Annotated in this window: 101 protein-coding genes and 5 tRNA genes (2 of these 106 running past the window's edge); 51 read left to right on the top strand and 55 right to left on the bottom strand. The window is 69.4% G+C overall.

The features are described 5' to 3' along the window. The 3 genes in view from addB to trxA are tightly spaced (at most 47 nt apart) and all read left to right on the top strand, a layout consistent with a single transcriptional unit that may run on beyond the window. Positions 1-1,467: the 3' end of a double-strand break repair protein AddB gene (addB, locus tag GRI72_RS06245; RefSeq protein ID WP_160733061.1), read on the top strand. 1,590 nt of this gene lie to the left of the window's left edge; the window shows 1,467 of its 3,057 coding nt (coding positions 1,591-3,057); its start codon lies off the left edge, out of view; its stop codon occupies positions 1,465-1,467. Next, positions 1,464-4,931, top strand: coding sequence for a double-strand break repair helicase AddA (gene addA, locus GRI72_RS06240; protein ID WP_160733060.1), 3,468 nt, complete (start codon positions 1,464-1,466; stop codon positions 4,929-4,931). The genes addB and addA overlap by 4 nt, the downstream gene beginning before the upstream one ends. A 47-nt stretch (positions 4,932-4,978) precedes the next feature. Next, a complete protein-coding gene (gene trxA, locus GRI72_RS06235; protein ID WP_160733059.1) occupies positions 4,979-5,299 on the top strand; it encodes a thioredoxin in 321 nt (106 codons plus the stop codon). A 13-nt stretch (positions 5,300-5,312) separates the two neighbouring features. Here the strand turns inward: trxA and GRI72_RS06230 are convergent, their stop codons facing one another. Next, complete coding sequence (locus tag GRI72_RS06230; RefSeq protein ID WP_160733058.1) at positions 5,313-6,110, bottom strand: inositol monophosphatase family protein; 798 nt, start codon at positions 6,108-6,110, stop codon at positions 5,313-5,315. Then, the gene (argJ, locus tag GRI72_RS06225; RefSeq protein WP_160733057.1) at positions 6,107-7,333 is read right to left on the bottom strand and encodes a bifunctional glutamate N-acetyltransferase/amino-acid acetyltransferase ArgJ; all 1,227 of its coding nucleotides are present in this window, start codon (positions 7,331-7,333) and stop codon (positions 6,107-6,109) included. The genes GRI72_RS06230 and argJ overlap by 4 nt, the downstream gene beginning before the upstream one ends. Before the next feature lie 87 nt (positions 7,334-7,420). On the opposite strand from argJ, the gene GRI72_RS06220 reads away from it, so the two are divergent. Both GRI72_RS06220 and secA read left to right on the top strand, forming a co-directional pair. Then, positions 7,421-7,693 carry a hypothetical protein gene (locus tag GRI72_RS06220; protein ID WP_160733056.1) on the top strand — a complete coding sequence of 91 codons (273 nt, stop codon included), beginning with the start codon at positions 7,421-7,423 and terminating at the stop codon, positions 7,691-7,693. 97 nt (positions 7,694-7,790) lie between these two features. Beyond that, positions 7,791-10,538, top strand: coding sequence for a preprotein translocase subunit SecA (secA, locus tag GRI72_RS06215; protein WP_160733055.1), 2,748 nt, complete (start codon positions 7,791-7,793; stop codon positions 10,536-10,538). Positions 10,539-10,645: 107 nt separating this feature from the next. Here secA and GRI72_RS06210 read toward each other — a convergent pair. Beyond that, a tRNA-Asn gene (locus GRI72_RS06210) sits at positions 10,646-10,720 on the bottom strand. A 91-nt stretch (positions 10,721-10,811) separates the two neighbouring features. Next, on the bottom strand, positions 10,812-11,600 hold the full coding sequence (locus tag GRI72_RS06205; RefSeq protein WP_160733054.1) for an NAD kinase: 789 nt from the start codon (positions 11,598-11,600) through the stop codon (positions 10,812-10,814). 122 nt (positions 11,601-11,722) lie between these two features. On the opposite strand from GRI72_RS06205, the gene GRI72_RS06200 reads away from it, so the two are divergent. Beyond that, positions 11,723-12,547 carry an EAL domain-containing protein gene (locus GRI72_RS06200; RefSeq protein ID WP_237486818.1) on the top strand — a complete coding sequence of 275 codons (825 nt, stop codon included), beginning with the start codon at positions 11,723-11,725 and terminating at the stop codon, positions 12,545-12,547. Here the strand turns inward: GRI72_RS06200 and mfd are convergent. Next, positions 12,544-16,038, bottom strand: coding sequence for a transcription-repair coupling factor (gene mfd, locus GRI72_RS06195; RefSeq protein ID WP_160733052.1), 3,495 nt, complete (start codon positions 16,036-16,038; stop codon positions 12,544-12,546). The genes GRI72_RS06200 and mfd overlap by 4 nt on opposite strands. Before the next feature lie 164 nt (positions 16,039-16,202). Beyond that, complete coding sequence (locus GRI72_RS06190) at positions 16,203-16,499, bottom strand: FAD assembly factor SdhE (RefSeq protein WP_160733051.1); 297 nt, start codon at positions 16,497-16,499, stop codon at positions 16,203-16,205. A 135-nt stretch (positions 16,500-16,634) separates the two neighbouring features. Between GRI72_RS06190 and recG the strand changes: the two genes are divergently transcribed. Continuing rightward, entirely contained in the window at positions 16,635-18,695 is a 2,061-nt protein-coding gene (gene recG / locus GRI72_RS06185) for an ATP-dependent DNA helicase RecG (RefSeq protein ID WP_160733050.1), read from the top strand. On the opposite strand, the gene GRI72_RS06180 is transcribed toward recG, so the two are convergent. Together GRI72_RS06180 and GRI72_RS06175 are read right to left on the bottom strand one after the other, a co-directional pair. Continuing rightward, complete coding sequence (locus GRI72_RS06180) at positions 18,692-19,153, bottom strand: low molecular weight protein-tyrosine-phosphatase (protein ID WP_160733049.1); 462 nt, start codon at positions 19,151-19,153, stop codon at positions 18,692-18,694. The genes recG and GRI72_RS06180 overlap by 4 nt on opposite strands. A gap of 89 nt (positions 19,154-19,242) precedes the next feature. Continuing rightward, a tRNA-Pro gene (locus GRI72_RS06175) sits at positions 19,243-19,319 on the bottom strand. 109 nt (positions 19,320-19,428) lie between these two features. Here GRI72_RS06175 and thyA point away from each other — a divergent pair. From thyA to GRI72_RS06145, 6 genes are all read left to right on the top strand, one after another. Then, on the top strand, positions 19,429-20,385 hold the full coding sequence (gene thyA / locus GRI72_RS06170; protein WP_160733048.1) for a thymidylate synthase: 957 nt from the start codon (positions 19,429-19,431) through the stop codon (positions 20,383-20,385). A 103-nt stretch (positions 20,386-20,488) separates the two neighbouring features. Further along, positions 20,489-21,790: a 3-methyl-2-oxobutanoate dehydrogenase (2-methylpropanoyl-transferring) subunit alpha gene (locus GRI72_RS06165; RefSeq protein ID WP_160733047.1), complete on the top strand. Its 1,302-nt coding sequence runs from the start codon at positions 20,489-20,491 to the stop codon at positions 21,788-21,790. Beyond that, complete coding sequence (locus GRI72_RS06160; RefSeq protein ID WP_160733046.1) at positions 21,787-22,845, top strand: alpha-ketoacid dehydrogenase subunit beta; 1,059 nt, start codon at positions 21,787-21,789, stop codon at positions 22,843-22,845. Before GRI72_RS06165 ends, GRI72_RS06160 begins: the two co-directional genes overlap by 4 nt. 4 nt (positions 22,846-22,849) lie before the next feature. Beyond that, positions 22,850-24,199 (top strand): dihydrolipoamide acetyltransferase family protein, encoded by a 1,350-nt coding sequence (locus GRI72_RS06155; protein WP_160733045.1) that lies wholly within the window; start codon positions 22,850-22,852, stop codon positions 24,197-24,199. 116 nt (positions 24,200-24,315) lie between these two features. After that, positions 24,316-24,498: a CsbD family protein gene (locus tag GRI72_RS06150; protein ID WP_160733044.1), complete on the top strand. Its 183-nt coding sequence runs from the start codon at positions 24,316-24,318 to the stop codon at positions 24,496-24,498. A gap of 188 nt (positions 24,499-24,686) precedes the next feature. Then, on the top strand, positions 24,687-24,881 hold the full coding sequence (locus GRI72_RS06145; RefSeq protein ID WP_160733043.1) for a hypothetical protein: 195 nt from the start codon (positions 24,687-24,689) through the stop codon (positions 24,879-24,881). Positions 24,882-24,890: 9 nt separating this feature from the next. Here GRI72_RS06145 and GRI72_RS06140 read toward each other — a convergent pair whose 3' ends face one another. Continuing rightward, complete coding sequence (locus GRI72_RS06140; protein WP_160733042.1) at positions 24,891-26,327, bottom strand: MFS transporter; 1,437 nt, start codon at positions 26,325-26,327, stop codon at positions 24,891-24,893. Positions 26,328-26,442: 115 nt separating this feature from the next. On the opposite strand from GRI72_RS06140, the gene pgsA reads away from it, so the two are divergent. Further along, positions 26,443-27,036 (top strand): CDP-diacylglycerol--glycerol-3-phosphate 3-phosphatidyltransferase, encoded by a 594-nt coding sequence (gene pgsA / locus GRI72_RS06135; RefSeq protein ID WP_160733041.1) that lies wholly within the window; start codon positions 26,443-26,445, stop codon positions 27,034-27,036. On the opposite strand, the gene GRI72_RS06130 is transcribed toward pgsA, so the two are convergent. The 3 genes from GRI72_RS06130 to rnd form a co-directional block, all read right to left on the bottom strand. After that, positions 27,020-28,003 (bottom strand): division plane positioning ATPase MipZ, encoded by a 984-nt coding sequence (locus GRI72_RS06130; RefSeq protein WP_337191145.1) that lies wholly within the window; start codon positions 28,001-28,003, stop codon positions 27,020-27,022. The two genes, pgsA and GRI72_RS06130, sit on opposite strands and share 17 nt — an antisense overlap. A 107-nt stretch (positions 28,004-28,110) precedes the next feature. Continuing rightward, a complete protein-coding gene (locus tag GRI72_RS06125; protein WP_160733040.1) occupies positions 28,111-29,007 on the bottom strand; it encodes a hydrogen peroxide-inducible genes activator in 897 nt (298 codons plus the stop codon). After that, positions 29,004-30,206 (bottom strand): ribonuclease D, encoded by a 1,203-nt coding sequence (gene rnd, locus GRI72_RS06120; protein ID WP_160733039.1) that lies wholly within the window; start codon positions 30,204-30,206, stop codon positions 29,004-29,006. Before rnd ends, GRI72_RS06125 begins: the two co-directional genes overlap by 4 nt. A 158-nt stretch (positions 30,207-30,364) precedes the next feature. Between rnd and aspS the strand changes: the two genes are divergently transcribed. The 9 genes from aspS to GRI72_RS06075 all read left to right on the top strand — a co-directional run bounded on the left by aspS (position 30,365) and on the right by GRI72_RS06075 (position 38,041). Further along, positions 30,365-32,185, top strand: coding sequence for an aspartate--tRNA ligase (gene aspS / locus GRI72_RS06115; RefSeq protein WP_160733038.1), 1,821 nt, complete (start codon positions 30,365-30,367; stop codon positions 32,183-32,185). A gap of 126 nt (positions 32,186-32,311) precedes the next feature. Continuing rightward, positions 32,312-32,872 (top strand): regulatory sequestration protein YfiR, encoded by a 561-nt coding sequence (gene yfiR / locus GRI72_RS06110; protein WP_160733037.1) that lies wholly within the window; start codon positions 32,312-32,314, stop codon positions 32,870-32,872. Beyond that, the gene (gene dgcN / locus GRI72_RS06105; protein WP_160733036.1) at positions 32,869-34,107 is read left to right on the top strand and encodes a diguanylate cyclase DgcN/YfiN; all 1,239 of its coding nucleotides are present in this window, start codon (positions 32,869-32,871) and stop codon (positions 34,105-34,107) included. The genes yfiR and dgcN overlap by 4 nt, the downstream gene beginning before the upstream one ends. Before the next feature lie 10 nt (positions 34,108-34,117). After that, complete coding sequence (yfiB, locus tag GRI72_RS06100) at positions 34,118-34,606, top strand: outer membrane lipoprotein YfiB (RefSeq protein ID WP_337191144.1); 489 nt, start codon at positions 34,118-34,120, stop codon at positions 34,604-34,606. Between the two features lie 113 nt (positions 34,607-34,719). After that, the gene (locus GRI72_RS06095; protein ID WP_047805955.1) at positions 34,720-34,956 is read left to right on the top strand and encodes an acyl carrier protein; all 237 of its coding nucleotides are present in this window, start codon (positions 34,720-34,722) and stop codon (positions 34,954-34,956) included. A gap of 171 nt (positions 34,957-35,127) precedes the next feature. Then, positions 35,128-36,387, top strand: a complete 1,260-nt coding sequence (gene fabF, locus GRI72_RS06090; RefSeq protein ID WP_160733237.1) for a beta-ketoacyl-ACP synthase II — start codon at positions 35,128-35,130, stop codon at positions 36,385-36,387. A gap of 1 nt (position 36,388) precedes the next feature. After that, on the top strand, positions 36,389-37,360 hold the full coding sequence (gene mltG / locus GRI72_RS06085) for an endolytic transglycosylase MltG (protein ID WP_160733034.1): 972 nt from the start codon (positions 36,389-36,391) through the stop codon (positions 37,358-37,360). Next, complete coding sequence (locus GRI72_RS06080; protein WP_160733033.1) at positions 37,357-37,875, top strand: 2'-5' RNA ligase family protein; 519 nt, start codon at positions 37,357-37,359, stop codon at positions 37,873-37,875. Before mltG ends, GRI72_RS06080 begins: the two co-directional genes overlap by 4 nt. 89 nt (positions 37,876-37,964) lie before the next feature. Beyond that, positions 37,965-38,041 (top strand) — tRNA-Met (locus GRI72_RS06075). A 63-nt stretch (positions 38,042-38,104) separates the two neighbouring features. Here GRI72_RS06075 and GRI72_RS06070 read toward each other — a convergent pair. From GRI72_RS06070 to GRI72_RS06050, 5 genes are read right to left on the bottom strand one after another with little or no spacing between them, the layout of a single operon-like run. Beyond that, positions 38,105-39,457: an MBL fold metallo-hydrolase gene (locus GRI72_RS06070; protein ID WP_160733032.1), complete on the bottom strand. Its 1,353-nt coding sequence runs from the start codon at positions 39,455-39,457 to the stop codon at positions 38,105-38,107. A 58-nt stretch (positions 39,458-39,515) separates the two neighbouring features. Further along, the gene (locus GRI72_RS06065; RefSeq protein WP_160733031.1) at positions 39,516-41,288 is read right to left on the bottom strand and encodes a sulfate permease; all 1,773 of its coding nucleotides are present in this window, start codon (positions 41,286-41,288) and stop codon (positions 39,516-39,518) included. A gap of 15 nt (positions 41,289-41,303) precedes the next feature. After that, positions 41,304-41,723, bottom strand: a complete 420-nt coding sequence (locus tag GRI72_RS06060; RefSeq protein ID WP_160733030.1) for a DUF6691 family protein — start codon at positions 41,721-41,723, stop codon at positions 41,304-41,306. Then, complete coding sequence (locus GRI72_RS06055) at positions 41,720-42,169, bottom strand: YeeE/YedE family protein (protein WP_160733029.1); 450 nt, start codon at positions 42,167-42,169, stop codon at positions 41,720-41,722. The genes GRI72_RS06060 and GRI72_RS06055 overlap by 4 nt, the downstream gene beginning before the upstream one ends. Further along, positions 42,166-43,098, bottom strand: a complete 933-nt coding sequence (locus GRI72_RS06050; RefSeq protein ID WP_160733028.1) for an MBL fold metallo-hydrolase — start codon at positions 43,096-43,098, stop codon at positions 42,166-42,168. The genes GRI72_RS06055 and GRI72_RS06050 overlap by 4 nt, the downstream gene beginning before the upstream one ends. 250 nt (positions 43,099-43,348) lie before the next feature. Between GRI72_RS06050 and GRI72_RS06045 the strand changes: the two genes are divergently transcribed. Beyond that, a complete protein-coding gene (locus tag GRI72_RS06045) occupies positions 43,349-44,368 on the top strand; it encodes an amidohydrolase family protein (protein WP_160733027.1) in 1,020 nt (339 codons plus the stop codon). Positions 44,369-44,391: 23 nt separating this feature from the next. Here the strand turns inward: GRI72_RS06045 and GRI72_RS06040 are convergent, their stop codons facing one another. The 3 genes from GRI72_RS06040 to GRI72_RS06030 are packed head-to-tail and all read right to left on the bottom strand — an operon-like array spanning position 44,392 to position 47,418. Next, positions 44,392-46,395 (bottom strand): TonB-dependent receptor domain-containing protein, encoded by a 2,004-nt coding sequence (locus GRI72_RS06040; protein WP_160733026.1) that lies wholly within the window; start codon positions 46,393-46,395, stop codon positions 44,392-44,394. 47 nt (positions 46,396-46,442) lie between these two features. Then, positions 46,443-46,805, bottom strand: a complete 363-nt coding sequence (locus GRI72_RS06035; RefSeq protein ID WP_160733025.1) for a DUF3703 domain-containing protein — start codon at positions 46,803-46,805, stop codon at positions 46,443-46,445. Further along, a complete protein-coding gene (locus GRI72_RS06030) occupies positions 46,798-47,418 on the bottom strand; it encodes a cation efflux transmembrane domain-containing protein (protein WP_160733024.1) in 621 nt (206 codons plus the stop codon). The genes GRI72_RS06035 and GRI72_RS06030 overlap by 8 nt, the downstream gene beginning before the upstream one ends. A gap of 67 nt (positions 47,419-47,485) precedes the next feature. On the opposite strand from GRI72_RS06030, the gene GRI72_RS06025 reads away from it, so the two are divergent. Together GRI72_RS06025 and GRI72_RS06020 are read left to right on the top strand one after the other, a co-directional pair. Further along, positions 47,486-47,887: a heavy metal-responsive transcriptional regulator gene (locus GRI72_RS06025; protein WP_160733023.1), complete on the top strand. Its 402-nt coding sequence runs from the start codon at positions 47,486-47,488 to the stop codon at positions 47,885-47,887. A 90-nt stretch (positions 47,888-47,977) separates the two neighbouring features. Next, positions 47,978-49,435, top strand: coding sequence for an amidohydrolase family protein (locus tag GRI72_RS06020; protein WP_160733022.1), 1,458 nt, complete (start codon positions 47,978-47,980; stop codon positions 49,433-49,435). Between the two features lie 33 nt (positions 49,436-49,468). Here GRI72_RS06020 and GRI72_RS06015 read toward each other — a convergent pair whose 3' ends face one another. Further along, entirely contained in the window at positions 49,469-50,284 is an 816-nt protein-coding gene (locus GRI72_RS06015; protein ID WP_160733021.1) for an alpha/beta hydrolase, read from the bottom strand. A 139-nt stretch (positions 50,285-50,423) separates the two neighbouring features. Between GRI72_RS06015 and GRI72_RS06010 the strand changes: the two genes are divergently transcribed. Then, positions 50,424-51,542 carry an ABC transporter substrate-binding protein gene (locus tag GRI72_RS06010; RefSeq protein WP_160733020.1) on the top strand — a complete coding sequence of 373 codons (1,119 nt, stop codon included), beginning with the start codon at positions 50,424-50,426 and terminating at the stop codon, positions 51,540-51,542. A gap of 27 nt (positions 51,543-51,569) precedes the next feature. Then, the gene (locus GRI72_RS06005) at positions 51,570-52,988 is read left to right on the top strand and encodes a YncE family protein (RefSeq protein ID WP_160733019.1); all 1,419 of its coding nucleotides are present in this window, start codon (positions 51,570-51,572) and stop codon (positions 52,986-52,988) included. A gap of 83 nt (positions 52,989-53,071) precedes the next feature. On the opposite strand, the gene GRI72_RS06000 is transcribed toward GRI72_RS06005, so the two are convergent. Next, positions 53,072-53,872, bottom strand: a complete 801-nt coding sequence (locus GRI72_RS06000) for an ABC transporter ATP-binding protein (protein WP_160733018.1) — start codon at positions 53,870-53,872, stop codon at positions 53,072-53,074. Next, on the bottom strand, positions 53,869-54,873 hold the full coding sequence (locus GRI72_RS05995) for a FecCD family ABC transporter permease (RefSeq protein ID WP_251105543.1): 1,005 nt from the start codon (positions 54,871-54,873) through the stop codon (positions 53,869-53,871). Before GRI72_RS05995 ends, GRI72_RS06000 begins: the two co-directional genes overlap by 4 nt. Before the next feature lie 197 nt (positions 54,874-55,070). On the opposite strand from GRI72_RS05995, the gene GRI72_RS05990 reads away from it, so the two are divergent. Both GRI72_RS05990 and GRI72_RS05985 read left to right on the top strand, forming a co-directional pair. Continuing rightward, on the top strand, positions 55,071-56,222 hold the full coding sequence (locus GRI72_RS05990) for a M20 metallopeptidase family protein (RefSeq protein ID WP_160733016.1): 1,152 nt from the start codon (positions 55,071-55,073) through the stop codon (positions 56,220-56,222). Next, positions 56,219-56,839 (top strand): cytochrome b, encoded by a 621-nt coding sequence (locus GRI72_RS05985; RefSeq protein WP_160733015.1) that lies wholly within the window; start codon positions 56,219-56,221, stop codon positions 56,837-56,839. Before GRI72_RS05990 ends, GRI72_RS05985 begins: the two co-directional genes overlap by 4 nt. Here GRI72_RS05985 and dhbA read toward each other — a convergent pair. The 6 genes from dhbA to GRI72_RS05955 are packed head-to-tail and all read right to left on the bottom strand — an operon-like array spanning position 56,806 to position 65,078. Next, positions 56,806-57,549 (bottom strand): 2,3-dihydro-2,3-dihydroxybenzoate dehydrogenase, encoded by a 744-nt coding sequence (dhbA, locus tag GRI72_RS05980; protein ID WP_160733014.1) that lies wholly within the window; start codon positions 57,547-57,549, stop codon positions 56,806-56,808. The two genes, GRI72_RS05985 and dhbA, sit on opposite strands and share 34 nt — an antisense overlap. After that, positions 57,546-61,433 (bottom strand): non-ribosomal peptide synthetase, encoded by a 3,888-nt coding sequence (locus GRI72_RS05975; protein ID WP_202388948.1) that lies wholly within the window; start codon positions 61,431-61,433, stop codon positions 57,546-57,548. Before GRI72_RS05975 ends, dhbA begins: the two co-directional genes overlap by 4 nt. Next, positions 61,430-61,675: a phosphopantetheine-binding protein gene (locus tag GRI72_RS05970; RefSeq protein ID WP_160733012.1), complete on the bottom strand. Its 246-nt coding sequence runs from the start codon at positions 61,673-61,675 to the stop codon at positions 61,430-61,432. The genes GRI72_RS05975 and GRI72_RS05970 overlap by 4 nt, the downstream gene beginning before the upstream one ends. Beyond that, positions 61,672-62,319, bottom strand: a complete 648-nt coding sequence (locus GRI72_RS05965) for an isochorismatase family protein (protein ID WP_160733011.1) — start codon at positions 62,317-62,319, stop codon at positions 61,672-61,674. The genes GRI72_RS05970 and GRI72_RS05965 overlap by 4 nt, the downstream gene beginning before the upstream one ends. Further along, positions 62,316-63,941 (bottom strand): AMP-binding protein, encoded by a 1,626-nt coding sequence (locus GRI72_RS05960; protein WP_160733010.1) that lies wholly within the window; start codon positions 63,939-63,941, stop codon positions 62,316-62,318. The genes GRI72_RS05965 and GRI72_RS05960 overlap by 4 nt, the downstream gene beginning before the upstream one ends. Next, entirely contained in the window at positions 63,942-65,078 is a 1,137-nt protein-coding gene (locus GRI72_RS05955) for an isochorismate synthase (protein ID WP_160733009.1), read from the bottom strand. It lies immediately after the preceding gene. Between the two features lie 127 nt (positions 65,079-65,205). On the opposite strand from GRI72_RS05955, the gene GRI72_RS05950 reads away from it, so the two are divergent. Next, the gene (locus tag GRI72_RS05950) at positions 65,206-66,411 is read left to right on the top strand and encodes an MFS transporter (RefSeq protein ID WP_160733008.1); all 1,206 of its coding nucleotides are present in this window, start codon (positions 65,206-65,208) and stop codon (positions 66,409-66,411) included. A gap of 54 nt (positions 66,412-66,465) precedes the next feature. Here GRI72_RS05950 and GRI72_RS05945 read toward each other — a convergent pair whose 3' ends face one another. Continuing rightward, complete coding sequence (locus tag GRI72_RS05945; RefSeq protein ID WP_160733007.1) at positions 66,466-68,712, bottom strand: FepA family TonB-dependent siderophore receptor; 2,247 nt, start codon at positions 68,710-68,712, stop codon at positions 66,466-66,468. Positions 68,713-68,870: 158 nt separating this feature from the next. Here GRI72_RS05945 and otsB point away from each other — a divergent pair, with 158 nt between their 5' ends. The 5 genes from otsB (at position 68,871) to trxB (ending at position 74,664) form a co-directional block, all read left to right on the top strand. Continuing rightward, a complete protein-coding gene (gene otsB, locus GRI72_RS05940; RefSeq protein WP_160733006.1) occupies positions 68,871-69,614 on the top strand; it encodes a trehalose-phosphatase in 744 nt (247 codons plus the stop codon). Next, on the top strand, positions 69,611-71,413 hold the full coding sequence (locus tag GRI72_RS05935; protein ID WP_160733005.1) for a glycoside hydrolase family 15 protein: 1,803 nt from the start codon (positions 69,611-69,613) through the stop codon (positions 71,411-71,413). Before otsB ends, GRI72_RS05935 begins: the two co-directional genes overlap by 4 nt. Further along, positions 71,410-72,801: an alpha,alpha-trehalose-phosphate synthase (UDP-forming) gene (otsA, locus tag GRI72_RS05930; protein WP_160733236.1), complete on the top strand. Its 1,392-nt coding sequence runs from the start codon at positions 71,410-71,412 to the stop codon at positions 72,799-72,801. The genes GRI72_RS05935 and otsA overlap by 4 nt, the downstream gene beginning before the upstream one ends. A gap of 67 nt (positions 72,802-72,868) precedes the next feature. Beyond that, complete coding sequence (locus GRI72_RS05925) at positions 72,869-73,648, top strand: tyrosine-protein phosphatase (protein ID WP_160733004.1); 780 nt, start codon at positions 72,869-72,871, stop codon at positions 73,646-73,648. A 41-nt stretch (positions 73,649-73,689) separates the two neighbouring features. Further along, a complete protein-coding gene (gene trxB / locus GRI72_RS05920) occupies positions 73,690-74,664 on the top strand; it encodes a thioredoxin-disulfide reductase (protein WP_160733003.1) in 975 nt (324 codons plus the stop codon). A 38-nt stretch (positions 74,665-74,702) separates the two neighbouring features. Here trxB and GRI72_RS05915 read toward each other — a convergent pair whose 3' ends face one another. The 5 genes from GRI72_RS05915 to GRI72_RS05895 form a co-directional block, all read right to left on the bottom strand. Continuing rightward, the gene (locus tag GRI72_RS05915; protein ID WP_160733002.1) at positions 74,703-75,140 is read right to left on the bottom strand and encodes an MAPEG family protein; all 438 of its coding nucleotides are present in this window, start codon (positions 75,138-75,140) and stop codon (positions 74,703-74,705) included. Between the two features lie 15 nt (positions 75,141-75,155). Further along, positions 75,156-75,584, bottom strand: a complete 429-nt coding sequence (locus GRI72_RS05910; RefSeq protein WP_160733001.1) for an MAPEG family protein — start codon at positions 75,582-75,584, stop codon at positions 75,156-75,158. Positions 75,585-75,703: 119 nt separating this feature from the next. Then, positions 75,704-76,312, bottom strand: coding sequence for a class I SAM-dependent methyltransferase (locus GRI72_RS05905; RefSeq protein WP_160733235.1), 609 nt, complete (start codon positions 76,310-76,312; stop codon positions 75,704-75,706). 47 nt (positions 76,313-76,359) lie between these two features. Continuing rightward, a complete protein-coding gene (locus tag GRI72_RS05900) occupies positions 76,360-77,574 on the bottom strand; it encodes a BtaA family protein (RefSeq protein ID WP_160733000.1) in 1,215 nt (404 codons plus the stop codon). A gap of 84 nt (positions 77,575-77,658) precedes the next feature. Next, positions 77,659-78,648 carry a pyridoxal-phosphate dependent enzyme gene (locus tag GRI72_RS05895; protein ID WP_160732999.1) on the bottom strand — a complete coding sequence of 330 codons (990 nt, stop codon included), beginning with the start codon at positions 78,646-78,648 and terminating at the stop codon, positions 77,659-77,661. Between the two features lie 277 nt (positions 78,649-78,925). Between GRI72_RS05895 and GRI72_RS05890 the strand changes: the two genes are divergently transcribed. The 4 genes from GRI72_RS05890 (at position 78,926) to GRI72_RS05875 (ending at position 83,367) form a co-directional block, all read left to right on the top strand. Beyond that, the gene (locus tag GRI72_RS05890; protein ID WP_160732998.1) at positions 78,926-80,137 is read left to right on the top strand and encodes a saccharopine dehydrogenase family protein; all 1,212 of its coding nucleotides are present in this window, start codon (positions 78,926-78,928) and stop codon (positions 80,135-80,137) included. Between the two features lie 58 nt (positions 80,138-80,195). Next, entirely contained in the window at positions 80,196-81,374 is a 1,179-nt protein-coding gene (locus GRI72_RS05885; protein ID WP_160732997.1) for a carboxynorspermidine decarboxylase, read from the top strand. A 90-nt stretch (positions 81,375-81,464) separates the two neighbouring features. Then, positions 81,465-81,971, top strand: a complete 507-nt coding sequence (locus GRI72_RS05880) for a YbjN domain-containing protein (protein ID WP_160732996.1) — start codon at positions 81,465-81,467, stop codon at positions 81,969-81,971. A 193-nt stretch (positions 81,972-82,164) separates the two neighbouring features. Next, positions 82,165-83,367, top strand: a complete 1,203-nt coding sequence (locus GRI72_RS05875) for a type III PLP-dependent enzyme domain-containing protein (RefSeq protein WP_160732995.1) — start codon at positions 82,165-82,167, stop codon at positions 83,365-83,367. 100 nt (positions 83,368-83,467) lie between these two features. On the opposite strand, the gene phoB is transcribed toward GRI72_RS05875, so the two are convergent. From phoB to recJ, 9 genes are all read right to left on the bottom strand, one after another. Continuing rightward, positions 83,468-84,157, bottom strand: coding sequence for a phosphate regulon transcriptional regulator PhoB (gene phoB, locus GRI72_RS05870; protein ID WP_160732994.1), 690 nt, complete (start codon positions 84,155-84,157; stop codon positions 83,468-83,470). 46 nt (positions 84,158-84,203) lie between these two features. Next, positions 84,204-84,872 (bottom strand): phosphate signaling complex protein PhoU, encoded by a 669-nt coding sequence (phoU, locus tag GRI72_RS05865; protein ID WP_201784030.1) that lies wholly within the window; start codon positions 84,870-84,872, stop codon positions 84,204-84,206. Further along, on the bottom strand, positions 84,872-85,618 hold the full coding sequence (pstB, locus tag GRI72_RS05860) for a phosphate ABC transporter ATP-binding protein PstB (RefSeq protein ID WP_237486888.1): 747 nt from the start codon (positions 85,616-85,618) through the stop codon (positions 84,872-84,874). The genes phoU and pstB overlap by 1 nt, the downstream gene beginning before the upstream one ends. Before the next feature lie 38 nt (positions 85,619-85,656). After that, positions 85,657-86,904 (bottom strand): phosphate ABC transporter permease PstA, encoded by a 1,248-nt coding sequence (gene pstA, locus GRI72_RS05855; RefSeq protein WP_160732992.1) that lies wholly within the window; start codon positions 86,902-86,904, stop codon positions 85,657-85,659. After that, entirely contained in the window at positions 86,897-88,282 is a 1,386-nt protein-coding gene (gene pstC, locus GRI72_RS05850; RefSeq protein WP_160732991.1) for a phosphate ABC transporter permease subunit PstC, read from the bottom strand. The genes pstA and pstC overlap by 8 nt, the downstream gene beginning before the upstream one ends. Before the next feature lie 110 nt (positions 88,283-88,392). Continuing rightward, entirely contained in the window at positions 88,393-89,604 is a 1,212-nt protein-coding gene (locus GRI72_RS05845) for an ATP-binding protein (RefSeq protein ID WP_160732990.1), read from the bottom strand. Between the two features lie 84 nt (positions 89,605-89,688). Continuing rightward, positions 89,689-89,763 (bottom strand) — tRNA-Glu (locus GRI72_RS05840). A gap of 38 nt (positions 89,764-89,801) precedes the next feature. Further along, positions 89,802-89,876 (bottom strand) — tRNA-Glu (locus GRI72_RS05835). 127 nt (positions 89,877-90,003) lie between these two features. Continuing rightward, positions 90,004-91,791, bottom strand: coding sequence for a single-stranded-DNA-specific exonuclease RecJ (gene recJ / locus GRI72_RS05830; RefSeq protein WP_160732989.1), 1,788 nt, complete (start codon positions 91,789-91,791; stop codon positions 90,004-90,006). Between the two features lie 82 nt (positions 91,792-91,873). Between recJ and GRI72_RS05825 the strand changes: the two genes are divergently transcribed. From GRI72_RS05825 to GRI72_RS05815, 3 genes are all read left to right on the top strand, one after another. Further along, the gene (locus GRI72_RS05825; RefSeq protein WP_160732988.1) at positions 91,874-92,365 is read left to right on the top strand and encodes a flavodoxin family protein; all 492 of its coding nucleotides are present in this window, start codon (positions 91,874-91,876) and stop codon (positions 92,363-92,365) included. 185 nt (positions 92,366-92,550) lie between these two features. Continuing rightward, positions 92,551-93,246, top strand: coding sequence for a hypothetical protein (locus tag GRI72_RS05820; RefSeq protein ID WP_160732987.1), 696 nt, complete (start codon positions 92,551-92,553; stop codon positions 93,244-93,246). A gap of 3 nt (positions 93,247-93,249) precedes the next feature. Continuing rightward, positions 93,250-93,819, top strand: coding sequence for an AHH domain-containing protein (locus tag GRI72_RS05815; protein ID WP_337191143.1), 570 nt, complete (start codon positions 93,250-93,252; stop codon positions 93,817-93,819). Here GRI72_RS05815 and GRI72_RS05810 read toward each other — a convergent pair. The 8 genes from GRI72_RS05810 to miaA form a co-directional block, all read right to left on the bottom strand. After that, entirely contained in the window at positions 93,780-94,748 is a 969-nt protein-coding gene (locus GRI72_RS05810) for an NAD(P)H-dependent flavin oxidoreductase (protein WP_160732986.1), read from the bottom strand. The genes GRI72_RS05815 and GRI72_RS05810 overlap by 40 nt on opposite strands. 83 nt (positions 94,749-94,831) lie before the next feature. Continuing rightward, a complete protein-coding gene (locus tag GRI72_RS05805; RefSeq protein ID WP_160732985.1) occupies positions 94,832-95,872 on the bottom strand; it encodes an amidohydrolase family protein in 1,041 nt (346 codons plus the stop codon). 345 nt (positions 95,873-96,217) lie between these two features. After that, positions 96,218-97,906, bottom strand: a complete 1,689-nt coding sequence (gene leuA, locus GRI72_RS05800; RefSeq protein WP_160732984.1) for a 2-isopropylmalate synthase — start codon at positions 97,904-97,906, stop codon at positions 96,218-96,220. Positions 97,907-98,105: 199 nt separating this feature from the next. Continuing rightward, a complete protein-coding gene (locus GRI72_RS05795) occupies positions 98,106-98,771 on the bottom strand; it encodes a YceI family protein (protein ID WP_160732983.1) in 666 nt (221 codons plus the stop codon). A 54-nt stretch (positions 98,772-98,825) separates the two neighbouring features. After that, positions 98,826-99,845 (bottom strand): ketol-acid reductoisomerase, encoded by a 1,020-nt coding sequence (ilvC, locus tag GRI72_RS05790; protein WP_160732982.1) that lies wholly within the window; start codon positions 99,843-99,845, stop codon positions 98,826-98,828. A 130-nt stretch (positions 99,846-99,975) separates the two neighbouring features. Beyond that, positions 99,976-100,491, bottom strand: coding sequence for an acetolactate synthase small subunit (ilvN, locus tag GRI72_RS05785; RefSeq protein WP_160732981.1), 516 nt, complete (start codon positions 100,489-100,491; stop codon positions 99,976-99,978). A gap of 13 nt (positions 100,492-100,504) precedes the next feature. Continuing rightward, positions 100,505-102,253, bottom strand: a complete 1,749-nt coding sequence (gene ilvB, locus GRI72_RS05780) for a biosynthetic-type acetolactate synthase large subunit (protein WP_160732980.1) — start codon at positions 102,251-102,253, stop codon at positions 100,505-100,507. A 151-nt stretch (positions 102,254-102,404) separates the two neighbouring features. Then, positions 102,405-103,364: a tRNA (adenosine(37)-N6)-dimethylallyltransferase MiaA gene (miaA, locus tag GRI72_RS05775; protein WP_160732979.1), complete on the bottom strand. Its 960-nt coding sequence runs from the start codon at positions 103,362-103,364 to the stop codon at positions 102,405-102,407. On the opposite strand from miaA, the gene serB reads away from it, so the two are divergent. After that, positions 103,357-104,238 (top strand): phosphoserine phosphatase SerB, encoded by an 882-nt coding sequence (gene serB / locus GRI72_RS05770; protein WP_160732978.1) that lies wholly within the window; start codon positions 103,357-103,359, stop codon positions 104,236-104,238. The genes miaA and serB overlap by 8 nt on opposite strands. 100 nt (positions 104,239-104,338) lie before the next feature. After that, positions 104,339-105,184, top strand: a complete 846-nt coding sequence (locus tag GRI72_RS05765; protein WP_160732977.1) for a Coq4 family protein — start codon at positions 104,339-104,341, stop codon at positions 105,182-105,184. Positions 105,185-105,208: 24 nt separating this feature from the next. On the opposite strand, the gene GRI72_RS05760 is transcribed toward GRI72_RS05765, so the two are convergent. The 3 genes from GRI72_RS05760 to GRI72_RS05750 all read right to left on the bottom strand — a co-directional run bounded on the left by GRI72_RS05760 (position 105,209) and on the right by GRI72_RS05750 (position 108,866). Then, positions 105,209-105,874: a nitroreductase family protein gene (locus tag GRI72_RS05760; RefSeq protein ID WP_160732976.1), complete on the bottom strand. Its 666-nt coding sequence runs from the start codon at positions 105,872-105,874 to the stop codon at positions 105,209-105,211. 55 nt (positions 105,875-105,929) lie between these two features. Further along, on the bottom strand, positions 105,930-108,122 hold the full coding sequence (gene purL, locus GRI72_RS05755) for a phosphoribosylformylglycinamidine synthase subunit PurL (protein WP_160732975.1): 2,193 nt from the start codon (positions 108,120-108,122) through the stop codon (positions 105,930-105,932). A gap of 63 nt (positions 108,123-108,185) precedes the next feature. Then, positions 108,186-108,866 (bottom strand): hypothetical protein, encoded by a 681-nt coding sequence (locus tag GRI72_RS05750; RefSeq protein ID WP_160732974.1) that lies wholly within the window; start codon positions 108,864-108,866, stop codon positions 108,186-108,188. 193 nt (positions 108,867-109,059) lie between these two features. Between GRI72_RS05750 and GRI72_RS05745 the strand changes: the two genes are divergently transcribed. The 6 genes from GRI72_RS05745 to GRI72_RS05720 form a co-directional block, all read left to right on the top strand. Beyond that, positions 109,060-109,311, top strand: a complete 252-nt coding sequence (locus tag GRI72_RS05745; protein WP_160732973.1) for an exodeoxyribonuclease VII small subunit — start codon at positions 109,060-109,062, stop codon at positions 109,309-109,311. A 1-nt stretch (position 109,312) separates the two neighbouring features. Next, a complete protein-coding gene (locus GRI72_RS05740) occupies positions 109,313-110,221 on the top strand; it encodes a polyprenyl synthetase family protein (protein WP_160732972.1) in 909 nt (302 codons plus the stop codon). Then, on the top strand, positions 110,218-110,760 hold the full coding sequence (coaD, locus tag GRI72_RS05735; RefSeq protein ID WP_160732971.1) for a pantetheine-phosphate adenylyltransferase: 543 nt from the start codon (positions 110,218-110,220) through the stop codon (positions 110,758-110,760). Before GRI72_RS05740 ends, coaD begins: the two co-directional genes overlap by 4 nt. A 140-nt stretch (positions 110,761-110,900) precedes the next feature. Further along, positions 110,901-111,614, top strand: coding sequence for a peptidylprolyl isomerase (locus tag GRI72_RS05730; protein ID WP_160732970.1), 714 nt, complete (start codon positions 110,901-110,903; stop codon positions 111,612-111,614). A 109-nt stretch (positions 111,615-111,723) separates the two neighbouring features. Beyond that, positions 111,724-112,752: a tRNA preQ1(34) S-adenosylmethionine ribosyltransferase-isomerase QueA gene (gene queA / locus GRI72_RS05725; RefSeq protein WP_160732969.1), complete on the top strand. Its 1,029-nt coding sequence runs from the start codon at positions 111,724-111,726 to the stop codon at positions 112,750-112,752. 66 nt (positions 112,753-112,818) lie between these two features. Further along, positions 112,819-113,772, top strand: the start of a protein-coding gene (locus GRI72_RS05720; RefSeq protein ID WP_160732968.1) for a CapA family protein. The gene runs 1,152 nt beyond the window's last position; only the first 954 of its 2,106 coding nucleotides appear in the window; the start codon lies at positions 112,819-112,821; its stop codon lies beyond the right edge, outside the window.

Raw genomic sequence — 113,772 nt, 5'->3', positions numbered from 1 at the left:
GGGCATGTCGACCTGCTGGCCCGCGCGGCGGAGGCGATCTGCGGCGATCCGCTGTGGGCCGGGGCGGACGGGCGCGCGCTGTCGGCCTTTGTCGACGACTTGCGGCTGCACGGCAGCGAGGCCGGGCCGGCGCTCGCACCGGGCGACCTCCCGGCCGTGCTGCGCGAGGCGATGGACCAGGTCGCGGTGCGCCCGCCTTACGGCGGCCATCCGCGCGTTGCCATCTACGGCCTGCTCGAATCGCGCATGGCGCGGGCGGACCTCGTCATCTGCGGCGGGCTGAACGAAGGGGTCTGGCCGCCGCGGCCGGCGCCCAATCCGTTGCTCGCGCCGCCGGTCATGCGCGCGCTCGGCGTGCCGGGGGCCGATTTTCGCATAGGCCTTTCGGCGCACGACCTCGCCGCGGCCCTCGGCGCACCCGAAGTCGTGCTGAGCCGCGCGGCGCGCGACGAAGGGGGCCCGGCGATCCCTTCGCGCTTCCTCCTGCGGGTCAAGGCCCTGCTGGGCGATCGCCTGCTGGAGAGCCACCGCGAAAGCGCGGCGGTCGATCTCGCCCGCGCGATCGACGACACGCCCAGCCAGCCGCCGGTCTATCCGCGCCCGGAACCGCGGCCCGACGCGTCGCAGCGCCAGGTCGATATCGCGGTGACCGCGCTCGATCGCCTGCTGGGCGATCCCTACCAGTTCTATGCCCGCGAGATACTGGCGCTGCGCAGCCTCGACCCGCTGGACGCCGATCCGTCGGCCGCGTGGCAGGGCACCGCGGCGCACGCGATTCTCGAACGCTGGCACCGGGCGCGGGCGGACGATCCCCGGGTGCGGCTGGCGCCGATCGCGGACGACGTGCTGGAGGAAATGAACATGCACCCGCTGATGCGGGGCCTCTGGCGGCCGCGGTTGCTCGCCGCGCTCGAATGGGTCGAGCGCGCGATCGGCGAGGACGGGGCGCGGCAGGCGATCGCGATCGAGCGCAAGGGCGAAATGACGGTCGAGGGGGTGCGGATTCACGGCCGCGCCGACCGGATAGACCGGCTGGCCGACGGAACGCTGGCGATCGTCGATTACAAGACCGGCAAGCCGCCGGGGTGGAAGATGGTGGAACAGGGTTTCGCCCTCCAGCTCGGGCTGATCGGCATGATGGCCCGCGCGGGCGGCATTGCCGATGTCGAGGGGGAGCCCGTGGCCTTCGAATACTGGTCGCTGGCGAAGAACCGCGCGGGCGGCTTCGGCTATGTCGAGACGCCGCTGCGGGTCGGCAGCAAGCGGACCGGGATCGAGCCGGATCGCTTCCTGCCCCTGACCGAGGCGAAGCTGCGCGAGGCGATCGGCGACTACATCCGCGGCGATGCGCCGTTCACCGCGCGCAAGAACCCCGATTATCCCGGCTATGCCGACTACGACCAGCTGATGCGGCTCGACGAATGGCAGGCCCGGGTGGACGACGACCCGGCGGGCGACGGGCGATGAGCGGCAAGGTCTATCCGCTCCACGGGCGGCAACGCGACGCGGTCGATCCGCGCGAATGCGTCTGGCTGTCCGCGTCGGCCGGGACCGGCAAGACGCAGGTGCTTTCCGCGCGCGTGCTGCGCCTGCTGTTGCAACCGGAAACCGATCCCTCGCAGATCCTGTGCCTGACCTTCACCAAGGCCGGGGCCGCGGAAATGGCCGTGCGCGTGAACGACGTGCTCGCCCGCTGGGTGCGGATGGACGCGGCCGCGCTGGCCGGCGAGCTGAAGGATATCGGCGCGCCCTTCGATCCCGCGACCCAGGCCCGTGCGCGGACCCTGTTCGCCAGCGTGCTCGACACCCCGGGCGGGGGGCTGCGCATCGACACGATCCACGCCTTCGCCCAGTGGCTCCTGGCGACCTTTCCGGAAGAAGCCCGGATCGCCCCGGGATCGCGGCCGATGGAGGACCGCGAGCGCGAGCTGCTCTCGCGCGAGGTCCTGGCCGAGATGCTCGCCGCGGCCGAGCGCGAAGGCGATGCGGCGACGCTCGAGGCGATCGCGCGGCTCAGCTGCGACAAGGGCGCCGACGGGGTGCGCGCCTGGCTGATGCGCTGCGCCGGCGCGAGCGAGCTGTGGACCGGCCCTGGCGCGTGGCAGCCGCCGATGCGCCCGCGGGTCAACCGCCTGCTCGGGCTGGCCGCCGATGCGAGCCGGGACGATGCTGCCGCGCTCTGCGCCGACGAGGGTTTCGACATCGCCGCGCTGCGCGAATGCCTGGCGCACTACCGCGACTGGAAGGGCAAGCAGGGCGCGGCCGCGGTCGAGGCGATCGAGGGCTGGCTGGCGGCCCCGGCGGCCGGGCGGGCGGACGCGATCGACCAGCTGGCCGATGCGCTGTTCTTCAAGAACGGCAACCCGCGCCTGCCCAGGAACGCCGATGGAGCCTTCGCCGCGGCGAGCGAGCGGGCGGAGGCGGCGATTGCGCGGGTTCGCGAATTCGTCGGCCTCGTCGCGCTGGCCGAGGCGATGGCCCCCCAGCTGGAACTGGGGCGCAAGTTCGCGCTGCGGTGGGAAGAGGCCAAGGCGCGCGAGGGGCTGGTCGATTTCGACGACCAGATCCGGCGCGCGGCGGACCTGCTGGGCCGTTCGGACATGGCGGCCTGGATCCGCTACAAGCTGGACCGGCGTTTCGACCATGTCCTGATCGACGAGGCGCAGGATACCAACGCGGCGCAATGGGCGATCGTCTTTGCGCTGATCGACGATTTCTTCGCCGGCGAGGGCGCGCACGACGACAAGCTGCGCACGATCTTCACCGTCGGCGATTACAAGCAGGCGATTTTCCGGTTCCAGGGCACGAGCCCGGAGAACTTCGAGGCTGCGCGCGCCCGGGTCAGGGCGGCGATGGCAGCCGCGGCCGAGGGGGCGCGCGAGGCGCGCGACGCGGTGCCGATCCGCGAGCTGCGCGAATACGGGCTGGACGAATCGTTCCGTACCGGCGCGCCGGTGCTCGGCTTCGTCGATCGGGCGATCGCCGCGATCGGCCATCCGGAACTTGGCCTGGCCGAGCCTGCCGATCCGCATGTCGGGCGGTTCGACGCCGGGCTGGTCACGCTCTGGCGCCCGGTATCGGGGGTGATCGAGCGCGAGGACGACGAGGGCGAAGAAGGCTGGCTCGCGCGGCACGACCGGCAGATGGCCGATCGCATCGCGCGCCAGGTGCGGACCTGGCTGGACGACGGCTTCACCCTGGCCAAGAACCACCCCCCGCGCGCCGCCGGGCCGGGCGACATCATGGTCCTGGTTCGCAAGCGCAAGGAACTGGCCGGCCTGATCGTGGCCCGCCTTCACGCCGCCGGCGTCCCGGTGGCGGGGGTCGATCGGCTGCGGCTGGGCGCGCCGCTGGGGGTGAAGGACCTGATGGCCGCGCTGCGCTTCGCCGCGCAGCCGCTCGACGACCTCAATCTCGCCAATCTCCTCGTTTCCCCGCTCGTCGGCTGGAACCAGGATGACCTTCTGGCCCATGCACATCGCCCGCCGCGCGTACCGCTCTGGACCCACTTGCGCGCCGCGCGCGAGCCGCTGGTCGCGGCCACGCGCGAGGCGCTGGGCCAGCTGCTCGCCCGGGCCGACTACGAATTGCCGCAGGCACTGCTGCGCTGGATTCTCGTCGGCCCCTGGCAGGGGCGGCGCAAGCTGGTCGCCCGGCTGGGGCGGGAGGCGAACGACCCGATCGACGAACTGCTCAATGCCGCCCATGCCTACAGCGCGGGCAGTGCCGCCAGCCTGCAGGGCTTCATCCGCTGGTTCGACGCCGGCGAGGGAGAGCTGAAGCGCGAGGCGGGCGAGGGCGGCAGCCAGGTGCGGGTGATGACGGCCCACGGATCGAAGGGGCTCCAGGCGCCGATCGTGATCCTTGCCGATGCGACCGGCGCGCCGCCGGGGGGCGGGGCGCTGTCGCTGGCGGAAAACCTGCCGGGCGCCGAGGAGCCGCGGCAGGTCCCGATCCCGGCGCTTGCGCGCGAACAGCGCCTGGGCCCCGTCGCTGCCGCGCACGACGCGGCCCTGGCCGAGGAAATGCGCGAGCACTGGCGCCTGCTTTACGTCGCGATGACGCGCGCGGAGGAGGCGCTGTTCATCGGCGGCTCGCTCGGCCCCCGCGACAAGGGGGAGCCGCATCCGGATAGCTGGTACGCCCGCCTCGCCCCCCTGTTCGAAGGGGAAGGGCTGGCCGACGACTTGTGGGGCGCGCGGTGGGAAATCGGCGCGCCCGCACCGCCACTGCGCCCGGAGGAGCCGGTGACCGAGAGCGCGCCGGCCGACCTGCCCGGCTGGGCCCGCCGCCCGGTCGGCCCGGAACCGCGCCCGCCGCGCCCGCTGGCCCCCTCGGCAGCGGGGGAAGACAGCGCGGCCGATCCCCCGCTTCCGCCCGACCGCCTGCGCGAAGCCGCGCTGCGCGGCACCCTGATCCACAAGCTGCTGGAGCGGTTGCCCGAGGTGGCGGACGACCGGCGCGAAGCGCTCGGCCGTGCCTGGCTGGAGAAACAGGGCGCAGCCCTGGACGCAGGCGCGCGCGACGAGATCCTGGCAGCGGCCCTGGCGGTCATGGCCGATCCCGCCTTTGCCCATGTCTTCGGCGCGCAGTCCCTGGCCGAAGTGCCGCTGGCCGCGATCGTCGAGGGGCAGGTCGTCGCCGGCACGGTGGACCGTCTCCTGGTCGAACCGGAACGGGTGACGGTGGTGGACTTCAAGACGGCCCGCCGGCCGCCGGCATCGCTCGACCAGGTGCCGCGCGCCACGGTGCGGCAGATGGCGGCCTATGTGGCGGCGCTGGGGCGCATCTATCCCGGCCGCGCGATCGAGGCGGCCGTGCTCTATACCCAGACGCCGCAGCTGATCGCGATCCCGGCGGACATGCTGGCGGCGCAGAAAGCCGCCTTGTCGGTCGCGCAGGAAAGCTTTGACCCGCCGCCCGTTGAGTGAACCGACCCGCGCCCTAAATAAGGGGGCAAAGAAACAGGAGATTTCCCATGGCGACCGTCAACGTCACCGATGCCAGCTTCAAGTCAGACGTTCTCGAAAGCGACAAGCCCGTGCTGGTCGATTTCTGGGCCGAGTGGTGCGGCCCGTGCAAGATGATCGCGCCCGCGCTGGAAGAAATCAGCGAAGAGCTGGGCGACAAGGTGACGATCGCCAAGATGGACATCATGGAAAACACCGGCGTCCCCGGCGAGATCGGGGTGCAGTCGATCCCGCTCATGGTCCTGTTCAAGGACGGCAAGCCGGTTGCCCAGAAGCTGGGTGCCGCCCCGAAGAGCCAGCTCAAGGGCTGGCTCGAGAGCGAGCTCTGACGCCTTTGGCGCGTTAAAGGCCCGCCATTCGCGCGGCCAGGTCGTCCCACAGGGCCGGGCTGGCCGCGGCGAGCAGGCCGGGCCGGTCCCATTCGTCCACCCGGTACGCGCTGCCGTCGGGGCGCGCGGCCTTGCCGCCCGCCTCGTTCAGCCAGAGCGCGCCCGCCCCGTGGTCCCAGGCCAGCGTGCGTTCGAAGATCGAGACGTCGTTCCGGCCCAGGGCGAGGCGCGGGTATTGCTCCGCCGCGCAGAACGGGATGTCGGTCAGGCGGTAATGCGGCGCGACCTGGCGCTTCACCGCCTCGCGCCGCCCCTCGTCCATGAACAGCAGCGAAATGGCCGCGACCAGCGTGCTCTCGCCGGTGCCGCGCGCCGCGATCCGTTCGCCGTCGACAAAGGCGCCGCGACCTTCGTGGGCGGCGCAGAACCGGCCCGAGAGACAGTCGTAGATCCACCCCGATCGGGCCACGCCGCCCTCGGCGCGGGCGACGAGAATGCCGAAAGGCGCCTCCCCCCGCGCGAAATTGCGCGTTCCGTCGAGCGGATCGACGATCCAGCAATCGCCGGCGAGGGCGTCGAGCACGCCGGCGTCGGCATGGGCGGCTTCCTCCCCGACGACGGGCAGGGTCGGCTCGAATGCCGCGAGCGCCTCGGTCAGCATGGCTTCGGCCGCGTGGTCGGCCGCGGTCACGACGTCGCCGGGCGCCTTGGCCACGATCTGTCCGTCGTCGAGCGCGCGATAGAGCGGCAGGATCGCTTCCTCGCTCACCCGGCGCACGAGCGCGAGGATCTCGCGGTCGAGCACGCTCACGAGCGGTAATCCGCGTTGATCGCGATATACTGGTGCGTCAGGTCGCAGGTCCACACGGTGGCCCGGCCGTCGCCCAGGCCCAGGTCCACGTCGATCCGCACCTCGTCGCCGCGCAAGTGTTCGGCCACCGGCCCCTCGTCGTAGTCGGCCAGCGGCAGCCCGTCGCGCGCGGCCCAGTGGCCGCCGAAGCCGATCGAGAGACGGTCGCGGTCGGCCGGTTCGCCGGCCTTGCCCACCGCCATGACCACGCGCCCCCAGTTGGCGTCCTCGCCCGCGATCGCCGTCTTGACCAGGGGCGAATTGGCAATGGCGAGGCCGATCCGGCGCGCGCTGTCGTTGCTGGCCGCGCCGGTCACCGCGACTTCGATGAACTTGCGCGCGCCCTCGCCGTCGCGGACGACGAGATGGGCGAGCTGGCGGCAGATGTCGTCGAGGGCGGCGGCAAAGGCATCGGCGCCGGCATCGCCGAACGAGGCGAGCGGCGCATTGCCCGCCTGCCCGGTGGCAAAGGCGAGCACGGTGTCGCTGGTGGACGTGTCGCTATCCACCGTGATGCACGAGAAGGTCCGCTCGTTCGCGGCGGAGAGCAGGGCCTGCAGGAAGGCCGGTTCGACCGCGGCGTCGGTGAAGACGTAGCCGAGCATCGTCGCCATGTCGGGCGCGATCATGCCGCTGCCCTTGATGATCGCCGCCAGCGTCACCGTGGTATCACCGATCACCGCGCGGGTGAGGGCGCCCTTGGGAAAAGTGTCGGTTGTTCCGATGGTTGCGGCCGCATCTTCCCACGAGCACTCGCTCGCCTCGAGCGCGGCAGCGACCCCGGCGCGGGCCTTGTCGCGCGGCAGCGGCACCCCGATCACCCCGGTGGAGGAGACGAAGACCTCGCGCTCGTCGCAGCCGAGGTGGGCGGCCACCTGGCCCATGATCTGTTCCACCGCCGCGCGCCCGCGGTGGCCGGTGAAGGCGTTCGAGTTACCCGCGTTGACCACCAGCCCGCGGGCGCGCCCAGCGCGCACCTGCTCACGGCCCAGTTCGACCTCGGTCGAACAGCACCGGTTGCGGGTGAACACCCCCGCAACGGCGGTGCCTTCGGCCAGCTCGACGTAAGTCAGGTCGCATCGGCCCCAGTCCTTGTACCCGGCGCGCGCGACGCGCAGGGCGACGCCGGCAACCGGCGGCATGTCGGGGAACGGCCGGGCGAGGGGGGAGCGTTCGAGCTTCATGGGCCGGCTCCTACCCCCGCGGGGCGCGGGGGTAAATCCGCCATTCGCGGTGGACGGGGGGACGAACAGCCCCTATCTTGCGCCCAGATGTTGACGCGCCTTCTTGCCTGCCTTGCGCTCATTACCGGCCTGGCTGCCGCCGGGGCGCCGGCCAGCGCGGCGTTCACGCAGGCAGCAAGTGCCGAGATCAGCGGCAGCGTCGCGGCCGCACAGCCGGGCCGGAGCCCGCGGTGCGAGGCCGACTTGCGGCGCGGCCGGCCGCCGGCGCGGTCCGACCGGGCCCCCGGTTGCAGCGACTGCGCGCCGATCCGCATCTATATCCCGACCGTCCAGTTCGGACCCGATCGCGCCTTCGAATAGGCGCCTCCACCGCTTTTCCACGTGATCGTTCGCAGCTGCCCGCGCCCGCGCGCGGGCGGCGCCCATCCATATTCCAGTCCTGACAGGGCCCCTTTCCATGTTCCAAGCCATTGCCAAGTCCCTCTTCGGTTCCTCCAACGACCGTTACGTCAAGTCGATCGGCAAGGTCGTCAACCAGATCAACGCGCTCGAAGACCAGGTCCGCGCCCTGTCCGACGAGGAGCTGCAGGCGCAGACCGCGAAGTTCCGCGCCCAGCTGGAAGAAGGGCGCACGCTCGACGACATCCTGCCCGAAGCCTTCGCGACCGTGCGCGAGGCATCGGTTCGCGTGCTCGGCATGCGCCATTTCGACGTGCAGATGATCGGCGGCGTCGTGCTCCATCGCGGCGAGATCGCCGAAATGCGCACCGGCGAGGGCAAGACCCTGGTGGCCACGCTGGCCACTTACCTCAACGCGATCGAGGGCAAGGGCGTCCACGTCGTGACCGTCAACGACTACCTTGCCCGCCGCGACGCGGAATGGATGGGGCAGCTCTATCGCTGGCTGGGGCTGACGGTCGGCGTGATCGTGCCGAACCTGAACGAGCAGCAGCGCCGCGAGGCCTACGGGGCCGACATCACCTATGGCACCAACAACGAGTTCGGCTTCGACTACTTGCGCGACAACATGAAGCACGAGCGCGGCCAGATGGTGCAGCGCCCGTTCAACTACGCGATCGTCGACGAGGTGGACTCGATCCTGATCGACGAGGCGCGCACGCCGCTGATCATCTCCGGCCCGACCGAGGACAAGAGCGAACTCTACACGACGATCGACGCGATAGTGAAGCGGATCGACGACAGCTATTACGACGCCGACGAGAAGACCAAGAACATCACCTGGACCGAAGAGGGGATCGAGAAGGTCGAGACCATGCTGGCCGAAGCCGGCCTGCTGGAGACCGAGAACCTCTACGACGTGGAGAATACCCAGGTCGTCCACCACCTCGACCAGGCGCTGAAGGCGAACGTGATGTTCAAGCGCGATACCGACTACATCGTGAAGGACGGCAAGGTCGTCATCATCGACGAGTTCACCGGGCGCATGATGGACGGCCGCCGCTGGTCGAACGGCCTGCACCAGGCGGTCGAGGCCAAGGAAGGGGTGAAGATCGAGCCGGAGAACCAGACGATGGCCTCGATCACCTTCCAGAACTATTTCCGCATGTATCCGAAGCTTTCCGGCATGACCGGCACCGCCGCCACGGAAGCGGCCGAGTTCTGGGACATCTACAAGATGAACGTGGTCGAGATCCCGACCAACGTCCCGGTCCAGCGGATCGACGAGGAAGACGAATTCTACAAGAACACGCAGGACAAGTTCAAGGCGATCGCCAAGGCGATCCGCGAGAAGAACGAGATCGGCCAGCCCGTCCTGGTCGGCACCGTGTCGATCGAGAAGTCCGAACTGCTGTCGAAGTTCCTTGACGAAGAAGGCGTGAAGCACGCCGTGCTCAACGCCCGTTTCCACGAGATGGAAGCGCATATCGTGGCCCAGGCGGGCCGGCTGGGCGCGGTTACCATCGCGACCAACATGGCCGGCCGCGGGACCGACATCCAGCTGGGCGGCAATGTCGATTTCCGGATCGAGGACGAGCTGCGCGACATGCCCGAGGGGCCAGAGCGCGACGCCGCGATCGAGAAGATCAAGCAGGAAGTCGCCGCCGAGCGGGACAAGGTGCTCGAGGCCGGCGGCCTGTTCGTTCTCGGCACCGAGCGGCACGAATCGCGCCGTATCGACAACCAGCTGCGCGGCCGTTCGGGCCGCCAGGGCGATCCGGGCCTTTCGCGGTTCTACCTCTGCCTGGAAGACGACCTGCTGCGCATCTTCGGGCCCGACACGCTGTTCGCGCGGATGATGAATTCGAACCTGGAGGACGGCGAGGCGATCGGATCGCGCTGGCTTTCCAAGGCGATCGAGACCGCCCAGAAGAAGGTCGAGGCGCGCAATTACGACATCCGCAAGCAGGTCGTCGAATACGACGACGTGATGAACGACCAGCGCAAGGTCATCTACGAACAGCGCGCCGAGATCATGGACAGCGAGACGGTGGACGACGTCGTCGTGGACATGCGGCACGACACGGTCGGCGCGATCGTGCGCGAAAACTGCCCGCCCGGATCGTATCCCGAACAGTGGAACGTCGAAGGGCTGAAGGAACGCGTCGCCGAAGTCATCGGCATCGAACCGCCGATCGACGAGTGGATGCAGGAAGACACGCTGGAGCCGGAACTGATCGAGGAACGTCTGCGGAGCGAGGCCGACGCGATCATGGAGCGCAAGATCGCCGAGAACGACCCGACGATCTGGCGCCAGGTGGAAAAGTCGATCCTGCTCGAACGGCTCGATTTCCACTGGAAGGAACACCTCGCGACGCTCGACGCGCTGCGGCAGGTCGTGTTCCTGCGCGCCTATGCCCAGAAACAGCCGATCAACGAATACAAGCAGGAAGCGTTCGGCCTGTTCGAATCGATGCTCGACAAGCTGCGCGAGGACGTGACGGGCATCCTGCTGAAGAGCGAGCTGCGTATCGCCGCCCCGCCGCAGCAGGAACTGCCCGACCTGCCCGATTTTCTGACCGGGCATATCGACCCGCTGACCGGGCTGGACAATTCGGCGGACGGCGACGGTTCCGCCGGGCGCGCGGCGCTGTTCGGCGCGCTGGCCGGCAGCCCCAGGGCCGCCGCCGGCCCCGGCGGCTCGGCACCGGAAAACCCCTATGCCGGCATGGACATCAGCCGCAACGCCCCGTGCCCGTGCGGTTCGGGCAACAAGTACAAGCATTGCCACGGCGCGGCCGGGTGAGTGCGCGCTCGCCGGGGCTCCGTGCCCCGGCATGAACGACGGGTCCAGCATGAAAAAGGGCGCGGAGGGGATGACCCGCCGCGCCCTTTTTCATGTCCGCCACCGAGTGGCTCCCCGAGTTGGATTCGAACCAACGACCAAGTGATTAACAGTCACCTACTCTACCGCTGAGCTATCGGGGAACAGTCTCGGTGCGGACAGGGGTGCGCCTATATGGGCGCGTTTCGGCTTTGGCAAGGGGGTGCTGCACCCTGTTTTCGCGCGCGCCGCATGTCAGGCGATGAACTGTTCCGCCACGATCCGTTCGTCGAGCGCGTGGCCCGGATCGAACAGCAATGTCAGCTGCAGTTCGCGCGCGATTTCCAGCGTCACCTCGGCCACGTCGCGCACTTCCTTCTGGTCGGCAACGGCCGAGACCGGGCGCTTGGCCGGCTCGCGCACGCGGAGCTGGATGCGGCTGCGATCGGGCAGCAGGGCCCCGTTCCACCGGCGCGGGCGGAACGGGCTGATCGGGGTGAGGGCGAGAAGCTGCGAATCGAGCGGCAGGATCGGGCCATGGGCCGAAAGGTTGTAGGCGGTGGAGCCGGCCGGCGTCGCCACCAGCACGCCGTCGCAGACCAGTTCCGCGATCCGCACCCGGTCGTTGACCGAGACCTCGATCTTCGCCGTCTGCCGGGTTTCACGCAGCAGCGACACCTCGTTGATCGCGCAGAAAGTGGTGGTCGCGCCGTCCTGGGTGACGGCCTCCATCCGCAGCGGCGCAATCTGGAAGGCGCGCGCGCGGTTGACCTTGTCGAGCAGGTTGCCGCTCTTGCGATAGCGGTTCATCAGGAAGCCGACCGTGCCGAGGTTGATGCCGTAGACCGGCTTGATCTTTCCGCTGTCGAGCATCTGGTGCAGCGTTTGCAGCATGAAGCCGTCGCCGCCGATGACGGCCACGGCCTCCGCCTCCTCGATCGGGCAGAAGCTCATCGCCTCGCGCAGCTCGTGCGCCGCGGCCTGGGCGCGTTCGCTGTCCGAAGCGACCATTGCCAGCCGCGAAAATTCGTTGGAAACACTCATTTAACGGAGGCTCCGTCCCTGCCCGGCGCGCAACCTATGGGCGGGCGTCTCGATTTGCAACGCGCGCCGGCGACGGGCAGACGCGCGGGGCGGTTTGCGCCATCGAGCGAGGGATGAAATCAATGCTGCCGATTCGCGAACGCCGGACCTCCGCCGATCGCCGCAAGAACGACGAGACGATCGCTGCCGAGCTGGCGGCGGCCTTTGCCGAAGGCCAGATCGAGGTTCTCTACCAACCGCAGTTCGCGTGCGAGGATGGCAGCCTGGTCGGGGCCGAGGCGCTTGCGCGCTGGAATCACCCCGCGCGCGGGCAGATCGGGGCGGAGGCGATGTTCTCGCTGGCGGCGCGGGCGGGGATGTCCGAAAGGCTCACGCGCCATGTCGCCGCGCGCGCGCTGGACGACGCGGCCGGCTGGCGCGCGCCCTTGCGCCTGTCGCTCAACGTCACGGCCGCCGATATTGCCGCGCCGGACTTCGCCGATGCGCTGACCGCGATCGTCGGACAGGCATCGTTCCCGCCCGACCGGCTGACCCTGGAGCTGACCGAGCATGCGCTGGTGCGCGATATCGAGGGCAGCGCCCGCCAGCTCGCCCGCCTCGCCGCCGACGGGATGCGGCTGGCGCTCGACGATTTCGGCGCGGGGTTCTGCAACTTCCGCTATCTCAAGGTCCTGCCGCTGCATTACCTGAAGCTCGACCGGTCGATGGTGGAGGGGATCGTCACCGATCCGCGCGATCTCGCGATCCTGCGCGCCATCGTGGCCTTGGCCGGCGCGCTCGATATCGCGGTGATCGCCGAGGGGATCGAGCGCGAGGCCCAGCTGGCCGCGGTGCGCGCGGAAGGCTGCGTGCTCTACCAGGGGTTCCTGCGGGCACGACCGATGGACGCGGGCGCCTTCGCGGCCTTCGCGCGCGACGGGGCAGGGGGCGCCCCCGGCGACGCCTAGGCCGCCGCCTCGCCCCGCCTGCGCGCCGCCTTGCGCGCGATCCCGCTCAGCCCCTTGGTGAGCTGGAACAGGCCGTTGAGGCGCGAGCGCGGATCGCCCCAGGCGCGGCTGATCACCAGCTTCATGTCGGGCCGCAGCTTCGCCGTGTCCTTCAGCCGCTCGACATAGGCGAGCAGCCCGGCCGGGTCGGGGAAGTCGTCGTTGTGGAACGTCACCAGCGTGCCGCGCGCGCCGACGTCGATCTTGGCGATATTGGCCTCGATCGCCTGGTGCTTGATCTCGATCAGGCGGACGAGGTTGGCGGTGGCATCGGGCAGCGGGCCGAAACGGTCGATCATCTCGGCGGCCATGGCCTCGATCTCCGCCTTGTTCTTCGCGTCGTTCAACCGGCGATAGAGCGCCATGCGCACGGCCAGGTCGGGGACATAGTCGTCGGGGATCATGATCGGGGCATCGACCGTGATCTGCGGGCTCAGCGGCCCGTCGTCGCGCTCCAGCCCGGCGTCGCCGGCCTTGGCGGCGAGGATCGCGTCCTCCAGCATCGACTGGTAGAGCTCGAAGCCGACCTCGCGAATATGGCCCGACTGCTCGTCGCCCAGCAGGTTGCCGGCCCCGCGGATGTCGAGATCGTGGCTCGCCAGCTGGAAACCCGCGCCGAGGCTGTCGAGATCGCCCAAGACCTTGAGCCGTTTCTCCGCCACTTCTGACAGGGTCACGTCCTTCTCGTACGTCAGGTAGGCATAGGCGCGCAGCTTCGACCGGCCGACGCGGCCGCGCAGCTGGTAGAGCTGGGCCAGGCCGAAGATGTCCGCCCGGTGGATGATGATCGTGTTGGCGCTGGGCAGGTCGAGCCCGCTTTCGACGATGGTGGTGGAAAGGAGCACGTCGTACTTGCCCTCGTAGAAGGCGCTCATCCGTTCCTCGATCTCGTTCGCCCCCATCTGGCCGTGGGCGGCGACGAATTTCACTTCGGGCACGTTCTCGTGGAGCCAGTCCGAAACCTGCTCCATGTCCGAAATGCGGGGGACGACGATGAAGCTCTGCCCGCCGCGGTGGTGTTCGCGCAGCAGGGCCTCGCGCATCACCATGTCGTCCCACTCCATCACGTAAGTCCGCACCGCGAGGCGATCGACCGGCGGCGTCTGGATCGTCGAAAGCTCGCGCAGGCCGCTCATCGCCATCTGCAGCGTGCGCGGGATCGGCGTGGCGGTGAGGGTGAGCACGTGCACGTCGGCCCGCAGCTGTTTGAGCTTCTCCTTGTGGGTCACGCCGAAGCGCTGCTCCTCGTCCACGATGACGAGGCCGAGGTCGCGGAACTTCGTGGTCTTCGACAGGATCGCGTGGGTGCCGACGACGATGTCGACCTGCCCGGCGGCCAGCGCCTCGCGCGTTTCGGCCATTTCCTTGGCCGGCACGAGGCGCGAGAGGCGGCCGATCCGCAGCGGGAAGCCGGCGAAGCGTTCGATGAAATTGGCGTAGTGCTGGCGCGCGAGGAGGGTCGTGGGGGCGACGACCGCGACCTGCTGGCCCGCCATCGCCGCGACGAAGGCCGCGCGCAGCGCGACCTCGGTCTTGCCGAAGCCGACGTCGCCGCAGACCAGGCGATCCATCGGGCGCCCCTGCGCCAGGTCGTCCAGGACATCCTGGATCGCGCGGTCCTGGTCGTCGGTTTCCTGCCAGGGGAAGCGATCGACGAACTGGTTGTAACTCGCCTCCTCGGGCTCGAGCGCGGGGGCTTTCTTCAACGCGCGCTGCGCGGCGACCTGCATCAGTTCGCCGGCGATCTCGCGGATCCGCTCCTTCAGGCGCGCACGGCGCTTCTGCCAGGCCTCGCCGCCGAGGCGGTCGAGCATGACCGCGTCCTCGCTGCTGCCGTACTGGCTGAGCACGTCGATGTTCTCGACCGGGATGTAGAGCTTGTCGCCGCCCTTGTATTCCAGCATCACGCAATCGTGCTGGCTCTTGCCGACCGCGATCGGCTCCAGCCCGATGTACTTGCCGATCCCGTGTTCGACGTGGACCACCAGGTCGCCCCGGTTGAGCGCCGACAGCTCGGCCAGGAAGGCATCGGAATCCTTGCGCCGCTTCTTGCGCCGCACGAGCCGGTCGCCGAGCACGTCCTGCTCGGTCACCAGCTCCATCTCGTCGTTGGCGAAGCCGGTTTCGAGCGGCAGGACGAGTGCCGCCGGGCTCCCCTTGGCGGCAGTGCCCAGCGCTTCCTGCCATCCGTCGGCGAGCCGGGTTTGCGCCCCCGCTTCGGACAGGATCGAGGCGATGCGGGCACGGCTGCCGGGCGAATAGGCGGCGAAGAGCGCCTTGCGGCCCGATTTCGCGACCGCGCGCAAGTGTTCGGCGGCGCTCTCGTACACGTTGTCGCCGCGGGCCCGCTCGGGTGCGAAGTCGCGGGCCGAGGAGAAGCCGAAATCGACCACGCCCGTCCCCTCGGGCTCGGCGAATATGGTCGTGCGGTGGACCGGGCGGGACTGGAGCGCCGCGCCGAACTCTTCCTGCGCCAGGTAGAGCGCATCGGGTGCCAGCGGGCGATAGCTGCCCTTGGCCTGGCCGCCGGTGCTCCGGCGCTGGTCGTGGTAATCGGCAATGTCGGTCAGGCGCTCCTCCGCGGCCTGGAGCGCGGCCGAATCGATGACCACGAGGTCGTGCGGATCGAGATGATCGAACAGGGTCGCCATCCGTTCCTCGAACAGCGGCAGCCAGTGTTCCATTCCCGCCAGCCGCCGCCCCTCGCTCACCGCCTCGTAAAGCGGGTCCTGCGTGGCATTGGCGCCGAAAAGCTCGCGGTAACGGCCGCGGAAGCGCTTGATGCTGTCATCGTCGAGCAGGGCCTCGCTCGCGGGAAGGATGAGGTGCGAATCGAGCACCCCGGTGCTCATCTGCGTCGAGGGGTCGAAGCTGCGCAGGCTTTCCAGCTCGTCGCCGAAGAAATCGAGCCGCAGCCCTTCCTCCATCCCGGAAGGAAAGACGTCCACGATCGATCCGCGGACCGCGTATTCGCCCTTGTCCACCACCGTATCGGTGCGGCCGTAGCCCTGGCGCTGGAGCAGCGCGGAGAGACTCTCGCGCCCGATTTCCACCCCGGGGCGGAAATCGCGCACGCTTTCGCGAATGCGGAACGGGGTCAGGACGCGCTGGAGCAGGGCATTGGCGGTGGTGACCAGCAGCTGCGCCCCGGCCTTGCCGGCCTGGAGCCGATGAAGGGCTGCCAGCCGGCTTGCGCTGACCGAAAGGGCGGGGCTGGCGCGGTCGTACGGCAGGCAGTCCCAGGCCGGGAACTCGATCACGTCCAGTTCGGGGGCGAAGTACTGCGCGGCCTCGGCGACGGCGCGCATCGCCGCATCGTCGGGCGCGACGAAGACTGCCCGCCCGCCCGCCGCGCGCGCGAGGTCGGCCATGACGAGCGGCTGCGCCCCGCGCGCGACCGAGGCGAGGGTGAGCGGCTTGTCCGCCGCCAGGATGTGTTGGAGATCGGGCATCTAGGGTCAAAGCTTCCAGTCGGCGGACGGGTTCCGGGCACGGGTCTTCACCCCGGGGTCGTGTGGGCCGGGGCGGAGTTCGCCGCCCGATAGCGCGGGCGTGCGCCGGGCACCACCCCGCGGGCGGCGGGCGGCGGGCGCCGGAAAGCGGTTGCCGGCGCGGTCTAGCGCTGCGCCGCGCCAGTACCCGCGATCTTGCCCTCGATATCGACGTAGTCGAGCTTCTGCATGGCGGCCATCTGGCTGCCCGCGAAGCGTTGGGGAACGGGCTGCGTGCCGAGCGCCCAGGCCATGACGTCGACGTCGTCCTGCTCGAGAAGCGCCTCGAACCAGGCAAGGCCTTCCTCGTCCCACTGCGCGTGATAGCGATCGAAGAAGCCGCCGATCATGAAATCGGCCTCGCGCGTGCCGCGGTGCCAGGCGCGAAAGCGGGCTTTGGAAAGGCGGGCGGGGTCGATCATCGCGCGCGCCCTACCGGGTTTGTCCCCGGCCGTCATCCCCGAGAATCGTGCCCGGACCCGGCTTTTCAGGGGCCATTCGCCGGGGCCGGTTGCCGGCGGCTTTCGCCGCGGTCGCGGCTGGGGTAGTGGCAGCCCATGCGCCCGGACATCCTCAACCCGCTGTTCGCCGAGACCGGCACGCTCGACGGGGTCGGCCCGAAGCTGGCCCGGCCGCTCGGCAAGCTCGGGCTGACCCGGGTGCGCGATCTCGCCTATCACTTGCCCGAACGCTTCGTGACGCGCCGCCCGGTGGACGATCTCGACCAGGCGGGGGAGGGCGAGCAGATCGTCGTCGCGCTGACGCCCAGCGAACACCGCGCCGCGCGCTCGGGGCGTGGGCCCTATCGCGTGCTGGCCCACGACAGCGCGGGCAACGTCTGCGCGCTGACTTATTTCGGCCGCGCCTCCTACACCGCGAAGAAACAGCTGCCGGTGGGGGAGAAGCGCTGGGTCGCCGGGCGGCTCGACCGTTACGGCGACATGTTGCAGATCGTCCATCCCGACCATGTCAGCGAGGCCGGCGATGCCACGCTCGGCCACTTGTGCGAGCCAGTCTATGCGCTGTCCGAAGGGCTGACCCAGCCGCGCCTGGCCGGGCTGGTCGGCCAGGCGCTGGAGCGTCTGCCGGACCTGCCGGAATGGATCGAGCCGGGGCAGCGCGCGGCGCGCGACTGGCCGGATTGGCGCCGGGCGCTGGCCCAGGCGCATCGCGGGGAAGATTCCGCGGCGCGCGATCGGCTGGCCTACGACGAACTGCTGGCCAACAGCCTCGCCCTCATGCTCGTGCGCGCGGACAACCGCCGCCGCCGGGGACAGCCGCTGACGGGCGACGGCAGGCTTCGCGAGCGGCTGGAACTGCCGTTCCCGCTGACCGGCGCCCAGACCCGCTCGATCGCGGAGATCGAGGGCGACCTGGGGCAGGAGGCGCCGATGCTGCGGCTGCTGCAGGGCGATGTCGGCGCGGGCAAGACGGTGGTCGCGCTCCACGCCATGCTGATCGCGGTCGAGGCGGGCAGGCAGGCGGCCCTGCTGGCCCCGACCGAGATCCTCGCGCGCCAGCATTTCGAGACCCTGCGCGCCATGCTGCGCCCCACCGGGGCCGAGATCGCGCTGCTGACCGGGCGCGACAAGGGGCGCGCGCGCGAATCGATCCTGATGGGGCTGATGGACGGCACGATCAACGTCGTCGTGGGGACGCACGCGATCTTCCAGGACAGCGTCGCCTATCGCGATCTTGCGCTGGTGGTGATCGACGAGCAGCATCGCTTCGGCGTGGCCCAGCGCCTGCAACTGGCGGCCAAGGGCCGGCGGACGCCGCACACGCTGGCGATGACGGCAACCCCGATCCCCCGCACGCTGACCCTGGCCCAGTACGGCGAGATGGACGTCAGCCGCCTCGACGAGATGCCGGCCGGGCGCCAGCCGATCGACACCCGCGTCGTCGCGCAGGAACGGCTGGCCGACGTGGTCGAGGCCGTCGGCCGCCACGTCGCGGGCGGGCAGCAGGCCTACTGGGTCTGCCCGATGGTGCGCGAGCACGAGAGCGAGGACATTGCCGCGGCCGAGGCGCGCCACGCGGCCTTGCAGGAACGGTTCGGCGACGGGGTCGTGCTCGTCCACGGCCAGCTCGCGCCCGAACGCAAGGACGCGGCCATGGCGCGCTTCGCCGCAGGCGAGGCGAAACTGCTGGTCGCGACGACCGTGATCGAGGTCGGGGTGGACGTGCCCGCGGCCACGCTGATGGTGATCGAGCAGGCGGAGCGTTTCGGGCTGGCCCAGTTGCACCAGCTGCGCGGGCGCGTGGGGCGGGGGAGCGAGAAATCGACCTGCCTCCTGCTGCGCGGCGATGCCCTGTCGGAAACGGGGCGCGAACGCCTGGCCCTGATGCGCGAGACGCAGGACGGTTTCCGCCTGGCGGAGGAAGACCTGCGGCTGCGCGGCGGCGGCGAACTGCTGGGAACGCGCCAGTCGGGCGATACGCCGTTCCGCGTCGCCACGCTCGACCAGATCCAGCGCCTCCTGCCGCTCGCGCACGACGACGCGCGGCTCCTGATGGAACGCGACGGCGGTCTGGAGGGTGAACGCGGCTCCGCTGCGCGCGTCCTGCTCTATCTGTTCGAGCGCGACTGGGGCGTCCAGCTCCTGCGCGGAGGCTAGCGCAGCAGCGCCACCAGCGCTTCGGCCCCGCGGCTCACGTCTTCCCAGGTGCGGACGAAGTTGTCCTCGCCGCCGTGCCAGGGGTCGGCGACTTCGGCGCCTTCGCGTCCGGGCACCAGGTCCATGAACATCGCGACTTTCGCCCTGCTGTCCGGCGGCCGCAGGCGTTCGATATCGCGCATGTTCGAGCGGTCCATGCCGACGATCCAGTCGAACCGGTCGAAATCCTCCACCGCCAGCTGGCGCCCGCGATAGTGCGCGATGTCGATCCCGTGCCGTTTTGCCGTGGCGATGCTGCGCGGGTCGGGCGGCTCGCCGACGTGGTAGTCGGCGGTCCCGGCGCTGTCGGCCGCGACAGCGAGGCCCGCGCGGGCCGCGGCCTCGCGAAACGCCGCCTCCGCAAGCGGAGAGCGGCAGATATTGCCGAGGCAGACGAACAGGATGGCGGGGGTGGTCATCGCGATCTCCTCCCGCCCATGGAGCCTGGAGCGATCCGGCCGCGAATGCCCAGGACATTCGCCCGAAACACTCGCGTAGCGCGGAAAACTGGTCGGGGAGAGAGGATTCGAACCTCCGGCCCCTGCCTCCCGAAGACAGTGCTCTACCAGGCTGAGCTACTCCCCGACCGTGTCGGTCCCGCCCGGGCAAGCCCGTGCGGGTCGAGGCAAGGCGCGCCCTATAGGGAGCGTGACGCGGGGTGGCAAGCGGGCATTTGCAGGTCTAGGGAAAAGTCATGGCCAGTGCCGCGATTCCCGCCGATTCTTCCGCCCGCGATCACCCGGAGTGGCAATATCTCGACCTGATGCGGCGCATCTGGTCCGAGGGCAGCGAACGGGTCGACCGTACCGGGATCGGCACCCGGTCGATCTTCGGCGCCACGCTGCGATTCGATCTCGCCGGCGGGGCCATGCCGCTGCTGACGACCAAGCGCGTGTACTGGAAGACCGCCACGCGCGAGATGCTGTGGTTCCTGACCGGCGAGACCAATATCCGCCCGCTGGTGCTGCAGGGCGTGAAGATCTGGAACGAGTGGCCGCACGCGCGCTACGTGCGCGAGACGGGCGAGCAGATCGCGCTCGACGATTTCGTCACCCGCATCGCCGAGGACGAGGCCTTTGCAGAGCGGTGGGGCGATCTCGGCCCGGTCTATGGCAAGCAATGGGTGGACTGGCCGACCTGGCGCTATCGCAAGGACGGGCTCTACGAACCCGGGCCCGGCATCAACCAGGTCGCGCAAGTGGTCGAATCGCTGCGCCACGATCCGGGCAGCCGGCGCCATATCATCGAGGGCTGGAACGTCGCCGAGCTGGATCGCATGGCCCTGCCGCCGTGTCACAAGACCTACCAGTTCCACGTCGCCGACGGGCGGCTCAACTGCGCGCTGTACCAGCGCAGCTGCGACGTCGCGCTGGGCCTGCCGTTCAACTTGTGGTCGGGCGCGCTCTTGCAGCGCATGCTCGCGCAGCAGGTGGACCTGGAGCCGGGTGAATTCGTGTGGATGGGGGGCGACGTGCACCTCTACCTGAACCACAGCCACCTGATCGAGGAACAGCTGGCAAGGGAACCGCAGGGCCGCCCGCGGCTTGAGATAATGCGGCGGCCGGAGAGTGTTTTCGGTTACCGGATCGAGGATTTCGAGGTGCGCGACTACGCGCCGCTCGCGCCGATCAGGGCGCCGGTGGCGGTCTGAGACGGGAAAGCTTGACCCCTCCCGCGGCGTGAAATAAAATAACGCACACGTAAAAGAATGCGTCTCACGCTGGAATGCATCTCACGCTCTGGGAGAAAACCCTATGGCCGACAGGCCCGACGCGGACAGCGAAGCAGGTGCGAACAAGCCCGCGCTGCGCCTCCACGTTCCCGAACCGAAGTTCCGCCCCGGCGACACCGTCGATTTCAGCCACGTCCCGATCAGCGAGGCCGGCAAGCAGCCGCGGCCGGACGAGGCCTGCGACGCCCGCGAGACCGAGGGGCTCTGTTACGACCTGATCCGGGTCCTGGGTGACGACGACAAGGCCCATGGCCCCTGGGATCCGAAGCTCGATCCCGAAACGCTGCGCGCGATGCTGGGCCATTTCGCGCTCGTGCGGGCATTCGACGAGCGCATGTTCCGCGGCCAGCGCCAGGGCAAGACCAGCTTCTACATGAAGTGCACGGGGGAAGAGGCAACCTCGGTCGCGGCGGCGATGGCGCTGGCGAGCGACGACATGGTCTTCCCCAGCTATCGCCAGCAGGGCGTGCTGATCGCGCGCGGTTACGACCTGGTCGAGATGATCAACCAGATCTATTCGAACAAGGGCGACAAGCTGAAGGGCCGGCAGCTCCCGATCATGTATTCGAGCCGGGAGCACAGCTTCTTCTCGATCAGCGGCAACCTTGCCACGCAGACCCCGCAGGCGGTGGGCTGGGCCATGGCCAGCGCGATCAAGGGCGACACCCGGATCGCGGCGACCTGGGTGGGCGAAGGCAGCACGGCCGAAGGCGATTTCCACAGCGCCTGTACGTTCGCCACCGTCTATAATGCCCCGGTTATCCTCAACGTTATCAACAACCAGTGGGCGATCTCCAGCTTCTCCGGATTTGCCGGGGCCGAGCGGACGACCTTTGCCGCCCGCGCGCTGGGCTATGGCCTCGCGGGCCTCAGGGTGGACGGGAACGACGCGCTGGCGGTCTATGCCGCGCAGCGCTGGGCCGCCAATCGCGCGCGGGCCAATGCCGGGCCGACCCTGATCGAGTATTTCACCTATCGCGCCGAAGGCCATTCCACCTCCGACGATCCCGCCGGCTATCGCAGCGCGCAGGAACGCGACGAATGGCCGCTCGGCGATCCGGTCACCCGGCTGAAGGACCACCTGATCGCGCTGGGCGAATGGGACGAGGATCGCCAGGCGGAGATGGACCGCAAGGCGGCCGAACGGGTCAAGGCCGCGACCAAGGAGGCCGAGAAGAACGGCATCCTGGGCCACGGGATGCACCAGCCCTTCCGCACGATGTTCGAAGACGTGTTCGAGGAGCTGCCCTGGCACCTGAAGGAACAGGCCGAACAGGCGACGCGCGAGCGGTTGATCAAGTTCAACGGGGGGCGCCCGCAATGAGCACCGAGACGAAGGCGCAGGCCGCGTCCGAGAACGGCGGCGAACGGCGTCTCAACATGATCGAGGCGATCAACGACGCGCTCGACATCATGCTGGAGAAGGATCCCGACGTCATCGTCATGGGCGAGGACGTCGGCTATTTCGGCGGCGTGTTCCGCTGCACCGCCGGCCTGCAGAAGAAGCATGGCAAGACGCGGGTATTCGACACCCCGATCTCCGAATGCGGGATCATCGGCGTGGCCGTGGGCATGGGCGCCTATGGCCTGCGCCCGGTGCCGGAAATCCAGTTCGCGGACTATATCTACCCCGGGCTCGACCAGCTCGTGTCGGAAGCGGCCCGCCTGCGCTATCGCTCCGCGACCGAATATATCGCGCCGATGACGGTGCGCTCGCCCTTCGGCGGCGGGATCTTCGGCGGGCAGACACACAGCCAGAGCCCGGAGGCGCTGTTCACCCACGTCTCGGGGCTGAAGACGGTGATCCCGTCCACGCCCTACGACGCGAAGGGCCTGCTGATCGCGTCGATCGAGGATAACGACCCGGTGATCTTCTTCGAACCGAAGCGGATCTACAACGGGCCCTTCAGCGGATACTACGACAAGCCTGCCGAGCCGTGGAAACGCCACGCGCAGAGCGTCGTGCCCGAAGGATACTACCGGATCCCGCTGGGCGAAGCGCGCACGGTGGCCGAGGGGGAGGCGCTGACCGTGCTCGCTTACGGCACGATGGTCCACGTCGCCGAATCGGTCTGCCGCGAGAAAGGCGTCGATGCCGAGATCCTCGACCTGCGCACGCTGGTGCCGCTGGACATCGAGGCGATCGAACGCTCGGTCGAGAAAACGGGCCGGTGCCTGATCGTCCACGAGGCGACCCGCACGTCGGGCTTCGGCGCCGAGCTCTCGGCGCTCGTGACCGAACGCTGCTTCTATCACCTCGAAGCCCCGGTCGAGCGCGTGACCGGTTTCGACACCCCTTATCCGCATAGCCTCGAATGGGCCTATTTCCCCGGCCCCATCCGCATCGGCGAAGCGATCGACAAGCTCTTGAGCGAGTAATCCCATGGCGAAATTCACCTTCAACCTGCCCGACATCGGCGAAGGCATTGCCGAAGCCGAGATCGTGGACTGGCACGTCAAGGTCGGCGACACGGTCGAGGAAGACGACCGACTGGCCGACATGATGACCGACAAGGCCACGGTCGAGATGGAAAGCCCGGTGGCGGGCAAAGTGATCGAGGTGGCCGGCGAAGTGGGCGACACGATTGCTATCGGATCGATGCTCGTCGTCATCGAAGTCGAAGGCGAAGTGCCCGAAGACGCGGAAGAAGACGCGGAAGGGGGGGCCGAACCGGCCCCCGCGCCCAAGGCTGGGGAATCGGAAACGCGGATCGAGGTGGAAACGCCCGATCCCAGCGACGCCGAAGACGCCGCGGCCGCCGCGCCGCCTTCCGCCCCCGAGCCGCCGGCCGAACCGGTTGGCGAAGCAGGGGCGCAGGACAGTGGGCGGGACACGGGCGATGCGCCGGCGCCGAGGCCGGCGAAAGTGCTGGCATCGCCGGCGGTCCGCCAGCGGGCGAAGGACCTGGGGATCGACCTTGCCGAAGTGAAGCCGGCGGCCGACGGGCGGGTGCGCCACGCCGATCTCGACGCGTTCCTTTCCTACAACCGCGCCGGCGGTTTCGGCGCGGCCGGGCGCGCGCGGGCCGACGAAGAGGTCAAGGTGATCGGGCTGCGCAAGCGCATCGCCCAGAACATGGCCGAGGCGAAGCGCAACATTCCGCATTTCTCCTATGTCGAGGAATGCGACGTTACCGATCTCGAGCGGCTGCGCGCCGACCTCAACGCGGAGCGGGGCGACCGGCCGAAGCTGACGATGCTGCCGCTGCTGATCACGGCGATCTGCAGGACCCTGCCCGATTTCCCGATGATCAACGCGCGTTACGACGATGCGGCCGGGGTCGTCACCCGGCACGGCTCGGTGCACCTGGGCATGGCCACGCAGACCGACAAGGGCCTGATGGTCCCGGTCATCCGCGATGCCCAGTCGCGCAACCTGTGGCAGCTCGCGCGCGAGATCCTGCGGCTCGCCAATGCCGCGCGCGACGGCTCGGCCACGTCGGACGAGCTTTCCGGTTCGACGCTCACCGTCACTTCGCTCGGGCCGCTGGGCGGGGTCGCGACCACGCCGGTCATCAACCGGCCCGAGGTCGCGATCATCGGGCCCAACCGGATCGTGGAACGGCCGATGTTCGTGCCCGACGGGCTGGGCGGCGAACGGCTGGAGAAGCGCAAGTTGATGAACATCTCGATCAGTTGCGATCACCGGGTGGTCGATGGCTGGGACGCCGCCAGCTTCGTCCAGGCGCTGAAGCGGCTGATCGAGGCCCCGGCGCGGATCCTGGCCGACTGAATCGCCGGAAAATCAGGCATCTGCTCGCGCCGGTGGCGGAACCGGCGGCGGCTATCCTCGTTGAATCTGCGAAAGGCAGGCGTCCCGCCTGCCGCTCAGACACGAGGAGAATCGCAATGGGCGAACTGAAGGACAAGGCCAAGGGAATGGGCAACGAAGTCGCGGGCAACGCCAAGCAGGCGGCCGCCGAATTCAGCGGCAACCCGCGCCTCGACGAAGAAGGCAAGGCGCAGGAGCGCAAGGGCGAAGCCCAGAACCTCAAGGGCGAAGTCAAGGGCGCGACCGGCGACAAGGTCTGATCCTCGACCGACCACGAAACGACGAAAGGGCCGCCTGCAAGGGCGGCCCTTTTGCATTGCGAGCCCCCTTTTTTCGCGTTGCGGGCCGTTAAGCCGCGACCGGGGGCGGGACCGGCAAACTGTCTCGCCATGCGACAGTTTGCACCGGGCAGGAGCAAAATGGTTACCGAAGTGTTAACGCATGCATCATGCGTCGTTGCCTTGTCCTTACCGATGAAGCCGCCCGGCACCCGTTCCGGGCCAGCCTGCCGCCCCATGTCTGCGCCGTCGAGGATGGCAAGGCGGCCACGCAATCGGGCTGGCGCGTGACGCTGGCCGACGTGCGCGGGTTCGCTTCCGCTTACGTCGCCTGCGTGGTCGGGATCGTCGCGTTCATCGCCTGACGTGGTGCGCTAGCCCGCCGGGGCCGCTTTTTCCGCGTCGTAGAGCTTCTTGCCGAGCCAGCTCGATACGAGGCACATCGCCGCGCTGAGCAGGAGCTGGTCGGCAATCGCGACCTCCGCCGCGCTGAGCCCCATTGCCAGCACCGCACCGGCGACCATCGCGCCCGAGTTCACGATATTGTTGGCCGCGATCGTGCGCGCGGTCTGCGTCTTGGGCACGAAAGTGGTGAGGAAGGCGTACAGCGGCACGACGAACATCCCGCCGGCGACCGCAATACCCAGCAGGCAGAACAGAAGGGCGATCGCCAGCGGCTGCCCCATGAACTGGCCGACGTCCATCAGCGCATCGCCCGGCGCCGGCGTCCAGGCGCGGCAGACGAGGTAGAACGCCAGCACGAACAGCGCCATGACGATCACCGACAGGGGCGAGAAACGCGCCGATACCGTGCCCTTGAGCAGGGCGTTGACCGAAACCGACCCGATCGCCACGCCGACGGAGAAGATCACCAGGAACAGGCTGGCGACTTCCTTGCTCGCGGTCAGCACGTTCTTCGCCAGGGGCGGGAACTGGATGAACAGGACCGCGCCGATCGTCCAGAAGAAGCTGATTGCCATGATCGCGAGGAACACGCGCCGATCATGGGTGGTGGACCGCACGAGCTTGAACATCGACACGAGCTGGTCGGCGACAAGCGTGGGCAGGAAGGCCGCCGCCTTGGTCGCCTTGCCGTGCCCCGAGCGGCCGAGCGGGCCGAGCAGGGGAAAGTCCAGCTCGTTGCTGTCCCCCTGGGGCGGGGCGGGCGGCACGAACTGCGCGGTGATGAAGCCGAGCACGGCGATCCCGACGACGACCGCGGCGGCGACTTCGACCGGGATCCACCCGGCCAGAATCGTGCCGAAGAGGATGGCGAGATAGGTGCCCGCCTCGACCAACCCGGTCCCGGCGAGCACTTCGTCGGAATGCAGGTGCTGGGGCAGGATCGCGTACTTGATCGGCCCGAGGAATGTCGAGTGGACGCCCATTGCGAACAGCGCGGCAAGCAGTAGCGGGATCGCGCTCTGCGCCAGTAGCGGGGGCGGGGCCGTCAGGCAGGCGGCCCCGGCGCCGGTCGCGCATTCGACGTCCTGCCAGGCGATCAGCAGCCCGGCCGCGCCGACCAGCATGATCCCGATCTCGCACCCTTTCACGATCCGGATGATCCGTGCCTTGTCGCGCATGTCGGCGAGTTGCCCCGCGAGCGCGGAAAGGACGAAGAAGGGCACGATGAAAACGCCCGAGGCGACGGCGCTGAACATCGCCTCCTCCGCCTCCGAATTGTAGATGCTGTAGACCACGAACAGCACCATCGCGGTCTTGTAGAGGTTGTCGTTGAAGGCGTTGAACAGCTGCGTCACGAACAGCGGCAGGAACCGGCGGCGGCGCAGGATGTGCGTCGAGGTTGTCATGCAGGTTCCGTGCGCCCTTACCCAGTCCACGGACCGTGTAACGCACGCGAGAATGCGGACAAGGGCAAATCCGCGGCTTTTGCCCGAACGGCACACGCGCTAGGAGAGAAGGGCCGTGCTGAACCTGCCCAATATCCTCACGCTGTCGCGGATCGTCACGATCCCCCTGCTGGTCTTCCTGCTGTGGTGGCCGGGCTGGGCGTTCGGCTATTCGCTCGCCTTCGCGCTCTACTGCCTGATGGGGATCACCGACTATTTCGACGGCTACCTCGCCCGGGCGAGCGGGACGGTCTCGAAGCTGGGCGTCTTCCTCGATCCGATCGCCGACAAGATCATGGTCGCCGCGGTCATCCTGGTGCTGACCGCCCAGGGCTGGCTGCGCGGGCCGGTGGCGGGCGATTTCCACGTTATCGCGGGCCTCGTGATCCTGATGCGTGAAATTGCCGTTTCGGGCCTGCGCGAGTTTCTCGGGCCGCTCCAGGTCTCGGTCCCGGTCAGCAAGCTCGCCAAGTGGAAAACGGCCGCGCAGATGATCTCGCTCGGCGCGCTGATCCTGGCCGGGGCGCTGCCGGGTTGGACGATGGGGCTGGGCGGGGCGGTGTTCAACGTGCCGCACCTGGTCGGGATCGCGACCTTGTGGACGGCGGCGGTGCTGACGCTGATAACCGGGTGGGACTACCTGCGCGTCGGCCTCAGGCACATGGACTGACGGCGCCCGTCGCGGCGGCCAGTGCCTCGCGATAGGCGGCACGGGCCCGGCCCGAAGTGCGCACCGGCGTCGCGGCAGCGCGCCGGGAGCGGCCGGGACCACGGCGATCGGCCCCCAGCAGGTCGTCGATCAGCTCCTCGATCTCCGCCGTCGTCGTCCGGCTGGCGCGTGCCATGTCGGGCAGCTGCGGCAGGTCGAGGTGCGTCAGGCCGAACTGGAACAGCTCGCGGAAGGCGACCCGTTCCGACAATCCGCACGCCACGCGAAACTCGTGGTGGCCGGCAAGCGCGGAAAGCGCGCTGTCGATCCGGTCGATCTGCCGCCGTTCGCAGCTGCGGACGCGGTTCTTCGCGACGATCCAGTCCAGCGGGGCAAGCTCGCGCCCGCGCCGTTCCTCCCGCAGGGCGGCGACCGTGCGGCCGAACGCGCTGGCGGGGCCTGGGCGGCCGGAGACGGGATCGATCCGGCCGATCACCTGGAGATCGACGAACGAGGGGTTGATCGGGGTGACGAGCGTATGCGCCAGCGCCACCGCGCGGCGGAAGATCGGGCAATCGGCACCCGGCGCGTCGAGCACGACGTAGTCGGCCCGCGCGTCGAGCCGGGCGACTTCCTGCTGCAGCTGGGCCGCGCAGTGGCGGTTCAGCACCGCGTGCATCGGCATCGGCAGGTCCACGCCCACGACCCGCGCCGTTCCCTCGCGCGCGGCGAAGCTGCTTTCCAGCGTCGATTGCCGGCGGTCGAGATCGATCGCGACCACCCGGTGGCCCGCGCGGGCCAGGGCAACGGCGGTGTGGAACGCCAGGGTCGATTTCCCGACTCCGCCTTTCTCGTTGGCAAAGGCGATCACGTGGCCGGGGAGCGGGTGGGCCAGCGCGTCGGCCATCACGACCTGCGGATGTTCGCCATCCGTCCAGCGCGGTGCCGCGCCGTCGTTGCATCCGTCAGGTCCGAGTTCTTTCCACACGGCGCAGTCCCCGTCCGGCGCTTCGCGAATCAGTTATCCACAGCTTTTACCACATTTCGTTAGCAATACCCTGCCTGCCCGGCGCCGATCGCCCGGGGAGGGAGGATTCAACCGGCCCGCAGTTCCTGCGCGAGCAGTTCGAAATCGGCCTTCCGGGGGGAATTCTTGCGCCAGATCAAGGCGATCTCGCGGCTTGCCGCCTGCGACTTCAGCGGCCGGGCGACGACCTGGGTATCGTGCAATATACCCGCATCGATCGCCATTTCGGGCAGCATCGTCAGGCCCAGGTCGTTGTCCACCATCTGCACCAGCGTGTGCAGCGACGTGCCGATCATCGTCGCCGAGGCGCGCAGTTCGGGCCGGTTGCAGGCGGCCAGCGCGTGTTCCTTCAGGCAATGGCCGTCCTCCAGCAGGAGCAGCCGTCCCTCGTCGATCATCGAGGGGTGGACGACTTCGGGGGGATCGCGCGGGTCGTCCTTGGGAAAGGCGACGTGAAGGCGATCGTCGGCGATATGGGCCTTGTCCACTTCCCCGGTCGCGAAGGGGAGGGCGAGGAGCACGCAGTCCACCCGCCCGTGGTGCAGGCTCTCGACCGCGTCGTGGCTGGTTTCCTCGCGCAGGAACAGCTTGAGGTCGGGGCGTTCCTTCTTCAGTCGCGGCAGGATGCGGGGCAGCATGAACGGGGCGATCGTGGGGATCACGCTCATCCGCAGCGTGCCCGAAAGCGGCTTGCCGCTCGCGCGGACGAGATCGGACAGTTCCTCCGCCTCGCGCAGCAGGCGATGCGCCTTTTCCACCACCTGCTCGCCCAGCGTCGTGAAACGCACCACGCGCCGGCTGCGCTCCACCAGCGTGACGCCGAGCAGCGATTCGAGCTCGCGGATCCCGGCAGAGAGGGTGGACTGCGAAACGAAGCTCGCCTCCGCCGCGCGGCCGAAGTGGCCATGCTCGTGCAAGGCGACGAGGTACTGGAGCTGCTTGATCGTGGGGAGGTAGGTGCTCACTCTGCCGCCTGCGTCTCCGCCAGTTCCCCGGCCATGTCGTCGATATGGGTCATGTGCAGTTTCCCGCGCTTGACCGCGAAGGCCAGCTTGCCTTCGACCAGTTCCAGCGCATCGCGCCCGAAGACGTCGTAGCGCCAGCCTTCCAGCACCGGCAGGTTGCGCACGCCGGCGGCCAGCGCCTCCATTTCGTCCGACCGGGTCAGGAGGCGGGCGGCCACGTCGATCTCGCGCGTGCGGATCTTGAGCAGGAGCTTGAGCAGGTCCGCCACCAGCGCACCTTCCTTGCCCAGCGGCGCGCCGCGCTTCGGCTTGTCCGGCATCTCGTCGGCCGGAAGCGGTTCCGCCTTTTCGAGCACTTTCATAAGTCGCTTGCCGATGTCGTTGTCTTTCCAGGCATTCGACAGGCCGCGCACCTTGATGAGATCGCCCTGCTTCTTGGGCGGGTGGCTGGCGATGTCGGCCAGCGTCTCGTCGCGCATGATCCGCCCGCGCGGGATGTTCTTGTGCTGCGCTTCGCCCTCGCGCCAGGCGGCCAGAGCCTTCAGCCGGCCCAGGACCGCGGGATTGCGCCCGGCCTGTCGGATCCGCCGCCAGGCGTCGCCCGCGTCGTTGCGATAGTTCGCCGGGTCGGCCAGCTTCTCCATCTCGGCGTCGAGCCATTCGCCCCGGCCGGTCTTGATCAGTTTGCGCAGGATCTTGGGAAAGATCTTCGACAGGTGCGTGACGTCGCCGATCGCGTATTCGATCTGCCGCGCGGTCAGCGGACGGCGGCTCCAGTCGGTGAAGCGCGCACCCTTGTCGACCGTGATTCCCAGCCAGCTTTCGACCAGGTTGGCATAGCCGATCTGTTCCGACTGGCTGATCGCCATCATCGCGATCTGCGTGTCGAAGATCGGGTGCGGCGTCTTGCCGGTGAGGTTGTAGATGATCTCCACGTCCTGTCCGCCGGCGTGGAAGACCTTCAGTACGTCCTCGTTGTCGCACATCAGGTCGAGCAGGGGGGACAGGTCGATGCCGTCTGCCAGCGGGTCGATCGCCGCGGCTTCCTTCTCGTTGGCGATCTGCACCAGGCACAGTTCCGGCCAGTAGGTGTTCTCGCGCATGAATTCGGTATCGACCGAAACGAAATCGGACTGTGCCAGGCGTTCGCACAGATCGGCGAGTTCGTCGGTGGTGGTGATAAGGTCGTGTATCTTCATAGGTCTTTTCTGTTGTCGGGCGGAGTACCGCCTCTCGGGCCGGCGCCGCGCCTTGACAAAGGCCCGTGCTTGCCCTGTTAGCGCGCGCGACAATGCGCGTGCGCGCCGTTCGGTGGCGCGCCCTTAGCGCCATAGCCCCGCAAATGGAAAGAATTTAGATGCACGCCTATCGAACCCACAACTGCGCACAGCTGACCGGTGCGAACGTCGGCGAGACGGTTCGCCTGTCGGGCTGGATCCATCGCAAGCGCGATCACGGGGGCGTGCTGTTCGTCGACCTGCGCGATCACTACGGCATGACGCAGATCGTCGCCGACGAGGACAGCGAGGCGCTGCCGGTACTGGAAGGGCTGAAGCTGGAGTCGGTCGTCACCATCGACGGCACGGTCAAGGCGCGCGCCGAAGGCACGGCCAACCCGAACCTGCCGACCGGGGAGATCGAGGTGTTCGCGCGGGGCGTCACCGTCCAGAGCCGGGCCGAGGAACTGCCGCTGCCGGTGGCGGGCGAGCAGGACTATCCCGAGGAGATCCGCCTCAAGTACCGTTTCGTCGACTTGCGGCGCGAGACGATGCACCGCAACATCATGCTGCGCAGCCAGGTGATCACCTCGATCCGGCGGCGCATGACGGCACAGGGCTTCACCGAGTTCCAGACCCCGATCCTGGGCGCTTCCAGCCCCGAGGGTGCGCGCGACTACCTCGTGCCGAGCCGGCTGCATCCGGGCCGTTTCTACGCGCTTCCGCAGGCGCCGCAGATGTTCAAGCAGCTGCTGATGGTCGCCGGCTTCGACCGCTATTTCCAGATCGCGCCCTGCTTCCGCGACGAGGACCTGCGCGCCGATCGCAGCCCCGAATTCTACCAGCTCGACTTCGAAATGAGCTTCGTCACGCAGGAAGACGTGTTCCAGGCGATCGAGCCGGTCCTGGCCGGCGTGTTCGAGGAATTCGCGAACGGCAAGAGCGTGACGCCCGCGGGCGAGTTCCCGCGCATTCCCTACGCCGAGGCGATGCTGAAATACGGCACCGACAAGCCCGACCTGCGCAACCCGCTGATCATCTCGGACGTCACCGGCCACTTCGAGACTTCGGGTTTCGGCCTGTTCGAGAAGATCGTCGGCTCCGGCGGCCGGGTGCGCGTCGTCCCCGCGCCGAACACGCATGAGAAGAGCCGCAAGTTCTTCGACGAGATGAACGACTGGGCGCGGCGCGAGGGCTTTGCCGGTCTCGGCTACGTCACCCGCAAGGGCGGCGAGTTCGGCGGCCCGATCGCCAAGAACCACGGCACCGAGGGCATGGAAAAGCTCTATGCCGAGCTGGGCCTGGGCGAGAACGACGGCCTGTTCTTCGCCGCGGGCAAGGAGAAGGACGCAGCCAAGCTCGCCGGTGCTGCGCGCACCCGCGTGGCCGAGGAGCTGGGGCTGATCGAGGAAGGCTGCTTCAAGTTCTGCTGGATCGTCGATTTCCCGATGTTCGAATACGACGAGGAACTGAAGAAGATCGACTTCAGCCACAATCCCTTCTCGATGCCGCAGGGCGAAATGGAGGCGCTGGAGAACCAGGACCCGCTCGAGATCAAGGCGTGGCAGTACGACATCGTCTGCAACGGCTACGAGCTGTCCTCGGGAGCGATCCGGAACCACAGGCCGGACATCATGTACAAGGCCTTCGAGATCGCGGGTTACAGCCAGGCCGATGTCGACGAGAATTTCTCGGGCATGATCGAGGCGTTCAAGCTCGGCGCGCCGCCGCACGGTGGCTCCGCCCCCGGGATCGACCGGATCGTGATGCTGCTGGCGGACGAGCCGAATATTCGCGAGGTGATCGCCTTCCCGCTCAACCAGCGGGCGCAGGACCTGATGATGGGCGCGCCGAGCCTCGTCAGCCCGCGCCAGCTGCGCGATGTCCATATCCGCACGGTCGATGCGCCGAAGCCCGAAGGGGCGGAGGCGACGCGGGTGGACCGGGCCGGGGATTCCTGACCCGTGCGCCCGCCGCGCAGCTTTCCGCCCCTTAGCCGCCGCTAGCTGGCCGGCGTGGGGGGCGTGACACGGTTCGGGGCATTCGCCCGCGCGCGATCTGCGTGCGGCGGCGCGCGCGGGCGGCGCGTGCTGGCGGCCGCGTTCGCCCTGCTGGCGGCCGCGCTGGCGACGACCTTCGCCGCGCCAGCCGCCCAGGCCGCCCCGCTGGTGCGGATCGGGCTGCCCCTCGCGAACGAGGCGGACCCTTATGCCCGGCCGGTGGGGCGCATGCTGACGCTCCTGGCCAGTTACACCCACTGGCCCGAGCCGCACGACCCGCTGCGCCTGTGCCTGGTCGAGCCGACGGATCATGCCGAGGCGCTGGATCGCCCGCCCTTCGCCGGCGAGGCCGGGATCGCCACGACCGTCGTCACCGCGCAGGCCGTCATCGGAACGCAGTGCGAGATCGTCTATATCGGGCGCATGTCCATCGGGCAGCAACGTTCGATCACGACCGCCTTCCGCGACAAGCCGACGCTGACGGTGGCCGAGAACGATCCCGCCTGCCGCAGCCGGGCAATGATCTGCCTGCTGTTCGAGGCGGATTCGCTGTCGTTCCGTCTCAATATCGACGCCGTTTCCCGCTCGCAGGTGCGGATCGATCCGCGGGTCCTGCGCATGGGCATGGCGCGGGGAGGGGGATGGTGAGCGCGCGCGAAACCAGGCGCCTCGACGGCCTGCCGCTGCGCGAGCTCCTGGCGCGCGGGCATTTCCGGCTGGTCATCCTGGCGGTGATTCTCGCCGCCGTGACGCTGACGATCAGCGGGGTCGTTTTGATCCGGAGCCATTCGACCGCCAACGCCGCGCTGACCGCGCGCACCGTCAGCTACGCGGTCGAGCCGGCGGTGCTGTTCGGCGACCGCGAGGCGGTGCAGGAAACGATCGAGACGATCGGCAATGCCGGTACCGCCGGCCAGATCGCCGTGATCGACGAGGCGGGGGACGTGCTCGCTTCGTGGGAGCACGAGCACGACGGTCTCGCCGGATCGTTCGAGCGGGCCCTGGGCCAGGTGCTTCGCGGCCGGGCGGAAGTCGTGCCGGTGGCCAGCGACGGGCGCGAGATTGGCGCGGTGATCGTCCGCGGCAGCCTGGCCGACACGCTCGGCTATGCCACGACGGGCTTCATCATCGGGCTGTGCTGCCTGGGGCTGACCATCATCGCCACGCGCGTCCTGGCCCGCCGGCTGGAAGAAGCGGTCGTCGCCCCGCTCGAACACGTCGGCGAGATCGCCCATGCCGTGCGGGCGGACCGCAGCTTCGGGCGCCGCGTCAGCGTTTCGGGGATTGCCGAGATCGACCGTCTTGCGCGCGATTTCAATGCCTTGCTGGCGGAACTGCAAAGCTGGCACCAGGCGCTGCTGTCTGAAAACGTCGAGCTGGCGCGCCGGGCCGAGCACGACGCGCTGACGGGCCTTGCCGGACGCCGCCGGTTCGAGCGCGAGAGCGAGCAGGTGATCCGCCGCGCGCGCGAGGAAGGCATGTCTTTCGCGGTTCTCTATCTCGACTGCGACGAGTTCAAGGACATCAACGACACGTACGGCCACGACGTCGGCGACATGGTGCTGTGCGCTATCGCCGACCGGCTGCAGAACGCAGTGGGCGAGCGGGGCCATGTCTACCGGTTCGGCGGGGACGAATTCGCCGTGGTCCTGCACGAGACCGGCGAGGAGGAAGAGGTGGAGCGCGTCTGCGAGGCGATCCGGGCGAGGATGGCCGAGCCTTTCACCCTCGCGCTGCGCCGCGAACGGCAGCTGAGCATCAGCGTCGGCTGCGCGATCTATCCGCGCGACGGGGACGGCTGGCGCGAGCTCCTGCGCCTGGCGGACCAGCGCATGTATCGGGAGAAGCGAAATGCCCACAAGGCCCTGGCCGAATCGAACTGACATCGGCGGCGTGCGCGCGCTGTTCGTGGCGGCCGCCCTGGCGCTGCTGGCGGCCTGCCAGACGGTGCCGGCCGATCCCTACACCGCCAGCCAGGTCGCGGCGCTGGAGCGGGCCGGCTTTACCCGCGAAGGCGACCGGTACCTGCTGGGCCTGCCGGACCGGCTGCTGTTCGAATTCGACAGCTCGGATCTCGTGCCCGAGCGGCGGGTCGCGCTGGGAGAGATGGCGGCCGCCCTGTCGGGCGTCGGCATCCTGGGCGCGCGGATCGAAGGGCACACCGATTCCGTGGGCGAGGAGGCCTATAACCGGGCCCTGTCGCAGGACCGCGCCGAAACCGTCATGCGCGCGCTGGCCGCGGGCGGGATGGACGCGGGGGCCATGCAGGTCCTGGGCCTGGGCGAGAGCGATCCGATCGAGAGCAACGATACCGAGGAAGGCCGCAGCCAGAACCGGCGCGTTGTCATCATCGTGACACCCGCGGCGGCGATTCCGTTGTAGAACAGCGCAAACCCGGCCCCGGCCATGTGTTTGCATGTCAGGCACTTGCCAGCGGGTCCGGCGTTCATTAGGGCGAAAGCCAATTCCTAACCCCCAATCCAAGAGGGCATAACATGAGCGATACCGCCGACCGCGTGCAGAAGATCGTTGTCGAGCACCTGGGCGTCGAGGCCGACAAGGTCACGCAGGATGCAAGCTTCATCGACGACCTGGGCGCAGACAGCCTCGACATCGTCGAGCTGGTGATGGCTTTCGAAGAAGAGTTCGGCGTGGAAATCCCGGACGACGCGGCCGAGAAGATCACCACCGTCGGCGACGCGACGAAGTACATCGAAGAACACAAAGGCTAAGCCGGCGGGAGGTTCGCTTTCGCCGGCCTTTCCCCGGGCGGCATCGCCGGCCGGAAGGTGGCGGCGGAGAGAATCGGTTTCCCGCGACAGGCGGGAACGAGCAGGCTCAGCCCCGGCGGGTTGGGCCTGTTGCTCTATCTGGCGGGAACACTCGAATATTCGGAGATGCAGATGCGCCGTGTGGTCGTAACCGGACTGGGTCTCGTCACCCCGCTGGGCGGTGATGTCGAGACGACCTGGACCAACCTGATCGCGGGGAAAAGCGGGGCGGGCACGATCACCCGCTTCGATGCCAGCAACCAGAAGTGCACGATCGCGTGCGAGGTGAAGTCCAGGGATCACGAGTGGGGCTTCGACCCCGACAAGCGCGTCGATCACAAGATCCAGCGCCAGGTCGATCCCTTCATCGTCTATGGCATCGACGCCGCGGGCCAGGCCCTCGAAGATGCCGGGCTGGACGAGATGGACGAGGCGCTGAAGCAGCGCACCGGCGTCTCGATCGGTTCGGGGATCGGCGGCCTGCCGGGGATCGAGAGCGAATCCATCGTCCTCAGCGAACGCGGGCCGGGCCGGGTCTCGCCGCACTTCGTGCACGGCCGGCTGATCAACCTGATCAGCGGGCAGGTGTCGATCAAGTACGGCCTGATGGGCCCCAACCACGCGGTGGTGACGGCCTGTTCGACCGGTGCCCACTCGATCGGCGATGCCGCGCGGATGATCCGCGATGGCGATGCCGACGTCATGCTGGCGGGCGGCGCGGAATCGACGATCAACCCGCTCGGCGTGGCCGGCTTCGCCCAGGCGCGCGCACTGAACATGAGCATGAACGACCGGCCCGAGGCGGCGAGCCGCCCCTACGACCGCGACCGTGACGGCTTCGTCATGGGCGAGGGCGCGGGCGTCGTCGTGCTCGAGGAATACGAGCACGCAAAGGCGCGCGGGGCGAAGATCTACGCCGAGGTGGTCGGCTACGGCCTCTCGGGCGATGCCTATCACGTCACCGCTCCGCACCCCGAAGGCAAGGGCGCGGAGCTGGCCATGCGCATGGCGATCGACAAGGCCGGGCTGCAGCCGGCGGACATCGATTACGTCAACGCGCACGGTACCTCGACGATGGCCGACACGATCGAACTCGGCGCGGTCAAGCGCGTCCTCGGCGAAGATCTCGGCGGGGCATCGATGTCGAGCACCAAGTCGGCCATCGGTCACCTCCTGGGCGGTGCAGGCGCGGTGGAGAGCATTTTCTGCATCCTGGCCATTCGCGACCAGATCGTTCCGCCCACGCTCAACCTCGACAACCCGGACGAGGGGACCGAGGGCGTGGACCTCGTGCCGCACACGGCGCGCAAGCGCGAGGTCGGGGCCGTGCTCAACAACAGCTTCGGCTTCGGCGGCACCAATGCCAGCCTGGTGATGAAGAAGGTCGACTGACATGCGCCGCAAGGGCTGGCTGGCGATCGGGGTGCTCGGCGCCCTTGCGCTGCTGGCGGTGGTTGTCGGCGCCCGCTTCGCGTTCGGTTCGGCCGAGGTGCAGCGGGACACGGCCTTCATCGTGCCTTCGGGCTCGACGCTGACGGCGGTCGCGCACAAGCTGGAAGACGAAGGGCTGATCTCTTCGGCCGACGGTTTCCTGCTGCGGGCCAAGCTGATCGGCGGGTCGGACCCGATCCAGGCCGGGGAGTTCATGCTGCCGGCCGGAATCGGCCTGGGCGGCATTCTCGAGACGTTCCAGCACGGCGACGTGATCCGGCGCTTCATCACGATCCCCGAAGGCACGCCGTCGGTCCTGGTGCACGCGAAGCTGATGGCGGAGCCTCTCCTGACCGGGGAGATCCCGGTGCCGGAGGAAGGTTCGGTCCTGCCCGACACTTACGACTTCGAGCGGGGGGAGGCGCGCACCGCCGTGCTCGCGCGGATGCAGGCCGCCATGCGCAGTTACCTGGCCGAGGCATGGCCGAGACGCGCGGCCGACATCGCGGTCGACAGCGTGGAGGAAGCGGTCGTCCTCGCCTCGATCGTCGAGAAGGAAACCGCGCTGCCCAGCGAAAGGCGAATGGTCGCCGGTCTCTATTCGAACCGGCTGAAACAGGGGATGTATCTCCAGGCGGACCCGACGATCATCTATCCGATCACCCGGGGCAAGCCGCTGGGGCGCCGCATTCGCCAGTCGGAGATCGCCGCGGTCAACGATTACAATACCTATTCGATGGCCGGGCTGCCCAAGGGGCCGATCACCAACCCAGGCCGCGAAAGCATTGCCGCCGTGCTCGACCCGGCCGAAACCGACGCGCTCTACATGGTTGCCGACGGCACCGGTGGGCACGTGTTCAACGCCGACTATGCCGCGCACCAGGACGCGGTCGACAAGTGGTTCGAACTGCGCCGCGAGCGCGGAGAGATGTGAGCGGCGCGCTGATCGTCACGGCCGAGCTGCCGGCCGATCTCCACCGCTGGGCGACACGCCTGCGGACCATGCATTTTCCGCCCGAGCGCAATTTCCTCGAAGCGCATGTGACCCTGTTCCACGCGTTGCCGCCGGGCACCGAACCGGAGATCCGCAGCCGCCTGGCAGCCGCCGCGGGACAGACATCGCCGGTCGCGGCGCGTCTCGAAGGCGTCATGCCGCTGGGCAGGGGAACCGCCCTTGGCATAGCCAGCCCGGAGATGCTCGATCTGCGCGACGACCTGGCCGACCAGTTCCACGGCTTGCTGAGCATGCAGGACCAGCAGGTGCCGCGCCTCCACGTTACCGTGCAGAACAAGGTCCCGGCCCGCGAGGCGCGCGAGCTCCAGGCGCGCCTCGCGGCCGAGGTCGTGCCGCGCGATTTTCGCTTCGCCGGCCTCGTGCTCCACCGTTACGAAGGCGGCCCCTGGGCCCCGGTGCAACGGTGGGCGTTCCGCGGCAAAAAGCGAGGTTGACCCGGCGCGGCCCCGGCCCTAAATGCGCCGCCTGTCCCCGCTGCGGCGGGGCCACGCCGAGCTCGCTCCGCGGCCGGCAAGCCCGATGGGGCGGAGTAGCTCAGGTGGTTAGAGCAGCGGAATCATAATCCGCGTGTCGGGGGTTCGAGTCCCTCCTCCGCTACCATTCTCGTCGAATCGTGATCGGTTTCTGGCCCTGCCGCGCGTCTGGCGTCGTCGCCGTGGGTTTTCAGCCATGTTCCGCCTGCCAGGCGCCCATCGATCCGAGATAGACATCGAGCCGGTCGAAGCCGTGCGCATCGAGCCATCCCGCTGCGACGGTTGCGCGCATCCCGCTTGCGCACATCAGCGTGTAGTGCCGGGCGGGGTCGAGGTCTTTCCACCTCTCGTTGAGCTGGCCGACATAGATATGCTGCGAGCCCTCGATCGCCGCCGACTGCCGTTCGTCCGCGTCGCGCACGTCGAGCAGGGTCCAGCCGTCGCGGCCTGTCGCCAGGCGGCGTTCCACTTCGGCGGTGCCGATCATCGGGATCGAGCGCATGGCCTTGCCCGAGGCTGCCGCGGGAACGACGCCGACGTAGCCGCCGACGACATCGTCGAGCGCGATCCGGACGAGGTGCTCCATCGCCGTCGCCAGCTGGCCCTGCGACGACGCCACGAGCGCGATCGTGTCGTCTTCGCCGATGAACCAGCCCGCGAAGGCCGGGATCATGTCCACTGGCAGGTTGATCGTCCCCGGCAGGTGGCCCGCGGCATAGGCCAGCGGCTCGCGGATATCGACGATCCTGTCGGCGCCGCAGGACGACAGCTGGTCGAGGGCCATCGGCTGCGGCGCGATCACGCGCGGCGCCGGGTCGCCGCCTACCAGGTTCAACCGTTCCATCAGGCGGAAATAGGGCGGCTGGTAGTGGTTCTCGCCCACCTTGCGGTCGATGAATTCCTCGCGATCGGCGATCTGGAGCATCGGGTTGTTGCGACGCTCGTGGCCCAGGGTCGAAAACTCGCGATCGGCCATGGCCGAGCCGCAGACCGATCCTGCGCCATGCGCGGGATAGACGATCGCCTGGTCGCCCAACTCGCAGATCTTGCGGAGCGAATCGAACAGGAGGCCGGCGACTTCGCGCTTGCGGTCTGGATAGAAATCGGTCCGACCGACCTCGCCCACGAACAGCGCATCGCCGGTGAATACGCCGACGGCCGTTTCGGGATATTCGCGGTCGAAGGTCGCATAGGCGAGGTGGTCGAACGTGTGCCCCGGTGTTTCGAGGACGCGGATTTCGAGCTGCCCGATCGCATGGCAATCGCCCTCGCGCGTCGTCTTCGCGTAGACGACCTCTCCGTCGGCGTTCGGGCCGTGAAACACCTCGGCCCCGGTCATCGCGGCGAGATGGGGCGCACCGGAAACGAAGTCTTCGTTGCGATGGGTTTCGAAGACACGCGTGATCCGCAGGCCTTCGCGGCGGGCCGTCTCGAGATAGACTTCGCAATCCCTGCGCGGATCGATGACCGCGGCCTCGCCCCCGGCGCCGAGGATATAGGAAAGATGCGAAAGGCCGGGGGTCTTGATCTTCTCGACAAGCATGGTCGCCTCCTGCCCGATCAATGCCGGCCGGGCGGGCGCGGTTCCTTGGATCGCGAGGTTAGATGAGGCCCCGTGCCATGTCGTCGGGTTCGGCGGACCCGCTGCCGTCGTCGCGCGCAAGCTCGCGGAATGCGCGGTTCTGCGACAGGTAGACGCGGCCGTTGAGTTCTTCGAGGAAATCGGTCCGCTCGAGGCGGTCCATCACCGGGCCCTTCACCTCAGAGAGGTGGAGGCCGATCCCGGCGTCGCCGAGCCGGTGATTGATCGCCTCGAGGCTTTCCAGCCCGGAGGCATCGATCTCGTTCACCGCGCTGGCCATCAGGATCACGTGGCGAACTTCCGGCTGGTCGGCGACGCGCTCGAGCACGTATTCCTCCAGCCAGCGGGCATTGAGGTAGGTGAGGCTCTCGTCGATGCGGATCGAGAGGACGTGCGGCACGGTAAACACCGAATGCCGTTCGACATTGCGGAAATGCTCGGTTTCCGGAACGCGGCCGACGATCGCCGCGTGGGGCCGCGATGCCCGCCAGAGATAGAGCAGAAGACCGACGGTGACGCCGGCGATGACGCCCATTTCCACGCCGGCGAGGAGGGTGATGGCGATCGTCGCCAGGTGGGCGGCGAAATCGGCCTTGGAATAGCGCCATAGCTGGGCCGGGGTCTTCAGGTCGACGAGGCTGAGCACCGCCACGATGATCGTCGCTGCGAGGGTAGCGACGGGCAGGGACGACAGCAGCGGCGTGAGGAACAGCGATGCGAGCGCAATCCCCCCGGCGGTAAACGCGCCCGCGGCGGGGGTCCGCGCGCCGGCGTCGAAATTGACTGCCGAACGGGCGAAGCCGCCGGTCACCGGGTACCCGCCCGAAAAGGCGCTGGCGACGTTCGCCGCGCCGAGGCCGACCAGTTCCTGGTCGGGGGAGATGCGCTGGCGCCGTTTTGCGGCGAGCGTCTGGGCGACGGAGACGCTTTCGACGAAACCGATGATCGAGATCAGCAGCGCCGGAACCCAGAGCCGTTCGATCAGCGAAAGATCGGCCGAAGGCACGGCGAAAGGGGGCAGACCGGATGGGATGGCGCCGACCAGATCGACCCCCTTCGCGCCGAGTTCCAGCAGGCTCGCGGCGAGGATCGTCAGCACGACCGCGATGACCGGTCCGCCCTTGGCCACGATGTCGGCCGCGCGGGGCGGCAGGCCGAGCGCCGTCAGCGCCCGCCCGAAGCCGCTGCGGACCCAGAACAGGAAGATCAGCGCGGGCACGCCGATGGCGATCGTCCAGGGGTTCGCCGCGCCGAGCGACATTGCGAGCGAACCGAGCATGGCGGGCCAGTTGTCGCCCCCGGCCTCGATTCCGACGATATGCTTGACCTGGCTGGTCGCGATGAGGACGCCGCTGGCGGTGATGAAACCGCTGATGACGGGATGCGAGAGGAGATTGGCCAGAAACCCGAGCCGCAGCAGGCCCAGAACGGTCAGCATTATCCCCGACAGGGCCGCGAGCGTAACGGCCGCTTCCAGGTATTCTGCCGTGCCGGGGGCCGCGACGGCCCCCGCGGCGGACGCCGTCATCAGGGACAGGACGGCGACCGGGCCGACGGCCAGCGTCCGGCTGGTCCCGAGGACCGCGTAAGCCACCAGCGGCAGGATCGAGGCGTAGAGCCCGACGATCGGCGGAAGGCCCGCGAGCAGCGCGTAGGCGAGACTCTGCGGGATGAGCATGATGGTGACGATGACCGCGGCGACCAGGTCGCTGGCAAGGACCGAGCGGTCGTAGGTCCGCGCCCATTCGAGGATCGGCAGGTAGCGGGCGAGCTTCGGGGCGGCCTCGGGCACTGTCCGGTCGCCGGGCTAGCGCCTGCCGGCGACCAGCCGCGCCAGGACCATCCCGGCCAGCATCGCGGCGACGAACGCCGCGGCCTTGGCAGGCTCGATCGCCAGGGCGGCAAAGCCGGGGCCGGGGCAAAGGCCGGCAATGCCCCATCCGACGCCGAACAGCGCCGATCCTGCAACCAGCCGCGGCGTCAGGTCGCTCTTGTCGGGGAGCGCGAAGGATCCGGTGAAGAGGGGCGCGCTCATCCGGCGCTGGATCGGCCAGGCCAGGGCCATGACGATCAGTGCACCGCCGATGACGAAGGCCAGCGTCGGGTCCCAGTCGCCGAACACGTCGAGAAACCCGCGCACGCGGGCCGGGTTGGTCATCCCGCCAATGGCCAGCCCTGCGCCAAAGAGGAGCCCGGACGCGCCGGCGACGAGTGCCGTGCGGTTCATGGCAGGACCTCCAGGCCGATCGCGTTCATCAGGGCCACGGTTGCAATACCCGCCGCCATGAAGGTCAGCGTCGCGACGATCGATCGCTGCGACAGGCGGCTTACCCCGCATACCCCGTGCCCGCTGGTGCACCCGCTGCCGAGGCGCGTGCCCAGGCCCACCAGAACGCCGGCGAGGAGGATCGGGCCGAAGCCGGTGAACTGCGCCTCGATCCCGCCGCTGGCGAGCACGACGATGAACGCGCCGAGCGGCAGCCCCGTGATGAAGGCCCATGCCGCGTTGCGCGGCGGCCCGCCATCGCTCAGGCCGAATGCGCGCGCGCCGAGGCCGGAAACGCCGGCGATGCGCCCGGCCCCCAGCAGCATCAGCGCCGCTGCCAGCCCGATGAGTATCCCGCCGAGGAGCCCGTCGAGCGGGGCGGCGTCGGGAAATGCCGGCAGGGTCATACCGCGTTCACCGGTATCTTGATGTAGCTGACCCCGTTGTCCTCGGGATCGGGCAGGCGTCCGCCGCGGATATTGACCTGGACCGAGGGCATGATGAGCTTCGGCATGGCCAGCTGCCGGTCGCGCCCGGTCCGCATTGCCACGAACTCTTCCTCGGTCACCCCGTCGCGGACGTGAACGTTCTCTTCGCGTTGCTGCCTGACCGTCGTTTCCCATGCGTATTCGTCGCGGCCGGGCGCCTTGTAATCGTGGCACAGGAACAGGCGGGTTTCGTCGGGGAGCGAGAGCAGCCGCCGGATCGAGCGATAGAGCTGGGCCGCGTCGCCCCCGGGGAAGTCTGCGCGCGCAGTCCCGAAATCGGGCATGAAGATCGTGTCGCCGACGAAGGCGGCATCGCCGAATATAAACGCCATGTCCGCGGGGGTGTGACCGGGAACGTGCAGGACGATCCCCTCGATCGCGCCGAGGGCGATGGTTTCGCCGTCCTCGAACAGGTGATCGAACTGCGACCCGTCGCGCTCGAAGTCGGTACCCGCGTTGAACAGCTTGCCGAAGACTTCCTGCACGCGAATGATCTCGCGCCCGATGCCGAGCTTCCCGCCCAGCCGTTCCTGGAGGTAAGGCGCCGCGGAGATATGATCGGCGTGGGCATGCGTTTCCAGGATCCACGCGATCTTCAGCTCGTGCCTGCGCACGTATTCGATCACCAGGTCCGCCGGCCCGTTGGATGTCCGGCCGGAAGCGGCTTCGAAATCGAGCACCGAGTCGATAATCGCGCCTTCGCCCGATGCGGGGTCGTGGACGACGTAAGTCACGGTATTCGTCGCCTCGTCGAAGAACCCCGCGATCGAGGGGCGAGCCGACTTGTCGCCGCTGGCCTGTTCGATGATCTCGGCGGCGCGCGATAGCGCCGGGTCCGGGCTGTCCATGATAACGATCTCGCCTCCTCGATCTGCCAACGCCGCAGCGCGCAATGGGTTTCGCCGTCGTGGCGGCGCCTGCGGCCCGGCGGCCTGCCACGGCCGCCCGGGTGCCCCGGCACGGGTAGATCTACCCCCGTTCTTGCAAATGACACAATCCGCGGGCCGGTTGTTCGGTGCGTTTTGCCACCGGGCCTGCCCGCAGCGAGCGGATTGTAATCTCGCCGCGTTATGGCAAGCTGCCGGGCAGGAGATGCACATGGCCAAGCTCGGTACAGGCATTGCCACGGCGGCTGCGCTGCTTTTCGCGGTGGCGGCCCACGGTCGCCAGGCGGCGGAGCCTTCGCGTTATGAAGGGCCGGTGATCGACGTCCATCTCCATGCGGACAGCGCGGGCCAGATCGGGCCGCCGGGGCAGTCGATCTGTCCGAAGGAGGGGCCGCTTCACCGGATGAACTTCGATGCGCGGGGCGACTGGCGGCGAGCGCTCGTGGAGCGCGGGCTCGACCCGCCGTGCGACGATCCGCTGGTCGGGGCGCCCAGCGATGCCGCGCTGCGCGACCTGACGATCGAGCAGATGCGCCGGTACAACGTGCGCGGGCTGGTGAGCGGCCCGGCGGAATACCTCGACGACTGGGTCGAAACGGCGCCCGACCTCTTCTGGCCCTCGACCAAGTTCTACCTCCCGTCGGACAGCACGCCTTCGCCGGAAGACCTGGCGGAGCGGCAAAGGCTGGGCACGCGGGTCGCGCTTTCCGAGATCGTCAACCAGTATGCCGGGATCGCCCCGGGCGATCCGCGCATGGCGCCTTACTGGGAAATGGCCGAGCGCGAGGAACTGCCGGTCGGCATCCACCTCGGCATCGGCCCCCCGGGCGCGGCCGCGCTCTATCCCGAGTTTCGCGCGATGAGCCCGCTGGAGCTCGACCCGGTGCTGCGCAGGCACCCCCGGCTGCGGATCTTCGTCATGCACGCGGGATACCCTTTCCTCGACGACATGAAGGCCATGCTCTACCTCTACCCGCAGCTGATGGTCGATACCGCGGTCCTGCAGTTCCAGATCCCGCGGGCGGAGTATTACGCCTATCTCGAAAGCCTGGTGAGAGCAGGATATTCCGACCGGATCATGTTCGGTTCGGACCAGATGGTCTGGCCCGGTGCGATCGGAGAGGGAATCGATGCCATCAACGATGCCCCCTTCCTGACTTTCGAACAGAAGAAGGCGATATTGCACGACAATGCCGCGCGCTTCCTCGGATTGCCGGACGGGGCGGACTGACGCGCCGCCAGCCCGCTGAGCCTTCAGTGCCCGCCGAAGCGCAGGCGGAACCCGCCGTTCAGGATGAAGCCTTCCAGCGGGGCCCAGGCATCGACGGTCCATTGCCCGCTCGCCGCTCGCCGCGGCAGCAGTAGCGGATCGTGCCTGGTCTGGCGCACGTCGAGCAGGTTTTCCGCGTTGACGAACAGGCTCACCCGGCCGAGCGCGATCTCGCCCAGCAGGCCGAGGTGGAGATAGGGGCGCGACCGCGTGCGGTAGGGATTGTCTTCCAGCGCCTGCCCGCCGGTGTAATAGGCCTCTATCCCGATGCGGCCCTTGCCATGCTCTTCCCACATGCCCACCAGCCCGGCGCTGTGCTTCGGCGTCAGCGGGACTTCGCGCCGCCCCATTCCCGAAGGATCGGGTTCGCTCGCATCGACGAAGACATAGCTGCCGGTCACGGTGAAGCCGTCCTGGCGGAAGCGTAGGAGAACCTCCGACCCGCGAACCCGCGTCGTCCCGGCGACATTCACCAGGCGAACCCGGTCGCTCGCAATCTCCTCCAGCCGGGTGGCGTTGTCGATATCGGCACCGAAAAGCGTGACGTTGGTTTCCCAGGGGCCATCGGCATACCCGACGTCGAGCGAGGCGGTGCGCGCGGTTTCCGCCGCCAGGTCGCGCGGCGGCTCCAGGCGCGAGAGACCGGCTGCCTCGATCGCGTCGACGAATGGCGTCGGGGCGAAGAACCCGCCGCCGAACGATCCGCGCACCGTCCACCGGCCAGGGCGGTAGAGCGCGGAAAGGCGGGGGCTGAAGCGCGTGCCGAAGACGTCGTGAAAATCGGCCCGACCGCTCGCCGCCAGCGTCAGGTCCGGCGCCGCTTCCTGCTCCACTTGCGCGAACAGGGCGGGCACGTCGTAGCTGTAGTCGAAGTCCGGGAAGGTCGCCGAACGGAAGCGGTCCTGCTGGAATGCCACCCCCGCGACCCAGGCGGTCGCCCCGTCGGTGGCGGCGACGGAGGCCTCGCCGAACAGGTTGGTGTGGCGATCGTCCTCCACCACGTCGCCGTAGCGATGGAGATGGTCCTGCCGCATGGCCGAAGCGCGCAGGTTGAGCGTGACCAAGCCCGAGAGCGGCGTCTGCGCGACGAGGCCGCCATCGAGGCGCTCGGTGTCCTGGAGCTGCGCGAAGGCACGGCCGTCGGGCGCGGTCCGGCCGGGCAGGGTGCCGCCGGCGCGTTCCTCCGCCATTGCGCCGAGCGTGAGGTAGAGCGACGAACCGTCCGCGCCGGTCCATTGCATCCGCGGCCGCGCCGTCACCCGGTCGTAGCCGGCCATGTCGTACCAGCCGTCGCCGTCGAGGTCCTGCCCGTCCTGGCGGTGCGCTCCCGCGGTCAGCGACAGGCCGGTATCGGCGCCCACCGGCCCGGCGAGATAGGCCGTGACGTCCTGCCCCCCGCGCGTGGTCGCATTGGCGAGCACTTCGGCCTCGAAAGCATCGCCGGGCCGCTTGGACACGAGATTGATAACCCCGCCCAGCGCGGAGGCGCCGTAGAGCGCGGAGGCGGAACCCTTGATCACTTCCACTTGCGCGAGATCGGTCGGCGGGATCTGCAGCAGGCCGAGCGATGCCGCCTGCCCGCCGTAGAGCGGCAGGTTGTCGGCAAGCAGCTGGGTATAGCGGCCCTCCAGCCCCTGGATGCGGATATTGGCTGCGCCCAGCGCGGGGGAGGTGACCTGCACGCGCACGCCCCCGGTCTCGTTCACCAGCATGGCGATGTTGCCGGGGCGCATGATCGCCTTCTCCTCGATCTCCTCCCCCGCGATCACTTCGACCCGGATCGGTTCGTCCTGCACGCGGCGGCCCGAACGGGTGCCTTGGACGATGATGACGTCGCCGTGGTCGCTCGCTTCGCCGTGGTGGTCGTCGCCAACCGCTTGGGCGCCCTCGCGGGCCTCGGGCTGGGCCTGGGCGGGGGAGGGGGAGGGGGCGAGCGAAACGGCGCAGGCGACGCCGGCGAGGAGGAACGAACCGAACGGAGATGTCACGGGGGAAGGGCTTTCTGATCTGCGGGAGGGAAAAGGAAGGGCGCCGGTCAGCGCGATTCCGGGTGGAGGATGGCCTCGAGGTCGGGCGGGATCGCCATCGGGGCGAAGGCGCTCACCCGGGCGCGGCCGACGTTGCCCGGGGGCAGGCGGCCGGTGAGGTTGCCGATCGGGGCGAGCGTCAGCCGTATGGCTTGCCCGGCCGCCTCGCGCCAGTCGCGCAGGCGCAGCGCGAGGCGCAGCATGGCCCAGTGCGATCGGCAATGCGGGATCGGTCGCGCCTGGGCGACGACATGCGCGCGTTCGAGGTGGCGCCAGGCGGCCGCGATGTCGCCGGCCTGCTCGGCGGTCCGGGCAGCGCGGTATTCGCCTGCAAGGAAGCGGGCGATGCGGGCGGGGCGATCTTCAGCCATGGGCCAGCTCGCGCCGCGCCTGGGTGAAGACTTGCGCGCTGCCCCAGATCGCGAGGCCAGCGACAAGGGTGGCCACCAGCAGATCGGGCCAGGCGCGGCCGGTCCCGAACACGCCGGCCGCAGCCGCGAGCACGGCGAGGTTGCCGATCGCGTCGTTGCGCGAACAGATCCAGACGGACCGCATGTTGGCATCGCCGCCGCGATAGCGGAACAGGAGGAGCGCGACTGTCAGGTTGACCGCCAGCGCCAGCGCGCCGACCAGGCCCATGGTCTGCGCCTGCGGGGCCGAACCGACGACCAGGCCGTGCACCGCGTAGCTGAGGACCCAGAGACCGAAGGCGAGCATCGTCGCGGCCTTCACCAGGGCGGCCCGGGCGCGCCAGGCCAGCGCCAGCCCGGCCACCCCCAGGCTGATCGCGTAATTGGCTGCATCGCCGAGGAAATCGAGCGCATCGGCCTGCAGCGCGCGCGAATCGGCGGCGAGGCCGGCCACCATCTCCAGCGCGAACATCGCCGCATTGGCGAGCAGCGCGAGCCACAGGATCGCCCGCCAGCGCGGGTCGTCGTGCGCTGTCGGCGCGGTTCCGGATGCCTGGCAGCAGGATTTTTCCATGCCGCTTCCCTTTGCAACGTCGAGTCGCGGCGCCATATGCACCCTGTAGCAACTACAGGGTCAAGCAATGCGTATCGGCGAACTGGCAAGGGCGACGGGCACGAGCGTGGAGACCATCCGCTATTACGAGCGCGAGGGGATCATTCCGGCTGCCGACCGCGCCGACAACAACTATCGCGACTATTCACCCGAACACCTGGCGACGCTGACTTTCGTCCGGCGCGCGCGAGGCCTGGGCTTCAGCATGGCGCAGGTCCGCGCCCTGCTCGCCCTGTCGGCAGACGCCGATACGCCCTGCGCCGATGTCGATCGCATGGTCCAGTCGCAGATCGAGGAAGTGGACCGCCGGATCGGGGACCTGGAGGCGATGCGCGCGCAGTTGAGCGGCATGCTGGCCGCCTGCGGCGGACGCAGGATCGGCGATTGCGGGGTGGTGGAAAGCCTCGCCAACCGGCCGCCCGCGAACTGATCCCTCCCGCCGGCCTGCACCTCCCGGCTTGCACTTGCCCGCGCGGCCGGCGGATGGACAGCCAGGGCGCCGTGCCATAGCTTCGCCGTCATGAGGTGGCGCCAGCTTGTCTGCATCGTCCTGTTCGTTCTCGCCGCGCCGGGCAATGCGCGGGCCATCCTGATCGACAACGTCAGCGTCATCGACGTCGCACGCGGCGAGGTTCGCGCGGATCGGGCCGTGCTGATCCGGGGCGGGCAGATCGCGGCGGTGGGCGAAGCGGGCACGCTCGCGCCGGACGGTGCGGCGCGCGTGGTCGACGGGGCAGGGGGATATCTCATCCCCGGCCTGTGGGACATGCACGTCCATACCTCGTCCGACGAGACGACCCGCGCGGTGCTGTTCCCCCTGTTCCTGGCGCACGGGGTGATCGGCGTTCGCGATCTCCTGGGCGATTGCCTGGCACCGTGCTGGGAGCTTTCCAGCTCGCTTGCCGACGCGCGCCGGCGCGAAGCCGACATTGCCGCCGGGCTGCTCGCCGGTCCGCGGGTGGTAGGGGGCAGCGTCTTTGCCAATGGCAAGGCCGACAATCCCGCCGCCGCGACCGATACGCCGGAAAGGGCGCGGCAGTTCGTTCGGCTCGCGGCCGCGCGCGGGGCGCAGTTCATCAAGCCTTACGACCTGATCCCACGCGATGCATACCTGGCCCTGGTCGACGAGGCGCGATCGCTGGGCCTGCCGGTTTACGGCCACGTGCCGGTCGCGGTTTCCGCCGGCGAGGCGGTCCGGCTGGGCCAGGACAGCATCGAGCATCTGGGCGGCGGCAACTACCTGGAGGCCTGCTCGGCGCGCGAGGATATCTTGCGCCCGCAGGTCGTGCGCCAGGCCCTGTCGGAGGAGCCGCGCCTCTTTCCCCTGATAGAGGCGCTGGTCGAAAGCACCGCCCCGGCCGAGTGCGCGGCCGCGATCGATCTCCTGGCGCGAAGCGACACCTGGCTGACGCCGACGCTGGTCCTGCACCGCCTGCCGGGCGAGATGGGGGCCGGGGCGTGGCACGGCGATCCGATGGCGGCCTATCTCCACCCGGGAGAGCGCGCCTACTGGCACAGGGCCAAGGCCACTTTCGACCTCGTGCAGGGCAGCGACGAACAGCGGCGCGGCTACAACCTGTGGGTGCGCGAGACCGCGCGGCGCATGCATGCAGCGGGGGTCAAGATGCTCGCCGGGTCCGACGCGGGTGCGCCCGGGGTGTTCTGGGGCCAGGCCCTGCACCAGGAGCTGGAAATGCTGGTTTCGATCGGGTTGTCGCCGGCAGAGGCGCTTCGCAGCGCGACGCTCGGCCCGGCGGAGTTTCTCGGCGAAGCGGGCGTGGCGGGAAGGATCGCCCCCGGAATGCGCGCCGACCTCGTGCTGCTCGACGAAAACCCGCTGGCCGATATCCGCAATACCCGCAGGATCCGCGCCGTGATCGCGCGCGGCCGGCTGTTCGATCGGGCCGAACTCGACGCCCTCCTTGCCCGCGCGCGCGCCTTCGTCGCCCGGGCCGACGCGGCGGCCGGCGGCGAGTGACCCCGCCGTGGCGCACGCGCTCGCCGCCGGTCGTTACGGACGCGCGGCGAAGCGCAGGGCGCGGGGCATGGCGGCGGTGACGATCGAGGCGTGGTCCTCGTCCGGGTAGAGGTGGAACTCGGCCCGCGCGCGCGGGTGGCGGGCGATCCGTTCGGCCAGGTCGCGGGCATTGGCCGTCATGCGCCGCGACTTGCGCCGTTCGAGGGCGCTTTCGCTGCCCGGCAGGCCCGCCTGCCACGGGGGCAGTTCGCCTTCCCATTCGCCCGCCGCGAGGAAGGCTTGCGGGCCGAGTTCGGCGATCCGGTCGATCCCGGCGAAGAGCGCTTCGCGGTCCCACCAGATCGAGGGGCTGAGCGCGACGTGGCGATGGAAGAGCGCGGGGCGCTGCGCCAGCGACCAGAGGGTGAAGTAGCCTGCCAGCGAGTGGCCGAAGAGCGTGCGGCGCGCGACGTCGAGCGGCGCTGCCTCGTCGAGCTGCGGCAGAACGGTGCGCTCGAGGAAGTCGAGGAAGGCCGGTGCCTGTCCGTTCGCCTGCCGTTGCCCTTCGCCGCCGCCGGGCGTGGCGAAGTCGCGCCGCCGGGCCTGCGTGTTCGCCGGATCGCGGGCCGCGAGGCCGGCCACTGCCATCGCGCGCACGCCGGTGGCATCGCTGCGGCGGGCCATTCGCTGCATGGTCTCGACCGCGGTGGCCATGCACATCTGTGCTTCCAGCAGGAGCAGGAGCGGCCAGCCGGCGGCGGGCATATCGCCTTCGGGTATGGACAAGTGCAGCGTGTAATCGTCGCCATGGCCGCCGGCGGGCAAGGGCAGGGCGCGCAGGTTCGCCGCCGGGTTTGCAGGGGCAGTCATCGGGCGCGATCTCTATTGCACTTTACAATCATTCTCAATTACCCGATGGGGCGGGAATGCCGATCTGCACGGGATAGCGTCCATCGTGGCTGGAACCAATGCAACTTCCATCGCGGCGCCCGGCCGCGCCGCCCCGGCCATGCCGGCCCTGTTGGCCTGCCTGCTCGCCGCGCTCCTGGCCCTGGCCGGCTGCGCGCCGGGCGACAGCGTGGCCGAGGCCAGGGGCGGCCTGACGCTGACCGACATGCGCGGCCGCACGGTCGAACTAGCGGGGCCGGTGCAGACCATTGCCATCGACGACAGCCGCTATCTCGTCGCGCTGGCGCTGATCGATCCGAAGCCGGTTTCGCGGCTGGCGGCCTGGGCCCACGATTCGAACCGTCTCGGGCGCGAAGGGCATCGCGCTTTCCTCGCCAGCGAGCCGGCGCTCGACGGCCTGCCGCGCATCGCCAGTTCGGCCGAGAACTTCGACGTCGAATCGGTCATCGCCGCGCGCCCCGACGTTGCCGTGCTCTCGGTCGAGAGCGGGGTCACCGATTCGCAGATCGCGCGCGTCGAGGCGGCCGGCATTCCGGTGGTCGTGCTCGATTTCTTCGCCGATCCGATGGACAACCTGGAACCGAGCCTGCTCGCGCTGGGCGAGCTGATCGGGCGCGAGGAGGCCGCCCGGCGGTTTGTCGAGTATCGCCGCCAGCGGATGGACGCCATTGCCGCCCGCCTGGCGGACCTGCCCGAGAGCCGGCGGACGCTGGTATTCCTCGAAGCCCATGCCGGCAGCAGCCCCGATTGCTGCAACTCGCCGGGGCGCGGGAATGCCAGCGACTATCTCGAATTCGTCGGCGGGCACAATATCGGTGCCGACGCGATCAGGCAGGCTTCGGGCAAGCTCAACCTCGAATACGTGATCGCGCGCGATCCGCAGGTCTATATCGCCACCGGCGGCCCGCACCTGGAAGCGCGCGGGGGGTTCGTGGTCGGCGCCGCATTCGACCGGGCGGAGGCCGCGCGATCGCTGGAGCAGGTCGCCGCGCGCCGCGGGATAGCGCACCTGCGCGCGGTGCGTGACGGCCGCGTCCACGGCTTTTCGCACCAGCTGCTCAATTCCCCGCTCGATATCGTGGCGATGGAAGTCTTCGCCCGCTGGCTTCACCCCGAGATCTTCGCCGACCTCGCGCCCGAGCGCACGCTGGAGGAGCTGAACGACCGCTTCCTCGCGGTCCGCTACGACGGCACGTACTGGGTTTCACTCGAGAATTGACCGCGTCCTTCAGACAGGAGAACGACCTTGCGTAACGCACTTCACACCACCGCCGCCCTCGCGATCGGGGCCATGCTCGCCGCGGCGCCGCTCGCCCCCGGCCACGCCAGCGCGCAGGCAGTATTCGCCGAGACCGACCGCACGGTGGAGGCCGAGGTGCGTTTCGACGCGGCCGAGGCGCGCGCGCCGATCGTCGCGGGGGACGAAGTGCGGATTTCGGGCAGCGGGTTCCGTCCCGGGCAGGCGGTCCTGCTCAACTACGGCACGAAGCCGCTGACCGCGCAGCCGCTGGTGGCCGACGCCGAGGGCGCGATCGCCGGCAGCTTTACCCTGCCCGAAGACGCGAGCGTGGGGATCCACCCGGTCGTCGTCATCGCGCAGGAACCCTATGTCGCCACGATCGCGGAACTGAAGATCTCGCCCGACATCCCGCTTTCGGGCGAATCGCGCTACGACATCGCGCGGGCCCTGCCGGCGCGGGGGCTCTACCAGTCGGCGCTGAGCGCGCGGAACGGCGCCATTTTCACCACTTCGGCCATCGGCCGGCCGCCGGTCCGCCAGTCGCAGATCACCAAGCTCGACGCGCAGACGCTCGACGTGCTGGCCCGGGCGACCCCGGCCGCGGCGCCCGCGCGCCCGGGGCGCGACGGCACGATGCGCGATGGGGGCGTGTTCGCGGTCTATGGTCTCGACGTGGATGACAGCAAGGATACCGTCTGGGTCACCAATACCCGGCAGGATACCGTCGCCATCTATCGCCAGTCCGATCTCGCGCTGGTCAAGCAGTTCGATCCGGGCACCGTCTATCACGCGCGCGACGTTCGCGTGCACGAGGGGCTGGGCAAGGCCTATGTCAGCGCGACCTTCACGCCCGAAGTGGTCGTGTTCGACACTGCCACCAACGAAGAGGCGGGACGGATCTCGATCCCCTCGGGCAAGCGGCGCGAGGAATTCGGCACCGCCAGCCTCTCGCTCGACGAGGCGGCCAATCGCCTCTACGTCGCCGGGCTGGGCACGGCCGAAGTCGCGGTGATCGACACCGCCAGCGACGAAGTGCTCGACGTCTTCCCCGTTCCCGGTGCGCGCAGCGTGATCGGCGTCTCGCACGATCCGCAGACCGGGCGCATCTTCGTCGCCGCGCAGGGCAGCGACAACCTCGTGATCCTCGATGGGGAGAGCGGAGAGGTGATCGCCGATACGCCGGTCGGTGCGGGCGCGCTGAACGTCGTGTTCGACCCGGTGACGCGGCATGCCTATGTCGCCAGCCGCGGCGCGGGTACGATCACGGTGACCGATGCCGATGGCGCCATCGTCGCCAACCTCGGCCCCGCGCCGCTGGCGAACCACGTCTCGCTGGGACTGGACGGGACGATCTACGCGGTCGACAAGTCCGCCGGCGCGCGGGAGGCGGACGCCGACCAGCTGCTGCGCATTCGCCCGCGCTGATCGCGCTGCGGCGGCGGGGCGCGGGGCTATCGAGGCCTTCCGCTCCGCCGCCCCTCGGCCCTTTGCCGGCCGCGCTGGCCGGCCTAGAGGATATCGTCGATCGCGATTGCCAGGCCGCTGCCGGTGCGCGTCACCGTGCCGGAAACCTGGTACACTTGCGCCAGCCGTTCGGCGGTGATCGCCTCTTCCGGCGGGCCTTCGGCCGCGACTTCGCCACCTGAAAGCAGGACGACCCGGTCCGACCAGCGCGCCGCCATGGCGAGATCGTGCAGCACCATGATCACGATCATCCCGCTCTCGCGCACGATCTCGCGCACGAGCTTCATCACGCGCAGCTGGTAATGCAGGTCGAGCGCACTGATCGGCTCGTCCAGCAGCAGGACGCGCGGCCGGCGCACGAGCGCCTGGGCGAGCGAGGCGAGCTGCCGCTGCCCGCCCGATAGGTGGCCCAGTTCTTCCATCGCGAGATGGCCGATCCCGACGCGTTCGAGCGTGTCGAGCGCGGTTTCGGCGAGGTGCGCCTGGCCGGCATCGCCCGGGGGCGCGGCACGCATCGCGCTGATCGTCGCCTCGATCACCGAGAGGCCGATGCGCTGCGGCAGGTTCTGCGGCATGTAGCCGACCAGCCGGGCATGTTCGGCCAGCGGCATCCCCACCAGTTCGCGCTCGCCGAGGCGGATCGAACCGCTGGCCGGCTGGAGCCCGGCGAGTGCGCGCAGGAGCGTCGTCTTGCCGGCGGCGTTGGGCCCGAGCAGCGAGATCATGCTGCCCGGCTCGATCGGGCCGAGATCGACCTGGCGCACGACGGCCTTGCCGTCGTAGCCGGCTTCCAGCCCGCGCACGCCCAGCGTCCCGGCCGCGTGGCTATCCCCGCGCGCGGTCATACCCGGTCGGGCCTTCGCAGGATGAGCGCGAGGAACACCGGCACCCCGATCATCGAGGTCACGATCCCCACCGGCAGCAGGACGCCGGGCACGATCAGCTTGCTGGCGACCGAGGCGAGCGACATGATCAGCGCCCCGGTAAGGATCGATGCCGGCAGCAGGAAGCGGTGATCCTCGCCCAGCAGCAGCCGCGCGATGTGCGGGCCGACGAGGCCGACGAACCCGATCGTCCCGACGAAGGCGACCGAGGTGCCGGCAAGCGCGCTGATCCGCAGCAGCGAGAAGAACCGCAGCCGGCGGACATCGACCCCGAAGCTGCGCGCGCGGTCTTCACCCAGCCGCATGGCGGTCATCGCGTTGGCCGCCCGCAGCGAGAAGGGAAAGGCGAGCGCGCAGACCGCGGCCAGCACGGCGACGCTTTCCCAGGTCGCCCGCCCGAGCGCGCCCATCGTCCAGAACACCAGCTGCGACAGCGCCTCCTGCGAGGCGACGAATTGCAGCAGGGCGACCGCGGCGTTGAAGGTGAAGACGAGCGCTATGCCGAACAGGATGATGCCCTGCGTGCCCGCCGCCCGGCCGCGGGCCAGCGCCTCGAGCAGGAGGACCGAGCCGAAGGCGCAGGCGAAGGCATTGACCGGGACGATCCAGTCGCCTCCCAGCCCGGGCAGCCCCAGGCCGAGGACGATGCCGAGCGCGGCCCCGAACGAAGCGGCCGATGAAACGCCGAGCGTGAACGGGCTGGCCAGCGGGTTGTCGAGGATCGTCTGCATCTCCGCCCCCGCCAGCGACAGCGCCGCCCCGACCAGCAGGGCCATCAGCGCCATCGGCAGGCGCACGTCGCGGATGATCGTCACCGCCGGCAGGTCCAGCCGGCCGGGGAAGAACAGCCCGTCCCACACCTCGCGCAGCGGCAGGGCGGAAGGGCCGGTCGATATGTCGAAGCCGAGCGCGAGCACGCTCGCGCCCAGCAGCACGAGCAGCAGGACGAGGCGCCTGCGCACGAGCCGGCCATAGGCCGCGATAGTGCGATCGCGCTGGCTGCCGGGGGGAAGGGGGCCGGAATTCAGTTGCGGTCTCCCGGATTGGGGCCGGGGGATGGAAACCCGGGCAAATTCTGGCATTGGCGGTTGGCGAAGCGGCCCTGCCAAGTCAAGCGGCCGGGGCAGCCCAGGTGCGCGCCCCGGACATCGGAGAAGACATGAACGACATGACGATTGCCCCCACGCTGGCCGAGGCCATGATCGGCTGGCGGCACGAGATGCACCGCAATCCCGAACTCGCTTTCGAGGAACGGTGGACATCCGCCTTCGTGCTGGACCGGCTGCGCGAATTCGGGCTCGACCCGGTGGGCGGCCTCGGCGGAACCGGGGTGGCCGCGATCGTCGACAGCGGCCGTCCGGGCCCCTCGATCGCCCTGCGCGCCGACATGGATGCCCTCCCGATGGAAGAGCAGACCGGGGCCGATTATCGCTCCACCCGGTCGGGGGTGTCGCATTCCTGCGGCCACGACGGGCACACGGCGGCCCTGCTGGGCACCGCGCGGCACCTGGCCGAACACCCGCCGAAGACGGGCCGGGTCGTGCTGATCTTCCAGCCGGCGGAGGAGAACGGCAAGGGCGCGCGGGCGATGATCGCCGACGGCCTGCTGGAAAACTTCGCGTTCGACGAGGTTTACGGTTTCCACAACATGCCCCTGCTCGATCCCGGCCAGGCGGGAATCAGGCCGGGCGCGGTGCTGAACGGCTATATCGTCTGGGAAGTGACCGTCACCGGCCTCGGCGGGCACGGTGCGGCCTTCTACAAGGCGATCGACCCGCTCCAGGCGGCGGCGCGGCTGGCGGTGGAGATATCCTCGGTCGTCGGGCGCTACGTCGATCCGGCGCAGGCCGCCCTGATCAATGTCGGTTCGCTCCAGGCCGGGACGAACCACAACATCATTCCCGAGACGGCGCGCCTTTCGGGGACGCTGCGGGCGGTGGAGCCGGAAGTCCAGGCCCTGCTGTTCGACCGGCTGGAGAAAGCCTGCGCGGGGATCGCGGAAATGACCGGCTGCCGCGTGGAGTGCACGAAGCGGGCCGAAGTGCCGCCGTGCGTGAATGCACCCGTGGCGGTGGAGCATGCCGCGCGCGCCTGCGCCGCCGTCCTGGGAGAGGGCGGGATCGTCGCCGACCACCCCGCCTACCCGTTCACCGACGACATGGCGCTCCTCCTCCAGGCCGCGCCGGGGGCCTATCTCTTCCTGGGGCAGGACAGCGCGATGTGCCACAACCCCGATTACGATTTCGACGACGCCCTCCTGCCGGTCGCCTCGGGCATTTTCGTGCGCCTCGTGCGCGACCGTCTCGGATGATCGGCCGCGCGGGCGGGCGAGCCGACGTGCAGTGGCGCGACACGGCCGAACGCTACGGCGCGGTCTCGCGTTTCCTGCACTGGACGATGGCGACGCTTTTCGCGTGGCAGTTCGCCGGCATGGCAATCAAGGAGATCGTCGGCCGCACGCCGTTGACGCGGTTCTGGGTCGGCTCGCACGCCTCGGTCGGGATCGTCCTGCTGGCGCTGGTCGTGGTGCGGCTGGGCTGGGCGCTGGCCCAGCGCCGCCGCCGGCCGCCCTATCGCGCCGGGGCGGCCGGCCTTGCCGCGCGTGGCGGGCACTTCGCGCTCTATGCCCTGATGCTCGCGGTTCCCCTACTCGCACTGATGCGGGCGATCGGGCAGGCGCGGCCGATCGCCGTCTTCGGGATCACGCTGCGCGGGCCGCGCGAGGGGGAGATCGGCTGGCTGACCGCACCGGCTGACTGGCTGCACGGCAACCTCGCCTGGCTGCTCCTGGCCCTGGTCGCGGGCCACGCGTCGATGGTGCTGGTCCATCGCCGCCGGGGCTACGACATCGCGGCGCGCATGATCGGGCGCAAGGCGCCACCCGGCATCCGGCGTCAGGCGCGCAGGGTCGCGCCCCCGTCGACGTAGAGATCGGCCATCGTGACATGGCCCGCGCGGTCGGAGAGAAGGAAGATCACCGCCTCGGCCACGTCGTCGGGCGTGGCCAGCTTGCCCAGCGGGATGCCGGTCTTGAACTGCTCGGGAAAGCCGGCGATCACTCGACTGGCGCCGTCCTCGTCGGCCCACATCCCGGTCTGCATCGGGGTCAGCGTCGATCCCGGAGCGACGGTGTTGCAGCGCACGCCGTAGGGCGCGAGCTCCAGCCCCAGGCAGCGCATGAACATGTGGCTTGCCGCCTTCGACGCGGCGTAGGCGGCCATCGCCTGGCGCGGAACCCCGGCCGCGTTGGAGCCGACCGTCACCAGGCTGCCCCGGCGCCGCTCGCGCATTCGGCTGGCAAGCGCACGGCAGAGGTGAAACACGCCGTCGGCGTTGACCGCGAAGACGCGTCGCCACTCGGCGTCGTCGGTTTCCCACACCGGGCGGTGGGACAGCACGCCGGCCACGTTGACGCCGAGGTCGATCGGGCCGCGCTCGCGCTCCACGCGTTCGACCAGCGCCTCGACCGCGGCGCTGTCGGTCACGTCGAGCGCCTCGATTCCATCGCCCGCGGCGACATCGGTGGCCACGACCTGCGCCCCTTCCTCGCGCAGGAGCCGCACGACGGCAGCGCCGATACCCCCGGCCGCGCCGGTTACCAGGGCGGTGCGGCCGTCGAGGCCGGTCGGTCGGGTCATGCGACGATCCTTTCGCGTTCCAGCATCCGCCGGGCGAGTTCGGGCGCGATCAGCGCGCTGGCCTGCGCCCCGGGGAGTTGCGGGTGGAGGAAGGGCACGCCCAGTGCGTCCACCGCGTTGCAATGCGGCCGCCAGAGGTCCGCCACGAGGTGCGGGCGGTCGGCGTGGTCGGCATCGGCGCGCACGTGCGTCAGGGTCCCGCCGAACGGGCGGTGGCGATGGTTGCGCACGAGGCGATTGGTATCGAGCACCGCGCGAATGACCCCGTCCTGCACCGCCGGCGGCAGGTTGCCGAGGACGCTGTCCCCCGCGCGCAGGAAGGCGATGACCTTGGCCCGCGTGTCCAGTTCTGCGTGGCTGTCGGGATCGTATCCGGCGATCGCCAGCAGGGCGCGCAGCGCCTCGGCCTCGGTCGGCTCGGGCTCCGCCTGCCAGCATTCGGCCGGATAGGCGTCGAGCAGGGCGACCAGCCCGACCTCGCGCCCCCGGCTCTCCAGCTCCACCGCCAGGGCCTGCGCGATCACGCCGCCGACCGACCACCCGCCCAGATGGCACGGGCCGGCCGGGTGGCAGGCCTCCAGCCGGTCGGCATATTCGGCGGCGAGGGCATCGATACTGTCCGGCAGACCGCGCGCCGGATCGAGCGCGGGCGACTGCAGCGCATGGACCGTTCGCGCCGGGTCGAGCGCACGGGCGAGCGTGCGATAGCCCCAGCCGATTCCCCCCGCCGGGTGGACGAGAAACAGCGGCGCGCGACCGCCGCCGGCGCGGGCCAGCGTGATGACCGGAGCCAGTCCTTCGTCGCGAATCGCCGCGCCGCCCGCGATCCGGCGCGCGAGCGAGGCGATGTCGGGCGCCTCGAACAACGCGCCGAAGCCCGGATCGTGGCCCCATTCCTCGGCAATGCGCAGCATGAGCTGCACCGCGAGCAGCGAATCGCCCCCGAGGGCGAAGAAATCGTCGTCGCGGCCCGGCGGCCCGTCGAGCGGCAGGATCTCGACATAGAGCGCGGCCAGGCGCTGCTCGTCCGGCCCTTTCGGCGCGTTTCCGCCGCCGCTCGCGAACCGAGGGGCGGGTAGGGCCTTTCGATCCAGCTTGCCATTGGCGGTGACCGGCAGGCGCGGCATCTCGACCAGCGCGGCGGGTACCATGTAGTCGGGCAGGCGTGCGGCCAGCATGTCGCGCAGCGTGTCCGCGTCGTAGCCGTCGCCGGGCACAATCCAGGCCACGATCCGGCCGTCGCGCGCCATCACCGCGGCGGCGCGGGTCAGTCCGCTGTCGGCGATCGCGGCCTCGATCTCGCCCAGTTCGATCCGCAGGCCGCGGATCTTGACCTGGTGATCGTCGCGGCCGAGGAAGACCACAGCGCCGTCTTCCCGCCGCCGGGCAATGTCGCCGGTGCGATAGAGCCGCTCCCCCGGGTGGAAGGGATCGGCCACGAACCGCTCCGCCGTCAGGTCGTCGCGGCCGAGATAGCCGCGCGCCAGCTGCACCCCGCCGAGGAACAGCTGCCCCGTTGCGCCCGGGGGGACGGGGCGCATCCGGTCGTCGAGAATCATCAGCCGGGTGTTCCAGACCGGGTGGCCGATCGGGATCGGACGCGACCGGTCGCCGGGGCCGGCATCCCAGTGGCTGACGTCCACCGCTGCCTCTGTGGGGCCGTAGAGGTTGTGGAGCTGCGCGGCGAGCCGCCGGTGGAAGCGGTCGCGCAAGTCGGCGGGCAGTTCCTCCCCGCTGCAGAACACTCGCGCCGGGGCCAGCCCCTTGCTGCCGGGCACGTCGAGGAAGGCCGAGAGCATCGAGGGTACGAAGTGGACCGCGGTGATCCCCTCGTCGCGGATCAGCGCGGCGATCGCCGTGGGATCGCGGTGCGCGCCGGGCGGCGCGACCACCAGCGTCCCGCCCGAAACCAGCGGAAGGAAGAACTCCCACACCGAGACGTCGAAAGTCGCCGGCGTCTTCTGCAGTACGCGGTCGCCCGGGCCGAAGCCGTATTGCGTCTTCATCCACAGCAGGCGGTTCACGATCGCGCGATGCGGGACGACGACGCCCTTGGGCGCGCCGGTCGATCCCGAGGTGTAGATGACATAGGCCGGATGGTCGGGGGCGAGGTGCGGCCGGTCCGGTTGCTGCTGCTCCGTTGGACCCCCGGCGGGCTGGCTGCCAGTGACCCAGTCGCCGGGCGCGAGCAGGCGATCGCCATGGATTTCATGCGGATCGTCCTCGGCCAGGACGGCGACCGGTGCGGCGTCGCGCAGAATCGTCGCCAGCCGCGCCGGCGGATGGTCGGGGTCGAGCGGAAGATAGGCCGCGCCCGCCCTGAGCGTGCCGAGCAGCGCGATCACGAGTTCGGGAGAGCGCGGCAGGGCGACCGCGACGGTCCGGTCCGGCCCCGCGCCGCGCCGGCGCAAGGCGTCGGCCAGTTCATGCGTGCGACGGTCGAGCTCGCGATAAGTGATCGAAGCGCCGCCGAACCGCATCGCTTCCGCGTCGGCGTGATCGGCCAGGGCCTGTTCGACCAGCCGGCACAGCGTCGTCTCGGGAACGGGGTGGGCGGTGTCGTTGAACCGCTCGATCTCGCGCGCGGCCTCGTCCGGGGTGGCGGTGTCGAGCTCGGCCAGGCAGGCGGCGTTCGCCGCGCGGGCCAGAAAGCATTCCAGCCGCGCGGCATGGGCTTCGATCGCGTCCTGCCCGTAGAGTTGCGGGTTGGCGTCCACTTCGAGCGTGATCGCCGCCCCGATCTCGCCGCGGAAGGTGAAGGCGATATCCTCGACCGGCCCGGTTCCGGTAACCCGGAGGCGCGCGTCGAGCCCGGCGAAACGCGGGGGCTTGTCGTAAGGCTGGACGTTGACCAGCGGGCCGTAGAGCCGCCGGTTGCCGCCCAGCAGGCCGAGGTCGCGCCGCATCTGCTCGCTGCGATAGCGGCCATGCCGCCGCGCGGCTTGCAGTCGCTGCCCCGCCTGCCGCACGAAATCCTCCAGCGGCAGGTCCTCGTCCGGGGCGAGACGGAAGGGCAGGACATTCATCACCATCGCCGGAACGCGCGCCGCGGCGCTGCCGAAGCGGCCCATGTGGGGCACGCCGGCGACGATCTCCGGCCCTTCGACGAACCGCTTGCAATAGGCGGCGACCAGCGCGGTGAGAACATCGGGCCAGGGAACGCGCGCCCGCGCGGCCAGCGCGCCGACGGCCTCGCGCGCCGTATCGGCCATCGGCTGTTCGTGGCGCAGGAAATCGTGCGCCGTCACCGCCCGCCCGGGGGCCATGCCGGCGACTTCGTCCATGCCGGAAAGCGCCTCCATCCACCACGCGCGATCCTGTTCGCGGCGGGCGCTTGCCCGGTACTCGCCATCCTCTGCCCAGACCGTTTCTAGCGCGCCGAACGGGCGGCCGCCATCCGCCTCGCCGGCGCGAAACGCGGCGTAGAGATCGGCCACGCGGCGGGTCAGCATGACCATGCCGTACCCGTCGTTGGCGAGGTGGTGGACCTGCTGCGACCAGACGTGCCGATCCGGCCCGGTGCGATAGAGCGTCTGCGCCGCGATCGGCCCCCGGGCGAGGTCGGCCGGGGTCTTCATCGCCGCCGTGATCGCGGCGCGGGCCGCGACCTCGGGCGCGTCCTCGGCCGAAAGGTCGACCACCGACAGGCGCGGTGCGCTGCCGAGCGCCTGGACCGGGCCGTCGGGCCCGTCGCGGAACACCAGCGAGAGCGCCTCTGCCTCCGCGCTCGCGCGGTCGACCGCCCGGCGGAAGGCATCGAGGTCCAGCGGCCCCGACAGTTCGACGTACTGGCCGGTGTTGAAGATCGGGTTCGCGGGATCGAGGGCCTGCGAATACCACAGGCCCGATTGCGCTTCGGTCAGGGGGCGTGCCTGGCCGCTCAAGCCGGGGCCTTGCCCTGCCGCGCCTGCGCGAGCGCGTGGATCTCCGCCAGCGTCTGCGCTTCGCCGAGGTCGGCGAAATCGAGCGGCAGGCCCCGCTCTTCCCATTGCGCGGCGAGGTTCATCGCGCGCATCGAATCGAGCCCGGCGTCCATCAGGTTCGCATCGTCGGCCAGGTCGGCCGGCGCGATTTCGAGGATGTCGGCGATGTCGGCGCGCAGCGCCTCGCGGGAAATGTCAGTCATCCGATCGTCTCCAGAACCTGCCGGGCGCTCAGCACCACGCCGCTGCAATTGGCAACCGTGCGAATGGCCGTGTCGTGCCACGCGCGCGAAAAATCGGCCACGGCATCGGCTACCATGAAAGGCTGGATATCGCGCTGGAACGCCTCGAGCGCGGTCGCCTGGCAGCCGATGTGGGCATAGACGCCGCAGATCACCAGCTGGTCGCGCCCGCGCGCGCGCATCAGCGTTTCCAGGTTGCTGCGCTGGAACGCGCTGTACCGGTGCTTGACGAGGATGAAGTCCTCCGCCCGCGGGGCGAGGGCGGGCGCGATTTCCTCGTGCTCGGGCGCGGCTTTCATCCCCGGCCCCCACAGATCGGCCTGCAGCCCGCGGTCGCGCCGGTCCTGCGCCCCCTTCTGCGCCGTGTAGAACACCGGCATCCCGGCGCGGCGCGCGGCGTCGAGCAGGGCCGTGATCCGCCCCTCGATCGCGCTGGCCGGGCTCTCCCCGGCCCCGAAAGCGGCGAGGAAATAGCGCTGCATGTCGTGGACGAGCAGCGCGGCCCGCGCCGGGTCGAGCCGCCAGTCGGCGCGCGAGGGGGGAAGCTCGTCCGCGGCGGGCAGCGCATAGGGCGCGATCGCGGGAAGCCGGGCCGCGTCGCTCATGCCTGGGCCCCGTTCGTCAGCGCCTCTTCGCGCAGGCGCGCGCGCAGTTCCTTGCGACTGATCTTGCCCACCGCGGTCGTGGCGAAGCCTTCGACGAACACGATCTGGTCCGGCACCTTGAACGCGGCGATGTCGCGCGCGCGCATCCAGCGCTTGATCTCTGCCGCCGGTGGTGCATCGCCCTCGGGCACGATGAAGGCGCAGATCCGCTCCCCCAGGAACGGATCGGGCAGCGAGACGACGGCGGCATCGAACACGTCGTCGCGCGCCAGGAGGTGATCCTCGACTTCTTCGGCCGAGATCTTCTCGCCCGCGCGGTTGATGTGGTCGCTCGCCCGCCCCCGCACGACCAGGTTGCCTTCCGCGGTGCGCGCCACGACGTCGCCGGTGCGGTAATAGCCGTCGTCGGTGAAGGCACGCGCATTGGCGGCCGGATCGTCGTGGTAGGCGCGGATCGTGTAGGGGCCGCGGGTCAGCAGGTTGCCCGGCTCCCCCTCGGCCACCGGCGCGCCCCTGTCGTCCACGATCAGGATCTCGTCGTCGGGGGAAATCGGCCGCCCCTGGGTGTGGACGATCACGTCCTCCGGGTCGTCGAGCCGGGTATAGTTGACCAGCCCTTCGGCCATGCCGAACACCTGCTGCAGCGTGCAACCGAGTTCGGGCCGCACGCGCCGGGCCGCCTCGGGCATGAACTTTGCACCGCCGACCTGCAGCACCTCCAGGCTGGAGATGTCGTGCCCACTACGCGCCGCGGCGCGCAGCCACAGCAGGGCCAGCGGGGGGACGAGCCCGGTGATCGTCACGTTCTCCTGCTCGATCAGGGGAAAGGCGACATCGGGCGAAGGGCTGGGGGCCATGACGATCGTCGCGCCGGCGTGGATCGCGCCGAATATCCCGGGCGAGCTCATCGGGAAATTGTGGGCCACCGGCAGCGCGGCGAGATAGACGCTGTCCTGCGTCAGGCCGCAGATCGCGTTGCTCGCGCGGATCGAATAGAGATAGTCGTCGTGGGTGCGCGGGATCAGCTTCGACAGGCCCGTGCTGCCGCCGGAGATCTGGACCAGCGCGACGGCGCCCGGGTCGGCCTGCAACGGTGCGGCCGGGGGCGCATCGCCGGGCCCCTCGATCGCTTGCCAGGGACCGGGATCGCCGGCCACGAACACGCGCGATACCGCCGGCACCGCCTGCTGCAACTGGCCGGCGAGGTCGCGGTAGTCGAACCCGTCGTGCCGGTCCGCGATGACGAGCGCCTGCGCCTGCGCCTTGCGGGCGAAATGGGCAAGTTCGGTCAGGCGATGCGCGGGCAGCGCGAAGACCGGGATCATCCCGGCGCGGAACAGGCCGAACACGACCTGGAGGAACTCGGCCCGGTTGGGCATCTGCACGACGACCCGCGCCCCGGGTTCCAGCCCCGCGGCGCGGAAGGCGGCGGCCGTGCGGTCCGCGCGTTCGAGCAGTTCGGCATAAGTCCACCGGCGGGCCTGGCAGACGACGGCGGTGCGCCCGGCGTGATCGCGCGCCACGCGTTCGATCACCTCGCCGAAGGTTTCCCCCGTCCAGTAACCGCGCGCGCGATAGTGCGCCGCGAGGTCATCGGGCCATTGCTGCATCAGTGGCTTCACTTAGCCTGCCTCCACCGCCTGGCGCGGCTTGTCCGTGACGCCCAGCGCGCGCAGCATGGCGCGGAACTTGGCCGCCGTCTCGTGAACCTCGTCGTCCGGCACGGAGCCTTCGACGATCCCCGCGCCCGCGTGCAGCGTGATCCGCGGCCCTTCGATCTGTGCGCAACGCAATGCCACGTACCACTCCCCATCGCCGTGCGAATCGACGTGCCCGACCGCACCGGCGTAGAATCCCCGGTCGTGGCTTTCCAGTTCGCGAATGGCCTCCAGTGCCCGATCGCGCGGGTGGCCGCCGACTGCCGGGGTCGGGTGCAGCAGGGCCGCGAGCCCGGCCGAAGTCGGCGCGTCGGCTGATTTCAGCCGGCCTTCGATCCGCGTGCCCAGGTGCCACATGGTCGCGGTGGAGCGCAGGCCCATGCCGCCCGGGCTGCCCAGCTCGCTGCACAGCGGGGCGAGGAGGTCGAGGATGTATTCCACCGTGATCGCGTGTTCGCGGCGATCCTTGTCCGATGCCATCAGGGCGCGGGCGCGCTCGCGATCCTGTGCCGGCTCGCGCCCGCGCGGGATCGACCCGGCGAGCGGTTCGGACGCCACCATGCGCCCGCTGCGCGAGACGAGAAGTTCCGGCGTCGCGCCCATCAGCAGTCTCGGCTCTCCGCCCCTGTCGGGCTGCAGGTCCAGCCGGTAGGCGGTGATATCGGGATCGAGCGACAGGATCGCCAGCAGGCGTTCGAAATCGGGCTGCTGCGCGGCCTCGAGCACGACCTGACGGGAGAGCACGACCTTGCGCAGCCCGTTGCCGCCCGCGATCCGCGACAGCGCGCGTTCGACCATGGCGGAATATTCGGCGCGGGAGGGGATTTCGCGCAGGTCCCTGTCGGAAAAGAGCCCCATCGATCCGGTGCCGGTTTCCCGGGGCGGCAATTCGCGCGACAGCAGCTGTTCGGGTTGGTAGAGCAGTTCCGGCCGGCCCGGCTCGAACGGCAGCGCGCCGACCAGCGTGCCGGGGCCTTGGCCCGCGGTGCCTTCCAGCGCCTCGCGCACGCGCCGGTCCAGCGTCGCGCGTTCGCCCGGGCGCAGGCGGTGCCTCAGGCCGGTGGCGCAAAGCTCTCTGCCGGCGCGCCGCAATACGAACACCACGATTATCCTTTCACACCCTGGGCTCCTCCGCAGGTAGGGAGATTGCCTCGCAATAGCAACACCGGCATTTGATTTCGGAGCCGCGATCCGCAAGGTCTGGCCCGCTGGAAAAGGGAGTGCCGACATGACCGAACCGACGCCGGGCCAGGCCCCCGCCGCAAGCCGGGCGACACTCGTTCCCCTCATGCTGGCGGCCTTTACCGGCACGGTGGGGATCATGGCCTTCGTGGCCGTCGCGGGGCCCCTGGCGCACGTCCTGTCGCTCGAGCCATGGCACCTCGGCGTTGCCATGGCGATCGCCGGGGTTGCCTGGATGGTCATGGCGCGCGTGTGGGGCGTGCGCAGCGACCGGGCGGGGCGCCGGCCGGTGCTCCTGCTGGGGCTGGCGGGGTTCTGCCTGTCGTACCTGGCGCTGGCCCTGTTCATCGAGGCGGCGCGTCACTTCGCCCTGCCGGCCGCGGCCACCTTTGCCGGGATCGCCATTGGCCGCGCGGCGATGGGAACGTTTTACGCCGCGGTGCCGGTGGTTGCCGGGGCCGTCGTCGCCGACACCGTCCGGCCGGAAGGGCGGGCGAAGAGCATGGCCGCGATCGGCGCCGCCAGTTCTGCCGGCCTGGTGGTCGGCCCCGGGTTTGCCGGGCTGCTTGCGGGCTGGAGCCTGCAACTGCCGCTCTATGTCACTGCCGCCCTGCCGCTCTTCGCGCTCGCCCTGCTGTGGGTCGCGCTGCCGGCCGAGACGCCCGGGGACGCGCGGCCGCGCCCGGCGCCGCGCCTGTCCGACCCGCGCCTGCGGCCGGCCATGGTTTTCGGTTTCCTCGCCGCTTTCGCCGTTGCCATCGCGCAAGTCGTGGTCGGTTTCTTCGCGATCGACCGGCTGGGGCTGGACCCGGCGGCAGCCGCCGCCGCGGCGGGAACGGCGCTTGCCGTGGTTGGCCTGGCGCTGGTGACGACCCAGACCCTGATGCAGAAGCTCGACTGGTCGCCGCTGCGCCTGGTCGCGACCGGCGCCGCGCTGGCCGCGGCCGGCTTTGCCGCAACCGCCGCCGCGACGACGCCGTTCATGCTCTGGGCCGCCTATGGCTTTGCCGCCGCGGGCATGGGGATGGTCTATCCCGCAGTCCCGGCGCTCGCGGCGAACAGTGTCGATCCCGGCGAACAGGGGGCAGCGGCGGGCTCGGTCGCGATGGCGCAGGGGCTCGGCATCGTGATCGGGCCGCTCGCGGGGACGGCCCTCTACGCACTGTTCCCCGCCGCCCCCTATCTCGCGAGCGCGCTTGCGCTGGGCGGCGGCGCGCTTGCGGCCCTGCGGCTCGCGCTGCGCCGCGCCTGAGCGCCTCCGCCCCCGCCCGCGCGACGGGCGGGGGCGGAGGCATTCTGGCCGTAATCAGAACCGCAGGTTGGTCTGGACGAAGAACGCGCGGCCCGGCTCGTTGTAGTTGTTGGCGCCTGCGCCGTTGTTGGAACTGGCGCGATAGAGCCGCTCGTCGAACAGGTTGTTCACGCCGAGGCTGAAGCGCAGGCGCTCGGCCGCCTGGAAGATCATGTTCAGCGACACGAGATTGTAGGGATCGCGCGGCTGCAACTGTTCCTCGCTCGGCTCGTCCCCGCTGTAGAGGACCGCGTTGGGCACCTGCTTGCCATAGCGGGTGAAGGTGGCGATCAGCTTGACCGCGTCGTTCAGCTCCCAGTCGAGCGTCGAGTTGATCGTGTACTCGGGGATCACCGACAGCAGGCGCCCCGTCTCGCGATCCTCGTTGCGGATCATGTAGGTGACGTTGGTGCTGAGGACGAGGTTGCGCGCGAAGGGGACCAGGACATTGCCCTCGATCCCTTCCACGATCGCCTCGCCGGTATTGTACCACTGGAAGATGCGGGCCGGCTGGCCGTTGTACGGGGCGGTCCCGACCGGTTCGTTGTTGGCGATGATCTTCTGGTCGTAGTCGTTGCGGAAATAGGTCGCGCTGACATTCCAGCCGTTCGGGCGGAAGGCGATCCCGATTTCCTTGTTCACGCTGGTTTCCGGCTCGAGGTCCGCGTTCCCCTGGACGAAACAGCCCCCGCCGAGGCTGGGGAAGGCATTGGGGCATCCCCGGCCGCGCGTGTAGTAGAGGTAGTTCGGGTTCGACTGGTAAAGGTTGGGCGCCTTGAAGGCCCGCGCAATGCCACCCTTGATCACCACGCTGGGCGTGACCTGGTAGGAAACGCCAAGGCTGGGCGACCAGTTGCTGCCGAACGTGCTGTGCCGATCGAACCGGATCGCCGGCGTCATCGTGACCGGGCCCCAGACCATGTTGCTTTCGACATAGGTCGCGTAAGTGCTGGCATCGCTCTGCGTGTCGCGCATCTGCGGGTTGTCGATACCGGGCAGGTCGATACCCGCGCTGTTCGACACGGCGTAGGGATCGTCGAGATATTCGTACCTGTACTCGATCCCGGTCGTCACCACGTGCTGCACCGCGCCGGTCGCGAAGGGCACGTCCAGCGTCGCCTGGGCATACCAGTTGCGCAGGGTCGCGGTCGAAAACTCCGTGGTGGTGTTGATGGTCCCCTCGCCGCCGCCGGCCAGCCCCTCGTTGAGGCGGCGGTTATGCGTCTCCTCGTACTGCACCAGTGCCTCCAGCTCGCCGAAGCCGTACCTGCCGCGATAGCCGGCGCTGCCGGTATAGCGCTTGAGGACATTGGTTTCCTCGCCGATCAGGGCGGCGGTGTTCGGGCTGGCGGCGCCGCCGCTCAGCCGGTATTCGCCGGCGTACTCGTTGCCCTGGCGGCTGAAACCTCCTTCGAGGTCGAACCGGTGGACGTCGCCCGGCTCCCAGCGAAGGAGGGCGCTCAGGTCCTTGTTCTCGACTCCTTCGCGGCCCCCGGGCGGGACCAGGCCGTCCTCGACGTCGGCGGCCTCGGCATTAAGGAGGGGATCGTCCCCGCCCGTCTTGCTGTAATTGCCGTAGAGGCGGAAGCCGAGGCTGCCGGCGACCGGGCCGGCGAGCGAGAAGTTCACCCGCCTGGTATCGCTTTCGCGCGTGTCCTCGGGCACGAGCACGTAGCCGGTGAGAGAGCCGCGAAATTCGTCCGCCGGGCTCTTGGTGACGATGTTGATCACGCCGCCCGCTGCGCCGGAGCCGTACCGGGCCGCGGCGGGGCCGCGCAGGATCTCGATCCGCTCGACCTCTTCGGCCGGCACCCAGTTGGTGTCGCCGCGCGAGTTGCGCTCCCCGTCGCGGCCCATGCGAACCGAATTGCGGGAAGCGACGGGCTTCCCGTCCACCAGGATCAGGGTGTTTTCCGGCCCCATCCCGCGAATGTCGATCTGCCGGTTGTTGCCGTAGGTCCCGGCGGAGCCTGCGCCGGTGAGGTTGATCCCGGGCTGGCGGCGGATGATGTCGGCGAGATCGTTGACCGGGGGAAGCTCGGCCAGCATCTCGGAGGTGATCGTGGTGGAGCCGAGCGCCTGGATCGCCTGCCGCTCTGCGGTCACGACGATCTGTTCGTCACCGCTTTCCGCCTTCGCGGCCGGTGCGTCGGGTTGCTGCGCGCCGGCTTCGTCCGCGCCCGATTCCTTCGCCGAGGCCGCGCCGGCCTGCGAAAGCGCCAGCGCCGACGCGCCGCACATTACGATCACTGCTGATTTCATTGTCCCACCTGCTTGTCGAGATTTCCTGATTCGCCGCTATTGCGAAGCATTCGCATGACGCGTTACGCGATGTTGGCGGGAATGCAACCCCGGCGGTGCCGAAAGGAAATCGTATTCGGGTTTGACCTTGCAGAGCGCGAAGCTAAGACGCGGCGCGGATGGACGGAGCCAGCGATCTTCCCCCGCCGCCCCCGCTTGCGCGGCTGATGGACGAGTGCCCGCTCGCGCTTTTTCTCGACTTCGACGGCACGCTGGTGGAAATCGCCGCCACGCCCGGCGGCATCGCGGTGCCCCGGCGGCTGGCGGATAGCCTGCAGATGCTGGGGCAGCGGCTCGACGGGCGCCTCGCGCTTGTCACCGGCCGCTCGCTCGAAGACCTGGCCGGGCATTGCCCGGTGGACGGGCTCGCCTGCGCCGGATCGCACGGCGCGGCCCGGCGGGCGGCGGACGGGCGCGAACTGGGCGAAGCGGCCCGGACCTTGCCGCAGGCGGCGTTCGACGCCCTGCACCGCGGGGCGCACGAACTCGGCCTCGCGCTCGAGACCAAGACGCACGGCGCGGCGCTGCACTTCCGGTCGGCGCCTGCCAAGGGCGAGCAGGCCCTCGCTTTCGCGCGGGAGGTCGCGGGCGATCACGATCTGGCGGTGAAGCGGGGCAAGGGCGTCGTCGAGTTGACCCAGCCCGGGGCTGACAAGGGCGGGGCCGTGCGCGAATTCCTCCGCCATCGGCCCTTTGCCGGATCGCTGCCGGTCTTCATCGGCGACGATGTCACCGACGAAGATGGCATGGCGGCTTGCGCCGAGGCGGGCGGCTTCGGCATCATCGTCGGCGACCGCACCCCCACGGCGGCCCGGTACAGGCTGCCCGACGTTCCCTCCGTCTACGATTGGCTGGATCTTTGACTGCGAACCAACAGACCTCGCTCGAGCTTTGGCCTGTCGGCAACTGCCAGGTCAGCGGGCTGATCGACCGGCGCGGCGCGCTCGTCTGGGGATGCGTGCCGCGGGTCGATGGCGACCCGATCTTCTGTTCGCTGATGAACGACGATCGCCGCGACGTCGGCGAATGGCGCTTCGAGCTCGAAGGGCAGGTTTCGGCCACCCAGCATTACGAACGCAATACCCCGATCCTGGTGACCCGGCTGGAGGCCGAGGATGGGAGCGCGGTCGAGATCCGCGACTTCTGCCCCCGTTTCGAGCGGTCGGGCCGCATGTACCGCCCGGTCGCCTGGGTCCGCATCGTGCGCCCCCTGGCCGGGGCCCCGCGGATGAGGGTCGTCCTGCGGCCGATGCGCGGATATGGCGCGCAAGTGGCCGAGACCACCAATGGCACCAATCACGTGCGCTACCTCGTCAGCCCGCAGGCCATACGGTTGAGCACCGACGCCCCGATCGGGCACGTCCTGTCGGGCCGGGTCTTCAGGGTCGAAAGCGACCAGCATTTCTTCCTCGGCCCGGACGAGCCGTTTTCCGGCAACTTGCGCGCCCAGCTTCGCCAGATGGAGGAACAGACGCGCAAGTACTGGACCCTGTGGGTCCGCGGGCTGCACATCCCGCTGGAATGGCAGGACGACGTGATCCGCTGCGCGATCGCGCTCAAGCTCTGCCAGCACGAGGAAACGGGCGCGATAGTCGCCGCGCTGACCACCTCGATCCCCGAGGCGCCGCATAGCGAGCGCAACTGGGATTACCGGTTCTGCTGGATCCGCGATTCCTATTTCACCGTCCAGGCCCTGAACCGGATCGGCGCGCTCGACGTTCTCGAGAAATACCTGGCCTACCTGCGCAACATCATCGATTCGGCTCGCGGCGGGCAGATCCAGCCGCTCTATTCGGTCATGGGCGACAGCGAGCTGGACGAAACCACCGCCGCGCACCTCGCCGGCTATCGCGGGCAGGGCCCGGTCCGCGTGGGCAATGCCGCCTATTTCCAGGTTCAGCACGACTGTTACGGCCAGATCGTCATGCCGACCGCGCAGGCGTTCTTCGACCGCCGCCTTCTGCGCATGGCGGACGACCGCGATTTCGCCAGCCTCGAGAAAGTGGGCGAGATGGCGTGGAAGATGCACGACCAGCCCGACGCCGGCCTGTGGGAATTTCGCACCCGGCAGGAAGTGCACACCTATTCCGCGGTCATGTGCTGGGCCGCCTGCGACCGGCTCGCCAATGTCGCCGCGCATCTCGGCAAGGACGATCGCCACGCGCTGTGGCGCGAGCGGGCCCAGGCGATCCGCGAGAAGATCGAGCGCGAGGCGTGGGTCGACGACGGCGGCGACGGCCACTTCGGCGCCAGCTTCGAAAGCGACTACCTCGACGCCAGCCTGCTGCAGATGGTCGAACTGCGCTTCCTGCAACCGGACGACCCGCGTTTCCAGAGCACTTTCGCCGCGGTCGAGAAGGCCTTGCGTCGCGGCGAACACATGCTGCGATATGACAGCGAAGACGATTTCGGCCTGCCCGAAACCGCTTTCAACGTCTGCACCTTCTGGCTGATCGAGGCGCTGCACATGGCCGGCCGCGACGAGGAGGCCCGGGTGCTGTTCGACACGATGCTGAGCCATCGCACGGCCTCGGGAATGCTGTCGGAAGACATCGATTTCGAAAGCGGCGAATTGTGGGGGAACTTCCCCCAGACCTACTCGCTTGTAGGGATAATCAACTGCGCCGGCCTGTTGTCCAAACCGTGGAGCGAAGTCCGATAAGCCGTCTGATCGTCATCTCGAATCGCGTTGCCGTCCCCAAGGCGCGCGGCGCTGCCGGTGCCCAGGGCGGGCTGGCCGGCGCACTCAATGCCGCGCTCAAGAAGCACGGAGGTATCTGGTTCGGCTGGTCCGGCCAGGAGTGCGAGGAGTTCACCGGCAATATCAACCTGCAGCGGCACGAAGGGGTGACGACCGCGACCGTCGATCTCGGCCACCAGGATATCGAGGAATACTACAACGGCTACGCCAATTCGACGCTGTGGCCGCTGTTCCACTTCCGCCTCGACCTGACGCAGTACGAGCGCGAGACCGGCAAGGGCTACGAGCGCGTGAACGAGCGGTTCGCGGAAAGCGTCGCGCCGCTGGTCGATCGCGACGACCTCGTCTGGGTGCACGACTATCACCTGCTTCCGCTGGGCGCGCGGCTGCGCGAACGGGGCCTGACGAACCGCATGGGCTTCTTCCTGCATACGCCCTGGCCGCCCACGCGCCTGTTCGTGTCGCTACCCTATCACGAGCGGCTGGTGCGCACGATGCTGGAATACGACCTGATCGGGTTCCAGACCGACGAGTGGCTGGAAAGCTTCTGCCACTACTGCCGCAAGGAACTGGGCGCCGAAGTTGACGAGGAAACCGGCCGGATCGCCTTTGACGGGCGGGTCACCCACGCGAAAGCCTATCCGATCGGGATCGATTACGAGCACCTGATGGAGCAGGCCGACAGCGGCGAGGCACGGCAGGCAGGGCAGCGGCTGCTGTCGAGCACGCGGCGGCGGACCGCGATGATCGGGGTCGATCGGCTCGACTATTCGAAGGGGCTGCCCGAACGGCTCGACGGCATCAGCCGTTTCTTCGATCACCACCCGCAGCGGGTGCGCGACGTGGTTTTCATCCAGATCGCGCCGCCCAGTCGCGAGGATGTCGAATCCTACCAGCGCATCCGCGCCACGCTGGAACAGAAGGCGGGGCAGATCAACGGGGCCCGGTCCGAAGTCGACCTGGTGCCGATCCGTTACGTCAACAAGGGCCATTCGCTGGCCGAACTCTGCGGGTTCTACCGCGCGGCGAAGATCGGGCTCGTCACCCCGCTGCGCGACGGCATGAACCTGGTGGCCAAGGAATACGTCGCCGCGCAGGACCCGGAAGATCCCGGCGTCCTGATCCTCTCGCGTTTCGCCGGGGCGGCGCGCCAGCTGACCGACGCCGTCCTGGTCAACCCGCACAGTCCCGACGATGTCGCGCAGGCCATCCAGATGGCGCTCGACATGCCGCTGGAGGAGCGCAAGGCGCGCTGGGAGGCGATGATCGAGACGGTGCGCGAAGATAACGTCCAGCGTTGGACCGAGCTGTTTACCGGCGACCTTGCGGCGATCGGCCAGGACGACTGAAGCCCGGCCGCCCTGCGCCCGCCGGCCGGCGCTTGTGCCGCCGCCGGGGCCATGGCAGGCAGGCGCCATGGAGCATGATCGCGTCGTCGCCCTCGAGGGTGTTCACAATTTCCGGGATTACGGCGGCTATCCGGCGGCCGGCGGTACGCGCGTCAAGCGCGGGCTGCTGTTCCGATCGGGCCAGCACGTCGGCGCGACCGACGCCGATCTCGCCATCATCGACCGGCTCGCCCTTCGCCACGTGATCGATTTTCGCGGCGCGAGCGAGCGCAGCACATATCCCTGCCGCCGCGGCGAGCGCTTCTGCGGGGAAGTGATCGCCTTCGATGGCGAAACCGCCAATCTCGCCCCCCATGTGGAAGCAGCCGACGGCGTCCTGACCGTGGAAGGGGCGCACCGGGCGATGGAGCGGATCTATCGCAACCTGCCCCGGCGCACGCCCGTCCTGTGGGTCATGCGGCAGTATTTCGCCGCGCTCGCGCGGGGGGAAGGGGCGAGCCTGGTCCATTGCCTGGCGGGCAAGGATCGCACGGGCATGGCGGTCGCCCTGCTGCACCATGCCCTGGGCGTTCACGAGGACGACGCGATGGACGATTTCCTCCTGACCAACAGCGCCGGCAATATCGAGGCGCGAATTGCGGCCGGCGGGGAAACGATCCGGGCCAGGTACGGCGCGATCGACGACGACACGATCCGGGTGCTGATGGGCGTCGACGCGCGGTACCTGCATGTCATGCGCGAAGCTGTGGAGGACGCGCACGGTTCGCTCGACGCCTTCCTCGCCGATGTGCTGGGGGTGGACGCGGCGGCGCGCGAGGCGCTGCGCTTGCATTTGACCGAGGGGTGACCCACTTCCCCGGTCTGCCCTGAACAGATGGAAAGGTTCCGATGGCTACCCACCGCACCAAGATGCTGATCGTAGGTTCCGGCCCGGCGGGGCTGTCCGCGGCGATTTACGGCGCCCGCGCGATGATGGAACCGATCGTGGTGCAGGGGCTGCAGCCCGGCGGTCAGCTGACGATCACCACCGACGTCGAGAACTATCCCGGTTTCAAGGACGTGATCCAGGGGCCGTGGCTGATGCAGGAAATGCAGGCCCAGGCCGAACATGTCGGCACGCGGATGATGTGGGACACGATCGTCTCGGTCGATATCGAGAACGGCCCCCCGTTCCGCGCCGTCGGCGACAGCGGCGACGAGTACATCGGCGATACGCTGGTGATCGCGACCGGCGCCTCGGCCAAGTGGCTCGGCGTTCCTGGCGAACAGGAACTGGGCGGCAAGGGCGTTTCGGCCTGCGCCACCTGCGACGGGTTCTTCTATCGCGGCAAGAAAGTGGCCGTGATCGGCGGCGGAAACACCGCGGTGGAAGAGGCGCTCTATCTCACCAACCACTCCGACGACGTGACGCTGATCCACCGCCGCGACGAATTGCGGGCGGAGAAGATCCTGCAGGAACGCCTGTTCAAGTCGGACAAGATCTCGACCATGTGGAACAAGACCGTCGAGCGGTTCGAGGGCGATCCGGCCGGCGGCGGGCTGACCCATCTCGTGCTTCGCGACACCGTCACGGGGGAGACATCCAACCTCGAGGTGGACGGGGCCTTCGTCGCGATCGGCCACGCGCCGGCGACCGAGCTGTTCAAGGGCAAGCTGGCGATGGACGAGAGCGGTTACCTGCTGGTCGAACCCGGCACGCCGAAGACCGCGGTGCCGGGCGTGTTCGCCTGCGGCGACGTGATGGACCACACCTATCGCCAGGCGGTGACCGCCGCGGGCACCGGGTGCATGGCCGCGCTCGACGCCGAGCGTTTCCTGGCGACGCTGGAATTCGCGAAGGAAGAGGCCGAAGCCGCGGAGTAACCGGCCGGCCGGCCGGCGCGCCGCGGCCCGGCAGCCGGTCAGCCGATTTCGAAGATCGTCACCGCCGCGTTCACGATCAGCGCGATCAGCGCGATGCTCGACAGCGCGAAGAGCACGAAGCGGACCATGACCTTGTTCGCCGTCGCCTGCACCAGCGAGTGGGTCACCCGCAGGCCGACGTAGATCCAGGCGATCAGCGCGTTCATGCCGTCGCCCTGTCCGACCAGGGCCAGCGCCAGGCCGACGGCGTAGAACACCGTAGGCGCTTCGTGCAGGTGGTTGTAATTGTGGGCCTTCCACTGGACGCGGTCGGGCACGACGCCGTCGAGGTCCTTGCCCGTCCCGCCGGTCAGGTCGCTGGTGTCGATATTGGCCCGGCTCATCGCCGGAATCCGCGTCACGTACATCCACAGCCACATGACCATGGTCCATGCCATGAGCGCGACGAGGGGCTGGAGAATGGTCATCCCGATCATCAGTCTACTCCGATTTCAATAATTCAGCGCCAGCGCGAGGGCGCGTACCGCCAGCACGATCAGGCAGGCAGTGGACAAGAGGAAAAGCAGGAACCGCACGGAGACCTTGTTGACCGTCGCCTGCCAGATCGAGTGGATGACCCGGATCGCGACGTAGGCCCAGGCGAACAGGACATCGTGCGCCTGCGGCCCCAGGATCGCGAGGATCGCGATCACGGCGTAGAACAGGGTCGGCTGTTCGTGCAGATGGGTGTAATTGTGCGATTTCCAGTTGATCCGGTCGTCGATCACCCCTTCCAGATCCTGCCCGCGGCCCCCGGCCTTTGCCTTGCCGAGGCCGCCCAGCTTCCTGAGCGCCGGCATGCGGGTCATCGCCATCCAGAACAGCATGACGAGCGTCCAGACCACCAGTGCGGCGGCGGGCGCCAGTATTTGTGCCTGCATCGATTTCCCTCCCCGGCGAATTGCGGCGGAGATTGCGTCGGGCGCGGGCCCTTGTCAAACTTGGAGGCGCCAAACGGCAGGCGCCAAACGTCGAGGCCTCGAACCCGGAGGGGGCGAACCTAGAGGCGCGAGAGCGTGGCGTGCTGCCAGTAGCCGTAGCGCCCGCGCCGGTGGCGAACAGCGAGGGCGCGCTCCGCCGCGATTCGCTCTGCCACCGGGGCCAGGTCGGCTCGCGGTGCGACGTGGAACCGCGCGAGCCAGGCCCTGAGGGCACCGGCAATTGGGCCGGGGAGGCCGCCGAGATCGCCGAAATCGACGACGTGCAGCGATCCGAACGGCGCGAGCAGGCCGGCGGCGTGTTCCAGCGCCCGTTGCCAGTCCGGGATCATCGAGAGCGAGTACGACAGGATCACCCGGTCGAACTGCGCGCGGCCGAGCGCCTCCTGCGGGTCGAAGCCGCAGGCATCGGCGGCGGCGAGCACCGCGCCGTCGCCCAGCGTCCGTTCGGCCGAACGCAGCATCTCGCGCGAGATGTCGATCCCGTGGCGCTCGGTGCCCGGCCATGCCCGCGCCACTTTCGCCAGGTTGCGCCCCGTGCCGCAGGCGATCTCCAGCACCGTGTCGCCCGGGCGACAATCGAGGCCGGCGATCAGCTCGTCGCGGCCGAGCAGGTAGTACTTGCGCGTCAGGTCGTAGATGTGCCGTTGCCCGCCATAGACCCGGTCCATCAGCGCGGCGTGGTCGGAACCTGCCACGGGGCCGGTGCCGCCCCGCATCAGGCCAGCTCGTAGAGGTGGACGCCGCCGTAGATCGAGGACCGGTCGCGCGCGGTGAGGTCGGCGGACAGCGCCTCGCGATAGGTCCAGCGATCGAGCAGGTCCGGCGCGAGGCGTCCCGGCAGCAGGCTCGGCTCGGCGGCCGTGCGGAACAGCACGCGCGCGCCCGGCCGCGCGGTGCGCGTGATCTGGGCCCAGAGAGCGTTGAGCTGCGCGTCGTCCATCCAGTCCTGCGCATCGAGTAGGAGATAGCGATCGTGGCTGGTCGCGTCGGCCTGTCCCAGGTGGTGCTCCAAGTTCGCGTTGCGCACGTCCAGCCGGCCGATCCGTTCGCGCATCGCCGTCCAGTTGGCCCGCTGCAGGTAGGGGGGAAGGGCGGCTTCCGGTCGGCGATCGTAAGCCCGGCCGAAAGCCTGCCAGGCGAAGTAGTTGTCCGCCACGGCGAAGCCGCAGGCCAGCTTCTCCAGCCGCCGGCGCAGGACCGCGGCCATGCGTTCGCCGCCTGCCAGCGCCGCGTATTGCGCGGGCGGAATGCCGAGGCCGAAGAGCGAGGCCGGGTGATCGGTGAGCCAGCGGACGAAGCGGCGATCGAAGACCGAGGCCAGTTCGCGCTCGAACACCGCGCGCTGTTCCTCCAGCGTCTCGGCGGCGAGCACGCGCGAAAGGTCGATCCGGTAGAGCCGGGCGAGCAGGTGCGCGACGCCGATGAAGCCGCCGAGCAGGCCCTGGCGGTAGATGCCGCGGGTGAAGTGGCCGATCCGCCGCCGGCCGGTGGCATCGCGGCTTTCCCAGTAGCGCCGGCTTTCCGGGTCGAGGTTGGGCGCGATCAGGCTGTCGTAGACCTCGCGGTTCTCGTGGTGGTCCGCCTCGGCGACGAAGCGGCGGAAGCGCTCGTAGGTCGGCAGGTGGCGGATCGCCGCCGCCTTCAGCCGGCCGAGCGCGACGTGGGCGCGATTGAGGTCCACCGCGACAACCGCAGCCGGGTCCGCCACGAGGTAGGACAGGGCGTTGCACCCGCCGCTGGCAATGCAGACGATGCGGCTGTCGCGCTCGATCGCCAGGCCTTCCATGTCCACCACCGGGTCTTCCCATATCTGGGGATAGACCAGCCCCTTGAACGCGAAGGCGAAAGCCCGGTCGAGCAGCTTCTCCCCCGGTCGCGCCGCCTTGCGCACCACCGCATCGTCGATGATGCGCCTTGCCTGAACCGCCATGTCGCCCGCTTCCCGCTGATGAACCTGCCTGGCGGGTAGGGGCCCTGCATGTCCGCCGTGTGACGGTTTGCGCGAAGGGCGGGTTCAGCCGCCGGCCAGCGTCTCGGCGAAGCGCTGCGGGTCGCAGTTGCCGCCGGTCAGCATGACGACGCTGTGGTCGTCCACCGGCACTTTCCCGGCCATGACGGCGGCGAGCGCGGCGGCCCCGCCGGGTTCGACCACCAGCCGCAGGCGGGCGAAGGCGAACCGCTGCGCGGCGCGCACTTCCTCGTCGCTGACGGTCACGCCCGGTTCGCTGCGGTCGTGCAGCACGGCCAGGTTGACCGGCGCGCTCGCGGTCGGTTGCAAGGCGTCGCAGATCGTCTTCGGCGCATCGTCGCCGGCGCGCACGATCGCGCCCGCTTCGAGGCTGCGCCCGACCATGTCCCAGCCTTCCGGCTCGACCGGGTGGATGCGCGCCTCGGGGCAGGCGAGGGCGAGCCCGGCGCTCAACCCGCCGCCGCCACAGGGGGCGACGATGCGCGACGGCGTGCGCCCCAGTTGCGCGGCGATCTCGATCCCGGCGCTTCCCTGCCCCTCGATCACCCAGGGATCGGCGAAGGCATGGACCAGAACCGCGCCGCGCCGCTCCACCTCGCGCGCGGCGACTTCGTCGCGATCCTCGCCCGGCCGTTCGTACAACACGACCTCCGCCCCCAGCGCCCGCGTCGCCTCCAGCTTCACCGCGGGCGCGTCGCGCGGCATCACGATCGTCGCGGCAATGCCCAGCCGCCGGGCCGCCCAGGCGATCCCCTGCGCGTGGTTCCCGCTCGACACGGCGACCACGCCGCGTGCGCGCTCGGCTTCGTCCATCGCGCTCAGCCGGTGCCACGCGCCGCGGATCTTGAACGCGCCGACCGGCTGCAGCATCTCCGCCTTGGCCCAGATGCGCGTGCCGCCGACTTCGACCGGCAGCAGGGGCGTGGGGGGAAGGATCGCGGCCACGGCCTCCGCCGCGCGCAGCACGCCCGGGCGCCCGGGGGCACGCGCGGGCGCGCGATTCGGGGCGGGGGAGAAGGGGGCAGGAGCCGTCACCGGGCGGCCCCTTGCGTGTTGGACATGGACCGCATGTTACACTGTCCTGGAGTTAAAAAACCGCCCCGTTCGCGGCGCGCGATACCGGCCCGGCGGAAGCGCGGGCGAGCATGGCGGGGAAGGGGGCGCGGGCGGGACATCGGCCGGTCCATGCCCGATCGCGGCCGGGTAGGAAACCGATTTCGGATCGTATTGCGATGGCGGCGCATTCCCCTATGTGGGCAGGCATTATCCACGGGCCCGGCGCGGGCCCTTCGGTCACGAGATTGGAGCAGTTATGTCGAAAGTGCTGGTAATCGGGGCGGGCGGGGTAAGCTCGGTCTGCGTCCACAAGATGGCGATGAATCCCGACATCTTCAGCCAGATCCACCTCGCCAGCCGCACCCGGTCGAAATGCGACGCGATCGCCGAGAGCGTGAAGCAGCGCACCGGGCAGGACGTGGCGACGTACGAGATCGACGCCGAGGAAGTGCCGGCGATGGTCAACCTGATCCGCAAGCTGGAGCCGAGCCTGGTGGTCAACCTGGCCCTGCCCTACCAGGACCTGCCGATCATGGACGCCTGCCTCGAGGCCGGGGTCGATTACCTCGACACTGCCAATTACGAACCGAAGGACGAGGCGAAGTTCGAATACAAGTGGCAGTGGGCCTATCACGACCGGTTCAAGGAGGCCGGGATCATGGCCCTTCTGGGCAGCGGGTTCGATCCCGGGGTCACCAGCGTGTTCGCGATGTGGCTGAAGAAGCACAAGCTGAAGACGATCCGCCAACTCGACATCCTCGATTGCAACGGCGGCGACCACGGCCAGCGTTTCGCGACCAATTTCAACCCGGAAATCAATATCCGCGAAGTGACCGCGCCCGCGCGCCACTGGGAAAACGGCAAGTGGGTCGAGACCCCGGCCATGGCCGAGAAGGTCGAGTTCGAGTTCGAGGGCGTGGGCCCCAAGAACATGTACATGATGTATCACGAGGAGCTGGAAAGCCTCGCCAGGTTCAACCCGGAGCTGGAACGCGCGCGCTTCTGGATGACGTTCGGCGACGAATACATCAAGCACCTGACCGTGCTGCAGAACGTGGGCATGACGCGGATCGACCCGGTCAAGTACCAGGGCAGGGACATCATCCCGCTGCAGTTCCTCGCCGCGGTCCTGCCCAAGCCCGAAACGCTGGGCGAAACGACCAAGGGCAAGACCAATATCGGCGTGATCGCGACCGGCGAGGCGCTCGACGGGTCGGGCGAAAAGACGTTCTACATCAACAATATCTGCGACCACGAGGACGCTTACGAGGAAACCGGCAACCAGGCGGTCAGCTATACCACCGGCGTGCCCGCGATGGTCGGTTCGGCGATGATGCTCCAGGGCGCCTGGCGCGGGGAGGGCGTGTTCAACATGGAACAGTTCGATCCCGATCCCTTCCTCGACATGCTGGGCGACCAGGGCCTGCCGTGGAACGTGAAGGAGCTGGACGGGCCGGTGCCCTTCTAGGCCCGGCGCCTTTCACGCCACCACGCAGACAGCCAAGCAAGCGGAGCCAGACAGCACGATGGAAACAAGGGCCGGCGATCCGGGCGCCTTCGCGCATTTCGACCTCGACCGGGTGGACAGCCCCGCCTTCGTGGTGGACGCGGCGAAGCTGCGCGCCAATCTCCAGGTGCTGGCCGATATCCGCGACGCGGCGGAGATCAAGGTGCTCGCCGCGCTCAAGGCGTTCTCGATGTGGTCGGTCGCGCCGATCGTGGGCGAATACCTCGACGGGGTCTGCACCTCGGGCCTGTGGGAAGCGCGGCTGGCGGGCGAGTTCTACGACGGCGAGATCGCGACCTATTCGGCCGCCTACAAGCCGGAGGAGCTGGAGGAGATCTGCCGCCTTTCCGACCACGTCATCTTCAACACCCCGGCGCAGCTCGAACGCGCGGCGCTGATCCTCGACCACGCGCGCGCCGGGGGGCAGGATTTCGACGTCGGCCTGCGGATCAACCCGCAGGTGCCGACCGGCGAGGTGCCGCGGTACGATCCGTCGTCCCCCGGCTCGCGGCTCGGCTTCCCGATCGACCAGCTCACGCCTGAGATCATGGAGCGGGTGGACGGTATCCACTTCCACAACTTGTGCGAACAGGATTTCGAGCCGCTGGAACGGACGTGGGACAAGGTGTTCGACGCGATCGAGCCGTGGTTCGGCCAGCTCAAGTGGATCAACATGGGCGGCGGGCACCATATCACCCGCGCCGATTACCAGCGCGAGAAGCTGATCGAATTCCTGCGCGACGCGCGCGAGGATACCGGGGCGGAGATCTACCTCGAACCGGGCGAGGCCGTGGCGCTCGACGCGGGCATCCTGGTCGGCACGATCCTCGATTCGCACTGGAACGGGATGGAGCTGGCGACGCTCGACGTTTCGGCCACCTGCCACATGCCCGACGTGATCGAGGCGCCCTATCGCCCGGCCATGCTGGGAGAAGGCGCGGCGGGGGCGGGCGAGCCGGTGCGCCTGGGCGGTCCGTCGTGCCTCGCCGGGGACGTGATCGGCGACTATCGCCTGCCGGTGCCGTGCGAGCCGGGCCGGCGAATCGCCTTCCTCGACCAGGCGCATTACTCGATGGTGAAAACCAACACCTTCAACGGGGTTCAGCTGCCGTCCATCTGGCTCTGGGACAGTGAGACCGACGCCCTCGAACAAGTGCGGAGCTTCGGCTACGAGGACTTTCGCGACCGGTTGAGCTGACCGGGCCCGTTTGGGGGAAACCGCCGGCGCCCGGCCGGCCCACGGCCCGCCCGTCGGGGCGCCGATCCTGAAGAAGAAGGGGGGAATACCATGCGTAAACTGTTTTCATTCACCGCCGCCGCGGCCATGGCCGCGGGCGCGCTGGGCGCCGCCGCACCTGCCGCGGCCCAGGACTATTCCGCCACGCGCGTGGTCAAGGCGGTGGACGTCGATGACCTGAAGGCCGTGGTCGGCCAACTCGGCCACACGGTGGCGCAGGAAGGCAACTACGGCCCGGTCAGCGTCGCTGCCCAGACGGAGAGCGGGACCAATTACCTTCTGATCGGCACCGCCTGCAACGTGGGCGATGTGGCCGGGTGCCAGGGGGTGATGGTACAGATCCGCTTCGACGCCGATGCCAGCATCGCCGACGAACGCCTGCTGCGGGCCAACCTGGCCCAGGCCGCGGTCAACACCTGGCGCGACCAGAGCGGGACGATCGGCGTGACCCGCTATGTCGTGCTCGACCACGGGATCACGATGGCGAACCTGCGCGCGAACGTGCTGGTTCTGCTGGGCCTGGCGCCCAGCGTGGTCCAGACCCTTATCGGCGAGTGACACGGCAGCGGGCGCGCGGCACGAACCGTCCTGCCGCGCGCCCGTTTCGTCCGACCGGAACTTGCATCGCGAGGCGTGAGTTTTCACTTGCGGTTCACGCTGCGAGGCTTATAGGCGCACCCCGCTGCCCCAAGGGGACTTCCTGACCGCAAGGCAGCCTCGTTCGAACTTAACCGTTTGGGGGTCCCTTGAGTTGCACATCCATCCTGACGCCCGGTCTGTAGTTCGCGCACTTGCGCCGGACGAACCGGTTATCCTCAATCGCCCGCATGCCGCGGAGCGCGCCGCGCGTTTCTTCGTCGAGAAGTTTCCCGGCAAGTCGCTCTACGCGGTGAAGGCCAATCCTTCGCCCGACCTGCTCAAGGTCCTCTGGGCGGGCGGGATCACGCATTACGACGTGGCCTCGATCGCGGAAGTGCGCCTGGTGCGCGCGGCCCTGCCGCAGGCGACGCTGTGCTTCATGCACCCGGTGAAGACGCCGCGCGCCATTCGCGAGGCCTACTTCGAACACGGGGTGAAGACCTTCAGCCTCGACACGATTGAGGAACTGGAGAAGATCGTCGCCGCCTGCACCGACGATGCCGGCCGCCCGGCGAAGGACCTGCGCCTGCTCGTGCGGCTGCGGGTCAGCTCCGACTATTCGGAATTGAGCCTGGCGTCGAAGTTCGGCGTGGACCTCGCCGATGCCGCGCCGCTGCTGCAGGCGACGCGCCAGCACTGCGACTGGCTGGGCCTGTGTTTCCACGTCGGCAGCCAGGCGATGACGCCCTTCGCCTATGTCCAGGCGCTGGAACGCGTGCGCGTGGCCGTGGCCGAGGCGAGCGTGGTGATCGACGTGGTCGACGTGGGGGGCGGGTTCCCCTCGCTCTACCCCGACATGGAGCCGCCGCCGCTGGAGGACTATTTCGAGGTCATCCACCGCCACTTCGAGAACCTGCCGATCGCCTATAACGCGGAGCTGTGGTGCGAGCCGGGCCGCGCGCTCTGCGCCGAATACTCGTCGGTCGTCGTGCGGGTGGAGAAGCGCCGGGGGGACGAGCTCTATATCAACGACGGCGCCTATGGCGCGCTGTTCGACGCGGCGCATGTCGACTGGCGGTTCCCGGTCGCGGCGCTGGCCGAGGATTTGCGCGATCCGGTGCAGGATTTCGCGTTCTACGGGCCGACCTGCGACGATGCCGACTACATGAAGGGGCCGTTCGCGCTGCCGGGCGACATCCAGGCGGGCGACTATATCGAGATCGGCATGATCGGCGCCTATGGCGCGGCGATGAAGACCGGGTTCAACGGGTTCGGCAATGCCGAGCAGATCGTCGTGTCGGACGAGCCGATGGCGAGCCTCTATCGCGGCGACCGCGTGATCCCGACCAGCGACAACGTCGTCAGCCTGCGCTGACGCAACCGCGCGGCGGAGGCTGGCGGCGGAGGCTGACGACGGGGGCTGGCGACGGGGGGCATGCGGCGGGGGCGTGCGTGTCCCCGCCTCACGGCCCGGTTCAGACCGCTTCGAAGGCGTAGCCGGCCGAACGCACCGTGCGGATCGGGTCGGGCGCGTTCGGCAGTTCCAGCGCCTTGCGCAGGCGGCGGATATGCACGTCCACCGTGCGCAACTCGATATCGCTGCCGGTGCCCCAGACCCCGTCGAGCAGCTGGTTGCGGCTGAACACCCGGCCCGGGCTTTCCATGAAGAACTTGAGCAGGCGGTATTCGGTCGGGCCCATCTGCAGGTTCTGGCCGCGGCGGATGACCTTGTGCGCCACGGGGTCGAGCTTGATGTCGCCGACCTCGATCGTCTCGCCGGCGAGCGCGGGGCGGATGCGGCGCAGCACGGCCGCGACGCGGGCCAGCAGCTCGCGCGGGGAGAATGGCTTGGTTACGTAGTCGTCAGCACCGGTTTCGAGCCCGCGGATGCGGTCGTCCTCCGCCTCGCGCGCGGTCAGCATGATGATCGGGACGTGCGCGGTCGCCTTGTCGCGGCGCAGGCGGCGGCAGACCTCGATCCCGCTGGTCCCTTCCACCATCCAGTCGAGGATGACGAGGTCGGGCACTTCCTCCGCCGCGAGGACGAGGGCCTCGTCCCCGTCGGCGGTCGCGCGCACGCGATAGCCTTCGTTGGCGAAACGATACTCGAGAAGTTCCGAGAGCGCGGGGTCGTCTTCGACGAGGAGGAGCGTTGCGGTGGTCATGACCAAATCAAGACACCGCTATTATTTCACTTTGACGACAGGAATGTCACAAATCGTCGTCGACCGGGTAAGTCCCGGTCGCGGCGAAGTGGACCATCTCGGCCACGTTGGTCGCGTGGTCGCCGATCCGCTCGATGTTCCGCGCCACGAACAGCAGTTGCGCGGCGGTCGAGATCGTCGAAGGATTTTCTACCATGTGGCTGACGAGATTACGGAAAATCGAGTTGTAGAAATTATCGACCTTGCGGTCGGCCGCGATCACCTCGCGCGCGAGGGCGGCATCGCGCGCGCCATAGGCGGTCAGCACGTCGTGCACCATTTCGGCCGCGAGCTCGCCCATCGCCGGCAGCAGGGTCAGCGGTTCGAACCGCTTGCGGTCCGCGATCTCGCGGCTCGCCTTGGCGATGGCCTTCGAATAGTCGCCGATCCGCTCGACCACGCCGGCGATCTTGAGCGCGGCGATCACTTCGCGCAGGTCGTCCGCCATCGGCGCGCGCAGGGCGATCACCCGCACGGCCAGCTTGTCCACTTCCGATTCGAGCGCGTCGATCTTCTTGTCGCCCTCGATGATCTTCTTCGCGAGCGCGTCGTCGCCCTTGACCAGCGCGTCCATGGCATTCTGCACCGCCACTTCGGCCAGGCCGCCCATCTCGGCGATCAGGCCGCGCAGGCGGGTGATGTCTTCGTCGAATGCCTTGACTGTATGCTCGGTCATCAACCGTACCTGCCCGTGATGTAATCCTTGGTCCGCTCTTCGAGCGGATTGGTGAATATGTCAGATGTCCGGCCGTATTCCACCATCTTTCCGAGGTGGAAGAAGGCCGTGCGCTGCGACACGCGCGCCGCCTGCTGCATCGAGTGGGTGACGATCACGATGGCATAGCGGCCATTGAGCTCGTCGATCAGCTCCTCGATCTTGGCGGTCGCGATCGGGTCGAGCGCGGAACAGGGCTCGTCCATCAGGATGACTTCGGGGTCCACCGCGATCGCGCGGGCGATGCACAGCCGCTGCTGCTGCCCGCCCGAAAGCGCGGTTCCGCTGTCGTCCAGCCTGTCCTTCACCTCGTTCCACAACCCGGCACGCTGGAGAGAAGTCTCGACGATGGCATCGAGTTCCTGCTTCCCTTCGGCCAGGCCGTGAATCCGCGGGCCATAGGCGATGTTCTCGTAGATCGACTTGGGGAACGGGTTCGGTTTCTGGAATACCATGCCCACCCGCGCGCGCAGCTGCACGACGTCCATCTTCGAACGGTAGATGTCGTCGCCGTCGAGCAGGATCTCCCCTTCGACCCGGGCCGAGGGGATCGTGTCGTTCATGCGGTTGAGCGTGCGCAGGAAGGTCGACTTGCCGCAGCCCGAAGGACCGATGAAGGCCGTGACGTACTTGGTCGGGATGTCGATCGAGACATTGTCGATCGCCTGCTTGTCGCCATAGAACACGGAAACGTCCCGCGCGCTCATCTTGGCTTCGGTGTCTTCCAGGTTGGGATGGACTACGGTCACCACTTTTTCTCGAACTTGTTGCGCAGGTAGATGGCCAGCCCGTTCATCACGAGGAGGAAGAGCAGGAGGACGATGATCGCCGCCGATGTCCGTTCCACGAAACCGCGGTCGATTTCATCCGACCATAGGAAGATCTGGACCGGAAGGACAGTCGCCGGCGAAGTGAACCCGTCGGGCGGGCTGGCGACGAAGGCGCGCATGCCGATCATCAGCAGCGGCGCGGTTTCGCCGAGGGCGCGGGCCATGCCGATGATCGTCCCGGTCAGGATGCCCGGCAGGGCGAGCGGCAGGACGTGGTGGAACACGACCTGCACCGGCGATGCGCCGATCGCCAGCGCGCCGTCGCGGATCGACGGCGGCACGGCCTTGATCGCGTTGCGGCCCGAGATCACGATGACCGGCATCGTCATCAGCGCCAGCGTCATGCCGCCGATCAGCGGGGCCGAGCGCATCGAGGGGAATATCCACAGGAACACGGCGAGGCCGAGCAGGCCGAAGATGATCGAGGGCACGGCCGCGAGATTGTTGATCGACACCTCGATCAGGTCGGTCCAGCGGTTCTTGGGCGCGTATTCTTCGAGGTAGAGCGCGGCCAGGACGCCGATCGGGAAGGCGAGGGCGAGGGTGACGATCATCGTCAGGATCGAGCCCTTGAGCGCGCCCCAGATGCCGACCTGCTGCGGATCGGTGGCATCGGCGCGGGTCAGGAATCCGACGTCGAAGCCGGTGTCGAGCTGGCCCGCATCCGCCAGGCGGGCGGCGAGCGCGCGCATTTCCGGCGAGCCGTCGCCGTTGAGCCCGGCCGCCAGGTCCGAACTGGCGGGCAGGTCGAAGGTCGCGCTGCCGGACAGGAGCGAGGGATCCGAAACGATCGCCTCGCCCACCTCGCGCCAGGCGCCGTTGCCCAGCTCGGCCGCGGCCTCGGCCCCCAGCTCGCGCTCGGCGAAGAACTCGACGACCGAGGGCAGGCCCTGCATCTCGAGGTTCTGCAGGCCGCCGGGCCGGGAAAGGCTCTCGGCATCGCCCGAAAGGCCGGCCTCGGCAAAGTCGATCGGCACGGTCAGCTCGGCCCGCTGGAAGCCGCCGATGCCGTTGATCGTCATCGTTGCAAGGAGGAAGGCGAGCACGACCACCGAGAACGCGATCGCGGCAATGCCGGCGAGGCGGAACCGGCGTTCCGCCGCGTAACGCTTCTTCAGCCGCGCCTCGAAGGCGGCGGTGCGGGTGGGAAGACGCTCACTCATAGGCTTCACGGAACCTCTTGACCACGCGCAGCGCAACGAAGTTCAGGCCCAGCGTGACCAGGAACAGGACGAAGCCGAGCGCGAAGGCGCTGAGCGTGGCGGGGTGATCGAAGCTGCCTTCGCCGGTCAGCATGGCGACGATCTGCACCGTCACGGTGGTCATCGCCTCCAGCGGGTTGGCGCTGAGGTTGGCCGCGGTCGAGGCGGCCATGACCACGATCATCGTTTCGCCGATCGCGCGGCTGATCGCCAGCATGACCCCGGCGACGATGCCGGGCAGCGCGGCGGGCACGAGCACACGGCGGATCGTTTCCGAGGTAGTCGCCCCCATCGCCAGGCTGCCGTCGCGCATGGCCTGCGGGACCGCGGCGATCGAATCGTCGGCCATCGAGGAAACGAAGGGGATGATCATCACCCCCATCACCAGGCCGGCGGCGAGCGCGCTCTCGCTCGACGGGTTGGACGCGCCCAGCGCCAGGGCCAGGTCGCGGATGAACGGCGCCACCGTCAGCGCGGCGAAATAGCCGTAGACCACGGTCGGCACGCCGGCCAGGATCTCCAGCGCCGGCTTGACCCACGAGCGCAGGCGCGGATCGGCATATTGCGTCAGGTAGATCGCGCTCATCAGCCCCAGCGGGATGGCCACGATCATGGCGATGATCGCGCCGATGAAGATCGTGCCCCAGAACAGCGGGATCGCGCCGTAGCGGCTAGGATCGGGATTGTCGGGGTTGGCCATCGGGTCCGGCCCCCAGTGGAGCCCGAACAGGAAATCGATCGGGTTGACCATGCCGAAGAACCGCACGGTTTCGAACACGAGGCTGACGAAGATGCCCAGCGTGGTGAGGATCGCCACCAGCGAGGCGAGGAGCAGGATCACCATGACGGTCCGCTCCACCCGCGTGCGAGCGGTGAAATCGGGCTTGATCCGCAGGAACGACCAGGCCCCGCCGAGGAACCCGAGCAGGAGCGCGACGACGATCCCGATCGTCTGGTAGCGGCCGATCGCCTCGCGATAGGGCTCCACCAGCGCGCGCGCGCCGTCGTTGAACACCGCCGGCGCCGCGCCGGTCGCGACCGCGCGCGCTTCGGCGAGGAGCGATTCGCGCTTGAAGCCGAAAGCGGGCAGGTCGGCCGCCGCCGGCGAAGCGAGGACGTGCTGGCTCACCAGTTGCGGGCCGATCACGCTCCAGGCCGCGATGAACACGACCATCGGCACGACGATCCACAGCGCCACGTACCAGGCGTGATAGCTGGGCAGGGCGGCCAGGGCGCCGGCCCCGGCGCTGCGGCGGAAGCTCCACGCGCGGGCGCGCCCGGCCAGCCAGCCGGCCAGTCCGAGCCCCAGCGCGAGCAATAGGAGAATGGTGACAGACACGCGGATCGGGACCTAGATCGCCTGGACAGGAACGGCCCCGGCTTCGCCCGAAGCAGGGGCCGCGGGCCGCATGCCCGCTGGCGCCGCCCTGTGCAAGTATTGTGACAAAATCATGACAGCCCCTCCGGTGCCGTGTCCGCCTCGCCGCCTTCCACCAGCGGGATGCGGACGATCACGCTCGTCCCCTGACCGAGCTTGCTCTGGATGTCGAGCCGCCCGCGGTGCCGTTCCACAATGTGCTTGACGATGGCAAGCCCCAGCCCCGTCCCGCCCGAGGCGCGGCTGCGGCTGGGATCGGTGCGATAGAACCGGCGGGTCAGGTGGGGCAGGTGCTCGGGCGCGATTCCCTCGCCCTTGTCGGTGACGGTCAGTTCCGCCTCCGCCTCGGGCAGGCGGCGCAGGGTCACCGTCACGGTTTCGCCCGCCGCGCCGTATTTCAGCGCGTTGTCCACCAGGTTGCGCACGAGCTGTTCGATCTGCCGGGCATCGCCGCGGATCGCGATTCCGCCGGTGCAGTCGAGCGTGACGCGGTCCTGCCGGTCGGGGCCGGCGGCGTCGCGCGCGGCGGTTTCCACCAGTTCGCGCAAGGGCAGCTCTTCCTGCGGCAGGTCGTGCTTTTCCGCTTCGACGCGCGAAAGCGACATCAGGTCGTTGACCAGGTTCTGCAGCCGCTTGGCTTCGCTCAGCACGGTGTCGAGGAACTTGCGCCGCATCTCCGGCGGGGCCTTGCCCCCGTCTTCGCGCAGGGTCTCCACATAGCCGATGATGGAAGACAGCGGGGTCCGCAGCTCGTGGCTGGCATTGGCGACGAAATCGGTGTGCGCGCGGCTGATGTCGGCTTCCGCCGTCTGGTTCAGCAGCTCGATCACGCCGAGCCCGTCGGTCAGGCGCTGGAAGTTGAGGATCCAGATGTCGCGCCGGCGGACGAGGCCCTGGACCGCGGCCTGCCCGCTCTGCCCGCGTTCGAGCAGCGAGACCGCCTCCGGGTGGCGGAAGGCGACCCGAATGTCCTGCCCCAGCACGTGGGCGCCGAGCAGGTTGCGCGCGGCCTTGTTGGCGATCGAGATGCGGCCGTTCTCGGCCACCAGCAGGGGCGTGCCCGCGTGTTCGATGAACTCGCCCATGTCGTCGCGGTTGAACGTGCCGTTGCTGACCGGCTCGACCGCGCGCGGCGGGGCGGCGACGGCGAGCCAGAGCGATCCCGCCCAGACGAGGAACACCGCGAAGGCCAGCCACCACGGGGCCCCGGCGATTCCCATGGCGACCGAGGCAATGGCCGCGAGGGCGAGGGAAGCGACGGGGAAGGCGCGATCCTGCTCCATTGCGGCGGGGCTTAGCCGCCCAAAGTTACATCGGCCAGACGAGATCGGCCGCTGTGGAACATTTTTTCGGGTGCGGGTTCGCGCTGGTGACCCCTACGGGAATCGAACCCGTGTTTCAGCCGTGAGAGGGCCGCGTCCTGACCGCTAGACGAAGGGGCCATGCCTGACGCGATGGCGTGCCACGGCCGGCGTGGCGGTGGTGACCCCTACGGGAATCGAACCCGTGTTTCAGCCGTGAAAGGGCCGCGTCCTAACCGCTAGACGAAGGGGCCAGACCGTCAGGTGCCGGTGGCGTGGCGGCGCACTTAGGGGGGCTGCACCGCGCGGTCAACCCCGTCGTGTCGATTGGCGCGATTTGTCGTGCGGCGGCCCGGCCTCGCGGCGCGCGCAGGGCGTCGCTCAGTCGGCCCAGGCCGCGTCGTCGAGGTGCAGCTCGGCCGCGGGGCGTGCGCCCCAGTCGTCGATCTTCGCCCGCCCGGCCAGCCACAGCCGCCGCCCGCGCGCGCCGTGCAGCAGCGACTGGCCCAGCTCGCTTTCGGCCAGGCGGAAGCCGATCGCCTTGAACGATCGCCCGTCGTCGCCGCTGGCGACGAGGCGCACGTGGTCGGTCCCGACGCGGTCTGCCTTGACCAGGCGGACCGGGCCGACCGCCAGTTTCGGCCCCGGCCAGCCGACCCCGAACGGGCCGGCGCGCTCCAGCGTCTCGACCAGGTCGGGGGTCAGCCCGCCGGGCGTGAGCGAGAGGTCGAGCGAGAGCACCTGCCGCGCGCTGGCGCGCTGGACCGCGCCGGCGAGGCGTTCGTCCAGCCAGTCGGCAAAGGCGTCGAGCCGCCCCGGATCGACCGTCAGCCCGGCGGCCATCGCGTGCCCGCCGCCCGCCACCAGCAGCCCGGCCTCGCGCGCGGCGATGATCGCGGCGCCCAGGTCCACCCCGGCGATCGACCGGCCCGAGCCCTTGCCCTGACCGCTCTCGTCGTCGAGCGCGACGACGACCGAGGGCTTGCCCGTCTTCTCCTTGATCCGTCCGGCGACGATCCCGATCACGCCCGGGTGCCAGCCGCGCCCGGCGAGGACCGCGACGGCGCGGTTGTGCTGGCCGGCGAGCTGTTCCTCCGCCGCTTCCTGCACCGCGGCCTCGATCGCGCGGCGTTCCTCGTTCAGCGCGGAAAGCTGCGCGGCGATGGCCTGGGCCTCCTGAACGTCCTCGGTCGTCAGCAGGCGCACGCCGAGGGTCGATTCGCCGACCCGGCCGCCGGCGTTGATCCGCGGGCCGAGCGCGAAGCCGAGATCGCTGCAGACCGGCGCGCGGGTCAGCCGGCTGGCGTCGATCAGCGCGGACATGCCGACGTTCTGCCGCTTGGCCATGACCTTGAGCCCTTGCGCGACGAAAGCGCGGTTGAGGCCGTGAAGCGCGGCGACATCGGCTACGGTGCCGAGAGCGACGAGGTCGAGCAGGCCCCTGAGATCCGGCTCGGGCCGGGAATCGAAATAGGACCGGGCGCGCAGGGTCCGCACGATCGCGACGGCAAGCAGGAAGGCGACGCCCACGGCCGCCAGATGGCCGTGCCCGGCGGCCAGGTCGCCTTCGTCGAGCCGGTTGGGATTCACCAGTGCCGCCGCCCGCGGCAGTTCGGCCGAGCACTTGTGGTGATCGACCACGATCACGTCGACCCCGGCGTCATGCGCCATGGCCAGCGCCTCGTGCGCCATGGCCCCGCAATCGACGGTGACGATCAGGCTCGATCCCTGCTCGGCCAGACGGACGAGCGCCTCCCCGCTGGGGCCGTACCCTTCCAGCAGACGGTCGGGAATGTAGTGGCCGGCATCGTGCCCCAGCATCCGCAGCAGGCGGATCAGCAGGGCGGAGCTGGTCGCCCCGTCGACGTCGTAATCGCCGTAGATGGTGATCGTTTCCCCGCCCAGCACCGCCTGGGCAATGCGTTCGGCGGCCACGTCCATGTCGCGAAAGGCGGAAGGATCGGGCAGGAAGGCGCGCAGCGTCGGGGTGCGGTGCCGCTCCAGGTCGTCGCGCGGCACCCCGCGCGAGAGCAGCAGCTGCGCGACGATATCGTCCTCCAGCCGGGCCCCGTCGCCGCCCAGCGCCATGTTGCCCCCGCGCCAGCGCCAGGCCTTGCCCGAGAGGGAGCGTTCGATGCCGAAGACGCTGGAAACCGATTGCGACGCCATGGGCTGCGTCTACCCCAGCGCGCGGCGGGGCGCCAAGCGCGCGGTTTGAACAATCGACAGCCGCGTGCGATGGTCGCGCCGCATGGCGCAGGGTTCGCGAACATTGCTGGTGGCCTGGCACAGCCGGACGGGCGCGAGCGAGGCCATGGCGCGCGCCGTGGCCGAAGGCGCCGGCGAAGCGGCCGAGCTGCTCGGCGCCGAGGCGGTCACGCCCGATCACCTGCTTCGCGCGCGGGCCTATGTCTTCGTCTGCCCGGAAAACCTCGCGAGCATGAGCGGCGCGATGAAGGAGATGTTCGATCGCTGTTACTACCCGGTGCTCGGCGAGATCGAGGGGCGCGCCTACGCCACGGTGATCGCGGCCGGGTCCGACGGGGAGGGGGCCCAGCGCCAGATCGATCGCATCGCCCGCGGCTGGCGGCTGCGGCGCGTGCTCGACCCGGTGATCGCGTGTTTCGATGCCCAGACCCCCGAAGCGATCCTCGCGCCCAAGCGCGTGCGGCCCGAACGGCTCGCGCAATGCCGCGAGATGGGCGCCGCGATGGCCGAGGGAATCGCGATCGGCATGTTCTGAGCCGCCGGCAATCGCCTCGGAACCGGAGGCGATTCGTCGCGTTCCCCTCGACCTGACACGCGATCCGGGGCAGTTTCGGCGCGGTCAGGCTGAAGGGACGCACGATTACCGACCGCGCAGCCATCGCAGGCGACCCGCGATCGCCGGGGCTCCTCCTCCTTTTCCGGGCGGGGGAGCGACCGGCCGTGGCCGCGCTGCGCCGCGCGCTCGCCCCGGCGGAGCGGGTTGCGATCACCCACGAAAGCCCGGCCGTGCGCCCGGGAAGCGCCGGCGAAACCGTCTGGGCGGAGCTGCTGATCGACGGGCTGACGTTCGACCTCGACGGCCTCGCGCCCGGCCCAGGCTTTCCCATGGACCGGCCGCGCCACTTGTTCGAGGCACCGCCGGAACTGGTCGAGAAGCCGGGAGAGGCCCTGGCGCTCGGCCCGGGCCAGCACCTTGCCGGCGGCCGGGCGACCCTGCCGGTGGTGCGCGCGCAGCTGGCGCTCGGGGCCGAACTGCTGCGCGTCTTCCCCGGGATCACCGCGCTTTCCTGGCCGCCGGCGCGGTGCCTGATGGGGCGCGGCTTCTTCCTGTCGCTGGTCGATGCCTGGCTGGCGGGCGGACCGTTTCCGGCGCTGGGGCTCACGGCCTTCCGCCGGGCGCTGGACGGGGCGGTCCAGTCGGAAGGGCTGGCCTTCTTTACCGGGCAGGAACTCCATTTCGACCCGGTCGCCTTCCCCGATCCGGTGGAGGCGAGCCGCATCGGCGTGCGGCTGGTCCACGAGATGGTCGGCCTCGGCCGGCTGACCGAACCCGTCGGCCTGGCCGCGCCCGACGGGGCGGCGCTGGCGCTGCGCCCGTCGCGCAACGGCCGTTTCGTGCGCGTGACGCGCGGCTGAGGCGTGGCCGCGACCGGGCGCCAGCGACGGGGGTTGCGGCGGCGCCCGATCCCCTTCGCATCGGTCAACCGCAAGGGCGCCCCGGGATACGACGCGGCCCTGCAGCGCCATCACCTGCTGCCCCGCCAGCTGCGCCGCCTCGCCTGGTTCGCGCCGCTGCTGGACGAACTGGGCGGTGCGCGCATCGGGCTGGAGGACTTCCGCCGCAACGGGATGCTCCTGCCCGCGCGCGAGGCGGCGGCGCTGCGCCTTGCCCTGCCGCTCCATCGCGGGCCGCACCGGGCCTATAACGAGCTGGTCGCCCAGCGCGTCGGGCAGATAGAGCGGCGCTGGTCCCGTGCCCGGGCATCGGGGGCGGAGCGGGCCGCGGCCGAGGCGCTGATGCGGCTCGAACTGCTGCAGCGCGCGCTTCGGCGGCGGCTGCTGGACGGGCGCCGCCGCCTGGTCCTCAATCGCCGCGACCCGGTCGGCGCCGGGTACGACTTTGCCGTGATGGACGCGCTCGCCGAAACGCTCTGGCGCGCGAGCGACCCTCAGACCGTCTTGGCCGAAAGCGCCTCTTTCGCCGCGTGATACTCGCGCTCCAGCCGCTCGACCCGCTCGGCCACCGTCTCGACCGCGTCGACCATGCCCACGCCCTGGCCCGATCCCCAGATGTCCTTCCACGCCTTGGCCTTGGTGTTCCCGCCGGAGCCGAAGTTCATCTTGCTCGGATCGCTCGTCGGCAGGTTGTCGGGGTCGAGCCCGGCCGCCTCGATCGAACCGCGCAGGTAGTTGCCGTGAACCCCGGTGAAGAGGTTGGTATAGACGATATCGGCCGCCCGGCTTTCGACGATGCCCTGCTTGTATCCTTCGTCCGCGTTCGCTTCCTTCGTCGCGATCCAGGGGGAGCCGATATAGGCGAAGTCCGCTCCCATCGCCTGCGCCGCGAGGACCGAGCGGCCGTGCGCGATCGAGCCGGACAGGGCGACGAGGCCGTCGAACCACTGGCGGATTTCCTGCATCAGCGCGAAGGGCGATTGCACGCCGGCATGGCCGCCGGCGCCGGCGGCGACCGGGATCAGGCCATCGGCCCCCTTCTCGATCGCCTTGCGCGCGAAGCGGTCGTTGATCACGTCGTGCATCGTGATCCCGCCCCAGCCGCGCACCGCGGTGAAGATCTCCTCCCGCGCGCCGAGCGAGGTGATGACCATCGGCACCTGCCACTTGGCGCAGACCTGCATGTCCTCTTCCAGCCGGTCGTTCGACTTATGGACGATCTGGTTGACCGCGAAGGGGGCGGCCGGGCGGTCGGGATTGTCGCGGTTGTGCGCGGCCAGTTCCTCGGTGATGCGGTGCAGCCATTCGTCGAGCACGCCCGAAGGCCGCGCGTTGAGCGCCGGGAAGGAGCCGATGATGCCTGCCTTGCACTGGGCGATCACCAGGTCCGGCCCGGAAACGATGAACAGCGGGGAGCCGATCACGGGCAGGCGCAGGCGGTCGAAGGGGGCGGGCAGGGGCATCCGTATCTCCGTTGTCGATTGCAACTTGATCGCACGGGCTATCGGTCGCAGCCCCGCTTGTCGAGATTGCCGTTACGTAAACGTCAGGCGAGCAGCGCCTCCAGCCCATAGACGCGGGCCGCCGTCCCGGCGAAGAGGGCGCGTTTCTCGTCCTCGCTCGCGCCCGATGCCAGCCGCTTGAACGCGTTCCACAGCACCGGGTAGCTCGCCCCCCAGCGATCGACGGGGTAGTTGCTTTCGAACATCGCCCGCTCGGGCCCGAAGGCCTCGATGCAGGTTTCGACGTAGGGACGCCACAGGTCGGCCAGGGTCTGCGAATCGCACCCCGCGGCGGGTCCTTCCTCGGGCATGGCGCAGAAGGCCATTGCCAGCCCGCCGAGCTTGACGGTCACGTTCTCGCATTCGGCGAGGGCACGGATGTTCGCGCGCCAGCGGTCGAACCGTTCGGGCAGGGTCCCGCGATAGGCGGCAATGCCGAGCGGCGTGCCGCAATGGTCGAGCACGATCGGCTGGTCGGGGAAGGCGCGGGCGAGTGCGATCACGTCGCCGAGCTGGGGTTCGAGCACCCAGGCATCGAACGTCAGCCCGCGGCGGCCGAGTTCGGCGAAGCCTTCGCGAAAGGCACTGTCGCCATAGAGCCCCTCGGGCGCGTGGAACGGCGGGCCGAGCACTTCGGGATCGGCATCCCACGCCCCGGCGTGGCGAATCCCGGCGAAGCGGGGGGAGGCGGCCTGCAGTGCATCGAGCACCTCGCCCGCCGCCGCGCCGCGCGCCAGGTCGGCATGGCCGACGATCGCGGCGCAGGGGCGGTATGCGCCATAGGCCCCGCTGGCCCCCTGCGCGGCGACGCCGTTGGCGAACTCGACTTCGCCCACCGGCCTGAACGGCTCGCTCCGCCCGGCATCGTAGAACGCGCCGCATTCCATGAACACGGTGGCGATCACCTTGTGGCCGCTCGTCGCATCGGCGTGGAGCTGGTCGAAGGTGTAATAGGCCGCGCCCGCGATCGCCGCCAGGAACGGGTGGCGCGGTTCGGGGAAGGCGGGGAGCAGGGGCCGCAAGTCCCACAAGTGGTGGTGCGGATCGATGATCGGCAGGTCGGGTTCGAGGATCGCTTCGCTCATCGCAGCACTCCGTTCGTCGCAGCCAGAGAACACATGGACCGCATGTTACACTGTCCTGGAGAGAAAAAGTCCGGCCGCCTGAAGCGGCCTGAAAACGGGGCGGGGAGGGGGAGCGAGCGGTCCATCGCCGGGATGCTAGCGTCCCCGGGGCCCTGTAGGAAAGAAGCGATTGGGGAGGGTGGCACGGCTGCCCTGGCCACCCCCGTCATGCCGAACGCGTTCCGGCATCCATCGCGCCGCCCCGCGTGCGCGGTAGCGGCGGCGGAATGGACGCTGACACAGGTTCAGGGTGACGGCGAAGCGGGGAAGGGCACATCGATGGGCGCCTCCCCCCTCTGCCCCAGGTCAGCTCTCGGCCCGATCGACCGCGCCGTTCGCGGCGCTCAGCACGGCGCGGACGCTGGCGGTGGCGACGTCCTCGTCGATCCCGCAGCCCCAGACCCGCTCGCCCGAGGGGAGCGCGCATTCGAGATAGGCCGCGGCGCGCGCGTGGGAGCCGGTGGACAGCGCGTGTTCGGTATAGTCGCACACTTCCAGTTCGACCCCGAAGCTTTCCTTCAGCGTCGCGACGACCGAGGAGATCAGCCCGTTGCCGCGCCCCGAAACGCGCTGCGCCCGGCCGCCGACCTCGATCGTGCCGGCAAAGACGCGGGTGCCGTCGGCCGCGCGGCTTTCCTCGTAATCGACGAGCTGGAAATGCTTGGGCCGCACCTGCACGTGGTAGGTGCGCCGGAACACGTCCCATATATCGGCCGCGTTCAGCTCGCGCCCCAGCTCGTCGGCCATGAGCTGGACCTGGCGCGAGAAATCGGCCTGCATCTTCTTGGGCAGCTTCAGCCCCTGGTCCTGTTCCAGAACCCAGGCGAACCCGCCCTTGCCGCTCTGCGAATTGACGCGGATCACCGCCTCGTAATTGCGGCCGAGGTCGGCCGGGTCGATCGGCAGGTAGGGCACGCGCCAGCGTTCGTCGTTCTGCCGCCCGTGCGCCTCGAACCCTTTCTTGATCGCGTCCTGGTGGCTGCCGGAAAAGGCGGTGAAGACCAGTTCGCCGCCATAGGGGTGGCGCTGGTGGACCGGGATCTGGTTGCAGTATTCGACCGTCTCGATCACCCGGTCGATGTCGGAGAAGTCGAGCCCCGGATCGACCCCCTGGGTATAGAGGTTGAGCGCCACGGTGACGAGGCAGCAGTTGCCCGTCCGCTCCCCATTGCCGAACAGGCAGCCTTCGACCCGGTCGGCCCCGGCCATCAGGCCCAGTTCGGCGGCCGCGACCCCGGTGCCGCGGTCGTTGTGCGTGTGCAGGCTGATCACCGCGCTTTCGCGGTTGGGCAGGTTGCGGCAGAAATACTCGATCTGGTCGGCGTAGACATTGGGCGTTGCCGCCTCGACCGTGGCCGGCAGGTTCAGGATGATCGGCCGTTCGGGCGTGGGGGCGAGCACGTCCATCACCGCCTCGCAGACCTCGATCGAGAAATCGAGCTCGGCGGTGGAGAAGGTTTCGGGCGAATACTGGAAATGCCAGTCGGTGCCCGGGCGGCTGCCGGCCTCGTCGCGCATGACTTTCGCCCCGGCGACCGCGATCTCGCGCACTTCCTCGCGGCTCATGCGGAAGACGATGTCGCGCCAGGCGGGGCTGACCGCGTTGTAGAGGTGGACGATCGCCGCGCGCGCGCCGTCGAGGCTGGCGAAGCTGGTGCGGATCAGGTCCTCGCGGCTCTGCGTGAGGACCTGGACCGTCACGTCGTCGGGAATACGGCCGGAATGGACCAGCGCCTGGATGAAATCGAACTCGGTCGCGCCCGCGCTGGGGAAGCCGACTTCGATCTCCTTCACCCCGATTTCGACCAGCAGGTCGAAGAAGCGGTTCTTCTTCACCGCGTCCATCGGGTCGACGATCGCCTGGTTGCCGTCGCGCAAGTCGGTCGAGAGCCAGCGCGGCGGGGCGGCGATCGTGCGGCTGGGCCATTGCCGGTCGGGCAGGGGCACCTGGGGGAAGGCGGCGTATTTGCGCGAAGGATCGCGGAGCATGGTCATTTCGGGTAATCTCGCACGGAAAGGTTCTGCAGTCTGTCGGCCTTGACCCCTTGGGCGCAGCGCGCGCCCACCGGCCACGCGTCAGCTCACGCCCAAGGGCGCGTAAGTCGAAGCAGGATTAGTCCGTTGCGTGTCATGCCCGCGGCAATGCGCGAAAATTGCCCGGAAGGCAAGCCATGCCGTCGCATCGCTGCGCCGGCTATTGCGGATCGCGCTTTTCGAAGGCGACGGAAAACTCCAGTTCCACCTCGTCGCCGACCATCGGGACGCCGAAGCCGAGGCCGAAATCGGACCGGTTGATCGTCGTGCGCCCTTCGAAGCCGACCGTTTCGTAGCCGGTGCGCGGCGCCGCGCCCGCGCCGGTGAAGCGCGTTTCCAGCGTGACGGGCATCATCACGCCGTTGAGCGCGAGGTCGCCGGTGACCTCGGCGCTCGTGCCGTCGGCGCCGATCGTCACCGCGGTCGACGTGAAGCGCGCGGGCATCGGGTCGGGCCCGAAGAAATCGGGGCTGCCCCCGTCCTTGCCCGGGCGCAGCAGGTGTTCGCGCAGGCCCTCGCTCGGCACGGTCACGCCGGCGACCGGGATCGTCACGTCCACGCTGGCCTGGCCCGGGTTGGCCGGGTCGAGCGTCAGCGTGCCGTCGACGTCGCCGAAGATGCCGAAATAGTCGTTGAAGCCCATGTGGTCGACGCGCCACTGGACCATGCTGTGCGACGGATCGGCGAGGTACGTGCCCCCGCTGACCCGCGCGGGATCGGCCCGGCCGGGCGCCTCGCCGGGCGTTCCCTGCGCGATCAGCGTGCCGGTGGCCGCCAGCGCGAAAGCGGCGGCCCCGATCGTGGCGACAAGACGTGTGCTGCGCATTTTCCCGGTCCCCTCTGTTCCTCGCGGGTTCGTTCGCGGACCGGGAGAATGCCGTCAGTTCTTCGCCTTGTCGACCAGCTTGTTCTTGCCGATCCAGGGCATCATCGCGCGCAGTTGCGACCCGGTCTGCTCGATCGGGTGCGCCTCGGCCGCCTTGCGCGCGGCCTTCAGCTCGGGCTGGCCGGCGCGGTTGTCGAGCACGAAGTCCTTGACGAAGCGGCCCGACTGGATGTCCGCCAGCACGCGCTTCATTTCCGCCTTCGTCTCGTCGGTGATGATCCGCGGGCCGGTGGTGATGTCGCCGTATTCGGCGGTGTTGCTGATCGAATAGCGCATGTTCGCGATCCCGCCTTCATAGAGCAGGTCCACGATCAGCTTGGTTTCGTGGAGGCATTCGAAATAGGCCATTTCGGGCGCGTAGCCGGCTTCGACCAGCGTTTCGAACCCGGCCTGGATCAGGTGGGTGATGCCGCCGCACAGCACGGCCTGTTCGCCGAACAGGTCGGTTTCGCACTCTTCCTTGAAATTGGTTTCGATAATGCCGCTGCGCCCGCCGCCGACGCCGCTGGCATAGGCGAGGGCGAGATCGTGGGCATTGCCGGTCGCGTCCTGGTGGACGGCGATCAGGCAGGGCACGCCGCCGCCGCGCTGGTATTCGCTGCGCACGGTGTGGCCGGGGCCCTTGGGCGCGATCATGATCACGTCGATATCGGCGGGCGGTTCGATCAGCCCGAAATGGATGTTGAGCCCGTGGGCGAAGGCAAGCGCGCTGCCCGGCTTCATGTTGCCGGCCAGATCGTTCTGCCAGATCGCGGCCTGGTGCTCGTCGGGCGCGAGGATCATCAGGATGTCGGCCCAGGCGGCCGCTTCGCTGTTGCTCATCACGGTGAAGCCGGCGTCCTGCGCCTTCTTCGCGGTGGCGGAACCTTCGCGCAGCGCGATCGCGACTTCGCCGACCCCGCTGTCGCGCAGGTTCTGGGCATGGGCGTGGCCCTGGCTGCCATAGCCGAGCACGGCGATCTTCTTGCCGGTGATCAGGTTCAGGTCGGCATCGGCGTCGTAATAGACTTTCATCTCTCGTCCTTCACTGTGCAATCGTCATGCTGAACCCGCTCCAGCATCCAGTTTCGCCATGCGCGAAGCGCTAACGGATTGCTGGCCGCTCGAACAAGCTCGGCGCGACGTGGAATTTCTTGTCCCGGGCCTAGGCTCCCTCGGCGCCGCGCATCATGCCGACGATCCCGGTCCGGCCGACCTCGACCAGCCCCAGCTCGCGCATCAGGCCGACGAAGCTGTCGACTTTCTCCGGCGGGCCGGTGATCTCGAAGATGAAGCTGCCGGTGGTCGTGTCCACCGGGCGGGCGCGGAAGATATCGGCCAGGCGCAGCGCCTCGACCCGCTTTTCGCCGGTGCCCGCGACCTTGACCAGCGCCAGCTCGCGCTCGACGTGGGGGCCTTCCTCGGTCAGGTCGACGACCTTGTGGACCGGGACCAGCCGGTCGAGCTGGGCGTGGATCTGGTCGATCACCGCGGGCGGGCCGTTGGTGACGATCGTGATCCGGCTGACCGCGTGGTTTTCCGTGATGTCGGCAACGGTCAGGCTGTCGATGTTGTATCCGCGCGCGGTGAAGAGCCCGGCGATCTTGGCGAGGATGCCGGCCTCGTTGTCCACCGTGATCGCCAGGACGTGGCGCTGCGATGCCTGCTGCGTGATCTGCATTGTCGCCTGCCCCCTAGACCAGTGCCTTGGCTTCATCGTTCATCGTCCCGCTGACCATGTCGCCATAGAGCAGCATCTCGGTATGGGCCGCGCCGCTCGGGATCATCGGGAAGCAGTTGGCTTCCTTCGACACCAGGCAATCGACCATGACCGGCCCGTCGTGCGCGATCATCGCCTCGATCCCCGCGTCCAGCCCGGCCTCGTCCTCGATCCGGATGCCCTTCCAGCCATAGGCTTCGGCGAGCTTCACGAAATCGGGCAGGCTGTCGGAATAGGAATTGGAATATCGGCTTTCATAGGTCAGCTCCTGCCACTGGCGGACCATGCCCATGTACTCGTTGTTGAGGATGAAGACCTTGACCGGCAGGCGATACTGGCTGGCGGTGCCCAGTTCCTGGATGTTCATCTGGATGCTCGCCTCGCCCGCGATGTCGATCACCAGCGCTTCCGGGTTGCCGAGCTGCGCGCCGATCGCGGCCGGCAGGCCATAGCCCATCGTGCCCAGGCCGCCGCTGGTCAGCCAGCGGTTGGGGCCGGTGAAGCCGAAATACTGCGCGGCCCACATCTGGTGCTGGCCCACCTCGGTCGAGACGATCGGGTTCTGCCTGCGGGTCAGGGCGTGGAGGCGCTCGATCGCCTTCTGCGGCATGATCGCCGCCGGGTTGGGCGGATAGGCGAGCGATTCGCACGCGCGCCAGCCGGCGACGCGCGCCTTCCATTCGCCGAGGTCGCGGGCCTCGCGGTTGCCCCAGGCGCCGACGATCTGTTCCAGCACTTGCGCGCAATCGCCCAGGATCGCGAGGTCCACCGGCACCGTCTTGTTGATCGAGCTTCGATCGATGTCGATGTGGATCTTCTCCGAATCGGGCGAGAACGCATCGAGCCGCCCGGTCACGCGGTCGTCGAAACGGGCGCCGATGCAGACCATCAGGTCGCACCGGTTCATCGCCATGTTCGCCTCGTAGGTGCCGTGCATCCCGACCATGCCCAGCCAGTCCGGGTGGTCGCAGGGAAAGGCGCCGAGACCCATCAGCGTGCTGGTGACCGGCGCCCCGGTGAGTTCCTGCAGCCGGCGCAGCAGCTCGCTCGCCCGCGGGCCGGAGTTGATGACGCCGCCGCCGGTATAGAACAGGGGCCGTTCCGCCCGGGCCAGCATGTCCACCGCGCGGGCGATCGCCGCCTCGTCGCCGGCGGTCTGCGGGGCATAGCGGGTGGAGGGGAGGGCCAGGTCGTCCTGCCCCGACCAGCTCGCCAGCGCGATCTGGACGTCCTTGGGAATGTCCACCACGACCGGGCCCGGCCGCCCGGTGGTCGCGATGCGGAAGGCTTCCTCGATCGTGGCGCGCAGCTGCGCCGGGTCCTTCACCAGGTAATTGTGCTTCGTGCAGTGGCGCGTGATGCCGACGGTGTCGGCTTCCTGGAACGCGTCGGTCCCGATCAGCGCGGTCGGCACCTGCCCGGTGATGACGACCATCGGGATCGAATCCATGAAGGCGTCGGCAATGCCGGTGACGGCATTGGTCGCCCCGGGGCCGGAGGTGACGAGGACGACGCCCGGCCTGCCGGTCGAGCGGGCATAGCCTTCCGCCGCGTGGGCCGCGCCGGCTTCGTGCCGCACGAGGATGTGGCGAATGCGCTCGTCCGAAAAGAGCTCGTCATAGATCGGCAGCACGGCGCCGCCGGGGTAGCCGAAGACGAATTCGACCCCCTGGCTGACCAGGCATTCGATCAGGATGGACGCGCCGCTGCGCTCCTCCGCCATTGTTCGACCCTTTCCTCGTCCTTCGTGTCGCTTCGTCCGGGCAGCGGATCGACGCCCCGGAAAAAGATCGACCCGGCGCGAGGGGGACGCGCCGGGCCAATATCGATCCGTTGACTCATCGCCTATGGGACAGAATATGATATGTCAAGGCCTATCGGTGAAACAATGATGCGAATGTATCGGGTAGAGAATCGCAATATGTCTCCATCCGGTGCCATTCTTGCGGCGGCTGCCGGCGGAACCAGGTGTACTGGCGCTTCGCATACTGGCGCGTCGCCTGCTGGCCGGCGGCAATCGCCTCGTCGCGCGACGTCTCGCCGGCCAGCCAGCCGGCGATCTGCGTCACACCGATCGCGCGCATGACCGGCAGGCCGGGATCGAGGCGGCGGGCGAGCAGGGCCTCGACTTCCCCGACCGCGCCGTTTTCCATCATCGCGACGAAGCGCCGGTCGCAGCGTTCGTGGAGCCAGGCCCGGTCGGGCAGGAGGATCAGCGGGTGCAGCGCCACCTGCGCCCCGATCCCGCCCTCGCGCCGCGCCTGCCAGTGCGAAAGCGGCCTGCCGGTGGAGCGGACGACCTCGAGCGCGCGGGCAACGCGGGTCGTGTCGGCGGGGGCGAGCGCGGCGGCGCGCGCAGGGTCGAGGCGTGCCAGCTCGGCATGGGCCTCGGCCACCGGCAGCGCGCGCACCGCCTCGCGCACCGCGGGATCGATCGGCGGCACCGGCGCGATCCCGTCGAGCAGGGTCCGCAGGTAAAGCCCGGTGCCCCCGACGAGGACGGGCACGCCGCCGCGCGCATGGACGGCGGCGATTTCCCGGCGCGCGGCCGCGGCCCAGTCGGCCGCCGAACAGGGATCGGCCCCGTCCCAGGCGCCGAACAGGCGGTGCGGCACGCCGGCGGTCTCCGCCTCCGACGGCCGGGCGCTGAGCACGCGCAAGTCGCGATAGACCTGGGCGCTGTCGGCATTGATCACGCGGGCCTCGCGCCCGCTGTCGAGCACCGCCCGCGCCAGGCGCACGGCCAGATCGCTCTTGCCGCTGGCGGTGGGCCCTGCAATGAGCGCGACCGGCGGCCGCCCGTCGCCGGCAATCGGAGGAATCTCGGTGCTCATCGCCCGGCTGATAGCAGACCCGGCCACGCTGGAAACACGCCTCGACCGCGCGACCGCCGCGCTGGAGAAGGAGGGGATGCGCGTCGCGCTCGCGCAGATGCACGATTTCTGCGGCGACGTGCTGCAGCTGAGCCTGCCCGAAGGCGATCCCGCGACGCTGCGCGGGCTGCTGGACGAGCATTTCGCCCCGGCCGACCTGCTGGTCTCGCGGCGGGAAATCGCGGTGCCGGACCTGTTCGTGTCGGACATGGATTCGACCATGATCGGCCAGGAATGCATCGACGAGCTGGCCGACTTCGCCGGTTTCCGCGACCGCGTGGCCGCGATTACCGAGCGTGCGATGCAGGGCGAGCTCGATTTCGCCAGCGCGCTGGCCGAACGCGTCGGCCTGCTCGCGGGGCTGGGGGAAGACAGCATCGCGGATTGCCTTGCCGAGCGCATCCGCCCGATGGAGGGCGCGCGCACGCTGGTCGCCACGCTGAAGGCGCGCGGGTGCCGCACCGTGCTGGTGACCGGCGGTTTCCACCATTTCGCCGACCCGGTGGCCGATCAGCTCGGCTTCGACCGCGTCGTGGGCAACCGGCTGGCGGTCGCCGGGGGCAAGCTGACCGGCGCGCTCGCCGGGGCGATCACCGATAGCGCGGTGAAGGAACGCGTGCTGCGCGAAGAGGCCGAGGGTATCGGGCCGGAGGCGACCAGCCTCGCCACCGGCGACGGGGCCAACGACATCCCGATGCTGGCCGCCGCGACCTGGGGCATTGCCTTCCGCGCCAAGCCGCGCGCGCGCGCGGCCGCCGACGGGACGATCGACCGCGGCGACCTGACCGCCGTGCTCGAACTGTTCGGCATCCCGCGCGAAGAATGGGTGGCCTGAACCGGCGCGCGCCGGCCGGCGGCGCGGCGCCCCCGGGGTCCCTTTCAATCTGCAACCGACCTGTTATATTGACAGGCGTGTCAGTAAAGGATGCCCTGTCATGACCAGTCCGCAGGCCCTGCCAGACGCCGGGGCGGCCGCCCGTGCCGCCGACGGCACGCCCTTCCGCAATCCCGCCCGGCCGCAGCCGCGGCGCAATGTCCGCAAGGCGCTCCACCATTTCCGCGAGCTGATCAAGGACAAGGAAGACACCGAGCAGGTGTTTCACATCTACGAGGCGCTGCCTTCGCGCACGTTCATCCCGCGCGCCCGCGCTCTGACGCTGAGCGCGGAAGGGGAGGCCCTGCGCGCCAGCGAGCCTTTCCTGCCCCCGATCCTTGACGATCACGAGGCGCTGCTGAAACTGCCCGAGGGCAGCGTGGCCCATGCCTATGTCGATTTCATGCGCCGCGAGGGGTTGAGCGCGGCGGGCCTGGTGGCCGAATCGGAGAAGATGGGGCGGCCGAAATACGGCGACCTGATCGAATGGTTCGCATTCCGCCAGCGCGACACGCACGACCTGATGCATGTCCTGACCGGCTATGGCCGCGACGCGCTGGGCGAACAGTGCGTGCTGCTGTTCACCCACGGGCAGAGCCCGAGCCACGGGCACCTCCTGCTCGGCTATGCCGGGGCGCTGAACATCCGCAAGCAGGTCAAGAGCCGGGCCCCGGTCTTCCGCGCGGTGCGCCAGGCGCACCGGATCGGCAAGGGCTGCCCCCCGATCGTCGCGATGGCGATCCGCGATCTCCTCGCGATGGACCTGGGCGAGGCGCGCCGACGGCTGCGGATCGCCGAGCCGACCTGGTACCACCGCTGTCACGAGGTCTGGCGCAGCGAGGGGATCGACCCCTACGACCTGCTGGCCAGCGAGCGGACGCCGGCCTCGCAGCCCGCCACCGCCTGACATTCCGGCCGGCCGCGGGCCGGGTCAGAGCCAGCTGGCGATCGTGTCGAGCGGCTTCTTGCGCAGCGCGTGGTCTGGCACGGTGGCATCGGGCGCAGGATGGCCGGCGACGACGATCATCAGCGGCTTTTCATGCGCCGGGCGGCCGCAGATCTCGCGCAGGAAGCCCATCGGGGAGGGCGTGTGCGTCAGCGTCGCCAGGCCCGCTTCGTGCAGGGTCGCGAGCAGCAATCCGCAGGCCAGGCCCACGCTTTCGGTCACGTAGTAGTTCGACGTCTCGCCGTCTTCCTCGATCCCGCCCTTGCGCTGCGCGAAGCAGACGATCAGCCAGGGCGCGATCTCCAGGAACGGCTTGTCGTGATCGGTCCCCAGCGGGGCGAGGGCGGCCAGCCATTCCTCGCTCGCACGCTCGGCATAGAAGGCGCGTTCCTCTTCCTCCGCGGCGAGGCGGATGGCGCGCTTCGCTTCGGCGGAGGAGACGGCGGCGAAATGCCACGGCTGATGGTTCGCGCCCGAAGGCGCGGTGCCGGCGGCGGCGATCGCGTGTTCGATCACTTCGCGCGGCACCGGCCTGTCGGTGAAGGCGCGACAGGTGCGGCGGCCGGCAAGCCGTTCGCAGGCCGCGCGGGCCCGGGCGATCCGCTCGTCGTCGCTTAGCGCGGGCGGCGCGGGGTAGGGGCGCTCGGTCACCGGCGCTCCTCCCCGCAGGCGATCCGCGCGCGGCGGGGGGAGGCGGGGCCGCCGATCAGGCTTCCATCCATTCGCGAAAGAAGCTTTCGTGCGCGGCGCGCAAGTCGGTCAGCGGCACGCCGGCCACGCTGTCGCCGCCGACCGTGCCGATCCGCCGGACCGGGATGCCCGCGGCCTCCACCCGGTCGGGCTGGCCGGTCGTGACGACGTAGCGGCCCTGATCCTCGCCGAAAGCGGCCGCGGGGCCGCCCAGCGCGTCGAGCGAGCAGCCGATATTGCCCGCCAGCGCCATTTCGGCCAGCGCGACCAGCAGCCCGCCGTCGGACACGTCGTGGACCGCGGTGGCCAGCCCTTCGCCGATCAGGCGGCGGACGAACTCGCCCCGTGCGCGCTCCTGCGCGAGGTCGACCGGCGGGGCCTCGCCCGCCTCGCTGCCGTGGACCACGCGCAGCCAGAGCGACTGGCCGAGGTGGCGCGCCTCCTCGCCGACGAGCAGGATCGCGTCGCCTTCGGCAGCGAAGCCGATCCGGGCCATCGCGCCGTAATCTTCCAGCAGGCCGACCCCGCCGATCGCGGGGGTGGGCAGGATCGCGCTGCCGCCGCCGGTCGCCTTGCTCTCGTTATAAAGGCTGACGTTGCCGCTCACGATCGGGAAGTCGAGCGCGCGGCAGGCATCGCCCATGCCATCGAGGCAGCCGGTGAACTGGGCCATGATCTCGGGCCGCTGGGGATTGGCGAAGTTGAGGCAGTTGGTCACCGCGAGCGGGCGCGCGCCCACGGCGCAGAGATTGCGATAGGCCTCCGCGATCGCCTGCTTCCCGCCTTCGTAGGGATCGGCATGGCAGTATCGCGGGGTGCAGTCGGTCGTCATCGCCAGCGCCTTGCGCGTGCCGTGGACCCGCACCACGCCGGCATCGCCGCCGGTCTGCAGCGTGTCGGCGCCGACCTGGCTGTCGTACTGCTCCGCGATCCAGCGACGCGAGGCGAGGTCGGGGCTGGCGACCAGCTTCAGCAGGTCCGCGCCCAGATCGGTGCTGCCGGGCGCGGTCTCGAGCGGCTGGACCCCGGCCCAGGCCCGGTAATCCTCGCGGCTCATCGCCGGCCTGTCGTAGAGCGGCGCGTCGGCGGCGAGCGGGCCGAGCGGGATGTCGCACACGACCTCGCCCTCGAATTCCAGCACCATGTGCCGGGTGTCGGTCACTTCGCCAATGACCGCGAAATCCAGTTCCCACTTGCGGAAGATCTCTTCCGCCATGGCTTCCTTGCCGGGCTTCAGCACCATGAGCATCCGCTCCTGGCTTTCGCTCAGCATCATCTCGTAAGGTGTCATCCCCTCTTCGCGGCAGGGGACCTTGTTCATGTCCAGCCGGATGCCGGCCTTGCCGTTGGTGGCCATCTCGACGCTGGACGAGGTGAGCCCGGCGGCGCCCATGTCCTGGATCGCGACGATCGCGTCGGTCGCCATGAGCTCGAGGCAGGCCTCGATCAGCAGTTTTTCGGTGAAAGGGTCGCCGACCTGGACGGTGGGGCGCTTTTCCTCCGCATCCTCGCCGAAATCGGCGCTGGCCATCGTCGCCCCGTGGATCCCGTCGCGCCCGGTCTTGGAACCGACGTAGACGATCGGGTTCCCGACGCCGGTGGCCGCGGAATAGAAGATCTTGTCGGCATCGGCGACGCCCACGGTCATCGCGTTGACCAGGATATTGCCGTCGTAGGCCGGATGGAAGTTGGTTTCCCCGGCCACCGTCGGCACGCCCACGCAGTTGCCGTAGCCGCCGATCCCGGCGACCACGCCCTGGACGAGGTGCTTCATCTTGGGATGATCGGGCCGGCCGAAGCGCAGCGCGTTGAGGTTCGCGACCGGGCGCGCGCCCATCGTGAACACGTCGCGCAGGATGCCGCCGACGCCGGTGGCCGCGCCCTGGTAGGGCTCGATATAGCTCGGGTGGTTGTGGCTCTCCATCTTGAAGATCGCCGCCTGCCCGTCACCGATGTCGACCACGCCCGCGTTTTCGCCCGGGCCGCAGATGACCCAGGGCGCCTCGGTCGGCAGTTTCTTGAGGTGGATGCGGGAGGACTTGTAGGAGCAATGCTCCGACCACATGACCGAGAAGATGCCGAGTTCGACCAGGTTCGGTTCGCGCCCGAGCGCGTGGAGGACGCGTTCGTATTCCTCGGGGCTGAGGCCGTGCTGCTCGACGACTTCGGGGGTGATCGCGGACTCGGTGCGGGACTCGGGGGTAGCCATGCGCGCGCCCTTACGTTTCAATGCCGCGAAGGGCAACGATCCATGCGCCCCGGCCGGCGCTGTTCAGCGCCGGGCGGTCGCGACGCCAAGGCCGATCTCGCGCCGGTGCCAGCGCGTGTCGCCGACCCACCAGGCGATCCACGTCGCGAGGGCGAAGGAGGCCAGCGCGAGGAGGTAGAGGCCCGGCCCGGCCGATTCGGGCTGCGGGCCGATCCAGTTGGCCAGCTGCATCGCCAGCAGCACGGCCAGCAGGACCAGCGGCGGCCCGGCAGGGCCCCGTGTGCGCCGCAGGTAGAACGCGAAAGCCCCCAGCGTCGGCGCCAGCTCCAGCGGAATGGCGATCTCGGGCCGGTCCCACAGGCCCAGGCCCAGCTTGCGCTCCCCGCCCGCCAGCGTCAGGTCGGGCCGGTGCACCAGCAGGTCGAGGAACCAGTGCGAGAGGACCACCGCCCCGCCGACCAGCGCCGCCGGCAGGTCGCGCCGCCAGGCCAGCAGCACGGCGACGAAGGCGAGCGCCCAGGCGGCCGTGCCGGCCAGGCTGTGGGTATAGGGCATGTGATAGAGGTCCAGCGGGTTCATCGCCGTCGCGCCCGGCGTTATCCGCAGTTTCTCGATCCCGAACGCGGCGAGGGCGAAGAAGCCCCAGTCCACCAGCTGCGCGGCGACGAACAGCACCCCCAGTTTCGGCGCCCGCCGGCTCGCGGCCCCGGCGAGGAAGGCGGCGGACCAGTGGCCGATGAACACTTACTGCGCCCCGGCCGGGCGCGTGCCGGCCCCGCATGGGCCCGGCCCGTGGCGGCCTGCCCGCCGTGCGCCGGGCGCGCGTGAGAAACCCCGGCTGCCGGCCGGCTGCGCGGCCTCGATCCCCGTCATCGCCGTCCCCCCTGTTCGCAGTCAGCTTGACCAAGCACCGGGCGAGCGTCAATGCTCTATCGCCATGAGCAACGACACGCCCGACATTGCCAGCATGACCTTCGAAGACGCGCTGAAAGCGCTGGAGGATATCGTCCGCAAGCTGGAAGGGGGCGAGGCCGCGCTGGACGAATCGATCGCGCTTTACGAGCGCGGCGAACGCCTGCGGCAGCATTGCCAGGCCCGGCTGGACGCGGCGCAGGCGCGGATCGAGAAGATCGTCCAGGGCGCCGACGGCGAAGTACGCGGGACCGCTCCTTTCGACGCGGCGAACTGAAATGCAACTGGTCGGCGACCGGGGTCAGTTGCTGGCGGAGGGCCTCGCCCGCATCCAGCGCGAGGTGGACCGGACGTTCGACGAGCTGATGCCGGTGCCCGGCGACACCCGGGCGCGCCTGGTCGAGGCAATGCGCTACGCCGCGATCGGCGGCGGCAAGCGGGTGCGCCCGCTGCTGCTCTGCGCGACCGCGGGGATGTACGGCGTCTCGCGCGAGGCCGCGGTCCGCTGCGGCTGCGCGGTCGAGGCGATCCACGTCTATTCGCTGATCCACGACGACCTGCCGTGCATGGACGATGACGACCTGCGGCACGGCAAGGCGACCGTGCACCGCCGCTTCGACGAGGCGACGGCGGTGCTCGCGGGCGATTCGCTCCATGCCTTCGCGTTCGAGATCCTCTCGATGCCGGAGACCGCCAGCGATCCCTTCGTCCGCGCCGAACTTGTCGCCACGCTCGCTGCCGCCAGCGGGATGGGCGGCATGGCCGGCGGCCAGATGATGGACATGGCCGCCGCCACGCAGGAATACGATCTTCACGCGATCACCCGCCTCCAGCAATTGAAGACCGGCGCGCTGCTGTCGGCGGCGGTCGAGATGGGGGCGGTGCTGGGCCGCGTGCCGGGCGAAGGGCGCGCGGCGCTGCGCAACTATGCCCGCGACATCGGCCTCGCCTTCCAGATCGCCGACGACCTGCTCGACCACGAGGGGGACGAGAGCAAGGCGGGCAAGGCGCTGCGCAAGGACGCGGAGCAGGGCAAGCAGACATTCGTGACCCTGATGGGCATCGACAAGGCGCGCCACCAGGCCCGCGCCCTGGTCGAACAGGCCGTCGGCCACCTGGCGCCCTATGGCGCGGAAGCCGACATGTTGCGCGCGCTGGCGCGGTTTATCGTGGAGAGAGACAGGTGAGTGCCAACAAGAACGGCGCCAGCGGAAATGGTGAACGTATCGGCGTCTATCCGGGCACGTTCGACCCGATCACGCTGGGCCATGCCGATATCATCCGTCGCGGCAGCAAGCTGGTGGACCGGCTGATCATCGGCGTAACCACCAATCCTTCCAAGAACCCGATGTTCACGCCGGAAGAACGCATGGCGATGGTCCGGCGCGAAGTCGCCGCGCTCGGCCTCGACAATGTCGATGTGGTCGGATTCAACGCCCTGCTGATGAAGTTCGCGCGCAAGCAGGGGGCCAGCGTGATCGTGCGGGGCCTGCGCGCCGTCGCCGATTTCGAGTACGAATACCAGATGGCCGGGATGAACCAGCAGCTCGACGACCGGATCGAAACGGTCTTCCTGATGGCCGACGTCTCGCTCCAGCCGATCGCATCGAAGCTGGTCAAGGAAATCGCCGTCTTCGGCGGCGACATCTCGCCTTTCGTCAGCGCCGAAGTGAGGGACGAGGTCGTCGCCCGGGTCGAGAAAGTCGGCCGCCGCGGCGATTACTGACGCGGGCGGGATTCTGACGCGGGCGGGTACTGACGCGGGCAGGGGGCGCATCATTCATTGAACCGACAGTCCCCCGCCGCTAGACGCTGGCGGCTGAATTCGATTTCTTGCATTATTGCCAATTCGACGACGGGAATTCCATGTCCAGATGCCTGATTGCCGCCGCGGCCCTGCTGTCGATGGTCGCAGCACCCGCCCATGTCTCCGCCCAGGATAGCCCGGCCGTCGAAGCCGGTGCCGGGGGCGACGCGGCCGCGCAGGACCGGCCGGCACCAGTGTACCAGTCGATCAACTACGACGTGCAGGAAGACCGCGAGAACATCCTGCTGCTCGACCTTTCGACCGGCGAACGCGTGGCGATCCGCCTGATGCCGAGCTGGGCGCCCAACCACGTCGAACGCATCAAGACGCTCGCGCGCCGGGGGTTCTACGACGGGGTCATCTTCCACCGGGTGATCGACGGCTTCATGGCCCAGACCGGCGATCCCACCGGGACCGGGCAGGGCGGGTCCGACCTTCCCGACCTCGACGCGGAGTTCAACCCGATGCCCCACGTGCGCGGCACGGTCGCCATGGCCCGCGCGCAGGAAGAGAACAGCGCGAACAGCCAGTTCTTCATCGTCTTCTACCCGCGCTTCACGCTCGACAAGCGCTACACCAATTTCGGGCGGGTCATCGCCAACATGGCGGCGGTGGACCGTATCGCGCGGGGCGAGCCGCCGGCCAACCCGACCCGCATCCTCCAGGCATCGATCGCCGCCGACAACAAGCCGGTGCCCGCGCCCGCCCCGGCCGCGCCGGCGCAGGACACGATCACCGCGGACATGCTGAACGCCCCCGGCGGCAACCAGTAGCCAGGCCGCCGCGGGCCTGCCAGAAGGGCGGGGCATCGGGCAGGCTGGCGGCTTGCCGCTGCGCCCCCCGCCGGCCCAGCAAGGCCCGAAGACCGGGACCCAATGCCGCATGCGTATCGATCTGTTCGACTTCGACCTGCCGCAGGACCTGATCGCGCTGCGCCCTGCCACGCCGCGCGATTCGGCGCGCATGCTGGTGGTCGATGGCGATCGCCCCTTCGATGACCGGACCGTGCGCGACCTGCCCGCGGTGCTGCGCCCGGGCGACGTACTCGTCTTCAACGACACGCGCGTCATCCCCGCCCAGCTGGAAGGGCGGCGGGGCGAGGCGCGGATCGGCGCGACCCTGCACAAGCGGATCGACCTGCGGCGCTGGCAGGCCTTCGTGCGCAATGCCCGGCGGTGCCGCGAGGGCGACCGGGTGGAATTCGGCGGCGGCGTGACCGCGATCGTCGAGGCGCGCGGCGACGACGGCAGCGTGACTTTCGCGTTCGAAGGGGACGAGCCGGTCGAGGTCCTGCTCGAACGGGCGGGGCGAATGCCGCTGCCGCCCTATATCGCGGGCAAGCGCCCGGCGGACGCGCGCGACGCGCGCGATTACCAGACGATGTTCGCCGCGCGCGACGGTGCGGTCGCCGCGCCGACCGCCGCGCTCCATTTCACCCCGGAGCTGGTCGCCGCGCTCGAGGCGCGCGGCGTCGTGTCCGAGACGCTGACGCTCCACGTCGGGGCGGGGACGTTCCTGCCGGTGAAGGTGGAGGACACGCGCGAACACCGGATGCACAGCGAGTGGGGCCGGATCGAGGCGGCCACGGCCGAGCGACTCAATGCCGCGCGGCGCGACGGGCGGCGGGTGATCGCGGTCGGCACGACCAGCCTGCGCCTGCTCGAGAGCGCGGCCGATGCCGACGGCACGATCCGCCCGTTCGAGGGGGATACCGCGATCTTCATCACCCCCGGGTATGCCTTCCGCGCGATCGACGGGCTGATGACCAATTTCCACTTGCCCCGATCGACCCTGTTCATGCTCGTCAGCGCGCTGATGGGGCGCGAGCGGATGCAGGCCGTCTATGCCCATGCGATAGAGCGGAAATACCGTTTCTACTCCTATGGTGATAGCAGCCTCCTCTTGCCCTGAGCGGGGCACACGGTCGCGGGGGGCGGCGCAGGGGCCGGGACAAGGGCGCCGAAAAGGGGGCAGGCGATGCGAATCCGGGCATTTTGTGCGATCCTGGCGCTGGCCATGGCGGGAATGCCGGCCGCCGCCGAGCCGGCCCTGCGCGATGGGCAAGACCCCGCTGCCGCGGCGCCCGCCACACCGCCCGTCGTCGCCCGGGGCACCGTTCTTTCGGCGGACAGGGGCGCGCCGATCGCGGCGGCGACGATCACTCTCAACGGCCAGAGCGTGGCCAGCGACGCGGAGGGGCGGTACCGCCTCGAGGCGGGCGAGGCGACGCTCTACACGCTGCGCGTTTCCGCCCCCGGCCACTATCCGGCGCACCATGCCTTCGCCCGTCACGAGCTGGTGGACGAAGCGGGCCTGCTGCGCGTGCCGCCGGTGGAGCTGGTCGAGCGGCGCGCGGGGCGGCAGCTGTTCGTCTTCGGCGGCGATGTCATGGGCGGGCGCCGTTACGAGACCCCGCTGGAGGGGGAGCGCCGGCTGGTCCATGACGCCACGCGGCAGGCGGACATGCGCGCCCTGCTGGCGACGATGGCGCCCACGCTGCGCGCCGCCGACCTGGCGAGCGTCAACCTCGAGATCACCCTTTCCGCGCGCGAGCTGACGACCGCCGCGCTCAAGTCCTACGTCTTCTATGCCCATCCCGAGCTGGCCCATGCGCTCGCCTGGGCCGGGGTTGACTATGCCGCGCAGGGCAACAACCACGTCTACGACTATCTCGACCAAGGGCTGGCCGATACGATGGCGGCGGTGAAGGCCGCCGGGCTCGGCCATTCGGGGGCCGGCGCCGATCGCGCCGCGGCGATCGCCCCCTGGCGCACCAGCCTGCAGGGCGAGGCCTGGTCGTTCCTCAGCTTCGTCGGCTGGGAGGGACGGGTCGAGCCGAACCAGGTCGCCGAGGCGGGCAAGGGCGGGGCGGCGCTGGGCGACGATGCCACGATCGTGGAGACCGTGGGCCGCGAAACGGCCGCCGGGCGG

This window comes from Pelagerythrobacter marinus (assembly GCF_009827515.1).
GTDB lineage: Bacteria > Pseudomonadota > Alphaproteobacteria > Sphingomonadales > Sphingomonadaceae > Pelagerythrobacter > Pelagerythrobacter marinus.
This window is presented reverse-complemented; position numbering and strand designations above follow the sequence as displayed.

Excerpts from the sequence above, each read along its gene's own strand:
- addA (WP_160733060.1), top strand. The coding sequence starts at position 1,464 with ATGAGCGGCAAGGTCTATCCGCTCCACGGGCGGCAACGCGACGCGGTC.
- trxA (WP_160733059.1), top strand. The coding sequence starts at position 4,979 with ATGGCGACCGTCAACGTCACCGATGCCAGCTTCAAGTCAGACGTTCTC.
- argJ (WP_160733057.1), bottom strand. The coding sequence starts at position 7,333 with ATGAAGCTCGAACGCTCCCCCCTCGCCCGGCCGTTCCCCGACATGCCG.
- GRI72_RS06220 (WP_160733056.1), top strand. The coding sequence starts at position 7,421 with ATGTTGACGCGCCTTCTTGCCTGCCTTGCGCTCATTACCGGCCTGGCT.
- secA (WP_160733055.1), top strand. The coding sequence starts at position 7,791 with ATGTTCCAAGCCATTGCCAAGTCCCTCTTCGGTTCCTCCAACGACCGT.
- GRI72_RS06205 (WP_160733054.1), bottom strand. The coding sequence starts at position 11,600 with ATGAGTGTTTCCAACGAATTTTCGCGGCTGGCAATGGTCGCTTCGGAC.
- GRI72_RS06200 (WP_237486818.1), top strand. The coding sequence starts at position 11,723 with ATGCTGCCGATTCGCGAACGCCGGACCTCCGCCGATCGCCGCAAGAAC.
- mfd (WP_160733052.1), bottom strand. The coding sequence starts at position 16,038 with ATGCCCGATCTCCAACACATCCTGGCGGCGGACAAGCCGCTCACCCTC.
- GRI72_RS06190 (WP_160733051.1), bottom strand. The coding sequence starts at position 16,499 with ATGATCGACCCCGCCCGCCTTTCCAAAGCCCGCTTTCGCGCCTGGCAC.
- recG (WP_160733050.1), top strand. The coding sequence starts at position 16,635 with ATGCGCCCGGACATCCTCAACCCGCTGTTCGCCGAGACCGGCACGCTC.
- GRI72_RS06180 (WP_160733049.1), bottom strand. The coding sequence starts at position 19,153 with ATGACCACCCCCGCCATCCTGTTCGTCTGCCTCGGCAATATCTGCCGC.
- thyA (WP_160733048.1), top strand. The coding sequence starts at position 19,429 with ATGGCCAGTGCCGCGATTCCCGCCGATTCTTCCGCCCGCGATCACCCG.
- GRI72_RS06165 (WP_160733047.1), top strand. The coding sequence starts at position 20,489 with ATGGCCGACAGGCCCGACGCGGACAGCGAAGCAGGTGCGAACAAGCCC.
- GRI72_RS06160 (WP_160733046.1), top strand. The coding sequence starts at position 21,787 with ATGAGCACCGAGACGAAGGCGCAGGCCGCGTCCGAGAACGGCGGCGAA.
- GRI72_RS06155 (WP_160733045.1), top strand. The coding sequence starts at position 22,850 with ATGGCGAAATTCACCTTCAACCTGCCCGACATCGGCGAAGGCATTGCC.
- GRI72_RS06150 (WP_160733044.1), top strand. The coding sequence starts at position 24,316 with ATGGGCGAACTGAAGGACAAGGCCAAGGGAATGGGCAACGAAGTCGCG.
- GRI72_RS06145 (WP_160733043.1), top strand. The coding sequence starts at position 24,687 with ATGCGTCGTTGCCTTGTCCTTACCGATGAAGCCGCCCGGCACCCGTTC.
- GRI72_RS06140 (WP_160733042.1), bottom strand. The coding sequence starts at position 26,327 with ATGACAACCTCGACGCACATCCTGCGCCGCCGCCGGTTCCTGCCGCTG.
- rnd (WP_160733039.1), bottom strand. The coding sequence starts at position 30,206 with ATGAAGATACACGACCTTATCACCACCACCGACGAACTCGCCGATCTG.
- aspS (WP_160733038.1), top strand. The coding sequence starts at position 30,365 with ATGCACGCCTATCGAACCCACAACTGCGCACAGCTGACCGGTGCGAAC.
- GRI72_RS06095 (WP_047805955.1), top strand. The coding sequence starts at position 34,720 with ATGAGCGATACCGCCGACCGCGTGCAGAAGATCGTTGTCGAGCACCTG.
- fabF (WP_160733237.1), top strand. The coding sequence starts at position 35,128 with ATGCGCCGTGTGGTCGTAACCGGACTGGGTCTCGTCACCCCGCTGGGC.
- mltG (WP_160733034.1), top strand. The coding sequence starts at position 36,389 with ATGCGCCGCAAGGGCTGGCTGGCGATCGGGGTGCTCGGCGCCCTTGCG.
- GRI72_RS06070 (WP_160733032.1), bottom strand. The coding sequence starts at position 39,457 with ATGCTTGTCGAGAAGATCAAGACCCCCGGCCTTTCGCATCTTTCCTAT.
- GRI72_RS06060 (WP_160733030.1), bottom strand. The coding sequence starts at position 41,723 with ATGAACCGCACGGCACTCGTCGCCGGCGCGTCCGGGCTCCTCTTTGGC.
- GRI72_RS06055 (WP_160733029.1), bottom strand. The coding sequence starts at position 42,169 with ATGACCCTGCCGGCATTTCCCGACGCCGCCCCGCTCGACGGGCTCCTC.
- GRI72_RS06050 (WP_160733028.1), bottom strand. The coding sequence starts at position 43,098 with ATGGACAGCCCGGACCCGGCGCTATCGCGCGCCGCCGAGATCATCGAA.
- GRI72_RS06045 (WP_160733027.1), top strand. The coding sequence starts at position 43,349 with ATGGCCAAGCTCGGTACAGGCATTGCCACGGCGGCTGCGCTGCTTTTC.
- GRI72_RS06035 (WP_160733025.1), bottom strand. The coding sequence starts at position 46,805 with ATGGCTGAAGATCGCCCCGCCCGCATCGCCCGCTTCCTTGCAGGCGAA.
- GRI72_RS06030 (WP_160733024.1), bottom strand. The coding sequence starts at position 47,418 with ATGGAAAAATCCTGCTGCCAGGCATCCGGAACCGCGCCGACAGCGCAC.
- GRI72_RS06025 (WP_160733023.1), top strand. The coding sequence starts at position 47,486 with ATGCGTATCGGCGAACTGGCAAGGGCGACGGGCACGAGCGTGGAGACC.
- GRI72_RS06020 (WP_160733022.1), top strand. The coding sequence starts at position 47,978 with ATGAGGTGGCGCCAGCTTGTCTGCATCGTCCTGTTCGTTCTCGCCGCG.
- GRI72_RS06015 (WP_160733021.1), bottom strand. The coding sequence starts at position 50,284 with ATGACTGCCCCTGCAAACCCGGCGGCGAACCTGCGCGCCCTGCCCTTG.
- GRI72_RS06010 (WP_160733020.1), top strand. The coding sequence starts at position 50,424 with ATGCCGGCCCTGTTGGCCTGCCTGCTCGCCGCGCTCCTGGCCCTGGCC.
- GRI72_RS06000 (WP_160733018.1), bottom strand. The coding sequence starts at position 53,872 with ATGACCGCGCGCGGGGATAGCCACGCGGCCGGGACGCTGGGCGTGCGC.
- GRI72_RS05990 (WP_160733016.1), top strand. The coding sequence starts at position 55,071 with ATGAACGACATGACGATTGCCCCCACGCTGGCCGAGGCCATGATCGGC.
- GRI72_RS05985 (WP_160733015.1), top strand. The coding sequence starts at position 56,219 with ATGATCGGCCGCGCGGGCGGGCGAGCCGACGTGCAGTGGCGCGACACG.
- dhbA (WP_160733014.1), bottom strand. The coding sequence starts at position 57,549 with ATGACCCGACCGACCGGCCTCGACGGCCGCACCGCCCTGGTAACCGGC.
- GRI72_RS05970 (WP_160733012.1), bottom strand. The coding sequence starts at position 61,675 with ATGACTGACATTTCCCGCGAGGCGCTGCGCGCCGACATCGCCGACATC.
- GRI72_RS05965 (WP_160733011.1), bottom strand. The coding sequence starts at position 62,319 with ATGAGCGACGCGGCCCGGCTTCCCGCGATCGCGCCCTATGCGCTGCCC.
- GRI72_RS05950 (WP_160733008.1), top strand. The coding sequence starts at position 65,206 with ATGACCGAACCGACGCCGGGCCAGGCCCCCGCCGCAAGCCGGGCGACA.
- GRI72_RS05945 (WP_160733007.1), bottom strand. The coding sequence starts at position 68,712 with ATGAAATCAGCAGTGATCGTAATGTGCGGCGCGTCGGCGCTGGCGCTT.
- otsB (WP_160733006.1), top strand. The coding sequence starts at position 68,871 with ATGGACGGAGCCAGCGATCTTCCCCCGCCGCCCCCGCTTGCGCGGCTG.
- GRI72_RS05925 (WP_160733004.1), top strand. The coding sequence starts at position 72,869 with ATGGAGCATGATCGCGTCGTCGCCCTCGAGGGTGTTCACAATTTCCGG.
- trxB (WP_160733003.1), top strand. The coding sequence starts at position 73,690 with ATGGCTACCCACCGCACCAAGATGCTGATCGTAGGTTCCGGCCCGGCG.
- GRI72_RS05915 (WP_160733002.1), bottom strand. The coding sequence starts at position 75,140 with ATGATCGGGATGACCATTCTCCAGCCCCTCGTCGCGCTCATGGCATGG.
- GRI72_RS05910 (WP_160733001.1), bottom strand. The coding sequence starts at position 75,584 with ATGCAGGCACAAATACTGGCGCCCGCCGCCGCACTGGTGGTCTGGACG.
- GRI72_RS05905 (WP_160733235.1), bottom strand. The coding sequence starts at position 76,312 with ATGGACCGGGTCTATGGCGGGCAACGGCACATCTACGACCTGACGCGC.
- GRI72_RS05900 (WP_160733000.1), bottom strand. The coding sequence starts at position 77,574 with ATGGCGGTTCAGGCAAGGCGCATCATCGACGATGCGGTGGTGCGCAAG.
- GRI72_RS05890 (WP_160732998.1), top strand. The coding sequence starts at position 78,926 with ATGTCGAAAGTGCTGGTAATCGGGGCGGGCGGGGTAAGCTCGGTCTGC.
- GRI72_RS05885 (WP_160732997.1), top strand. The coding sequence starts at position 80,196 with ATGGAAACAAGGGCCGGCGATCCGGGCGCCTTCGCGCATTTCGACCTC.
- GRI72_RS05880 (WP_160732996.1), top strand. The coding sequence starts at position 81,465 with ATGCGTAAACTGTTTTCATTCACCGCCGCCGCGGCCATGGCCGCGGGC.
- phoB (WP_160732994.1), bottom strand. The coding sequence starts at position 84,157 with ATGACCACCGCAACGCTCCTCCTCGTCGAAGACGACCCCGCGCTCTCG.
- phoU (WP_201784030.1), bottom strand. The coding sequence starts at position 84,872 with ATGACCGAGCATACAGTCAAGGCATTCGACGAAGACATCACCCGCCTG.
- pstB (WP_237486888.1), bottom strand. The coding sequence starts at position 85,618 with ATGAGCGCGCGGGACGTTTCCGTGTTCTATGGCGACAAGCAGGCGATC.
- pstA (WP_160732992.1), bottom strand. The coding sequence starts at position 86,904 with ATGAGTGAGCGTCTTCCCACCCGCACCGCCGCCTTCGAGGCGCGGCTG.
- GRI72_RS05845 (WP_160732990.1), bottom strand. The coding sequence starts at position 89,604 with ATGGAGCAGGATCGCGCCTTCCCCGTCGCTTCCCTCGCCCTCGCGGCC.
- recJ (WP_160732989.1), bottom strand. The coding sequence starts at position 91,791 with ATGGCGTCGCAATCGGTTTCCAGCGTCTTCGGCATCGAACGCTCCCTC.
- GRI72_RS05825 (WP_160732988.1), top strand. The coding sequence starts at position 91,874 with ATGGCGCAGGGTTCGCGAACATTGCTGGTGGCCTGGCACAGCCGGACG.
- GRI72_RS05810 (WP_160732986.1), bottom strand. The coding sequence starts at position 94,748 with ATGCCCCTGCCCGCCCCCTTCGACCGCCTGCGCCTGCCCGTGATCGGC.
- GRI72_RS05805 (WP_160732985.1), bottom strand. The coding sequence starts at position 95,872 with ATGAGCGAAGCGATCCTCGAACCCGACCTGCCGATCATCGATCCGCAC.
- leuA (WP_160732984.1), bottom strand. The coding sequence starts at position 97,906 with ATGACCATGCTCCGCGATCCTTCGCGCAAATACGCCGCCTTCCCCCAG.
- GRI72_RS05795 (WP_160732983.1), bottom strand. The coding sequence starts at position 98,771 with ATGCGCAGCACACGTCTTGTCGCCACGATCGGGGCCGCCGCTTTCGCG.
- ilvC (WP_160732982.1), bottom strand. The coding sequence starts at position 99,845 with ATGAAAGTCTATTACGACGCCGATGCCGACCTGAACCTGATCACCGGC.
- ilvN (WP_160732981.1), bottom strand. The coding sequence starts at position 100,491 with ATGCAGATCACGCAGCAGGCATCGCAGCGCCACGTCCTGGCGATCACG.
- ilvB (WP_160732980.1), bottom strand. The coding sequence starts at position 102,253 with ATGGCGGAGGAGCGCAGCGGCGCGTCCATCCTGATCGAATGCCTGGTC.
- miaA (WP_160732979.1), bottom strand. The coding sequence starts at position 103,364 with ATGAGCACCGAGATTCCTCCGATTGCCGGCGACGGGCGGCCGCCGGTC.
- GRI72_RS05765 (WP_160732977.1), top strand. The coding sequence starts at position 104,339 with ATGACCAGTCCGCAGGCCCTGCCAGACGCCGGGGCGGCCGCCCGTGCC.
- purL (WP_160732975.1), bottom strand. The coding sequence starts at position 108,122 with ATGGCTACCCCCGAGTCCCGCACCGAGTCCGCGATCACCCCCGAAGTC.
- GRI72_RS05745 (WP_160732973.1), top strand. The coding sequence starts at position 109,060 with ATGAGCAACGACACGCCCGACATTGCCAGCATGACCTTCGAAGACGCG.
- GRI72_RS05740 (WP_160732972.1), top strand. The coding sequence starts at position 109,313 with ATGCAACTGGTCGGCGACCGGGGTCAGTTGCTGGCGGAGGGCCTCGCC.
- GRI72_RS05730 (WP_160732970.1), top strand. The coding sequence starts at position 110,901 with ATGTCCAGATGCCTGATTGCCGCCGCGGCCCTGCTGTCGATGGTCGCA.
- queA (WP_160732969.1), top strand. The coding sequence starts at position 111,724 with ATGCGTATCGATCTGTTCGACTTCGACCTGCCGCAGGACCTGATCGCG.